The 93,353-nt window shown below is 35.5% G+C and carries 75 protein-coding genes; 50 read left to right on the top strand and 25 right to left on the bottom strand.

The window, feature by feature from the left end:
- Positions 1-132: 132 nt before the first annotated feature.
- Positions 133-4,035 (bottom strand): phosphoribosylformylglycinamidine synthase, encoded by a 3,903-nt coding sequence (purL, locus tag GA0061080_RS01415; RefSeq protein ID WP_091119804.1) that lies wholly within the window; start codon positions 4,033-4,035, stop codon positions 133-135.
- Positions 4,036-4,482: 447 nt separating this feature from the next.
- Here purL and GA0061080_RS01410 point away from each other — a divergent pair, with 447 nt between their 5' ends.
- Positions 4,483-7,545: a DUF2339 domain-containing protein gene (locus GA0061080_RS01410; RefSeq protein WP_091119800.1), complete on the top strand. Its 3,063-nt coding sequence runs from the start codon at positions 4,483-4,485 to the stop codon at positions 7,543-7,545.
- 85 nt (positions 7,546-7,630) lie between these two features.
- Positions 7,631-9,022 (top strand): DUF3999 family protein, encoded by a 1,392-nt coding sequence (locus tag GA0061080_RS01405; RefSeq protein WP_091119797.1) that lies wholly within the window; start codon positions 7,631-7,633, stop codon positions 9,020-9,022.
- A gap of 175 nt (positions 9,023-9,197) precedes the next feature.
- On the opposite strand, the gene narL is transcribed toward GA0061080_RS01405, so the two are convergent.
- Together narL and narX are read right to left on the bottom strand one after the other, a co-directional pair.
- Complete coding sequence (gene narL / locus GA0061080_RS01400) at positions 9,198-9,851, bottom strand: two-component system response regulator NarL (RefSeq protein ID WP_091119794.1); 654 nt, start codon at positions 9,849-9,851, stop codon at positions 9,198-9,200.
- Positions 9,835-11,664: a nitrate/nitrite two-component system sensor histidine kinase NarX gene (narX, locus tag GA0061080_RS01395; protein ID WP_091119790.1), complete on the bottom strand. Its 1,830-nt coding sequence runs from the start codon at positions 11,662-11,664 to the stop codon at positions 9,835-9,837. Before narX ends, narL begins: the two co-directional genes overlap by 17 nt.
- A 231-nt stretch (positions 11,665-11,895) precedes the next feature.
- Between narX and rplU the strand changes: the two genes are divergently transcribed.
- From rplU to cgtA, 4 genes are all read left to right on the top strand, one after another.
- Positions 11,896-12,204 carry a 50S ribosomal protein L21 gene (gene rplU / locus GA0061080_RS01390; RefSeq protein WP_025314436.1) on the top strand — a complete coding sequence of 103 codons (309 nt, stop codon included), beginning with the start codon at positions 11,896-11,898 and terminating at the stop codon, positions 12,202-12,204.
- Positions 12,205-12,219: 15 nt separating this feature from the next.
- On the top strand, positions 12,220-12,480 hold the full coding sequence (gene rpmA, locus GA0061080_RS01385) for a 50S ribosomal protein L27 (RefSeq protein WP_034915250.1): 261 nt from the start codon (positions 12,220-12,222) through the stop codon (positions 12,478-12,480).
- An 88-nt stretch (positions 12,481-12,568) separates the two neighbouring features.
- Complete coding sequence (locus GA0061080_RS01380; RefSeq protein ID WP_091119786.1) at positions 12,569-13,534, top strand: DMT family transporter; 966 nt, start codon at positions 12,569-12,571, stop codon at positions 13,532-13,534.
- On the top strand, positions 13,534-14,700 hold the full coding sequence (cgtA, locus tag GA0061080_RS01375) for an Obg family GTPase CgtA (protein ID WP_091119783.1): 1,167 nt from the start codon (positions 13,534-13,536) through the stop codon (positions 14,698-14,700). The genes GA0061080_RS01380 and cgtA overlap by 1 nt, the downstream gene beginning before the upstream one ends.
- 558 nt (positions 14,701-15,258) lie before the next feature.
- Here the strand turns inward: cgtA and smrB are convergent.
- Positions 15,259-15,801, bottom strand: coding sequence for an endonuclease SmrB (gene smrB / locus GA0061080_RS01370; RefSeq protein ID WP_091119779.1), 543 nt, complete (start codon positions 15,799-15,801; stop codon positions 15,259-15,261).
- A gap of 6 nt (positions 15,802-15,807) precedes the next feature.
- Positions 15,808-16,446: an endonuclease III gene (gene nth, locus GA0061080_RS01365; RefSeq protein ID WP_091119774.1), complete on the bottom strand. Its 639-nt coding sequence runs from the start codon at positions 16,444-16,446 to the stop codon at positions 15,808-15,810.
- A gap of 263 nt (positions 16,447-16,709) precedes the next feature.
- Between nth and putP the strand changes: the two genes are divergently transcribed.
- The 11 genes from putP (at position 16,710) to adk (ending at position 27,825) form a co-directional block, all read left to right on the top strand.
- Positions 16,710-18,197 carry a sodium/proline symporter PutP gene (gene putP / locus GA0061080_RS01360; RefSeq protein WP_091119770.1) on the top strand — a complete coding sequence of 496 codons (1,488 nt, stop codon included), beginning with the start codon at positions 16,710-16,712 and terminating at the stop codon, positions 18,195-18,197.
- Positions 18,198-18,253: 56 nt separating this feature from the next.
- Entirely contained in the window at positions 18,254-19,525 is a 1,272-nt protein-coding gene (gene tyrS, locus GA0061080_RS01355; RefSeq protein ID WP_209435686.1) for a tyrosine--tRNA ligase, read from the top strand.
- 4 nt (positions 19,526-19,529) lie between these two features.
- Positions 19,530-20,396 carry a pyridoxal kinase PdxY gene (pdxY, locus tag GA0061080_RS01350; protein WP_091119764.1) on the top strand — a complete coding sequence of 289 codons (867 nt, stop codon included), beginning with the start codon at positions 19,530-19,532 and terminating at the stop codon, positions 20,394-20,396.
- A 72-nt stretch (positions 20,397-20,468) separates the two neighbouring features.
- Positions 20,469-20,912 (top strand): helix-turn-helix domain-containing protein, encoded by a 444-nt coding sequence (locus GA0061080_RS01345; RefSeq protein WP_091119759.1) that lies wholly within the window; start codon positions 20,469-20,471, stop codon positions 20,910-20,912.
- An 85-nt stretch (positions 20,913-20,997) separates the two neighbouring features.
- Positions 20,998-22,107, top strand: a complete 1,110-nt coding sequence (ispG, locus tag GA0061080_RS01340; RefSeq protein WP_091119756.1) for a flavodoxin-dependent (E)-4-hydroxy-3-methylbut-2-enyl-diphosphate synthase — start codon at positions 20,998-21,000, stop codon at positions 22,105-22,107.
- A gap of 24 nt (positions 22,108-22,131) precedes the next feature.
- Complete coding sequence (gene hisS, locus GA0061080_RS01335) at positions 22,132-23,409, top strand: histidine--tRNA ligase (RefSeq protein WP_091119752.1); 1,278 nt, start codon at positions 22,132-22,134, stop codon at positions 23,407-23,409.
- A gap of 16 nt (positions 23,410-23,425) precedes the next feature.
- Positions 23,426-24,184, top strand: coding sequence for a YfgM family protein (locus GA0061080_RS01330; RefSeq protein ID WP_065636433.1), 759 nt, complete (start codon positions 23,426-23,428; stop codon positions 24,182-24,184).
- A gap of 29 nt (positions 24,185-24,213) precedes the next feature.
- Positions 24,214-25,386 (top strand): outer membrane protein assembly factor BamB, encoded by a 1,173-nt coding sequence (gene bamB / locus GA0061080_RS01325; protein ID WP_091119749.1) that lies wholly within the window; start codon positions 24,214-24,216, stop codon positions 25,384-25,386.
- A gap of 28 nt (positions 25,387-25,414) precedes the next feature.
- Complete coding sequence (gene der / locus GA0061080_RS01320) at positions 25,415-26,884, top strand: ribosome biogenesis GTPase Der (RefSeq protein ID WP_091119746.1); 1,470 nt, start codon at positions 25,415-25,417, stop codon at positions 26,882-26,884.
- Positions 26,885-26,887: 3 nt separating this feature from the next.
- Complete coding sequence (locus tag GA0061080_RS01315; RefSeq protein ID WP_065636436.1) at positions 26,888-27,142, top strand: YfgJ family double zinc ribbon protein; 255 nt, start codon at positions 26,888-26,890, stop codon at positions 27,140-27,142.
- A gap of 38 nt (positions 27,143-27,180) precedes the next feature.
- The gene (gene adk, locus GA0061080_RS01310) at positions 27,181-27,825 is read left to right on the top strand and encodes an adenylate kinase (protein WP_091119742.1); all 645 of its coding nucleotides are present in this window, start codon (positions 27,181-27,183) and stop codon (positions 27,823-27,825) included.
- Between the two features lie 322 nt (positions 27,826-28,147).
- Here the strand turns inward: adk and ybeD are convergent, their stop codons facing one another.
- Positions 28,148-28,414 (bottom strand): DUF493 family protein YbeD, encoded by a 267-nt coding sequence (ybeD, locus tag GA0061080_RS01305; RefSeq protein ID WP_065636438.1) that lies wholly within the window; start codon positions 28,412-28,414, stop codon positions 28,148-28,150.
- A 191-nt stretch (positions 28,415-28,605) separates the two neighbouring features.
- On the opposite strand from ybeD, the gene gss reads away from it, so the two are divergent.
- The 13 genes from gss to GA0061080_RS01240 all read left to right on the top strand — a co-directional run bounded on the left by gss (position 28,606) and on the right by GA0061080_RS01240 (position 48,746).
- Positions 28,606-30,516, top strand: a complete 1,911-nt coding sequence (gss, locus tag GA0061080_RS01300; RefSeq protein ID WP_091119739.1) for a bifunctional glutathionylspermidine amidase/synthase — start codon at positions 28,606-28,608, stop codon at positions 30,514-30,516.
- Positions 30,517-30,762: 246 nt separating this feature from the next.
- Positions 30,763-32,214, top strand: coding sequence for an SrfA family protein (locus GA0061080_RS01295; protein WP_091119735.1), 1,452 nt, complete (start codon positions 30,763-30,765; stop codon positions 32,212-32,214).
- A gap of 9 nt (positions 32,215-32,223) precedes the next feature.
- Entirely contained in the window at positions 32,224-35,250 is a 3,027-nt protein-coding gene (locus GA0061080_RS01290) for a virulence factor SrfB (protein ID WP_091119731.1), read from the top strand.
- Positions 35,247-37,919, top strand: coding sequence for a putative virulence factor (locus GA0061080_RS01285; RefSeq protein WP_091119727.1), 2,673 nt, complete (start codon positions 35,247-35,249; stop codon positions 37,917-37,919). The genes GA0061080_RS01290 and GA0061080_RS01285 overlap by 4 nt, the downstream gene beginning before the upstream one ends.
- A 114-nt stretch (positions 37,920-38,033) precedes the next feature.
- Entirely contained in the window at positions 38,034-39,053 is a 1,020-nt protein-coding gene (locus GA0061080_RS01280; RefSeq protein ID WP_091119725.1) for a flagellar basal body-associated FliL family protein, read from the top strand.
- A 12-nt stretch (positions 39,054-39,065) separates the two neighbouring features.
- Positions 39,066-41,030, top strand: coding sequence for a vWA domain-containing protein (locus GA0061080_RS01275; RefSeq protein ID WP_091119722.1), 1,965 nt, complete (start codon positions 39,066-39,068; stop codon positions 41,028-41,030).
- Between the two features lie 19 nt (positions 41,031-41,049).
- Complete coding sequence (locus GA0061080_RS01270) at positions 41,050-41,766, top strand: ABC transporter ATP-binding protein (protein WP_091119717.1); 717 nt, start codon at positions 41,050-41,052, stop codon at positions 41,764-41,766.
- A gap of 3 nt (positions 41,767-41,769) precedes the next feature.
- Positions 41,770-42,990 carry an ABC transporter permease gene (locus GA0061080_RS01265; RefSeq protein WP_091119714.1) on the top strand — a complete coding sequence of 407 codons (1,221 nt, stop codon included), beginning with the start codon at positions 41,770-41,772 and terminating at the stop codon, positions 42,988-42,990.
- Positions 42,980-44,563, top strand: a complete 1,584-nt coding sequence (locus tag GA0061080_RS01260; protein WP_209435685.1) for an SUMF1/EgtB/PvdO family nonheme iron enzyme — start codon at positions 42,980-42,982, stop codon at positions 44,561-44,563. Before GA0061080_RS01265 ends, GA0061080_RS01260 begins: the two co-directional genes overlap by 11 nt.
- Positions 44,560-45,252: a hypothetical protein gene (locus GA0061080_RS01255; RefSeq protein ID WP_141683069.1), complete on the top strand. Its 693-nt coding sequence runs from the start codon at positions 44,560-44,562 to the stop codon at positions 45,250-45,252. Before GA0061080_RS01260 ends, GA0061080_RS01255 begins: the two co-directional genes overlap by 4 nt.
- 2 nt (positions 45,253-45,254) lie before the next feature.
- Positions 45,255-45,737, top strand: coding sequence for a hypothetical protein (locus GA0061080_RS01250; RefSeq protein ID WP_091119707.1), 483 nt, complete (start codon positions 45,255-45,257; stop codon positions 45,735-45,737).
- A gap of 81 nt (positions 45,738-45,818) precedes the next feature.
- Entirely contained in the window at positions 45,819-47,183 is a 1,365-nt protein-coding gene (locus tag GA0061080_RS01245) for a VWA domain-containing protein (protein WP_091119703.1), read from the top strand.
- 117 nt (positions 47,184-47,300) lie between these two features.
- Positions 47,301-48,746 (top strand): VWA domain-containing protein, encoded by a 1,446-nt coding sequence (locus GA0061080_RS01240; protein WP_091119700.1) that lies wholly within the window; start codon positions 47,301-47,303, stop codon positions 48,744-48,746.
- A gap of 269 nt (positions 48,747-49,015) precedes the next feature.
- Here GA0061080_RS01240 and gyrB read toward each other — a convergent pair whose 3' ends face one another.
- The 7 genes from gyrB to GA0061080_RS01205 all read right to left on the bottom strand — a co-directional run bounded on the left by gyrB (position 49,016) and on the right by GA0061080_RS01205 (position 58,285).
- Positions 49,016-51,427: a DNA topoisomerase (ATP-hydrolyzing) subunit B gene (gene gyrB, locus GA0061080_RS01235; RefSeq protein WP_091119696.1), complete on the bottom strand. Its 2,412-nt coding sequence runs from the start codon at positions 51,425-51,427 to the stop codon at positions 49,016-49,018.
- A gap of 42 nt (positions 51,428-51,469) precedes the next feature.
- Positions 51,470-52,543, bottom strand: a complete 1,074-nt coding sequence (recF, locus tag GA0061080_RS01230) for a DNA replication/repair protein RecF (protein WP_091119693.1) — start codon at positions 52,541-52,543, stop codon at positions 51,470-51,472.
- A 48-nt stretch (positions 52,544-52,591) separates the two neighbouring features.
- A complete protein-coding gene (dnaN, locus tag GA0061080_RS01225; RefSeq protein ID WP_091119689.1) occupies positions 52,592-53,695 on the bottom strand; it encodes a DNA polymerase III subunit beta in 1,104 nt (367 codons plus the stop codon).
- 15 nt (positions 53,696-53,710) lie between these two features.
- On the bottom strand, positions 53,711-55,069 hold the full coding sequence (gene dnaA, locus GA0061080_RS01220) for a chromosomal replication initiator protein DnaA (protein WP_091119685.1): 1,359 nt from the start codon (positions 55,067-55,069) through the stop codon (positions 53,711-53,713).
- A gap of 162 nt (positions 55,070-55,231) precedes the next feature.
- Positions 55,232-56,317 (bottom strand): porin OmpA, encoded by a 1,086-nt coding sequence (gene ompA, locus GA0061080_RS01215; protein WP_091119682.1) that lies wholly within the window; start codon positions 56,315-56,317, stop codon positions 55,232-55,234.
- Positions 56,318-56,510: 193 nt separating this feature from the next.
- On the bottom strand, positions 56,511-57,419 hold the full coding sequence (locus tag GA0061080_RS01210) for a recombination-associated protein RdgC (protein ID WP_091119678.1): 909 nt from the start codon (positions 57,417-57,419) through the stop codon (positions 56,511-56,513).
- A gap of 116 nt (positions 57,420-57,535) precedes the next feature.
- Complete coding sequence (locus GA0061080_RS01205) at positions 57,536-58,285, bottom strand: MipA/OmpV family protein (protein ID WP_091119674.1); 750 nt, start codon at positions 58,283-58,285, stop codon at positions 57,536-57,538.
- Positions 58,286-58,453: 168 nt separating this feature from the next.
- Here GA0061080_RS01205 and GA0061080_RS01200 point away from each other — a divergent pair, with 168 nt between their 5' ends.
- The 3 genes from GA0061080_RS01200 (at position 58,454) to GA0061080_RS01190 (ending at position 61,854) form a co-directional block, all read left to right on the top strand.
- Positions 58,454-59,863 (top strand): aspartate aminotransferase family protein, encoded by a 1,410-nt coding sequence (locus tag GA0061080_RS01200; protein WP_245174424.1) that lies wholly within the window; start codon positions 58,454-58,456, stop codon positions 59,861-59,863.
- A gap of 72 nt (positions 59,864-59,935) precedes the next feature.
- Entirely contained in the window at positions 59,936-60,985 is a 1,050-nt protein-coding gene (locus GA0061080_RS01195; protein ID WP_091119853.1) for a GNAT family N-acetyltransferase, read from the top strand.
- Positions 60,982-61,854 carry an arginase family protein gene (locus GA0061080_RS01190; protein WP_091119671.1) on the top strand — a complete coding sequence of 291 codons (873 nt, stop codon included), beginning with the start codon at positions 60,982-60,984 and terminating at the stop codon, positions 61,852-61,854. Before GA0061080_RS01195 ends, GA0061080_RS01190 begins: the two co-directional genes overlap by 4 nt.
- Before the next feature lie 74 nt (positions 61,855-61,928).
- Here the strand turns inward: GA0061080_RS01190 and GA0061080_RS01185 are convergent, their stop codons facing one another.
- From GA0061080_RS01185 to GA0061080_RS01170, 4 genes are read right to left on the bottom strand one after another with little or no spacing between them, the layout of a single operon-like run.
- Positions 61,929-62,330 (bottom strand): DMT family transporter, encoded by a 402-nt coding sequence (locus GA0061080_RS01185; protein ID WP_091119667.1) that lies wholly within the window; start codon positions 62,328-62,330, stop codon positions 61,929-61,931.
- Position 62,331: 1 nt separating this feature from the next.
- Positions 62,332-62,688, bottom strand: coding sequence for an EamA family transporter (locus GA0061080_RS01180; RefSeq protein WP_065635406.1), 357 nt, complete (start codon positions 62,686-62,688; stop codon positions 62,332-62,334).
- Positions 62,688-63,521: an alpha/beta hydrolase gene (locus GA0061080_RS01175; RefSeq protein ID WP_091119663.1), complete on the bottom strand. Its 834-nt coding sequence runs from the start codon at positions 63,519-63,521 to the stop codon at positions 62,688-62,690. Before GA0061080_RS01175 ends, GA0061080_RS01180 begins: the two co-directional genes overlap by 1 nt.
- A gap of 9 nt (positions 63,522-63,530) precedes the next feature.
- On the bottom strand, positions 63,531-64,262 hold the full coding sequence (locus GA0061080_RS01170; protein WP_065635404.1) for an MtnX-like HAD-IB family phosphatase: 732 nt from the start codon (positions 64,260-64,262) through the stop codon (positions 63,531-63,533).
- Positions 64,263-64,421: 159 nt separating this feature from the next.
- On the opposite strand from GA0061080_RS01170, the gene GA0061080_RS01165 reads away from it, so the two are divergent.
- The 8 genes from GA0061080_RS01165 (at position 64,422) to lysS (ending at position 74,491) form a co-directional block, all read left to right on the top strand.
- Positions 64,422-65,150 carry a winged helix-turn-helix domain-containing protein gene (locus GA0061080_RS01165; protein WP_065635403.1) on the top strand — a complete coding sequence of 243 codons (729 nt, stop codon included), beginning with the start codon at positions 64,422-64,424 and terminating at the stop codon, positions 65,148-65,150.
- Complete coding sequence (locus GA0061080_RS01160) at positions 65,147-66,490, top strand: ATP-binding protein (protein WP_065635402.1); 1,344 nt, start codon at positions 65,147-65,149, stop codon at positions 66,488-66,490. Before GA0061080_RS01165 ends, GA0061080_RS01160 begins: the two co-directional genes overlap by 4 nt.
- An 896-nt stretch (positions 66,491-67,386) precedes the next feature.
- A complete protein-coding gene (gene glnS, locus GA0061080_RS01155; RefSeq protein ID WP_091119659.1) occupies positions 67,387-69,063 on the top strand; it encodes a glutamine--tRNA ligase in 1,677 nt (558 codons plus the stop codon).
- A 269-nt stretch (positions 69,064-69,332) separates the two neighbouring features.
- On the top strand, positions 69,333-70,061 hold the full coding sequence (locus tag GA0061080_RS01150; protein ID WP_091119655.1) for a type 1 glutamine amidotransferase: 729 nt from the start codon (positions 69,333-69,335) through the stop codon (positions 70,059-70,061).
- Positions 70,062-70,086: 25 nt separating this feature from the next.
- Positions 70,087-70,923: a VanW family protein gene (locus tag GA0061080_RS01145; protein WP_209435684.1), complete on the top strand. Its 837-nt coding sequence runs from the start codon at positions 70,087-70,089 to the stop codon at positions 70,921-70,923.
- A gap of 104 nt (positions 70,924-71,027) precedes the next feature.
- Positions 71,028-71,654: a Fe-Mn family superoxide dismutase gene (locus GA0061080_RS01140; protein WP_091119647.1), complete on the top strand. Its 627-nt coding sequence runs from the start codon at positions 71,028-71,030 to the stop codon at positions 71,652-71,654.
- 190 nt (positions 71,655-71,844) lie between these two features.
- A protein-coding gene (gene prfB, locus GA0061080_RS01135; protein ID WP_141683068.1) for a peptide chain release factor 2 occupies positions 71,845-72,943 on the top strand; the annotation gives its coding sequence in 2 pieces (ribosomal slippage) (positions 71,845-71,919 and positions 71,921-72,943; 1,098 coding nt in all).
- A gap of 30 nt (positions 72,944-72,973) precedes the next feature.
- The gene (gene lysS / locus GA0061080_RS01130) at positions 72,974-74,491 is read left to right on the top strand and encodes a lysine--tRNA ligase (protein WP_091119642.1); all 1,518 of its coding nucleotides are present in this window, start codon (positions 72,974-72,976) and stop codon (positions 74,489-74,491) included.
- A 202-nt stretch (positions 74,492-74,693) separates the two neighbouring features.
- Here lysS and GA0061080_RS01125 read toward each other — a convergent pair whose 3' ends face one another.
- Together GA0061080_RS01125 and upp are read right to left on the bottom strand one after the other, a co-directional pair.
- Entirely contained in the window at positions 74,694-75,929 is a 1,236-nt protein-coding gene (locus GA0061080_RS01125; protein WP_091119850.1) for a uracil-xanthine permease family protein, read from the bottom strand.
- Positions 75,930-76,055: 126 nt separating this feature from the next.
- Complete coding sequence (gene upp / locus GA0061080_RS01120; RefSeq protein WP_091119638.1) at positions 76,056-76,682, bottom strand: uracil phosphoribosyltransferase; 627 nt, start codon at positions 76,680-76,682, stop codon at positions 76,056-76,058.
- A gap of 218 nt (positions 76,683-76,900) precedes the next feature.
- Here upp and GA0061080_RS01115 point away from each other — a divergent pair, with 218 nt between their 5' ends.
- A complete protein-coding gene (locus GA0061080_RS01115) occupies positions 76,901-77,236 on the top strand; it encodes a DUF805 domain-containing protein (protein ID WP_091119634.1) in 336 nt (111 codons plus the stop codon).
- Between the two features lie 369 nt (positions 77,237-77,605).
- Positions 77,606-77,980, top strand: coding sequence for a DUF805 domain-containing protein (locus tag GA0061080_RS01110; protein WP_091119630.1), 375 nt, complete (start codon positions 77,606-77,608; stop codon positions 77,978-77,980).
- Between the two features lie 65 nt (positions 77,981-78,045).
- Here GA0061080_RS01110 and gntR read toward each other — a convergent pair whose 3' ends face one another.
- Positions 78,046-79,050: a gluconate operon transcriptional repressor GntR gene (gene gntR, locus GA0061080_RS01105; protein WP_091119626.1), complete on the bottom strand. Its 1,005-nt coding sequence runs from the start codon at positions 79,048-79,050 to the stop codon at positions 78,046-78,048.
- Positions 79,047-79,736, bottom strand: a complete 690-nt coding sequence (gene ung / locus GA0061080_RS01100) for a uracil-DNA glycosylase (RefSeq protein ID WP_091119623.1) — start codon at positions 79,734-79,736, stop codon at positions 79,047-79,049. Before ung ends, gntR begins: the two co-directional genes overlap by 4 nt.
- Positions 79,737-79,941: 205 nt before the next feature.
- On the opposite strand from ung, the gene grcA reads away from it, so the two are divergent.
- The 5 genes from grcA to ispC all read left to right on the top strand — a co-directional run bounded on the left by grcA (position 79,942) and on the right by ispC (position 85,542).
- Complete coding sequence (grcA, locus tag GA0061080_RS01095) at positions 79,942-80,325, top strand: autonomous glycyl radical cofactor GrcA (protein WP_034910787.1); 384 nt, start codon at positions 79,942-79,944, stop codon at positions 80,323-80,325.
- A gap of 996 nt (positions 80,326-81,321) precedes the next feature.
- Complete coding sequence (locus GA0061080_RS01085; protein WP_091119615.1) at positions 81,322-82,242, top strand: hypothetical protein; 921 nt, start codon at positions 81,322-81,324, stop codon at positions 82,240-82,242.
- A gap of 625 nt (positions 82,243-82,867) precedes the next feature.
- Positions 82,868-83,539 carry a deoxyribose-phosphate aldolase gene (gene deoC, locus GA0061080_RS01080; protein ID WP_091119611.1) on the top strand — a complete coding sequence of 224 codons (672 nt, stop codon included), beginning with the start codon at positions 82,868-82,870 and terminating at the stop codon, positions 83,537-83,539.
- A gap of 61 nt (positions 83,540-83,600) precedes the next feature.
- Positions 83,601-84,362 (top strand): DNA-binding transcriptional repressor DeoR, encoded by a 762-nt coding sequence (gene deoR / locus GA0061080_RS01075; protein WP_091119607.1) that lies wholly within the window; start codon positions 83,601-83,603, stop codon positions 84,360-84,362.
- Position 84,363: 1 nt separating this feature from the next.
- Entirely contained in the window at positions 84,364-85,542 is a 1,179-nt protein-coding gene (ispC, locus tag GA0061080_RS01070; RefSeq protein ID WP_091119603.1) for a 1-deoxy-D-xylulose-5-phosphate reductoisomerase, read from the top strand.
- Positions 85,543-85,556: 14 nt separating this feature from the next.
- Here the strand turns inward: ispC and GA0061080_RS01065 are convergent, their stop codons facing one another.
- Together GA0061080_RS01065 and GA0061080_RS01060 are read right to left on the bottom strand one after the other, a co-directional pair.
- On the bottom strand, positions 85,557-86,111 hold the full coding sequence (locus GA0061080_RS01065) for a sugar O-acetyltransferase (protein WP_091119599.1): 555 nt from the start codon (positions 86,109-86,111) through the stop codon (positions 85,557-85,559).
- A 4-nt stretch (positions 86,112-86,115) separates the two neighbouring features.
- Entirely contained in the window at positions 86,116-87,075 is a 960-nt protein-coding gene (locus GA0061080_RS01060) for a PfkB family carbohydrate kinase (RefSeq protein ID WP_091119595.1), read from the bottom strand.
- A gap of 272 nt (positions 87,076-87,347) precedes the next feature.
- Here GA0061080_RS01060 and GA0061080_RS01055 point away from each other — a divergent pair, with 272 nt between their 5' ends.
- Entirely contained in the window at positions 87,348-88,817 is a 1,470-nt protein-coding gene (locus GA0061080_RS01055; RefSeq protein WP_091119592.1) for a glycoside hydrolase family 32 protein, read from the top strand.
- A gap of 209 nt (positions 88,818-89,026) precedes the next feature.
- Here the strand turns inward: GA0061080_RS01055 and GA0061080_RS01050 are convergent, their stop codons facing one another.
- Both GA0061080_RS01050 and GA0061080_RS01045 read right to left on the bottom strand, forming a co-directional pair.
- A complete protein-coding gene (locus GA0061080_RS01050; protein WP_091119588.1) occupies positions 89,027-90,508 on the bottom strand; it encodes a SulP family inorganic anion transporter in 1,482 nt (493 codons plus the stop codon).
- Positions 90,509-90,762: 254 nt separating this feature from the next.
- Positions 90,763-91,767: a LacI family DNA-binding transcriptional regulator gene (locus GA0061080_RS01045; RefSeq protein ID WP_091119585.1), complete on the bottom strand. Its 1,005-nt coding sequence runs from the start codon at positions 91,765-91,767 to the stop codon at positions 90,763-90,765.
- A 198-nt stretch (positions 91,768-91,965) separates the two neighbouring features.
- On the opposite strand from GA0061080_RS01045, the gene GA0061080_RS01040 reads away from it, so the two are divergent.
- Entirely contained in the window at positions 91,966-93,210 is a 1,245-nt protein-coding gene (locus GA0061080_RS01040; protein ID WP_209435682.1) for an oligosaccharide MFS transporter, read from the top strand.
- Positions 93,211-93,353: the final 143 nt, after the last annotated feature.

Genomic DNA, 93,353 nt, shown 5'->3' with positions numbered 1-93,353 from the left:
TGGAATGATGCAAAGGGGTTGGTTAAGGAAAAGCAATTGGAGAATTTATTTTGCTCATCGGACACGCATTTTGTTAAAATGAAAGCCGATGAGTAATATGTATCTGTCAGATTAAGTTTGAGCTACTACAATTTAACCTAATTGCTTACGAGCATTACGGAATATTCTCATCCAAGGGCTATCTTCCCCCCAGTTATCAGGATGCCATGAATTAGTTACCGTTCTAAATACCCGTTCTGGATGTGGCATCATAATAGTTGCTCGCCCATCTTGAGATGTCACTGCAGTAATACCGTTTGGCGAACCATTTGGATTAGCAGGGTATTGCTGTGTTACTTTGCCAAAATGGTCAATATAACGTACGGCAATTAATCCTGATGCTTCTAAACGGTTTAGATGAGTATCATCCCCCACTTCAACACGCCCTTCCCCGTGTGAAACAGCAATTGGCATATGCGAACCAACCATATCAGTAAATAGCAACGACGGGCTTGATTGAATTTGCACTAAACTAAAGCGAGCTTCAAAACGTTCTGATAAATTACGAACAAAATGAGGCCACAAGTCGGCTCCCGGAATTAGATCCTTAAGATTCGACATCATCTGACAACCGTTACAAACCCCTAACGATAAAGTATCTTTGCGATGAAAGAATCGTTCAAATTCATCACGAACTTGTTCATTAAATAAAATCGATTTTGCCCAACCTTCACCCGCACCTAACACATCACCATAAGAAAAACCACCACAAGCAACTAGTGTACTAAATTGACTAAGTGTAATTCGACCAGAAAGTAAATCTGTCATATGCACATCAATAGCTTGAAAACCTGCTCTATCAAATGCTGCTGCCATTTCAACGTGTGAATTAACGCCTTGCTCACGTAAAACAGCGACTTTTGGTCTTGTTCCTTTAGCAATATAAGGCGCAGCAATATCGGCTTGCAGATCAAAAGTTAAGTGTACATTTAATCCTGGATCATCTTCATTTTGTTTAGCTTGATGTTCTTGATCAGCACATTCAGGATTATCTCGTAAACGTTGCATTTGCCATGTCGTTTGCGCCCACCATGTTCTCAAAGTTAAGCGTGATTCACTGTATACTGTAGCTGAGTTATCACGTACAATAATTTGTTGACCAGTTTTAGCTCTACCAAGCACATGAACCGCATGGGATAAGCCAAACTGCTTAAAGCACTCCATCACATCATCTAAACGATTATTCGCTACCTGAATAACTGCGCCGAGCTCCTCATTAAATAACGAAGCAATCACATCATGACCTAATTGAGAAATATCAATATCAATTCCACAATGCCCTGCAAAAGCCATTTCGGCCAATGTCACAAACAGTCCACCATCAGAACGATCATGATAAGCAAGCAACGCATTTTGGCTTACTAAAGCCTGAATCGCATTATAAAAAGTAAGCAGTTCTTTAGGATCATGAACATCCGCTGTTTTTTGGCCTAAATGACGATACACTTGGGCTAGTGCGGTGGCACCTAGTGCTTGATGGCCTTTCGATAAATCAATCAACAGTAATGTATTATCCTGATCAGTACGCAATTGTGGTGTCACTGTTTTACGCACATCTTCAACACGGGCAAATGCCGAAATCACCAATGATAATGGTGAAGTCATGGTTTTTTGCTCACCATCTTGTTGCCAAGTGGTTTTCATGGACATCGAATCTTTACCAACAGGAATAGCAAGCCCTAACGCTGGACATAACTCTTCACCAATAGCTTTAACGGCCTCATAAAGCCCAGCATCTTCGCCCGGATGCCCTGCTGCTGCCATCCAGTTAGCCGAAAGCTTAATTCGTTTGATATCACCAATATTGGTTGCAGCAATATTCGTAATTGCCTCACCAACTGCAAGCCTTGCTGATGCGGCAAAATTAAGTAACGCAACGGGCGCACGCTCGCCGATTGACATGGCTTCGCCATAATAGCTATCTAAACTTGCTGTAGTCACCGCACAATCAGCCACTGGCACTTGCCATGGGCCAACCATTTGATCGCGCGATACCATCCCCGTTACAGAGCGATCGCCAATGGTAATTAAAAAGGTCTTTTCGGCAACGGTTGGCAAATGTAGAACACGTTTAACCGCATCATATAAATTAATTTCAGAAGTTGAAAAATTATCACCATGTGCTTGGTGAGTTTTAACATCACGTTGCATTTTAGGCGTTTTACCAAGTAGCACATCTAATGGCAAATCGATGGGATTATTATTAAAATGCTCATCATGTAAGGTAACAGCTTTATTGGCGGTCGCCTCACCAATCACCGCATAAGGTGCACGCTCACGCTGACAAAGTTCAGCAAATAATGCCAATTTATCGGGATGAATCGCAAGCACATAACGCTCTTGCGATTCATTACACCAAACTTCTAGTGGTGACATACCTGGTTCATCGCTAAGTATTTTACGAAGCTCAAACTGACCGCCACACCCACCATCGCTAACAAGTTCAGGCATCGCATTAGACAAACCACCAGCACCAACATCATGAATAAATAAGATAGGATTATCTTCACCAAGTTGCCAACAGCGATCAATAACTTCCTGACAACGGCGCTCCATTTCAGGGTTATCACGCTGAACAGAAGCAAAATCCAAATCGGCATCAGACTGTCCCGATGCCATAGACGAAGCCGCCCCGCCACCTAAGCCAATATTCATAGCTGGGCCACCTAAAACAATCAGCTTAGAGCCAGCTGGAAACTCACCTTTTTGGATATGTTCACGGCGAATATTACCCATACCACCAGCTAACATAATCGGTTTATGATAACCTCGAAGCTCCTCGCCATTATGGCTATTAACCTTTTCTTCATAAGTACGGAAATACCCTAACAAAGCCGGACGACCAAATTCATTATTAAACGCCGCACCACCTAAAGGGCCATCCATCATAATATCAAAGGCACTCACAATGCGATCAGGCTTACCAAAATTTTGCTCCCAAGGTTGTTCAAAATGAGGGATTCGCAAATTAGAAACCGAAAACCCGACTAAACCAGCTTTTGGTTTAGCACCGCGCCCTGTTGCGCCCTCATCACGAATTTCACCACCGCTCCCCGTTGCCGCACCTGGCCAAGGCGATATTGCTGTTGGGTGATTATGCGTCTCAACTTTCATTAAAATATCGGCATATTCTTGATGATAGCAGTATGTTTTATTCTCATTATCCGCAAAAAAGCGCCCAACGATTGAACCGTCCATCACTGCAGCGTTATCTTTATAAGCGGACGAAACATAATCAGGAGTGTGTTCAAAACTATTTTTTATCATCTTAAACAGTGATTTAGCCTGCTTTACCCCATCAATAACCCAATCGGCATTAAAAATCTTGTGACGACAATGCTCAGAATTGGCTTGTGCAAACATATAAAGTTCAATATCAGTAGGATTACGATTTAGTTTTTTAAAGTTCTCAACTAAATAATCAATCTCATCAGATGCTAATGCCAAACCTAATTTAAGATTAGCCTCGTCTAATGCCACGCGCCCTTGACCTAATAAATCAATGGTTGTCACTGGCGCAGGTGATTCAACATGAAATAACTGCTCGGCTTGATCAACATGGCTAAAGACCGCTTCCATCATGCGATCATGAATTAATGCTACAAAATCGTTTTTTTGGCAATCGGTTAATTCTGAACTCACTTGCACATAATAAGCAATTCCCCGCTCAATACGGCGAATCTGTGATAAACCACAATTATGCGCAATATCAGTTGCTTTTGACGACCAAGGCGAAATCGTTCCCGCTCTTGGCGTCACTAAAAAGAGTTGTTTGCTAGCTGTTTGATCGACATTGATTTGTGCAGTTTTTGGACCGTATTGTAATAATTTATCTAACGTTAACTGTTGTTCAGCCGTCAATTCGCCTGCCAAATCAACAAAATGTAGATATTGGGCTTCAATATTAATAACAGGGATGGATTTTTCACAGCAAGTAGATAAGATTTTACTAATACGAAATGGAGATAACGCAGAGCAGCCAGCTAAAATTTTCATAAAAATTACTCTTTTTAAGCCAAAAATAAGGAAAAATAGACCAATATTATAAAAGAAAGCGCACGGTGTGGCTATATGAAATACAGTTAATCGAGTGATGGCGAAAAAGTTTATTTTTATCTTTTAAATCTTAGAATATTTATTAATTATGTTAAATTTCAATTAAGAGTACGTATCGCTTTTTTCGACTTTCTTAATTTTAAAAAGGTATAGAATCCTGAATATTTTTTACAAAAAATATAACCTAAAAACTGAACAGCTTTATAAATACCCTATTGCTATAGTAAGTACATCGCTCACATAGAAAATCACATTTGTGGAGGCTTTTAAAGTGGTTACCTTTGGTGGGTATTTAAAAAATATTGATTTATTAGTTAATTACTGATTTACTGCATAGAAACAAAAAATAATTAATGATATCTTATGAAAATATAAGGGTAAATTAGCATGGAGTTTCTTTTTTATTTACTCATTATTGGTATGCTAATAGCAGTGTTTATTAATTTTTCTAGCTTAGGAAATCAAATTTCTGCTTTGAGGCATCAATTAACAGAGTTACAAAAAAGTGTTTTATCGCTTTCAGAGCATCTTCATCAGCAAAAAAGTAGTTCGTCCCATTCTGATACGGTTCAAGAAACTACTGACCAAACTTTGGATGAGTTAACCATACAGAGCAAACAACATGATAGTGACACTGAAAATACCAATCAGCAATTTGACTATCAAACCAATGGCATCATTCAAGCATCCGACGATGCCGACCTAGTTGATCTATCAGTAACCGAAATTGAAACGCCACCTCAAATTCCTTGTGCCACTAATAATTACAATTTAAACGCCGATTGCTTGCAACTCAATGATCAAAATGAGCCTGTCTTATTCACTCAATCCGAACAATTTGCCCACAACCCACTTGACGATAAAAACACTAATTTCGATGTTTTAACGCAAGCTAACACCCCATATGAAGAAGTAGCAACAGAACAAGAAGCACAAACTTGTGTCAGTGAATCAGTATCCGATGAGGTTACCGAGCCTGAAATAACAAACGCAGAAACCTTAACATCACCAACATTAGACCCATTTGATTCTGCATATAAAAAACCGACTACTACGAGCACAAACCCTAATTTATTGTTACTTGCTTTTAATTGGTTTATTAAAGGCAATGTTCTTGCCAAAATTGCCATTGCAATACTGTTTTTAGGGTTAACATATCTGTTTAAATATAGTGTTGAACATAATGTTCTTTCACCAGAGTTGAGAGTATTAGGTGCATTAGTCTTGGGCATTGCTTTATTGGCTATAGGTTGGAAATTAAAAGATAAGCGCAAAATTTATGCCTTAATTTTGCAAGGTGGTGGATTTGCAACTTTGTACCTAACCATTTTTGCCGCTTATAGGCTGTATGAGCTAGTACCTATGTTACTGGCTTTTGCTATTTTATTCGTGATTTGTTCAACAAGTGTTGTATTTGCCGTTGTGCAAAGGGCAATGAGTTTGGCAATTATTGCTTGTGTTGGGGGCTATTTAACACCGATTTTATTATCTAATGATTCGGGCAATCATGTTGCATTATTTAGCTATTATTTAATGATTTCTAGTGCTATTTTGGTGATTAGTATTTCACAATCTTGGCGAGTACTTAATTTATTAGGATTTCTATTTACCTTTGTTGTATCACTACTATGGGGAATGAGTAATTTTCTACCTGAGTTTTATATTGAATGTCAGATATTTATCGTCGCTAATATGCTAATTTATGGTATTTTGGCGGTGTTATTATCGATTCGCAGTAATAATAAAGAACCTTATCAAAATGTGCTCGATCTCATTTTGCTATTTGGAACGCCATTATCAGGATTTGGCCTGCAATATGCGATCACTCATCAATGGGAATTTGGTCCTGCGTTTTCTTCATTAGGTTTTGGTTTATTTTATCTGGTTGGTTCCTATATTATTTTACGCTTGTGGCCAACAACAGCTAAAAAAATTGCGCTTTTGGGACTGGCCATTGGTATGGCATTTAGTACCTTATCCATTCCGCTTGCCTTTAGTGCTAATTTGACTGCGACACTTTGGTTATTTGAGGGAACGGCATTAAGTTGGATTATGCTTTCTCAAAAATATTATCGCATGGCGTTACTAGGTAGTGCTATTACCCTACTGGGAATCATTTCTACCTGTATATCTTTAGAATATAATCACTTAACCACAGCGTCATTCATATGGCTTTTAGGTATCACCAGTATTATTTTATTTATCAATGCATGTTTATGGCACTGTTATGACCGTAATGACGATATTGATAAGCTGATTAAAATATTATTTATGGTCATCGCTTCGATTGTTTGGATACTGTGGATTTCATTATGCATTCCACTTATGCTGGATGAAAGCACGCCAAATGTGGCACCAATTTTATTGGGCTTTACGGTATCGACTTGGTTATGGTATGGCGTTGGTCAAAAAATCAAGTGGAATATAATCTGTTATGCAGTATTAGCACTATGGTTAGTGATACCTTTGTCATTATTCAGAGCGTATATTGGATATTATTATTTATCAAGCTTCGGCGTTTGGAACTTAGCTTGGGTGCTTGCATTTATTAGCTGTTATTATTATTTGTATGTTGCCAATTATCTTATTGAAAACAAAACAGCAGAAACAACGTTCAACACTTTTCCTATTGTATTGCATATTAGTTTATTCTGGATGATTCTTTGCTGGTTAATTCGTGAAACCGTTCATTGGTTTAATTCATTACCGTGGGGATATGAAGTAGTAAAATGGAGTATTGCAGCAACTATAGCAAGCAGTATTGTTTTACTGTTCTACTTCTTGATTAAGCGTCAAATAATGGCCTCGTTACCATTAATCAAATCCTATTGGATAATAGGTCTAATGCCTATTGTGCTTTATATTAGCTATTATTTAATTGTTGGGTTAGGTATGAGTGGACAAATTATTTACTGGCAATATATTCCGATTCTCAATCCGCTAGAAGAAAGTGCCATTTTTGCCTTAATCATGTTAACGGTCTGGTTAAAGTTTGCCATCAGTTATTCACACATTGGCAACAAAATTATCAATACTTCTTATTTTAATATCCCCTTACCAAATATGGTTTTAGTGCCATTAATCACGCTAACCTTTTTATGGGCAAATAGTGTAGTATTACGCTACTTAAGCCAGGTGTTTGATATATCTTGGATGGCTTATTCTTTGTGGCACAATAATATTGTTCAAATGACTGCTTCGTTGCTTTGGATGTTAACATCGGTAATATTAATCACTATCGGGCATCGTTATTCACTTCGGAAAATATGGTACAGCGGTGAAATTATTCAAGTGATCGTTATTATAAAATTAATCTTTGTCGATATTCGTGAACTTGATGGATTACTGCGAGCATTTGCCTTTATTGGTGTTGCATTATTAATGTTATTAATCGCCTATTTAGCGCCATTACCACCAAAACAAGATAATAATAAGCAAATTTTGGAGTAATTTAGAGAAGATGATTAATTTCAGTTTTCAGTATAAAAATAGAAATAAAGCCTAAGTGCTATTAAATTTTATGGATAAATGAATTATGAAAAAATTAATATTAAGTGCTTTAATGCTAATCAGTGGATTTTGTCAAGCAACAGACAAAACCAACCAATATGCCTATGGTGCAATGATTGAAACTAGCAATGATTCAAGTATGTATAGCCGCATAGATCTAACGAGCGATGTGTATACACAAGCGCTTTCAATTCGTTTAGATGATATTCGTGTATTTAATCATAAAGGACAACCTGTGCCTTATGCATTAGTTAATGTTTATCAACGAGATGATGTCAATCAAATATTTCAGGTCACTATTTACGATTTAGATAAAAACCAAGAACACCGTCAAGAAAAACAAAGTAAACAAGGTACTGAACAATATAATATTAATATCAATAATAAAGATGTTCAAATTTCCCTAGATAATACCAACAGTCAAGAACAATACTATGCAACTTATTTATTACAAGTTCCTAACGGAATAAAACTAGAGCAAGCAATTAGTCGCTTATCAATCGATTTTGATACCGCTGAAAGTCAAAATTGGCAAGCTACTGCTAAACTACTTTATAGCCAAGATTTAAGCAATTGGCAAACCGCACTAAATAACGTGCCAGTGATGTCTTTGGTTGATAACAATAATGAGCAATCGCTTAAAGTCAATGTAATTGATATCCCATCAAATACCAATTACAAAGCTAAATATTGGATTTTACAATTAAAATCAGAACAACAAACGATCCCAACTATTAAAAAAGTTAAGTTTATTTCTAGAAAGGCCCCCCCAAAAATTGCACTTTACCCGATCAATTTTGAACTTGCGTCTTCTGATGAGCAAGAGGCATTTTATCAGTTACCAACACCACAGCCAGTTAAAGAATTATCCATCTCACTGCAAAACTCAAGAACGGTGTTGCCAATTAGCGTTTATTATAAAAGCAATGATAAAGATCAAATCTGGCATAAGCTTGACGATTACATTATTCGACGCGTTACAAATACCGATCAAAGCCCAAACATTAAAATAAACGATCCAGATTTACAAATAAAACAGCTCAAGATAAAAGCTAACAACGCTAGCTTTGACCAAGCACCACAAGTAGTTGCTTACCGTAGCCGTATGAGCTTGATTTTTAATAGTGGCAATAATGGACCATTTATTTTGGCTTGGGGTTCGGCTAAAGCTAAATCAGCAGCATTAAGTGAAAAAGTACTTCTGTCTGATTCGCTATCAGCACAAGATTTGCCTGCAGCCTATCTTGGTGAAAATATCAAATTAGCTGGTAAAAAGGCATTGGCTCAAACCATTAAAGATAGCAATACGACAAACTCATATTTGCCAAAATGGTTAATTTGGATTTGTTTAGTTATTGGGGCTATTGTGTTAATTATTATTGCGTTAAAACTACTTAACGAAGTTAAAAATTCATAAAAAAGAAAGCGAAAAAATAAAATTTACTAAAGAAAGTATTTTGTAATAGAAATTATCTTCCATTTTGAGGAAAACGCCTTATAAGTTTTTAGCAGATCATTTTAATCATGATATGTAAACAATTCGGCGTTTTCCTATTGGTAATACATGAAGGTTTATTTTTTGGTGAGTAAGTTTATTCCTTACTTTGTAAATACCATACTGTCATTTCCATTCGTGATTTAAAATTAAGTTTTTTAAAAATACTTTTAATGTGTACTTTTACGGTACTTTCAACGATGCCAAGCTCTTTGGCAATCAATTTGTTTGATAAGCCTTGAACTAATAAGTTGAAAATTTCATTTTCTCTTGGTGTCAATAAGCTCACATCATGGATTTTTGGGGTGGTTGGCTCTTCTCCATAACGTAAATAATTGAGGATAATATGTGAAATCGCATTATCCATAATAACTTTTCCAATCGAAATTTCTTTTAATGAAATGAGAAACTCTTCTGGTTCCATGTCTTTTAGCAAATAGCCATCCGCACCGGTTTTTAGTGCTGTGATGATATCTTCTTTCGCATCTGATACGGTGAACATAATGATGCGGCTAGATATGTTCTTTTCTCGCAAATAACGTAATATTTCTAATCCACTAACATCTTGCATATTGATATCAAGTAAAATGATATCAGGATCAAGCTCTAGTGCTAATTTAACGCCCTCTATTCCCGAGCCAGTTTCTCCTACGATTTGAAAATGGTTTACTGTATTTATTAGTTGTTTCACGCCATTTCTTAACATAGGGTGATCATCAATAAGAAGTATTGAACTAGATATTTGCTCCATTTTTTATTGTCTCTATTATCTGAAATGGAATGGTTTTATTAGCCTTAAATGTTACCACAATTTGTGTTCCTTTGTGAGGAAGGCTATTTATTGTTAAATTACCGTTTAATATTTCAACTCTGTCTCGCATAATAATCAACCCATAGTGGTTATCTTGTTTAATATCATTTTGTAAACCAATGCCATTATCTTCTATGTGAATAGTAATAATGTTATCTTCATCCATTTTTAAACTGACAATAGCCTGTGTAGCTTTAGCATGTTTATATATATTATTAAGCGCTTCGCGAATAATTTGTAGTAAATGAAAGGTATATTTACTATTGATAATATTTAGAGGCAATTGGTATTCAAACTGAATATTGAATGGTAATTTTTCATTAAATTCTTCAATTAATTCCATTAAATTGGTATAAAACCCTGTTTGGCTTAAACGTAAACGAAATGAAGTGATCAGCTCTCTTAGTTGAGAGTAGGTAATATTGACCTCTTTGCGCATCATTGCGAGTAACTCAATACTGTTTTGTGATGTTAAGTCAGATTGTATTTGTAAACAGCTAAGGTGTATTTTTAAGCAAGATAATGATTGAGCTATGGAATCATGTAGTTCTCTAGCCATTGCTGAGCGTTCGTTCATTAATAAATATTGTTTTTGTTGTTCTATTTGTTTATCTAGTTTTATTGCGGTAGTGATTTGCTCAATAAGCCCCATAATTAAGTTTTCTTGTTCATCAGTCAGTATTATTTCAGTTGGCTGATAAGCAAATAATATCCCGTATTTTTGTTCGTTTTCTTGAAGATACCAATAACGCTGAACCCCATTTGGGGAATTAGTTTTTGATGGGATCAAACAAGCATTACATTTGATGTTTTGGCAATAAGGTAATTTTTGTTCATTATTGTAACTGATTTGTTGATAATGTTTAGGATCCTCTGATTCATAAAAGCGTATTTGAAATTGTGTTAATGGGACTAATTCTTCTAGTTCTCGCAGGATTTTTAAACAACGTTCACATAATGGCGCTGAAGTATATAGTTTCTTGGTTGCTTGATATTGGAACGAAATCATTTTATTGGTTTGTTGTAATTTATCTGTTTTTTCTGCAACTTGTTTTTCTAACAATAAATATTGTGATTCGATTTGAGCTGACATTTTATTGAAAGCATGTCCTAATAGATCAAACTCATTTTTTTTCGATTTAATATTAACACGTTGACTAAAATCGTGATTAGAAATTGCCTCAGCCATTTCAATAAGTTTTTTCCACGGGGCAAGGAGATAGTAACGTAAGTAATAAATTTGGATAATTAAAAAGCATATGATGATAACAATAAAGAATTGCTGTAGCTGAGAAATATAATAAATTTTATTTTCGGTTTTTTGATCAATCTTTTGTACCAGATGATTGATACGAACTACATAGTTTTCTATTTCTGCTTTTATATCATCAATTTTTTTTGCATGTTGGATTTTAGGTACAAGTTGAATTTGCCAGTCAGCTTCTAACTGATTAAATTCATTTATTAACCCGTAGCGTTTCAAAAGCATTAAATGTTGCTGTGATGAAGAAATATCGATAAAAATATTTAAACGGTCATACTCTTTTTTGTTGAGGGGAATCAAGCTAAGTAGTTGGTAGTTTTTCATTCTCAATAAACCTAGCTGATTAACCATATACGCTCCACCTTTTGTATCATTGGCGATCTGGATTGAAAACGATAATGCGACTAAAGCAATAGCGCCTAAACAGAACAGTAATAGTGTTAAACGATTTATAATTGATTCGGTGGGGCGAATTTTTATTTTCGACATATAAACACTCAACGTTATTTTATAATTTTATTCTGGCTAAATAATAATTTATGATTATTGTAGCTTGAAAAGAGTATCTCGCTGATCTTTTTTATAACTTTTTGCGATCTTTTGTTAAAGAGCGCTTGCAACAAGAATAAAATTTGCGTAAAATTCACGCCCTATAAGATTAATCACGCAGACATATATGTTTAATCAAGTAATCGTCTGCTTTTTATTGCGGAGTTAAGTATGTACGCAGTTTTCCAAAGTGGTGGTAAACAACACCGAGTTAGCGAAGGACAAGTCGTTCGCTTGGAAAAAATTGAAGTCGAAACAGGCGCAGAAGTTGTTTTCGATAAAGTTTTAATGGTAGCAAATGGTGAAGACATCAAAGTTGGTGCTCCGTTTGTTGAAGGTGCAACAATTAAAGCAGAAATTGTTGAACATGGTCGTGGCGATAAAGTGAAAATTGTTAAATTCCGTCGTCGTAAACACTATCGTAAACAACAAGGTCACCGTCAGTGGTTCACTGATGTGAAGATCACTGCAATCGCTTAATAGGAGTATCGAACAATGGCACATAAGAAGGCTGGTGGTTCATCACGTAATGGTCGTGATTCCCAAAGTAAACGTTTAGGTGTTAAACGTTATGGTAGTCAAGAAGTTCTTGCTGGTAACATTTTAGTTCGTCAACGTGGAACTCAATTCCACCCAGGCACTAATGTAGGTTGTGGTCGTGATCATACGCTATTTGCCTTAATTGATGGACAAGTAAAGTTTGAAGTTAAAGGACCTAAGAATCGTCGTTATGTTAGTGTAGTTGCTAACAGCTAATTTATAAACGGTTCAAAAGTTATAGAAGCCTCACAATTATTGTGGGGCTTTTTTCATTTCTTGAAGTTAATATAAAATTGATGGTGATATGATAAAGCAGCAAAATGTTAAATTAGGTTTTGCGTTAGCCATGTTAACCGCAGTGATGTGGGGAATAGTGCCAATTGCAATGAAATATGCGCTAATGGTTGTTGATCCATTGACATTAGCTTGGTCTAGACTAGCTATTTCAGCGCTTGGTATTACCATTTGGTTGGCTTATAAAAAGCAATTTCCTAATTTAATGATGTTTAGAAAACGTCGTCGTTTTATTTTATTGATGATTGCAGGTTTTGGGCTGTTGGGTAATTTTGCATTGTTTGCTAGTGCAGTTCAGTACCTTTCTGCTACAACCGCTCAGGTTGTCGGGCAAACAGGCATTGTGATTTTTATGATTTCAAGTGCTTTTATTTTTAGAGAGCGACTCAGACCGACTCAGATTATTGGTATTTTAGTATTATTAGTTGGGCTTGGGTTATTTTTTAATAAAAATATTGTAGATCTGTTTTCTAATATGTCTTCGTATGGCATTGGTGTGTGGCTTGGTTTACTGGCTTCGGTATCATGGGCTTGCTATGCGCTTGCTCAAAAAGTACTGTTACAGAAATTACGTGCAGAACAGTTACTTTGGTTGATTTACCTTATTTGTACTGTTTTTTTGTTGCCTTTTACATCGCTAAGTAAAATTACAAATGCTGATGCAACTCAACTGTTTGCTATCATATTTTGTGGTTTAAATACTATTATTGCTTATGGTGCGTTAGTGATGGCTATGGAACGATGGCAAGCAGCACAAGTGAGTGCAATAACAACTCTAACGCCATTATTTTCGCTGATCTTTTCAGATTTGTTTTCTTTAATTTGGCCTGAAAAGTTTGTTATGCAATATTTAAATATTTTAGGTTATATTGGCGCAGTGTCAGTAGTTGCTGGTGCAATGTTTGCGACCATTGGGCATTATATTTGGCATCCAAGAAAAGGCTGGCTAATTAACCGCAATAAAGGGGAAAAATAATGAAATTTGTTGATGAAGCATCAATTCGCGTTGAAGCTGGAGATGGTGGAAATGGTTGTATCGGTTTTCGCCGAGAAAAGTATATACCTAAAGGTGGTCCAGATGGTGGCGATGGTGGTGATGGTGGTGATGTCTTTTTTATTGCTGATGAGAATTTAAACACACTAGTTGATTTTCAGTTTGAAAAAAATTACCGTGCTGAGCGTGGCCAAAATGGACAGGGTTCGGATTGTACGGGTAAGCGTGGTCGAGATATTACTGTTAAAGTACCGGTGGGAACAAGAATTACCGACAAATATACTGGTGAAATTATTGGTGATTTAACCCATCACCAACAAAAAGTATTGGTTGCCAAGGGCGGTTTTCATGGGCTTGGAAATGCGCGTTTTAAATCATCGGTAAATCGTGCACCAAGACAAAAAACAGATGGTACACCGGGGGAAAAACGTGATGTTTTGTTAGAATTATTATTGCTTGCCGATGTGGGTATGTTAGGGTTACCAAATGCTGGTAAATCAACTTTTATTCGTTCTGTATCAGCGGCGAAGCCTAAAGTGGCGGACTATCCTTTTACGACCTTAGTACCAAGTTTAGGTGTTGTTAGGATGGATAACGAACAAAGTTTTGTCGTTGCTGATATTCCTGGTTTAATCGAAGGAGCATCAGATGGTGCAGGGCTTGGTATTCGTTTTCTGAAACATCTTGAACGTTGTCGTGTGTTAGTTCATTTGATTGATATTGCCCCAATTGATGGATCAGACCCAATTGAAAATGCTAAAGTGATTATTCAAGAACTTCATCAATATAGCGAAAAACTAGCAAATAAACCACGTTGGTTGGTATTTAATAAAATGGATGTTTTAGGTGAAGAAGAAAGTGCTAAACGCGCGGCAGAAATCGCTAAAGCACTTAATTGGGCTGACAAATATTATGTCATTTCAGCATTTAATTATGAAGGTATAAAGACCTTATGTTGGGACTTAATGGAATATATCAATGCGCATCCACGTGAAGCAGAACAAGAAGAGTCATCGCCTGAAAAAGTGGAATTTATGTGGGATGATTACCATCAACAAGCAATGGATGAGGCTTTTGATGATGACGATGATTTTGATGACTGGGACGAAAGCGATGAAGAGGGGGTTGAATTTATTTATCAAAAATGATGAGTATTATAATCTGTTTTATTTCGCCTAACTTAGCCATTGTATAGAATTTTTTATAAAAGCAGAATAGGAATATTCTGCTTCAGATTGATGACAAATAACTCGCTTTTTGGCGAGTTCTTTGATCTAATAGAGAGGAGTCCATTATAAGAGGAATTCTATTTTTTATATTTTTAAATATGAATTCTCTTATTATGAAATTAGTGAATAAAGGGTTTATTTTTATCTAGCTTAGAAAAATAAAAAAATGCTTGATTTAGTTAATGATAATAATTATCATTATTATTGTACTTTGTTAGAGCTTTAAAGGCTTCTGAAAAAGTATGACATTGCTCACATTGCTTCCAATGTTTACCAGCTTGACGGTATCGCTAAGCTGGTTTTTTTTGTTTTGTGTTATTAACAATTATTTTTAAACATTAACTTCAATTTAAAGTTATTTTAATTATTGTTTTTATCTACATGCTAGTGTCGTTACAAAAGTTTAGATAAAATTGGCGGAAGAAGAGTAAAAATTATTTTTATGATTACCTAGATGGTTGGTTAAGTTTTCAAAAACTAGCTATTTATTAATTTGTTCTCAATATCAAATAAAATAAGTAATGCTGCACTGCCGCCAAATTCTTTAGGGGCTTGATGAAAACAGATAATATTCGGATGTTGAGCTAGCCACATGGGTGTCTGTTTTTTTAAAATATTTTTTCCATGTCCATACATGATGCAGGCACAATGTGCGTTTTCTCGTAAACAAGCAGCAATAAGTGCAGCGATCTCTTTTTTGGCTTCTTTTTGAGTCAGTCCATGTAAATCTAAAAAAAACTCAGGTTCATAAAACCCACGATATAATTTTTTAACTTCGTATGGATCGGCATTTTCTCGACTATAGCGAATAGGATCTTCTTGCAATAATGGTTGGTAGTCATCTGAAAAATAAAATTCAGCATGGTTCTTTTCATGTTTTAGTTTTTCTGTAGCAATTGCTTTTTGAGACCGTTTTAATGGTTTGTGAATAACGGTATCTTGCTTAAGTTTTTTTGTATTACCAATGCTACTTTTGAATAAATTTATATCATCTTGGTCTAAATTAAATTTGTTTTGCATTGATTTTCACTCTGGGTAAACTTTTTGTTTAAATTCGCATAAGTCTTCGATAACACAGGCACCACACCGAGGTTTTCTAGCAATACAGGTATAACGACCATGCAAAATGAACCAATGGTGACAATTTATTTTGTATTCTTCAGGAACGACTTTAAGCAATTTTTGTTCAACGGCTTCAACGGTTTTTCCTGGCGCAAAACCTGTACGGTTACTTACTCTAAATATGTGAGTATCAACGGCAATAGTTGGCCAACCAAAAGCGGTATTTAATACAACATTGGCCGTTTTACGTCCAACACCAGGTAATTCAATCAGTGCATTAAAATCTTCAGGTACTTCACCTTGATACTTATCAACTAAAATTTGGCACGTTTTTATTATATTTTCAGCTTTACTATTATAAAGCCCAATTGTTCGAATATAGCTTTTTAAATTATCAACACCAAGAGCTAGAATTTGCTCAGCAGTATTTGCAATAGCAAATAATGGTTTGGTGGCTTTATTTACGCTAACATCAGTTGCTTGCGCTGAAAGAACCACTGCGATCAGTAGCTCAAAAGGTGTTTGATAAACTAGCTCAGTTGTTGGATCTTTAATATGATCCTTTAATTTCTGTAGAATTTGTATTCTGGTCGATTGTTTCACAAAGTTATTATATTAAAAATAGCATACTGTATATTATATACTTTTATTTACTATTTATCTGTAGATTATATTTAGTTTTTATATACACTAAATAATAAAATGAATTATTACCATAATAAATTATTAATGACATTTATTTTAAACCTTGTACGGTTTTAAAAATTTGAGTATTTACATTCCTAATCATCGGCTTTTTAGCATGATGATTTTATGATAAGCTAGCTAACTATTTTTTATTTCATTAAACAAGGTTTTTTTTAAATATGTCCTTACCAATGATTGTCACCTTTGCTATATACATTTTAGGCATGATTGCCATAGGTTTTTTTGCGTTTCGATCAACGCAAAATTTTGGTGATTATATTTTAGGTGGGCGTCGTATCGGTAGTGTTGTGACTGCACTTTCAGCAGGTGCTTCAGATATGAGTGGTTGGTTGTTAATGGGGCTACCAGGTGCTGTTTTTTTATTTGGTATTTCACAAAGTTGGATTGCTATTGGTTTAATAATCGGTGCTTACCTTAATTGGCTCCTTATTGCAGGACGGTTACGTGTTTTTACTGAAATTAATCATAACTCTTTAACATTACCCGACTATTTTGCTCGCCGATTCGACGATAAAAGCTCTTTATTGCGTATTATTTCAGCGGTGATTATTCTTATCTTTTTTACTATTTATTGTGCATCAGGTGTTGTTGCTGGTGCTAAATTATTTGAAAGCACATTTGGTATGAGTTATGGTTGGGCAATGTTAGCAGGTGCTGGAGCAACAATTATTTATACTTTTATTGGTGGATTTTTGGCGGTAAGTTGGACTGATACTATTCAAGCTAGCTTAATGATGTTTGCCCTCATTTTAACGCCAATTATGGTTATGGTGAATGCTGGCGGGTTTTCTGATGCAATGATTTATATTGAATCGCTTAATTCTGATTACACCAATTTATTTTCCCATATGGATTTTATTGCGATTATTTCACTATTAGGTTGGGGACTTGGTTATTTTGGTCAGCCACATATTTTAGCTCGGTTTATGGCTGCCGATTCGCATGATGTAATGAAAAATGCCCGTAGAATTAGTATGACATGGATGATTTTATGTTTAGCTGGCGCAATTACGGTTGGTTTTTTTGGTATTGCCTTTTTTGCTCATCATCCTGATTTAGCTTATTTGATTAATGACGGTAAACATGAACGTATTTTTATTGAATTGTCAAAATTACTTTTTAACCCTTGGATAGCAGGTGTTTTGTTGGCTGCTATTTTAGCGGCAGTTATGAGTACATTGAGCTGTCAGTTGCTTGTTTGTTCAAGTGCACTAACCGAAGATTTTTATCGCGCATTTTTTAGACCAAATGCAAAACAAAAAGAATTGGTTTGGGTCGGTCGTATTATGGTGTTATTGGTTGCAGTTATTGCTATTTTATTGGCGATAAATCCCAATAATAGTGTACTTGATTTGGTAAGCCATGCTTGGGCCGGTTTTGGTGCTGCGTTTGGTCCAATTATTGTTTTTTCTGTATTTTGGTCTCGAATGACACGTAATGGCGCATTAGCTGGTATGATTGTAGGAGCTGCAACTGTATTGCTTTGGATTAATTTTAATTGGTTTAATCTCTATTCCCTTATTCCAGGCTTTTTATTTGCTTCTATTGCCATTGTGATTTTTAGTCTTTTTGATAAAAAGCCTAACGAAATAGTGGAAGATCATTTTAAACAAGCATATAAACGTTATCATAACAAAACAGAATAAGTCTTATTTTAAAGTAAAGTAGAATATAAACGTAAAAAATTTAATAGGTAAATATCATGACAAAAAATGTGATCAAACAACTGCAAGAGCGTGGGCTGATTGCTCAGCTTACTGATGAAAAAGCTCTAATAGAACTAATAGAACAAAATCCTATTGCGCTTTATTGTGGTTTTGATCCTACAGCCGATAGTTTGCATCTTGGTCATTTAGTGCCATTACTCTGTTTAAAGCGTTTCCAACTAGCTGGACATAAACCGATTGCTTTAGTTGGTGGTGCAACAGGTTTAATTGGTGATCCGAGTTTTAAAGCGGTTGAACGCAAACTTAATACTGAAGAGACAGTAGTTGAATGGAGTGAAAAAATTAAGCAACAAGTTTCTCCATTTTTAGATTTTAATTGTGGTGAAAATGCAGCGATTGTTGCCAATAACTACGATTGGTTTAGCGGTATGAATGTGCTAACTTTTTTGCGTGATGTTGGTAAATATTTTTCAGTTAATTCAATGATCAATAAAGAGTCAGTTAAACAACGTATTGATCGTGATGAGGTAGGTATTTCATTTACTGAATTTTCTTATAGCTTATTACAATCTTATGATTTTGCTTGTTTGAATAAATCACATGATGTTGTTTTACAAATTGGTGGTTCTGATCAATGGGGTAATATTACAGCTGGTATTGATTTAACTCGTCGCTTACATCAAAAACAAGTTTATGGTTTGACTGTGCCGTTAATCACTAAATCAGATGGCACTAAATTTGGCAAAACTGAAAGTGGTGCAGTATGGTTAGATCCGAAAAAGACAAGTCCTTATAAATTCTATCAGTTTTGGATCAACACTGCTGATGCCGATGTTTATCGGTTCTTAAAATTCTTCACATTTATGCCTCTAAGTGAAATTGATTCATTGGAAGAAGAAGATAAAAATAGTGGTGTTGCACCGCGCGCTCAATATGTACTAGCGGAACAAGTTACTCGCCTAGTTCATGGTGAAGAAGGGCTTGTTGCGGCAAAACGCATTACTGAAAGCTTGTTTTCAGGTAAATTAACTGATCTATCCGAAGCAGATTTTGAGCAGTTAGCTCAAGATGGTATGCCAACGCTTGCCGTTGACAGTGATGTTGATTTACAACAAGCTATCGTAAATGCACAGTTTGCTCCGTCAAGAGGTCAGGCTAGAACGATGATCGAATCTAATGCTATTTCAATTAATGGTGAACGTAATACAACAACGGATTACCGTTTTTTAGATAGTGATAAGCTTTTTAATCGTTATACTTTACTTCGTCGTGGTAAAAAATATTATTGCTTGCTAATTTGGAGTTAATCTCATGAAAAATATTTTATCGATTCAGTCACATGTTGTATTTGGTCATGCAGGAAATAGTGCGGCAGAATTTCCTATGCGTCGATTAGGTGTTAATGTTTGGCCTTTAAACACCGTACAATTTTCTAATCATACTCAATATCGTCAATGGACTGGAGCGGTAATGTCAGCATCTCATTTAACAGAGATCGCGGATGGAATTAATCAAATTGATGAACTCAAACGTTGTGATGCGGTATTAAGTGGCTATATGGGATCACCAGAGCAAGGTAATGCTATTATCGAGATTGTTAAAAAGGTAAAAGCTGTTAATCCAAATGCGATTTATTTTTGCGATCCTGTAATGGGACATCCTGAAAAAGGTTGTTTTGTTGCTCCCGGAGTATCAGAGTTTTTATGCAATACCGCTTTGCCAATGGCCGATATGATGGCACCGAATATTTTAGAGCTTGAAGAACTAAATGGTAAACAACGTATTAATAATGTTGATGAAGCAATTTTAGCTTGTCGAGAGTTATGTCAAAAAGGGCCTAAAGCGGTTTTAGTTAAACATTTAAGTAGAGCTGGATATAAAATTGATCGCTTTGAAATGTTGCTTGTAACTAGTAATGAAGCATGGCACATTGACCGTCCACTAGTTGATTTTGGTGTAAGACAACCTGTAGGTGTTGGTGATATGACAAGCGGGCTTTTTTTAGCTAATATTTTGCTTGGAAATTCATTGGTTGAAGCTTTAGAACATACTACTTCAGCCGTGTATGCGGTTATGCTTGAAACCTTAAAACAAGGTGAATATGAATTACAATTAGTTGCTGCTCAAAATGAAATTGAGAAACCAACACAGTGGTTTAATGCGAAAAAAATTGATTAATTGTAATTGATTAATTGTAAAATATATGTAAAAATCTAATTAAATTACGATTAGCGCTGAATTTATGAGGGGATGATGGACAATATTTCATTAGGGGGGATGCTCGTTGATTTACGAGAACAAATGGGATTAACTCAAGATGATATTGCCAATAAAATTCATGTGAGAAAGACAGTAATTAGTGATATTGAAAATGACCAATTACCTCATGTTCCCCTTGTTTTTATAAAAGGTTATATTCGTTCTTATGCCGAAATTGTTGGTTTATCTGTGGATCACTATCAACCATATCTTAATGAATTAGCTAAACAATCTAAGTCTCACCAGAATATAACTCAAATTCAAACGTTTAATACAAAAAGGCGACGAAAAACTCCTTTTATCCTTTTGGGGATATTTATAATTCTTTGTGTGATTGGTATAATTTTATATTATGTTAATAAAGAGGATAAAAATAATTTTATTGAAGTAAGTCATTATATTTCTCCAGCCCCTATTACTCGTGTTAATAGTTAGCAAATTTTCTTACTCTCATACAGACATTTGTCTTAAATCTTGTTAAGATCGCTGGCTAGTTATTTTGTAAAATGGTTAAGTATGTATGAGTCATAAAGATTCACCAATTGTTAGACGAGAATCAACCCGAATTTATGTCGGCAATGTTCCTATTGGTAACGGAGCTCCGATTGCAGTTCAATCAATGACAAATACTCGAACCACAGATATAGAAAAAACAGTAGCCCAAATTCAAGCTCTTGAACGTGTTGGTGTAGATATTGTGCGTATTTCCATACCTACAATGGATGCAGCTGAAGCTTTTAAATTTATTAAACAGCAGGCAAAAGTTCCACTCATTGCTGATATTCATTTTGATTATCGTATTGCATTAAAAGTTGCCGAATATGGCGTTGATTGCTTAAGAATTAATCCTGGCAATATAGGTAATGAGTCAAGAATTCGCTCTGTTGTTGATTGTGCTAAAGATAAAAATATCCCGATACGAATCGGTGTTAATTCTGGTTCTCTTGAAAAAGATATTCAAGAAAAATATGGTGAACCTACTCCAAAAGCGATAGTTGAATCAGCGATGCGTCATGTCGATATACTTGACCGACTTAATTTTGGACAGTTTAAAGTTAGTGTAAAAGCATCTGATGTGTTTACTGCAGTTGATGCTTATCGATTGCTAGCTAAGCAAATAAAGCAACCATTACATCTAGGTATAACTGAAGCTGGTGGTGTTCGAAGTGGTGCTATTAAATCGGCCATTGGATTGGGATTATTGCTATCAGAAGGCATTGGCGATACACTTCGAGTTTCTTTAGCAGCTGATCCTACAGAAGAAGTAAAAGTTGGATTTGATATTTTAAAATCGCTGCGTATACGGTCTCGTGGCATTAATTTTATTGCGTGCCCAACCTGTTCTCGCCAAGAGTTTGATGTGATTAATACAGTCAATACATTAGAACAGCGATTAGAAGATATTATTACACCAATGGATGTATCTATTATTGGTTGTGTGGTTAACGGTCCTGGCGAGGCTTTAGCTTCAACGATGGGGGTTGCTGGCGGTCATAATAAAAGTGGCTTTTATGAAGATGGTGTGCGTATTGGCCGTATTGATAATGAACAAATGATTGATGAATTAGAAGCTAAAATTCGTGCTAAAGCATTAATATTGAAAAACAGAATTGCAGCAACTGAATTATAATTTTATTAGATAGCGAATAAATAAATGACAGAGAAAAAGATCCAATCTATACGAGGAATGAACGATTTACTCCCAACAGATAGTGCAAGTTGGCAACAGATTGAAAAAATCGTTAAAGGTGTACTAAATAGTTATGGCTACAACGAAATTAGAACACCTATTGTTGAAGATACTGCGCTATTTAAGCGAGCGGTCGGGGAAGTCACCGATATTGTTGAAAAAGAGATGTATACTTTCAATGATCGAAATAATGAAAGCATCACTTTACGCCCAGAAATTACTGCAGGTTGTGTTCGTGCAGGAATTGAGCACGGTCTTTTTTATAATCAAGAACAACGCCTTTGGTATTTAGGGCCAGCTTTTCGTTATGAAAAACCACAAAAAGGGCGTTATCGTCAATTTCATCAATTTGGTGTTGAAGTCTTTGGACTTGAAGGGCCAAATATTGATGCCGAGCTTATTTTATTAACGGCTCGTTTTTGGAAAGCACTTGGTATTGAACAGCATACTTCTCTTGAACTTAATTCAATTGGTTCGCTTGAGGCTAGAGCCAATTATCGAAATGCGTTGGTTGTTTTTCTTGAACAACATAAAGACAAATTGGATGAAGACTGCTTACGTAGAATGTACACTAACCCGTTACGCATACTTGATTCAAAAAATCCAGTTGTTCAAGAGCTACTTAATCGAGCTCCAAAATTGTTTGATTATTTAGATGAAGAATCGAAACAACATTTTGAAGGATTATGTCGTCTACTGGATAATGCAGGGATAAAATATAATATTAACCAACGATTAGTTCGAGGTTTAGATTATTACAACCGTACCGTATTTGAATGGGTAACTAGTAGCTTAGGTGCACAAGGTACTGTCTGCGGAGGGGGGCGTTATGATGGGTTAGTGAGTCAACTTGGTGGACAACCGACGCCGGCGGTTGGTTTTGCAATGGGGGTTGAGCGTTTAGTATTATTGGTTCAAGCCGTTAACCCATCACTAAATTGTAATAATTCAATTGATGTGTATATGATCTCATCAGGTGATGAAAAGACCATTTCAGTTGCACAAAATATTGCTGAATTATTACGAGATAGTCTACCTAATTGGCGAATTATGACAAATTATGGTAGTAGTAATTTTAAAAAACAATTTACCAAAGCTGATAAATTAGGTGCTAAAATAGCAATTATTATTGGCGAAAATGAACTCGCTAATCAGTCTGTAATGGTTAAAAATTTACAAACAGGTGAACAAGTTGAAGTAGCACAAAAAGAAGTTGTTCAAACTTGTTTAGCGATTAAGTAAAGAATAGGAGAAAAACGTGAGTCATCAGTTATCGAGTGAAGAACAACTTGAAGAGATAAAAGGATTTTTTACTAAAAGATGGAAAATTATAGTTGCCGTTCTGGTGATCGGGTTGTTGGCTTTTTATGGTTGGCATTATTGGCAGTCATATAAAGCTGAAAAGGCAATTGAATATTCAGATAAGTACGAGCAACTAATTGCTGAGTTAGATGGTACTAAAACAGATTCTGTTAATGAATTAGTCTCTTTTGCTAAAGACAACGACACGATCTACAGTGTTTTTGCTTATTTGCGTGCAGCTAAATTTTATGTTGAAGTTTTAAAAGACTACCATGGTGCCCAAGCCTTATTGGCTGATGCATCAAAGAAAACTAACTCAGAACCAATTAAAACGATTATTAACATTCGTATCGCACGATTACAATATCAACAAGGTCAATATCAAGAAAGCTTAGCTTCGTTAAGTCATGTCACTAACGAAAGTTGGGGAGCGGTAATTAACGATCTTAGAGGCGATGTCTTGGTTAAAATGATGCGTTATGCTGATGCTGTCGATGCCTATAACGTTGCGCTAACCTCTTCACTAACGCCAGATTTAAAAGAAACCATTAAAATGAAGCTGAATCAAGCTGAATATTTAAAAACAAAGCAACAAGCTGAACAAGAAGCCCAAGCCGCCAAAGAAAAGGCGGAACAAGATGCTCAGGTGGCTAAAGAAAAAGTCGAACAAGAGGCTAAAGCAAAGCAAGCTGTAACAGAAGAAAGTAAAAATTAATTTATCCTGCTGCTATAAGGGGCTATACAATGAAGTTATCTAAATGTTTTTTTACTGGTGTTTTTATGTTTTTACTTGCTGGATGCTCTTTATTCGGTAAAGAAGAAGATATTGTTCAAGTTTCACCATCACCGAAGGTAAACAATCAGTTTCCTGTTCAGCAAATCTGGAAAAATAGCACTGCAGGCAATACTCATATTTATTCATTATTAGGTCCGATTAATTATGATAATGTTATTTATGTAGCTAGTCGTAGTGGGCAAGTTAAAGCTATTGACTTATCAAACGGCAAAACATTGTGGGACGTAAATCTATCAAAAAGTACGCTTTTTAGTAGTAAAACAGCACTATTTTCAGGTGGCGTAAGTGCTGACGATAAATATGTTTATGTTGGCAGTGAACGAGCTATTGTGTATGCATTAGATCGTCAAGACGGAAAAGTAGTATGGGAAAAACCAGTAAAAGGCGAAGTGCTTGCTCGCCCTGTATCTTCTGAAGATAAATTAATCATTCACACAGCAAGTGGCATTCTTCAAGGTCTAAATCGTGATACAGGTGATAATTTGTGGGATGTATCCTTAGAAGTTCCGGCATTATCGTTACGAGGTAATTCGACGCCAACAATTGCGCATGGAGCTGCGATTTTTGGTGATGACAATGGGCGAGTAAATGCTTACTACATCAATGATGGTCAATTAATTTGGCAGCAACGAATTTCGCAGCCATCGGGCTCTACTGAAATAGCAAAATTAAATGATGTTGATTCAACTCCTGTCGTTGAAGGGAATTTAGTTTATTCAGTTGGTTATAATGGTAGTATTGTTGCACTTGATTTAAGTGATGGTCAACCAGTTTGGCGTAAAGATCTTGGCTCTATTCATAGCTTTGCTGTTGATACCAATCGATTATTTGTTATTGATCAAAACGACAACGTTCAAGCTATTGCAAAAAATGGTGGGGCAGTGCTTTGGACTCAATCAGATCTTAGTCATCGTCAGTTAACCGATCCGATTCTTTACCAAGGTTATGTTGTGTTTGGTGATTTTGAAGGTTACCTATATTGGCTAAATGCCGAAAATGGCGAGCTTGTCGCAAAAACACAAGTAAGCAGTAGCGGATTAATATCTAAACCATTGGTAGTAGACAATAAAGTCGTTGTTCAAGCCAAAAATGGTGATATTTACGCCTTTACAAAGAATTAATACATAAAAAGTTATTTAGAGAAAAAACATGGTACCTGTTGTAGCACTTGTTGGTCGTCCAAATGTTGGAAAGTCGACTTTATTTAATCGGTTAACAAGAACCCGAGATGCATTAGTGGCGGACTTTCCTGGATTAACGCGTGATCGTAAGTATGGACGAGCAGAAATTAAGGGCCATGAGTATATCTTGATTGATACGGGCGGTATTGATGGCACTGAAGATGGGGTTGAAAGCTTTATGGCTGAACAATCCTTACAAGCCATAGAAGAAGCTGATATTGTTCTTTTTTTGGTTGATGCTAGAGCTGGAGCAATGCCAGCCGATCATGCTATTGCTAAGCACTTGCGTTCTCGCCAAAAAGCCACTTTTTTAGTTGCCAATAAAATTGACGGAATTGACGCTGATAGTGCAATCTCTGATTTTTATGGTTTAGGATTAGGCGAAATCTACCCAATAGCAGCCAGTCATGGTCGTGGGGTCAGCTCATTAATTGAAACTGTATTAGATCCTATTTTTCAGTTTGATGATGAACAAAATAGCGATTTTGATGGCGATGAACAACCTAACAACTTAGATCCGTTTTGTGATGATTCTGAATTTGATAATACAGAATCATTAATCAACCAGCCTATTAAAGTAGCGATAGTAGGTCGTCCAAATGTCGGTAAGTCTACACTAACTAATCGTATTTTAGGGGAAGAGCGAGTCGTTGTTTATGACATGCCTGGCACAACGCGCGACAGCATTTACATACCAATGACGCGGGATGAACGTGAGTATATCTTGATTGACACGGCTGGTGTGCGTAAACGCGGAAAGGTCACCGAAACGGTTGAAAAATTTTCTGTCATCAAAACCTTACAAGCGATTGAAGATGCCAATGTTGTTATTTTAGTCATTGATGCCAGAGAAGGCATTTCTGATCAAGATTTATCATTATTGGGCTTTATTATCAATAGTGGGCGCTCACTTGTTATTGCAGTTAATAAATGGGATGGTTTGTCTCAAGATATCAAAGAACAAGTTAAAACGACACTTGATGATCGGCTTGATTTTATTGATTTTGCACGTGTGCACTTTATCTCTGCACTTCACGGTAGTGGCGCTGGTAACTTATTTGACTCAATTCAAGAAGCCTATGATTGCGCAACTCGACGAGTTAATACGGCATTATTAACCAAAATTATGCAAATGGCGCAAGACGATCACCAACCACCATTGGTAAAAGGGCGCCGAGTTAAATTAAAATATGCTCATGCAGGTGGCTATAACCCACCTATCGTTGTAATTCATGGCAACCAAGTTGAAGATTTGCCAGATTCTTATAAGCGTTACTTGATGAACTATTTTAGACGTTCGTTAAAAATTATGGGTTCACCTATTCGAATTCAGTTTAAAGAAGGCAACAATCCATTTGAGGGTAGAAAAAACAGCTTAACCGCATCACAACAGCGCAAACGCCGCCGATTGATGAAACATGTGAGAGGGCGAAAATAGTTTATGTCAAAACAACAAATAACAGTTGAAAGCGGACAAGAAGGCATTTGTCCAAAATGCCATCATAAAATGACAATCATCTCACCACAACATTATCAATGCCCTCAGTGTCAGCAGCATTATCTTGAGCAGTACATCTGCCCTATTTGTCACCAATCTGCTCAAATAATTAAAGGCTGTGGGGCAATTAACTATATTTGTCATACTGATGGTTTAATTTCCAGCAGTAAGGTGATATTTCATTATTTACCAGAATAGAAGACTTTATTTATATTAAAGCCATAAGAGGTTATTTTATGCGAATTATTTTATTAGGAGCACCAGGAGCAGGCAAGGGGACGCAAGCACAATTTATTATGCAAAAATATGGGATCCCCCAAATTTCAACTGGTGATATGCTACGCGCAGCAGTAAAAGCAGGCACACCACTGGGTTTACAAGCTAAAGAACTCATGGATGCCGGTAAACTTGTTACCGACGAATTAGTAATTGCGTTAGTTAAAGAGCGCATTGCACAAAGTGATTGCGTCAATGGCTTTTTGTTAGATGGATTTCCTCGCACCGTGCCACAGGCTGATGCCATGAAAGCTGCGGGTATTAATGTTGACTATGTACTTGAATTTGATGTACCTGATGCAGTGATAATTGATCGTATGAGTGGACGTCGAATTCATGCTCCTTCAGGTCGTGTTTATCACATTCGCCATAATCCTCCAAAGGTTGAAAATGTTGATGATGTGACTGGTGAACCACTTACTATTCGCAAAGATGATAACGAAGAAATCGTTCGTAAACGTCTTGTTGAATATCACGATCTAACTAAACCGCTTATTAGTTATTATCAGCATGAAGCCAAAGAAGGACGTACACAATATTTCCGAGTTGATGGCACACAAGCTGTTGCTGATGTAACCAAAGAGTTAGCTAACATTTTAGGATAATTTGTTTATTAATTAAAAGAGCAAGGCTGTGAACTATCTTGCTCTTTCCCTTTCAAACTGGTTTGCATTGTTGCTTATATAGCAAATGCTTATATAACAAAAAGTGAAACCATAACGCAAATACCGTCAAAAAACGTTCAGGAAAGCTATTGATTTTATTCAATTTTTTTGATTTGTTTTTCTCTATAAAAGTGAAAAATTTTATTCAAAAGTTAGTCTGAAAAGCAATTGATTTTATTGAGGTTTTTATTTTGGTTGTGTTGAATAAAATAGCGCTTTATCAATAACAATAAAACGCCATTTTGAGTAGAAAAGCAAAACGCTACAAAACCATTCTTACAATATCGATTTCGCCCAATTCTTTATAAAGATTCTCGATCTGATCAATATGCGTTGCATTGATGGTAATTGAAACTGAATGGTAATTACCTTTACTGCTCGGTTTAATTGATGGCGTATAATCACCTGGAGCATGCCGCTGAATAACAGATACCACTTTGTCGACAAGCTCTGGTTTAGCTTCTCCCATAACTTTATAAGTAAAAGAACATGGAAACTCTAATAATTCATTTAATTTTGTTGATTGCATAATTTTATTTTCTCAGTTACTGATTGGATATATTGGCATCAAGGATCATTAGTATATATAGGCGGTTTAGTATTCTTCAAGTAACGAACAATAAACATCGCTTTTTAAAGTATATATTTTGAGCTATGATAAGAAAATTCTAACATAGTGAAATAAACGTATCTTGCTATTTACTATAAGGCTAAAACATTATGTCATCTAATTCCAATCATAAAGAACCTTTCGGCACATTATTAGGTTATGCACCAGGCGGTGTTGCTATTTATTCATCTGATTATGAAACATTAGATAAAAATCAATATCCAAATGATGCGTCATTCCGTAGCTATTGTGGATATGAATATATGGGCTACAAATGGCAATGCGTTGAATTTGCAAGACGATTTTTATTTTTAAATTATGGCATTGTTTTTACTGATGTGGGAATGGCACATGAAATTTTTTCACTTCGTTTTTTAAGACAAGTTGTTAATGAGGCAATTTTACCTTTACAAGCATACGCTAATGGCAGTGAAAAAATGCCAGAGGCGGGCTCGTTATTGATATGGGATGATGGTGGCGTGTTTGATCGTACAGGTCATGTTGCGGTTATAACCGAAGTATTTGAAGACAAAGTACGAGTAGCAGAGCAAAACGTTATCCATATGCGACTACCTATTGGTCAACAATGGACGCGAGAACTAAAGATGACCGTAACAAATGAAGGTTATCAATTACATGATACGTTTGATGATACTAAAATCTTAGGGTGGATGATCCAAACTGATGATACAGCACATAGCTTACCACAACCAGCAGTGCCTAGCCCATTACTGACTATTCATAGCGCTCACCTTAAAAATGAAGGGCAATTTGATAAAAAATGGCTGAATGAATTAGAACCCTTAGATAATGCCTATGTGTTAGCTGCAGGTCATGCTATTAGTCATGATGATCATTATCGTTATTTCATAATTTCGGAAAGTGCTGAACAAGAATTAATTCGAGCCACCAATGAATTGCATTTAATGTATTTACATGCGACCGACAAAGTTTTAAAAGATAATGATTTATTGAGGAATTTCAATATTCCCGAAATACTTTGGCCAAGATTGAGGCTTTCATGGCAGCAACGCCGTTACCAAATGATAACTGGACGATTAGATTTTTGTATGGATGAACGAGGCTTAAAAGTGTATGAATATAATGCCGATTCTGCCTCGTGCCATACTGAAGCGGGAGATATTTTACAAAAATGGGCTATTCAAGCTGGATTAAATCGAGGAACTAACCCTAGCAGTGGTTTACTCAACGCCTTAGCTAACTGTTGGCGACATAGCGATGCCCAACCTTTTGTCCATATCATGCAAGATAATGATAGTGAAGAAAATTACCATGCATTATTTATGCAAACAGCGCTTACTCAGGCCGGATTTGATAGCAAAATCTTGCGAGGACTCAATGGGTTAAGATGGGATAAACGTGGTCAACTTGTGGATGATGAAGACCGTCAAGTGACCTGCGTTTGGAAAACATGGGCTTGGGAAACGGTATTAGAGCAACTTCGTGAGGAAAGTGAAGCGCAAATTGCAGGCATACCAATTCGCACTTGGCATCCAGAAAATACAGTCAGGTTAATTGATGTATTATTGCGACCAGAAATCTCAGTTTTTGAGCCATTATGGACGGTAATTCCAAGTAATAAAGCTATTTTACCTGTATTATGGTCACTGTTTCCAAATCACCGTTATTTATTAGAATCCACATTTGAACTCAATGAAAGCTTAATTAAAAAAGGTTATGCTGTTAAACCAATAGCAGGACGCCGTGGAAGTGATATTCAATTAGTCAGTAATCAAGAACAGATCCTTGATAAAACAGTTGGACGTTTTGCTAAACAAGAAAACATTTACCAAGAGCTATGGTGTTTACCAAAAGTCGAAGATCGTTACCTACAGCTATGTACTTTTACTGTTGGTGGACATTATGGTGGAACTTGCTTACGCTCCGATCCTTCTTTAGTTATAAAAGGTGAAAGTGATATGCAACCGTTGCGTGTATTAACAGATGATGAGTTTTTGAAACAATCTTGTGAAAAAGCTTCAGGAAAAGTACTTGTTTAAGTATAAAAAAGGACTTGTTAGTTATTGCTAATTGATTATAAAATAAATATAAATCAATTGATTATTAGTATTTATTTATAATTTATACAAGTTGGTCTATTTATGACACAACCTAACAAAAATATGCTTAACACTCATAATGTCTATAATGATATCAATTACAATAATGGTGTTTTCTGTTAAACTTGTTTTTGTTGTAAAAAAATGTTAAGAAATAAAAATAATGTAAAAAATAGAAAGGAATATATGGCAAATACATTACTTAGAAGTGGCGATATCAAAGATTTCAAAATGTTGGGATATGATGGTAAAGCAGCTTATTTGGTAGCGACTCAAATTCGTGAAATGTTTAGAGTTAAACTGGGTAAGCAGTATGCCGATTATTTAGCCATTCCTCAGCGTAATGATCAAGGTAATATTATTGATTGGTATATTCCTTTTGATTCAAATCAGCCTGATGGTCAATATGATATTATTCCTTGGACATCCGCTAGCGAATCAGAGCAGGAATCAGCGCTGATTTTGCTTAAAGAATTTGAACATAAAGTCATGAATTTGGGTAAGCAATTAGCTAGCAACCCAAATTTAGATGGTGATCAACTGCTTTTTAGTCGACTTATTTATGATCCCCAAAATAGCGTCGATAATGCTGAATCTAATTTGATGGCAATCCGTTTTCCAAGTAATCAGTTTGTTTACATTGTTAATGGTCAACCTGTCATTACTTTTTGGGGATTTGTACATCCTCAAACGCCTCAAGTTAATTCACCATTCTATTGTTTAGAACCAGTAAGAAAAGTCACACCAGCAGCGACTGTTACTCCACCACCGATGCCAAAACTAATCAATACCAAACCATGGTGGAAACGTTGGTGGGTATGGTTATTAGGCTTGTTACCTTTGTTATTGCTTCTTTTAGCCTTCTTTTTATTACGAGGCTGTTGGTTAAATCCTAAAATATCGGTTAATCCGTCATTATCGTTACCTGAAAATGGTAATGTCAGCTTACCTGTTGTTAATGATGATAAAAAGGTTGAAAAAGAACCAGAACGAGAGTTAAAAACTGAAAATGTTGTGGTAGATAATCGGTTAGGTGTTGCTGGTAACGGCATAGTAAATGGTGCGATTTCTGGCGATGCTAACACTATCCCTAATAATACTAATGTTGCTAGTGATTCAGCTGACCATTCTATGCTGCTTGGCAATAACGAGGGCAATAATACACCAAGCCCTGATGCTCAAGATGATAAAAATGAGCAAAATAGCACTGATCCAACATCTACACCATCAGGTAAAGATAACGCTACTCCTGCTGTTGATCAAACAAATAATTTAGCGCTACCTGCTGATGCAATTAAACAAGGATCAACAAAATTCTTAAATGGTCAATGGTCTGTAAATGGTGGTATTCAAGATAAAGCCACTGGTAAACCATTACAATTAAGTTATAACTTTAATGATGGAAATGGCGAAGTTACTGTAACACGTAGTGACGGTGTGAAATGTACGGGTAATGTGGGTACTAACATTAAAAATGCTAATTTAGATATAGCGGGTAACACTGAGGCTATTTGTAGTGACAATACCAAATATCAATTACCAAAGATTCAATGTACGCCAGGCAACAATAATAAAGCTAATTGTCAGGGAATTTATAATAATGGGACTTCATTCCCAATAACAATGAAAAAACAATAAAGGTTGTATATGCTTCCAGAATTACGCAATTATGGTCAAGAAGTGACACTTATTATGAACAGTGGTATTCAGTTTCTTGACTTTGCACTTAAAATCGATTGGAAAGATAATAAATGGCGCAGTAAAGTTAATGGATGCTTTATTGATCCCTCTGAGAGTGGTACGTTAATTAGGTTGATTGAAGATGTGGAAAATGGTCAATTTTTTACACCAGATAATCCCACATTTGCTGTTAATCCAACACAGGAAATTAGTGTTGAACAGTCCTTAAAACTATACGACGGTATTTGGTTACCAGTTCCTATGTTACGTTCAATACCTTCAAATCGTTTTGATAAAGGACCACATAACTGGAGCCGAGTTCGAATCGTTAGTGTTCCTGAAGGTGAAGATCCTGATGGTAATACACATCGAATCACTTTTGCTTTCGATACAAAAGTATTTGCCAACTTACAAGATGTTGCTTATCTTGCACCAACCGAAAACGATGTGATGACTGGTGCAGTATTTAGTTTAGCACATCGCTCAGATCACGTTTCATGGTATTTAGAACTCAAATGGATAACTAGTTGGTTAATTGATCTCTTTCAAGAACTTGCACCACAACCTGAGCGTTTAAATATACATAAAGATGATATTAATCAAGAGATTAAATGTAAGTCTTATTATGGACACTATCTAAATATCATCCATTTACTTGCTGATTCTTTGCAATTACCAACAATTAAAATTGTGTCAAACAATAAGGATGATGTTGTTAAATCAATTCCTGTTGATATGATTTTAGATGTGGGTAATTCACGTACTTGTGGTATTTTAATTGAAGATCATGCCCAAGATAAAGATAGTTTAAATCATCGTTATGAGCTTGAAATTCGAGACTTAACTCAGCCAGAGCATATTTACGATGAACCGTTTGAAAGTCGAGTAGAATTTGCCCAAACTTTTTTTGGTAAAGAACATTTTTCATTACAAAGTGGTCGAAGAGATACTTTTCGGTGGCCTAGTATTGTCCGTGTTGGTCAAGAAGCAAGTCGTCTTGCAAGTCGGCGAGAGGGTAATGAAGGTGCAACGGGTCTTTCAAGCCCTAAACGTTATTTATGGGATCAAGATAAATATGAACAAGGTTGGCGTTTTAATTCTCATTATGTAAAAAGTGATCATGAACCGTTTGCAACAGCAGAACCTTTTTCAAGCTTAATTAATGAATACGGTGAAGCATTACATATTTTAAGTGATGATATTGAAGAAGAGTATGACCGTAAAATGCCGGTTTTCCACCCCAAATACTCGCGTAGTTCTTTGATGACTTTTATGCTATGTGAAGTATTAATGCATGCATTAATGCAAATAAATAGTGTTGCTCAGCGTAATAAACTTGAGCATGCTAAAACGCCACGTAATTTAAGATCTATTATTTTAACTATTCCGCCGGCCATGCCAAAACCCGAACAAGCAATATTTAAAAGTTGCGTATATCAAGCAATAGGTTTAGTTTGGAAAAGCCTAGGTTGGGATGGCTTAGATGATAATATTGATTTTAACAACCCAGAACAGCTAAAAAGTGTATGGCCAAATATTCCTGAAGTCCATATTCAATGGGACGAAGCAACTTGTGGTCAGGTGGTTTACTTATTTAATGAAACACAAAATAATTATAATGGCCGTTGTGAAGAATTTATTGCTTCAATGGTGCGTCCAAGCAAAGCAGATAAACAAAAACTAACTATTGCAACTGTTGATATTGGTGGTGGAACAACGGATTTAGTGATTAACGATTATCAATTAGACTACGGCGAAAATGGGCAAACTAATAGTAGTAATGTCTATATTAAACCAACACAGCGTTTTCGTGATGGATTTAAAGTCGCTGGGGATGATATCTTACTTGATATCATCCAAGATACGGTGTTAACCGCTTTAACAAATGGTTTAAAACAAGCAGGTATTGTCGATCCTAACCCAATTTTGTCTACCATTATTGGCTCTCAGCAACTGTCAATTCAAGATTCGGTATTGCGGCAACAACTTACTTTACAGCTATTTACTCCAGTTGGATTACAAATATTAAAAGCTTATGAACTTTATGACCCATTACATTCAGAGCAACATGATTATCGTTCTACCTTTGGTGAATTATTACAACATAGCTCTATGACTGATAATGTGCTTGATTTTATAAATGAACCTATTAGGCGTGCCTTAAATAATCCTGAGTTTTCGGTACTTGATTTAAGTATCGATATTAACCTTAAACGTATACATTATTTGTTTATTCGTGGTGATTATTACAACATCTGTAAAACGTTTGAAGCGTTATCCGAAATTATTAGTTGTTATCAGTGTGATGTTCTTTTATTAACCGGTCGCCCTTCTCGATTACCGGGTATTCAAAGTTATTTCCGATCACGCTTATCCATGCCTGCTGGGCGAATTTTACCCTTACATGGCTATCATACTGGTGGTTGGTATCCTTTCCATAAACAAGAACGCATTGATGACCCTAAAACAACGGCAGCTGTGGGTGCTATGCTTTGTTTTTTAAGCAAAAATTTACGATTACCTAATTTCTATTTTAGATCTTCTAATATGGATTTATATTCAACAGTTAGATACATTGGACTTTTAGATAATCTTAATATGATTAAAAAAGAAAATGTTTATTATCAAGATATTGACTTAGATAATCCTGATTATAATTTTCCTGAACTCTCGTTTGAAATTAGAGGTACCACAAGACTTGGTTTTAGGCAACTTGAAGTTGAAAGGTGGCCTGCATCGCCTATTTATATTTTAACAATTGAAAATAGTGAAGTGGCCAAACGATTAAGTGCTCAAGGAGTTGTGTTAAAAGTCACTCTGGGTATAAAAAACAAACAAAAAACGGTCGAAAATTTTTATATTAAGGATGTAAAAGCCTCTGATGGAAGAGCCTGTAATAAAAATCAGGATATTAAACTAAGTTTAAACACAATGGTTAACTCTGGTTTAATAAGTACGCAATATTGGCTTGATAGTGGAATGATAAAACGATGAAAAACTTAAAAGAACAACTTCCTAAATCTTGGGAACAGGTCTATCAAGCATCAGCAAAGGCCATTGAGTGGGTAGATCAAACACGCTATTCATCTAAACGTTTAGATAGTGAAGCGGATAATTTAATTTTAGATTTACGTCGTTTACGTAATAGTGCAAAACGATTGGGGGATGTATCAACTAAATCTGTTGCAGTTGGTTTTTTTGGATTATCACAAGCAGGTAAATCTTATCTTATTTCAGCGCTAGCTGCGGGTGAAAATGGTAAGCTTGAAACGGTTGTTGATAACGAAGTTTTAGACTTTATTGATCATGTGAACCCGGTAGGTAGTGGTAAAGAAGCGACAGGTCTTGTTACTCGTTTTAGCCGTATTGCTAAAGGTGGTATAGCTAACTATCCGTTAGAATTAAAATTATTTAAAGAGATAGAAATTGTAAAAATCTTAATAAATGCTTATTTTAAAGATTTTGATCAACAAAAAGTATCCAATAAAATTGAGTTTTCACAGCTAAATCAGTTAATTCAACGTTTAGAAAATAAAAAACAAATAAGCTATGTCGGCGGTATTATTGAAGATGATGTTGTTGATCTTTATGATTATTTATCTGAAAACTTCGGTAACTCGCTTGAAGGTTTGAAAGGAGGATACTGGGAAAAAGCAACGCACCTTCTTCCTTATTTGTCTGTATCTGATCGTGGTGAACTGATTTCTGTTTTATGGGGAGGTATTTCTGAACTTACTACAATCTATACCCAACTAGCGACGACCTTATCAAGTTTTAGTCATGCTGAAACGGTATATGCACCGCTTTCTGTCTTAATCAAAGATAATAACGGTACTAAGTCACAGATTGACAGTATTATGAATGTTGATATTCTTGAGCGATTAAATACCGACAAAGATTCATCTGTCACTATAACGCCATTAAATGGTGCACCAACAACTATATCTTTAGCACAATTAGCTTTTTTAACTACAGAATTAATTTTTCCATTAGTCAATAAAACCAGAGTACCGACATTTGAAAATGTAGATTTACTTGATTTCCCCGGATATCGGGGTCGTTTAAACTTGATATCGATTTCTGATGTTAAGGAAGGTAATCCAATTGCTCAGCTTTTATTGCGTGGTAAAGTTGCTTATCTTTTTGAAAAATATACTGACAGCCAAGAAATGAATGTGCTAGTTGTTTGTACACCATCAGATAAACAATCTGATGTTAATGATGTAGGTCCAGTGCTTGAGCGCTGGATTGATAAAACCCAAGGTGAAACAGCTGAGAAAAGAGCCACTAAAAAAGCGGGTTTATTATGGGCAATAACCATGTTTGATAAACGTATTGGTACATCATTAACACTATCTGAAGATAATCTAAAAAATAGCTGGGGCAAAGGAGGTTTGCTACAACAAACTATCTTAGAACGTTTTGGTAGTTATGATTGGTTAAGTAATTGGTCAAACAACCACAAATTTAATAATATTTTTCTAGTTCGAAAACCTGGATTTGATGTGCCATTTTTAAATGTCGAACCAAGCACTAGCCAAGAGATTAATTATAGAGAAAATTATCAAGATAAAATGAATGTATTAAGAAGTACATTTGTGCAAAATAGTGATATTAAAGAATATGTGTTCCAGCCAGAAGAAGCATGGGATGCCATGTTAAAACTTAATGATGGTGGTATAGGGCGAATTAGCCAATACTTGGAGCAAGTTGCCATCACGGAAGTAAAACAACAATGTATTGTTGAACAGCTTAATGAAAAAATTGATTACATTATTAATATGCGTTTTGATACTTGGTATCAAGCGGATAGTGATGAAGAGCTAGTTAAGAAAAAGCAAGTAATTGCTGATGCAATTAAAGAATTGCAAAGTAAAGCACTATTATTGGGTGAACTACTTAAAGTGTTTGAATTGCCAGATCAAACAATTAGAGCACTCTATCATTCCAACACAATAGAAAATGAAACACAGCAAGATAGCAATGATAATTTGTTAGATAATTTATCGAATGATTTTGGTTTAAATGCTGATTTCGATTTATTTTCTGATGAGAATTCATCATTGACCACTAAACAAGTTACCACATTACCAACCGAATCAAAGTTTGCCAAAACTGTTTTTTCAGCATGGTTAGAGCATTTAAGGAATATTGTATTAGATAAGCATATTTTGCAGTTTTTTGGTATCAATCAAAAATCACTCTCTTTTATTGTAGAAGAACTTATTACTGCAGCTAATCGAATGAAACTTGAAGCAAGTTTAACCGAGCATATTTTGAATAACGAAAATACAGGTAGTAAGCGTGATGATCTAGAGTCTAGACAAATTAGTACTATTCACACTTTACTAGCCGACTTTATTGCATGGCTTGGTTTTATTCAAGGACAGGGAAGTGATATACCAATGAGTAAAGTTAATCAAGGGAAACCGATATTTTCTTCACCGCTAAGTGAATTAAATGTTCAATCATCACATTCATTACCGAAACTGGACGAAAAAACTAAAAACTATTCTCAATATGCGATATTTGATTGGTTTGTTGCATTTGCAATGCTTGCCCAAGAAAATGTTGGGCATCATGCAGGACGAGAAATTAGCCAAGAGCAAAATAGCCGATTGGGTGAAATTCTTAATTTTTTCAAGCAATCGCAGATTAATTAAAATTAAATAAAAAACAGAGTAATAGGGAAGTTTTATTTGGCTGAAAAATGCTTCTCTATTCAATAGAACGGATGAACAATACTCACGTATTTGAGTATAAAAATAGAGGATATGATGGCATTAAGAATTGAATTAGATAGTTATAAACCCGGTATTGCGAAGTTTTTAGCTCAAAAATGGAGTGGTAGTTCTCAAATTGATATACTTGTACAACGCAATCAGGATGGCTATTACTTATCTGGTTTGAATCAATGGAACCCCGAAAAAAATTGGCATACTCTTGAAAATATGTCAGTTGAAAATGAAAAATTAACGGGATACGTTGGTGAATGGTTGGTTGACTCTTTGGTGACACAAGAAAGTCAGCTCCGATTTCTTATACAAATTCGTGATAAGCAAAATCAAAGTTATGTTGATGGTGGTGTTGTTAGTATTGCAGAAACTGTTTTTGCCTCTGCAGCATTAAACGCACAAACAACTTTATCTAATGAAGAACAAGTTATAGAACATCCTGAGCCAGTTAATGATCCTATTGTTGAAGATGAACCGCCATTAATTGAAGAATCTAATATTACCTCTCAAAAGGAAACATTAGTCGAACCTATTGAAACCACCGACCCTGAACCTAAATCTGAATCCGAAATAACACCAGTGGAACCAGTTAAATCGAAAAGCCATCTAGGATTAATTGTTTCTATTGTTGTTGGATGTATGATGCTAATCGGGCTAGGTTTTACGGCGTGGTATTTTTTATTTTTCAAAAATCAATTGCAACCTAACCCAACAGTGGAAATTAGTGGACAATGTAGTTTAAACAACACTTCAACTGATGATTTAACATTTATTCAACAATGTTTACAAACCAAACCTGAAACGGAAGCAATTATTCAGATAATTACTGAAGCTAAAAAAGCAGAAAAATGTAATATAGCTCAACGTTTATACGCAAACCAAGCACAAACAAATGCTAACATTGCTATGTTATATGCAAAAGAATATGACGAAAAATTTTATGAAGCAAATAATTGTTTTAAAGCTGATAAAGAAACGGCTATTTATTGGTATGAAACATCTTTGACTAACGATCCAAAGAATACCTTCGTTAAAGATCGTTTAACCCAATTACAAAAATAGTGAGGAGCAAGAATGAATAAACTAGCTATCTCAAAACTGATTTCCACAATAGGTTTAACATGTTTACCATTAATTGGTTTTGCCGCAGAGCCACTTAAGCAGGTAGGTAAAAAAACGCTATATCAGCGTGTACTAAGTACGCCAACATGCGAATTAAAAAGTAATATTGCTGATCCTACTGGTAAATCTTTACCTGCATTTTCACGTTATTATGTTTATGAGCGCAAAAATCAGAATAATCAGCAATGGCTTAATGTAGGACCAGATTCTTATGGAAAAACTATTGGTTGGATTAATGATTCATGTACTATTGCTTGGAATATGCAAATGACATTAGTTTTTACTAATCCAGTTGATCGTGATCCTTTGCTATTTTTCAAAGATAAGGCTGCATTGACTGCGATTGTTGATGCCGATAAACCTGAAACTTTATTAAAACCTATTCGTGAAGCTCTAAAAGCGAACAAACCAGCTTCAGAGGTGCTTGCTCAAGAACCTAAAGAATTTGTAGATTTTAAAAGCAATTTCTATTTATTACCTATTTTACAAGGTGAAGAAGTAATGAATGGACAAGGGTTTTATGAGAGAGTGCTAGAGGTCGCATCAGTAAGTAAACAAGAGTCATTGATAAAAAATAACCCAAAGCCAACCACTGCTCAAACCACTGATGATAGTGCAAACCAAGTAGTACCATTTAAAGCGGCTATTGTGTTTGTTATTGATTCTACTATTTCTATGGATCCTTATATTTCAAGAACTAAAGAGGCGGTAGAGCGAGTTTATCAGCATATTGAAAAAGAAAACTTACAGGAGCAAGTAAAATTTGGATTGATATCATTTCGATCAAGTTTAAAAGCATCGGATAAGCTCGAATTTGTCACCAAAGTTTTTGCTGACCCAAATAAAGTTAAAGATAAAGAAGACTTTAAAAAGTTAAGTGCTTCACTTAAACAAGCTTCTGTTTCTACCTCGTATTTTGCTGAAGATTCTTATGCGGGGGTTGCTCAGGCATTAAATGATATCAATTGGAATAGTTTTGGCGCACGTTATATGATTTTAATAACAGATGCTAGTGCGATTCCAGGTGATGATAAGCTTTCTAGTACTGGTATGGATGCAGCGCAGCTAAGACTTGAAGCTCAGCATAAAGGTGTTGCCATTTACGCACTCCATTTAAAAACGCCAAGTGGAGCAAAAGATCATCAAGTAGCGGCAGCACAATATTCAGACTTAACTTATAATGATTTCATTCATAAATCACTTTATTACCCAGTCAATGCAGGAGATGTGAATGAATTTGGTAAAAAAGTAGATTCATTAGCGCAAGCACTATCTGAACAAGTCAAACTTGCTTATCAAGGCGAAGCGTCTGTTGGTAATGCGCTTAATGCAAAAGATAGTGACACAGACATGTTGAAAGATGCATTATTACTTGGTAAAGCAATGCAGCTTGCCTATTTGGGGGATGTTAACGGTACTAAAGCACCGTCAGTTTTTAAAGCTTGGATTGCTGATAAAGATTTTGTTAAACCGACCATACCAACGGCTGAACCGCGCATTTTATTAACTAAGTCTCAATTAAGTGATCTAAGCGATATTGTTAGTAAGATCGCTAATGCAGCTAATGATGGATTGATTTCTGCCGATGATATGTTTTCGCAACTTCGCTCTGTTGCTGCCGCAATGGGACAAGATCCAAGTAAATTAAAATCAGATTCTGTCACAAAAATTGCAGATTTGGGTTTACTTGGTGAATATTTAGATAATATCCCTTATAAGAGCGATGTAACGGGGCTTGATCAAGATACATGGAAAAGTATGAGTGGGCTTGAACAAGAAAAATTTATTCGTAATTTAAATAGTAAAATTCGCTATTATCAAAAATGTAATGCAGATGTAGATCGTTGGATTTCATTAGCTGAAGGTAGCGATCCGCGTGAGAATGTGTATCCTATCCCATTAGAAATGTTGCCATAAAGTTGTTTTGTTAGAAAATATGTTAACCATCAATCAAATTGCAATTTCACGCTCAACAGGCAAATCCTTTTTTAGTGTTTGCCTGCCAAATCTAACTGTAAAAGCGGGTGAAGTCGTTGTTATTCAAGGCGATAGTGGTGCAGGTAAAAGTACCTTACTTGAAATGGTAGGAATGATTTTAAAACCAGATAAAATTGATAGCTATAACATGGCTATAGATCATTGTGATATCGATATTGCAACGCTAATTAAGCAAAATAAGATCGATCAATTAGCTAATATTCGAGCTAAATATTTAGGTTTTATGCTACAAACAGGTGGATTATTGCCATTTTTAACGGTTCGTGACAACATTTTATTATCATTAAAGTTATTACAAAAAAAAGTGGATAACAATCGGTTTGATTATTTAGTGCAAAAACTCAATATAGCGCATTTAATCAATAAATACCCCAAACAACTATCAATTGGTGAAAGGCAACGAGCCTCTTTTATTCGCTCAATTATTCATAAACCTGCATTATTACTTGCCGATGAGCCAACTTCGGCATTAGATCCTTATAATGCGAATTTATTGTTTGATCTAATAATTGAACAAGCCCAGCAAGATAATATAGCAGCGATGATAGTCACTCATGATTGGCAACGTATAGCTGATAAAGGCTTATTTACCTTATCAGCTAAGTTAACTTCATCACAATCATCAGAATTTTTACCACAACAAGATAAGGCTTAAAAGATGACTAAAGCATTATCAAAATGGTTACTTATTACTCGTTTATCTTTAGCAGACTTATGGTATGATAAAAAAGTATCATTTTGTATTATCGCCTCAGTGATCTCAGTGATTACACCACTATTATTACTATTTAGTTTAAAATATGGCATAGTTTCGCAACTTCGTGAGCAATTAGTAAACGATCCACAAAATTTAGAAATCAAAATTGTTGGTAATTTACAACTTAATGACGAAATGTTTAATTGGATAAAAAAGCAACCTGAAACCGCTTTTGTGATCCCACTTACACGCTCGTTAAACACGCAAGCTGATTTAATCAAAGACGCTAGCCATTTTGTCAATAATGCCGAAATCATTCCCACCGATAAAGGCGATCCAATAACATATGGATTAGTATTATTGAGTAAAAATCAGATCCTATTAAGTGCATTATCGGCCGAAAAAATGCAGGCTAGCGTAGGTAGCCATATAAAAATGGCAATTACTAGGCAGCTTGATGGAAAACTTGAAAAAGGAATAACAGTATTAGAAGTTGTGGGCATTATCCCCGAAAATCGTTATAACCGAGCTGCGGCTTTTGTCTCTTTAGATTTACTTATTGCGATGGAAGATTTTTATGATGGTTATCAAAGTGACATATTCAAAACATCCACAGGACAATTAAACCGACTTAACCACACATCGTTTGCTCGCGCACGTATTTATGCTAACGAACTAGATAATGTTGCGCCATTGGCCTTTAAATTACGAGAAAAGCATATTGAAACTCGAACGCAATCTAATGCAATCGAAAACGTAAAAGCGATCGATCGTGTACTTAATTTTATTTTTAGTGTTATTGCGATCACGGCAGGGATTGGTTGTATTTTATCATTTTCTGGCTCATTTTTATCCAACATAGAACGTAAGCGCAAGGATATCGCTTTCATGCGACTAATTGGTTTTCAATCTAAAGAAATTATGTTTTATTTAATCAATCAAGTGATTACATTAAGTTGCTTGGCATTTTTTATCTCTTTTGTGCTATTTTTATTAGGAAATTATGCGTTTAATACGATTTTAGGTGAAAATTTAGTTTCACAACCTGTTGTAAGTCGATTACAATTTTATCATTTTATTATTGCATTTATGCTGATCCTATTTATTTCAGCTCTAGTTGTAGCCATAGGAGGTCGACGTGCTATTAAGATCCAACCAGCAGAAAGCCTGCGTGAAGCATAATTATACTCAATTAGCATGTTTTGGATTGGTAGCAATCTGTTTTATTCCGTCATTAAGTTTTGCAGAACCTTGGGACAGCAAATTTTACAACCCAAAGCCCGCAAAAGATGACGTAATTTTACCTATGCCATGTGACGGTAGTTTAGTGATGAAAAAGGTTTTTACCCCAACTAATAAACCGTTAGATGATATTAAAATTATTTTAGGTAGTAACCAAAAAGAACTCGGTTTTGCTGAATATGCAACACCCAATTATATTGCTGGTAGTTTTTCTGACTCAGGTAAAGAGCGCTATTATTTGATAGGTAAATATGAGATTACCACATTGCAATATCAATCCGTCATGAATGATACTTGCCCAACTCCTAAAGTGAATCTTTCCTTTCCCATTACTGATATTAGCTGGTTTGATGCTATTGCCTTCACGGATAAATATAATCGTTGGTTAATTGAAAACCAGTCAAAAATAAAATCAATTAATTTGCCTAATGGTTATGTTCGTCTACCCAATAATACCGAATGGGAGTATGCCGCACGTGGTGGGTCAAAAGTGACAGAATCAGAGTTTCGAGAATCACGATTCCCTATGAAGAGTAATCTCGAAAGCTATGCGTGGTTTTCTGGTGCAAAATCTGCTAATGGTAAATTACAACTGATTGGTAGGTTAGAACCTAACCCGCTAGATCTTTATGATATTTTAGGTAATGCAAGTGAAATGATGTTTGATTCTTTTCGAATGAATAAACTGGATCGCTACCATGGTCAACAAGGTGGAGTAATTGTTCGTGGTGGGAGCTATTTAACACCAGAATCATCAACTACCAGTGCTTTTCGTACCGAAAAACCTTTTTATGATGATAAAGGTGCGTATAAAAGTAAAGATGTTGGATTTCGTTTAGTTTATACAACCGAGGTGATGAATTCGAATAACAAGATCAAAGAGTTAGATAAAGAATGGAGTCAATTAGGTAACGAAACAGACAGCGCAAAAAATGGTAATGTCGTTAATGAGCTTGAAAAAATCACCAAACAAGTTGAAGATGAAAGAACAAAAAAAGAATTAAATAAACTAAATACGCTTTTAAGAAGCGCTAACCAAGCTCGAGATGAACAACGAGATCGTTCCATTCAATCAGCATTACAGCTAGGTGCATTTTTGTGCGCTAATGTTTCCGATTTAAATAGTAAATTTGAGTATAATAACAATTTATATAAAACAATGACCAATGAAGTTTGTGATCCAAAAGAAACAGACACATTGGAAGATGGCAATATGTGCTCAAAAGCGAAGTTAGATAATTTAAAACAGGTTGTTGATGAGTCTAAAAGTGCGCGGGATTTTATATTGAAATACTATTCTGACACAATCGTTAATACTGCTTCAAATTATGAAAAGAATACGATTAATGATCAAGCAAAATCGACTCAATTTATTCTAGAGAATAGTGGAAAAGCTAATATGAGTGATTACTTAAAACTCTACTTCAAACATATTAATCAATATATTGAATCGGGAAAAATTGAGAGAGCGGCTTGGTTACAAACATGTAATGAGATAAAAGGAAACAAATGATGAATAAAATTATTGTAACACTCACTTTATGTGTATCGCTTATTCTAACAGGATGCCAAGGTTCTGGTGGAGTAAGCTCTAGAAACGTCGATCCTGCATTAACTAAAAGCAATACAGCCAAATTTTTCAGCAAATCAGCATGGCAATCTTGTGCTATTGGTGCGGGTTTAGGTGGTATTGGCTGTGTATTAGCTGGTGGAAAAACTAAGGTATGCCTTGCATCTGCGGCAGTTGGTTGTGGTGTGATGATGGGCGCAAACTATTATCTTGATTCTAAACGTGCTGAGTACGCTGATGCCGAAACACGTCTTGATGTTTATATCCAAGACATTCAAAAAAATACCTACGAAGTGCAAGCTGTGACCGAAACAGCTAAAGCTGTATTAGATAAGAATTTAGCAACACTTAAGATACTAAATAATCAAATCAAAAAAGACACATTGAATAAAAAACAAGCTCAAACCGATTTAGCACAAATTGATGCCAATATTGCCTATTTGACAGATAAGTTACAGAGTATGAAGAAAGTTGAAAATGATTGGATTTTAATATCATCCCAAGAACAACAATCTGGTGTAAAAGTATCAAAACTTGATAAACAAATAAATCAATTACATAAACAAATTTCAGTACTTGAAAATCAAATTACTCTTGTTACAAAACAACGTTCAGCAGTTAAGGTTAGCTAATTATGAAAAAAAGATATCTTTTATTACTCAGCCCGCTTGTTTTTTTAGCGGGTTGTTCAACAACACTTGAACAGTGCGATCCCAAAAATACAGATATTGGTATTATGGATAAAATTAGCTGTAATTATTCAGGAAATTACCAATCTCGGGTTGATCGTAAACAACAAATTCTTGAAAATGAAAAAAGAGCCAATCAGCAGTTTAAAGAAATTTATGCCGCTATTGAAAAACAAAAAAATGATAGTGCATTAAGTATTAAACAAAAACAGGCACAACAACAAAAACTGAAAACTGATTTAACTAAACTCACTAACGAAATTAAACAAAAAGCCCAAGGTCGTAATGACTTACAAGCCCAAGTAGCGGATATTGAGCAACAACTTAAAAAAGTGAATAGTTCAAGTAGTTCAGAGCTTGAAAAACAAGTTGAGTTAGACAAGCTAAACAAAAAACTACAACAATTACAAAAAGCACTCAATATATAACTATATTGCTTGTTCAATAACAGCTGAAATAAAAACAGAAAAAGTTAAATAAGCACCTAAGTAAAGAGAAGAGCATTAGCAATGCAACGAATAATAAGAATTGTGTTTGATCATAATAATATTGAAAAGAAGTCTTTATTAGAACAATATTATTCTTTATTAGCATTGCTAAAACCTCATTTAACTGAACGTACGTTTTCAATTTTAGCTATACCAAAATTAATTGATAATAATCAATATATTGCTTGGCATACTCCGTTAGAGGGGCAACCAATCTTATTGAGCAATATCAGTAATCCATTGCAGCAAACTGAAATAAGAAACACCCTACAAAACCGCATTAACGATATCGAAGATGCGGTTAAATTAATTTCAGTTACCGATGATGAACGGGCACTTATTTTATCATGGTTACCTAGGTTCAAAAATGCGGATAACCCTATTTATGTCATTAATGATGATCCTGTTATTGTTAATACTTTTGAAGGGCCCATATTGTCTATTACCACACCAGTTCCTATTGTTACACCAACACCATTTTTGCGTTGGTGGCACTTTTTACTGTTAGCTTTATTCCTAATAGGACTATTGGGTTTACTTTGGTATCTATTTTGCTCATTTGCAAAACCCAAAACAGTTGTTTCTGCTGTAAAACCACTCATCACACAGCCAATTGAACCGCTGACAGAAATCAATCCTACGGTAAAATTAGAACCTGAACCGATAACATTGGAAAACACCACTAAACAGTGTATTACGCACGAAGAGATTGCCAATATAACCGATCATTCCAAAATGGTTATGGTATTTGACAATTCTGCATCCATGACGATCACTTTAATAGAATCCCAAGCGGAGATAAAAAAATTCTTAAATGCTGACTTTTATTCAATGACACAAAAACAAGCCGATGCTTATGAAAAGCGCATGACACGTTTACCTAACCGCTTATCAAGCAGCAAAAAGGTCGCGTTATGGGCCATTGATAAAATACAACCAGAAGTTAACATCGCTTTAGTAACACTTTCGTCTTGCCCTGCGGCACATAAGACATCGTTTTATAGTTATGAAAATAGAGATAAATTAAAAAACAAAATTAACAGATTAAAGCCATTAGAGTACAATAGTGCAACGCCTTTATATAATGGTATAAAACAAGCCAGCAAAATGCTTGACGGCGTCAATCGTGATGATTACATTTTAGTCATTAGCGACGGCGAAGATAACTGCACCAAAGCCAACATTTGTATCTTAGCAAATAAAATTTCCACCCAACAACCACGCCTAAAAATAAATATTGTTGATATTGCAGGACAGCACAAAATTGACTGTATTGCTGAAAAAACAGGTGGTAAAGTTTATATAGCTCAAAGCCCAACTGCAATTGTTGAACAGATGAATAATGCCCTTTCAACGATGAAGATCAGCAAACCGATATGTGAATAATGGCTTTTAAATAATACGCCACAAGCAAATATTATATTTATTGCTATTTATATACAAAATGGTAATAAAAGATATTTTTAATCGTCAAAATAATGCAATATAAGGAATAAAAAGACCATGCAACGAATAACAAGGATAGCCTTTGATTCCAATAACCCCGATACAATACTCCTATTAGAACAATATCATTCTTTACTATTATTATTAAAACCTTATTTAACTGAACGTACTTTTTCAATTTTAGCCACACCAAAGTTAATTGATAATCAGCAATATGTAGGTTGGTATACTGATCTTGAAGGGCAACCGCTTTTACTTGATAACATTATTAACCAATTGCAAAAAGGCGAGATTACCAAAAAATTACAAACGCGCCTTAATGACATTGAAACTGCAGTAAACCTTATGTCATTAAGTAATGAAGAGCAAAATTTAGTTTCAATATGGCTTCCTAAAATTAAAAGCTCAAGTAACTTAATTTATGTCATCAATGATGAACCTGTCATTGTTAATACTTTTCAAGAAGGTGTGCAACCTGCACCTGCGCCAATTTTTGCGCCAATACCATTTTGGCATTGGTGGCATTTTTTACTTTTAGCCTTATTTTTAGTTGGACTACTTGGTTTACTTTGGTACTTATTTTGTCCGCTTGCAAAACCTAAAATTGTGCCTGCTGAGCCAGTATCGAAGCCAGTTATTTCGGCACCTGTTGAAGAAAAACAGCCAGAACCTGTGCCAGAGCCAGCAACAATACTACAACAGTCCGAGCCACCGTTGGTGTCTGAGCCTATTGCAAAATCTGAACCAGCGTTAACACCAGCAGCAGTGCCTAAGGTAAAAAATCCGCCTAACTGCATAACCAAAGAAGAGATTAAAAAAAATTCTAATCCTTCAAAAATGGTTATGATTTTTGACAACTCATTATCAATGACCGTCACCTTAAATGAACCACCACAAGAGGTTGAAAAATACTTCCAATATATGTCCTATGATTATGGTCGTAACATGTCAGAACAAGACAGAATCAATTATGAAAAACGCATGACACGTTTACCAACTCGTTTATCGAGTAGTAAGAATGTAGCAACCTCAAGTATTGATAAAATACAACAAAATATCGATATTTCGCTTGTCACCTTAACAAGTTGCCCAGCGGCCGATGTTTCGCCATTTTATAATTACACAAATCGAGGAACGCTAAAACGAAAAATAAAACGACTAACACCAACAGCGGCAGGTGGTGGTGGAACGCCTTTGTACAGTGGGCTACAAAAAGCTAGCCAAATGCTTGATGGTGTAAAACGTGATGATTATATTCTGATAATCAGTGATGGCGAAGACAACTGTTCAAGAAATAACATCTGTACACTAGTTAATTATATTGCATCACAAAAGCCACGGTTAAAAATTAATATTGTCGATATTGCTGGCGAACACAAAATTGATTGCATTGCTAATGCCACAGGTGGCAAGGTTTACATAGCCCAAAGCTCTAAAGATATGATAAAACAGATGAATAAAGCGGTATCAAGCTTAAAAATCAACAGACCAACCTGCCAATAAAAAAACAAACTGCGCCAAATTATTTGTTCGGCGCACTAAGCTAGTTTTTTTGGTTGGCACATTTGAACACTTTGGAATTTAAAACAATAAAAACACATTTTATAGACTTAAAATAAAAAAGATATTATCTTTCATCAAAAATCAATCAGTAAATGCATTGATTTTATTAAATTTTTCGTTTTCAAAAAAAAACAACTTTCTCACAATCATTATTCTCAATAAAAAACCAGACATTGTTTCTGGTTTTTTTGCTTTTTGTTATTGTATATTTAGAAATCTAAATTCACTGCTTTAAGGGCATTTTCTTCAATAAATAGTCGGCGTGGCTCAACTTCATCACCCATTAATGTGGTAAATAATTGATCCGCTTCAATTGCATCTTTTATGGTGACTTGCAACATACGACGACTGGTTGGATCCATTGTGGTTTCCCATAACTGTTCTGGGTTCATTTCACCTAGTCCTTTATAACGCTGAATAGTTAATCCACGACGTGATTCTTTAATTAACCAATCAACAGCTTCATCAAAAGATTCTACGGGTTGTTTGCGTTCTCCACGTTGAATAAAGGCGCTGTATTCAAGTAGATCTTTTAATTGTGCACCAAGGTGACAGATATTACGGTATTCATTACTATGGATGAATACTTGATCTAATGGATAATTAGTATCTACACCATGAGTTTTTACTTTAATGATTGGCACATATAGCTGTGCTTTTTCATTATATTCAGCTGAATAAAGGTAGCTGCTACCATGTTGTTCTTTATTTGATAGTTTTTCAACAAGGGTTTTTGCCCAATTTTCGGCTTGTTGTTGGTTTTGTAAAATACTTTCGTTTAATACATCATGATAAACCAATTCCGATAGCAACGCTTTTGGATAGCGACGTTCCATTTTTGTAATAAGTTTTTCGACTTTTTGATATTCAGCAATTAGTCTTTCTAATGCTTCGCCTGCAAGTGCAGGTGCATGGTCATTGACATGTAACGATGCATCTTCAAGCGCTAAGGCAATTTGAAATTGCGTCATTGCCTCATCATCTTTGATATATTGTTCTTGCTTGCCTTTTTTGACTTTGTATAAAGGTGGCTGTGCAATATAGACATAACCTCGCTCAATGATTTCTGGCATTTGTCGGTAGAAGAATGTTAATAATAACGTTCGAATATGCGAGCCATCAACGTCGGCATCGGTCATGATAATAATGCTGTGGTAACGCATTTTGTCTGGGTTATATTCATCACGACCAATACCACAACCTAATGCTGTAATTAGCGTTCCGACTTCTTGAGATGAGAGCATTTTGTCAAAGCGGGCTTTTTCGACATTTAAAATTTTACCTTTAAGCGGTAAGATTGCTTGATTTTTGCGATTGCGCCCCTGTTTTGCAGAGCCACCCGCAGAGTCCCCTTCCACTAAGTATAATTCAGATAAAGCTGGGTCTTTTTCTTGGCAATCAGCAAGTTTACCAGGTAATCCGCCTAAGTCTAAAGCGCCTTTTCGACGTGTCATTTCGCGCGCTTTACGGGCGGCTTCTCGTGCTCTTGCGGCATCGATGATTTTTCCGACAACAATTTTGGCATCACTTGGGTTTTCAAGTAGATATTCTGTTAACTTTTCGCCCATTACGGATTCAACTGCGGATTTTACTTCTGATGATACCAATTTGTCTTTGGTTTGTGATGAAAATTTAGGGTCAGGTACTTTAACTGATACTACCGCAATTAAACCCTCACGAGCATCATCTCCTGTGGCGCTGATTTTGGCTTTTTTGCTGTATCCTTCTGCTTCCATATAGTTATTTAATGTGCGCGTCATTGCACCTCGGAAACCCGCCAAGTGAGTACCACCATCTCGTTGTGGAATGTTGTTAGTAAAGCAATAGATGTTTTCTTGGTAACCATCGTTCCATTGTAGTGCTACTTCAACACCAATACCGTCTTTTTCTGTGCTGAAATAAAATATTTTAGGATGAATAGGGTTTTTATTTTTGTTTAAGTATTCAACAAACGCTTGAATGCCACCTTCGTAATGATAATGTTCATTTTTGCCTGTGCGCTCATCAAGTAATTTTATTGATACGCCTGAGTTTAAGAATGATAATTCTCGTAGTCGTTTTGCTAATATTTCGTAGACAAACTCAATATTGGTAAATGTTTCTGGGCTTGGCCAGAAGCGTACATAGGTGCCTGATTCTGTGGTTTGACCAATGACATTAAGTGGTGCTTGTGGTACCCCTAAATTGTAAATTTGTTGGTGAATTTTTCCATCACGATAAATGATAAGTTCTAATTTATCGGATAAGGCATTAACAACTGAAACCCCAACGCCATGTAACCCGCCAGAAACTTTGTATGAGTTGTCATCAAATTTACCGCCGGCATGTAATACGGTCATGATAACTTCTGCTGCTGAAATACCTTCTTCTTCATGAATACCTGTTGGAATACCGCGACCATCGTCACGTACAGAAACAGAGTTATCAGGGTGGATTGTTACTTCAATATGGTGACAATATCCAGCTAATGCTTCATCTATGGCATTATCAACAACTTCAAAAACCATATGGTGAAGTCCTGTACCATCATCAGTATCACCAATATACATACCTGGACGTTTACGGACAGCATCAAGTCCTTTGAGTACTTTAATGCTAGAAGAATCATAAGAATTAGACATGGATTTCTCGACTTTTTTGATTGTTTATATCGTTCTGTATATTTACGAAATTATACCAGATTTTATGTGAAAAATCTTATCATTTTCATCGATCATATGGGTAATTTGATCTTGGTTAACTGCGGTAATAAACACTTGTGAATTTGCTAATTTTAATCGCTTTGCTAGCAAATCACGTTTATTGTGGTCTAGTTCTGAAGCAAAATCATCAATCAAGTAAATACAAGATTGTGAATTTTGTTTTGAATAATATTCACCTTGAGACAACCGTAAAGCACACATCATTAGTTTTAGCTGACCCCTGGATAAGAGATCTTCAACAGGGATATTATCAATACGTAATTTTATATCTGCTTTATGTGGTCCAAGGGTGGTGTAATTAAGGAGCTTATCGCGATCGTACTGTTTTTGTAACTGTTCGGAGTAATTAATTCCATGATCCCAACCTTGATAATATTGGCAATTAAGTTGATATTCGGGTAAAAAATCACGGCAAGTCTGAATAATTTGAGGAAAAATATGTTGTAAATAATCGGCTCGAATTTGGCTAATTTTTTCGGCAAGTGGGGCAATCTCTTTGTCCCAAGGTAATAATTGTTTATAGCTATGGGCTTGTTTTAAAAGTGCATTACGTTGTTTAAATAGGCGTTTTAAATTGTTCCATAACTGAACAAATTCAGGGTGATGATGAAAACATCCCCAATCGGTAAATGCACGGCGATATTTGGGGCCACCACTCAATAAATCAAATCCCTCAGGTGTCACTAATTGTATTGGTAATAACTTGGCTAAATCAGCTAATCGAAAGCCTTCGTCTCCATCTATTTTTATTTTATTTTCATTATTTCGTGATTTTGAAAGACCTATTGAATGGACTTGCTGATTGGTATTTTTTATCTCACTGAATAATACAAGCTCAGGTTGTTCATGCTGAATAATTCGATTTGATTGGGCGTGCCTAAATGCTCGCCCATGACCAAGCATATAAATAGCTTCAAGTAGACTGGTTTTGCCACTGCCATTATCACCAACAATAAAGTTGAAATGCGGCGATAAAGCAAGTTTCGCATAATCAATATTGCGGAAGTGGTGAACGTTGATGGTTGATAGAGTCATATACTGTCAATTATTCCGACCGAAGCCGGAAAATTAAATAAGATTTGATTATAAGCGCATTGGCATAACAACATAAGTTGCTGTCTGATTATTGATATCTTCTATTTGTACACTTGATGTTGCATCGGTTAATAATAGTTGTACTCTATCACATTTCAATGTATTTAATATATCAAGTAAATAGGTTACATTGAAGCCAATTTCAAGCTCTGCTGATTCATATTTTACGTCAATAACTTCTTCTGCTTCTTCTTGTTCAGGGTTGTTTGCTGTAATCTTTATTTGATTGTTATGGGCATGAAGTCGAATTCCACGGAATTTTTCATTAGATAAGATAGCAACCCGTGACAGGGCATTTCTTAGCTCTTCGCAGGCGACTTCAAGTGGTTTATCTGGATTACGCGGTAATACCCTTTTATAGTCAGGAAATCTGCCATCAATAAGTTTTGATGTAAATGTGAAATCACCAAGATTAACTCGTAAGTTATTATGACCAATTTGCATTGTGATAAGTTCGTCGTTATCACTAACCAATTTTGCCAGTTCAAGCACCCCTTTTCTTGGTAAAATGACTGCGTGGTGATTTTTTATATTTTGCTCAATGGGCTGTGCGCATAACGCTAGTCGGTGTCCATCGGTTGCGACAGTTTTTAATAGGTTATCTTCAATTTCAAATAGCATGCCATTTAAGTAATATCTGACATCTTGATTTGCCATTGAAAATTGTACCGCATCAATAAGTCGTTTTATTGTTCTTTGTGGTACTGAAAGATCAACATCACTTTGCCAATTTTCTAAATTAGGAAAATCGTTAGCAGGTAGCGTTGCTAAAGAAAATTTACTACGACCCGATTGAATCATTAATCGATTATCGTCAACACTTATCGATATCTTTGCATCATTAGGTAGGTTTCGACAGATATCAAGAAATTTTCTTGCCGGTACGGTAGTTGCGCCAGGTTCACTTGGCTCAATTAATGGTAAATGAGATATCATCTCTATTTCAAGATCCGTTCCTGTCATTGATAATGTGTTGTCATTAACTTGTAATAATAAATTCCCCAAAATAGGTAACGTCGGGCGATTACTCAATGGGGCGCTGACAAGTTGCAATGGTTTTATCAGTTTTTCACGATCTATAATAAATTTCATGGTATTGATTCTTTTTTAAGTTGATAATGTTCTAATTAAATTGGAGTAATCTTCTTTAATTGCATTGCTTTCTTCTTTTAATTCGGCAATCTTTCTGCATGCATGTAATACGGTGGTGTGGTCTCGTCCACCAAAGCCGTCACCGATCTCAGGCAGACTTTTGTTCGTAAGCTCTTTGGCAAGCGCCATCGCGACTTGTCGTGGTCTTGCAACTGAACGAGAACGGCGTTTAGAAAGTAAATCAGATACTTTAATTTTATAATATTCCGCAACTGTCTTTTGTATATTTTCAATAGTGACAAGTTTTTCTTGTAAAGCGAGTAAATCTTTTAAAGCATCTTTAACAAAATCTATGGTAATAGCTTTACCAGTAAAATTGGCATTAGCAATAACCCGATTAAGTGCGCCTTCCAACTCACGAACATTCGAACGTAGTCGTTTAGCAATAAAAAAAGCGACCTCTTCAGGTAATTTGATATGATTTTCTTCGGCTTTTTTCATTAAAATCGCAACCCGTGTTTCAAGTTCAGGAGGTTCGATTGCGATGGTTAACCCCCAACCAAAACGTGATTTTAGACGATCTTCAACACCATCAATCTCTTTAGGGTAACGATCTGATGTTAAAATAATTTGTTGATTACCTTCTAATAACGAGTTAAAAGTGTGAAAAAATTCTTCTTGGGATCGCTCTTTATTGGCAAAAAATTGAATATCATCAATCAGTAAGGCATCGACTGAACGATAGTAATTTTTAAACTCTTCTATCGCATTGTTTTGCAGTGCTTTTACCATATCTTGGACAAAACGCTCCGAGTGCATGTAAACCACTTTGGCATTGGTTTTTGATGCCATTATTTGGTTACCTACTGCATGTAATAAATGCGTTTTACCTAAACCCGTCGAACCATATAAAAATAAAGGGTTATAAGCTTTGCCTGGGTTTTCAGCTACTTGTTTGGCTGCAGCAGCAGCAAGTTGATTTGATTTACCTTCAACAAAACTATTAAAAGTGTGTTTATGATTAATACCCGAACGATAAGTATGATTGTGATTTGTTTCTTTTGTTGTTTGCCAAGCAGGTAAAACTTCTTCTTTACGTTGATTATTTTGCGTTTTTTTATCTTTGGATACGGTTGAACCAACTTCAAGAAATAGTTTTAAAGAATCGTCATTGAAAAGCTTATTTAGCAATTGGGATATCGTAGTTAAATATTTATTTTTTACCCAATCTAGCACAAATCTATTTGGTGCATAAATATAGAGTTTATTATCAACCATTTCCGCTTGCAACGGGCGAATCCATAAATTAAATTCTGTCGTAGGGATTTCTTCTTGTAACTGAGAAAGGCAATCTTGCCAAATTGCGGTAGGCACGGCAACTCCTTCAACTTTTCTTACTAACAATACTGAGAAGCATTATAATATCTTTTGTGGATAATTTGTAGATCTAAGTCAATATATAATTTAGTTGTTAACAAAAAAGAGATAAAAAACCCGGCTTTTAACCGGGTCTTAATGAATAACTAAAAACAAAGATTATTTTGTTGAATTAGTTACTTGAACTTCTTGAATGTTACGTGCTTTAACTTCAATTTCAACACGACGATCTGGTGCTAAACATGCTTTTAAGTTAGCGCCACGAAGTGCATTACATTTAGTACCAGTAACAGGTTGAGATTTACCCACACCACGAGCACTAATTAGATTAGCAGGAACACCTTTTTCAACTAAGTATTTCATTACTGAGTGAGCCCGTTGTTCTGATAATTTTTGGTTATAGCTCTCTGAACCAATACGGTCAGTATGGCCAATTACCACTACTGCGCTTTCAGTTGGGTTGATTTTAATAAGATTTGTTAATAAGTTATCTAATGCTTGACGACCTTCAGCTTTTAAGTCAGCTTTTGCATAAGCAAATAGCACGTCTTCATTTAATACATAACGTTTTACTTCAGTTTTTAATTCAACTGGAGCTGGTGTATCTAATGTTGCTAAACGGTAAGTAACACCTAAGCTTACAGTACCCGCATCTGGAGATGCGTCAGTTTTAGTGTGAATATGTTGCACGTATTGGTATTCTAAACGAGTTGATAAATCGTCAGTTAAACGATAATCAACACCTAAAGCATAAACAGGAGAAACGTCTGTTTTTGAACCATGATCAAGTTTTTCGTATTTTTTTACTAAACCGCCATTTTTCCATTTAGCGATAGTGACCATACCACCTGCACGGCCATAGATATCTAGACCGTCAATGATAGGGTAGCTCAATTTACCAGTTAAAGATACGCCTTGAGCAGATACTTTGCTATGACCTAGATCATAGTTTTTACCTGCATAATGGAAAGATCTTTTATATTTAGCAGATCCTAACCAATCGTAGCCTAATTCAAATGCTAAATAAGGGTTTGCTTGGAAACCAAGGAAAGCACCTCCAGCGACATTGCTGCGATCTGAAGTGCTGACTCCGACGTTATCCCATACGCGAACTCTATTTGCATCTAAACGATAAAGTTCTGACCAACCTAATTTAGCACCTGCATAAAAAGAGTTATTTTCATATGCCGCATTAGCTGTTAAACTTGCAACTGCAATCGCTAGAGCTAGAGTAGTTTTTTTCATTTTATTGCCTCAACTTAAATGTTGTTATAGACGATGTTTAATTTCTTTATTGTTTAAAATTTACTTTAAATAAAAAGAACAATTACTTATTTTTATATAATTATGTTACCCATAATCTGTTGCGTAGTATAGCATAGATAATAGGCAAATCTATAGTTATTGCTATCTAATAAAAAATATTTAAATAATTTTATCAAATCATTTTGTTAATGGTTATATAAAAGTCATTAATGGTATTGGCTAATGAATTAGCCATAATAAAGAAGTCAGCTTCAAGTCTTTTATCAAACTCATCTGAACCGATATCTTCATTTTCATCTAAAATAACCGAATCAAATTTAATTCGTTTAAAAGTTAAATCACTATTAACAATAAAGCTGACGCCTCTTTCATCGATAATTTTAATTTTAGTGATCCATTTGCCAGAATCGAAATGAACACGCATTTCATCACTGGTGATTTCTTGATTTTTGCAGCTGATAATTCCATTTCCTTCAAGAGGATCTTTTAGTTCGGCTTGATCGCCTAATATAAAGGGTGGAAAATTCAGATTTTCTTTAACCCAAGTCGTCATGATTTGTTCAAGTGGTTTATCAATAGATAACGGCGTTAATGCAAGCGAGCCAAGCTCTTTACGCAAAATAGCTAAGATATCTTCTGATTGTTTAAAGCTACTGCAATCAACAACAATGCGTTTATTATTGGTGTCGAGCCATAACCAATAGTGATTATATTTACTAAAAGCCCTAGGCATTAGATCAATCATAACTTCATCTTTTAAAGTGGCTTTTTCATTTTTAGTTAGTTTTCTGCTTAGTGCTTGTTCTTGTTTATCGATTTTTTCTAGTAAAGCTTGTTTTATTACGGGGGCGGGTAATATTTTTGTTTCTTTTTTTATCCGTAATAATAAATGCCCTTGCATATCAACTATAAAATCCTCTTGATTATTATCATGATAAGGCGAAACCCAGCCCATTTTTGTGGTGTCTAAATTACCACATGGAGTAAAAGGGTGAGACTTTAGTGCTTTTTCTATTGCATCTTTATTAAGTAACGTGTCGTTATTAAGTTGGTAAATTATGGCATTTTTAAACCAAAGCATACTTTTCTATTTCCTGAATTTTTTGTAATAAAGATTTTATTTCATTTAAACAGCAATTACTGATTATTGTAAGTGTTGCTATTATGATTTTGATATTGAGTATCAATCAATATTAATTAAAAGTTATAAGATAACCCCATATAAACCGAAGTGATAGCACTATTGTCAACCATAGGACTACTTGCCGCATCACCAGTTAATTTGTCGATATGAATACCGCCAAAAGTCGCTATATTTTTGGTTAATGAATATTGCGCAGCTATTTCGGCATAAGGTGTTAATGAACTGCCTGCATTAAAGTATTGTAATTTTGAACGAGACGATTCTTTATACGAAACGCCATAATAATAATCATTATGTTTACTATTAGCCCAATTTATACCAATAGACGGTGCTATAATTAAATTACCCTGCATATAAGGGACAGTATAATCGGCATTAGCTAAAACACTATCACTTTCGTTTAATACATCAGCGCCGATACTACTAGAAACCACTCCCCAATTGGTCACAATAGAATATTCTATTTCTGCCAGTAATGTTGAGTGACGGCTATTAAGTTGCCTTAATTGGTGATTATCTGAATTGTGTGGTTTAAATTCATTAGATAAGTAGCGAGCACCAATTGAGACGCTTTGATTATCAGTATTATAAGCATAAACGCCAGCAGATAAATCATCAATAAAAAATAGCCCATTGTTATAATCGATATGAGGAATAGGGTAATAATTATCATTATAATTTTTATAAGGTGAATTTGCCCAACCCATGCCTAAACCAAGGGAAGTTGGCTCAGCTAATGCAAACTGTGCAGTTCCTAAAGTGGTTATAGATAAAATAGAAAGTCCACAAAGTATTTTTTTCATTTTTTTATGCTTATATAAAAAGTGAATGTTTATTACAAATTAATAAGATTTAATTGTTTAGCTAATCGTCACACAATCTATACATTAACTGTACATTGTAACAAGCAAATTTCTTGAATAATAATGCCACATTTTATTGTATTTGAATATTGATTAGTGAGATAAATTATGAGTAAACCAACTTTAGAAATGACTAACAGTCGTCCTAATGATGCTACATTGTTAGCTGATGAAGCGAAATATTGCTCTTTTGGTGATACCGTACATTATGTTGAGCCACCAAAAATCTTTGACGGTTGTGAAGGTAGCTACATGTATGACAAAGAAGGTAAAGCTTTCCTTGATCTACAAATGTGGTACTCAGCATGTAACTTTGGTTATGCCAATGAACGCTTAAACAATGTTCTTAAAAAGCAAATTGATACCTTACCACAATGCGCTAGCCAATATTTACATCCTACAAAAATTGAATTAGCCAAAACCATTGCCCAAGGTATGGAAAAGCGATTTGGTTATGAAGGGCGGGTACATTTCAATGTAGGGGGTTCACAGTGTATTGAAGACTCGTTAAAAGTAGTGCGTAATGCAACAGGTGGTAAATCACTAATGTTTGCTTTCCAAGGTGGATACCACGGCCGTACACTTGGCGCCTCATCAATCACATCAAGTTATCGTTACCGTCGTCGTTATGGTCATTTTGGTGATCGAGCGATGTTTGTTCCGTTCCCATATCCTTTCCGTCGTCCTAAAGGTATGACTGCTGAAGAATATGGCGAACATTTAGTCGCTGAGTTTGCACGCCTGTTTGAAACTGAATACCATGGTGTTTGGGATCCAAAAGTTGGGCAAGCAGAATACGCTGCATTCTATGCTGAGCCTTTACAAGCAACAGGTGGTTATATAGTTCCTCCTCGTAATTATTTTAAAGGCCTTAAAAAGGTTTTAGATCAGTATGGTATTTTATTGGTGGTTGATGAAATCCAAATGGGCTTTTATCGTACTGGTAAGCTTTGGTCAATTGAACACTTTGATGTTAAGCCTGATGTGGTGGTTTTTGCTAAAGCGTTAACTAATGGTCTTAACCCGCTTGGTGGTTTATGGGCGCGTGAAGAATTAATTAACCCTGAGGTATTCCCAGTTGGTTCAACACATTCAACATTTGCATCAAACCCATTAGGTACGGCAGTTGGTCTTGAAGTATTAAAAATGACTTCTGAAACTGATTACGAAAAAATGGTAATGGATAGTGGTGCTTATTTCCTTGAAGGCTTAAAAACACTTGAGAAAAAACACAAAGAGATCGGTGAAGTTGATGGTTTAGGTTTAGCGCTTCGTGCAGAAATTTGTACAGAAGATGGTTTTACAGCCAATAAAGCACTTGTTGACAAAATGGTTGATATTGGTATGTCAGGTGATCTTGATTGGAAAGGTACCAAAATGGGTTTGGTGCTTGATATTGGTGGTTACTATAAAAATGTGATTACTTTTGCGCCATCATTACATATTTCTCGTCAAGAGATTGATCAAGGTATTGAGCTTCTTGATCAATTAATTACACGAGCTAAAAAAGAACTTTAATCATTCATTTTAAGTCCCCGCCACATCTATTGGCGGGCTTGCGTGTTACAGCCAATTATATATTTGAACATTATGAAATACATCAATCAGTTAGAACCTAATGAATTAATAGGCAATTTTCTAGAGCACCCTCCACAAGGTTTTTCAGCATGGCTTAGCGTAGATGGTGTGCCTGTTTTTTCAGCAAAGTTTGATCTTTTGACCACTGCCGATGATGATTTCAGACATAAAATTCAAAAACTTCCTTTTTATAATAAATGGCGGCGTTATTTACAGCCCCATACTTGTTTTGTTGGTGCTACTGTTTCGGAATATGCATTATTAACTGATAACGTTGATGCGAATCAATTGGCTGCTCACCTTAAAGCAGCTTATGCTAAGCAGTATTCTTTTTTTATTGTTAAAGATATTCCTGTTGCATCCCCTTTACTAAACGAAAAAGACAACCATTATTCAATGCATTTTATTTCGTCATTAAAAGAAAATGGTTTTATCGAAGTTGAAGGGCAAGCATTGGCTTGGGTACCGATTGATTTTAGTGATATGGATGAAGTTTTTTCTCGTTTTTCGTATAGTCGACGTAAAAATTTTAGACGAAAACTAAAATCACGCAACAAGCTAGCCATTCATATTTTGCATAGTGGTGATGATTGTTTTTACCAACAAGCGGTTATAGATGAGTATTACCAACTTTATCTTAATGTCTATCAGCAAAGCGAAATACATTTTGATTTATTGACTAAATCTTTTTTTACTCAGCTATTACAAAACAAAACCCAAAATGCGCATATTGTAACTTATTATCATGATGATAAATTGGTTGGATATAATATTTGTTTTGTGGTTAATAATATGCTAGTTGATAAATATATTGGTATGGTTTATCCACAGGCTAGAGCGCTTAATCTCTATTTTGTAAGTTGGTTTGTTAATCTTGAATATGCTTTACAGCAAGGTTTTAGTCACTATATTGCAGGTTGGACTGATCCCGAAGTAAAAGCTTCGTTAGGTGCAAAATTTACCTTTACAAAACATTTAGTTTATATTCGCAATCCATTATTAAGAGCTGTATTACGAAGATTGATTAGTCATTTTGAAAGTGACAAGGAGAAAGTAGCATGACATGCCCTATTATTCTCAACTTTGATCAAAGTGTTGGTAAAATCGATTATGCTAACACAATTGATGTTACCCAGTGGCAAGATACAATTCGTTTTGGCTGTACTAAAAAGACGTTTAACCAATTTAACAATGTGTTACAGCAATTTTTACCAGAAAGTTATGGTACGGTACTAATGGGGAGTGGTGATTTTCATCATATTTCATTATTGCTTATTGAACGTTTAGCAAAGCAATATTCTGCTGATAACCCGATTCAAGTTGTGATTTTTGATAATCATCCTGACAATATGCGTTATTTGTTCGGTATCCATTGTGGATCATGGGTAAGTTATGTGGCAAGTTTGCCTTTTGTGAGCCATGTACATGTGCTTGGTATTACCTCTCATGATATTGGGCTTGCTCATTTTTGGGAAAATCGATGGGCGCCACTGTTTCATAAAAAGTTGACCTATTGGAGCTTAGATGTCAATGTCACATGGGCCAAAAAAATAGGTTTAGGGCATGCTTTTCGACATTTTGCAACACCAGATGATCTTATTGCTAACTTTCTATCAGAACAATATCATAGCGCACAGCCTGTTTATGTCTCGATTGATAAAGATGTATTGAGTGAAGAGGTTATTCACACCAACTGGGATCAAGGTAGATTACAAACTTACCACCTACTTGATACTATTTCTTCAATTAAATCTAGAATTGTCGGTAGCGATATTACGGGGGAACTATCAATATGGCAGCCAGCAAATTGGTTTAAGCGTTTGCTTAGTTCGCTTGATAAACAACCTACCATATCACCAAATAACCTTGTTAATTGGCAACAAGAGCAACATCAGCTTAATTTGACGTTATTAAAGGCATTAGCAGTATAAATTTTTGTAAAAAATTTTCAGGAAAGTACGCGTTTAAGTATAAAAATCACCTACTTTCCTTGCTATATTGGAATTTAACGTTGAAGATTGTTTGACTCTTGTTTAGATAATTTACTTTCTGCTAACGCTAAAAAAAGAATGCCAGAAATAATTAGTATTGTGCCAATTAACTTGAATAATGTAATTGGTTCGTGAAATAGCCAGATTGAAACAACCATAACAGTTACAACCTCAAAGTGAGATGCTGCAAAAGCAGGGCCTACAGGGGCTTTTTTTAGTAACGTCATCCAAGTAAAAAAAGTTAAAATATACCCAGCTATTGAGATATAAATCCATGGATTAGTAAATACACGAACTAACCAATCAACGCTCATAGCTAATGGTTCTGCATGTATTGCAGTTAATTTAAAACTACACTGTGCAATAGTGTCAAAAAACAACAATACGGTAAATCCAATGATATAAAATCTGGCCATATTAAGACATTCCTACAAAAATAACGCCTGCTGTGATTAATAGCATGCCAATTAAGCGATAAATGGTTAGCAATTCCTTAAAAATTACTCGACCTACTAGCATGATAGTAATGATATTAAATGAAGCAAGTAATACGCCTTGCGAAAGCGGTACTAATGTTAAAAAAGCCAACCATAATAAAAATTCAGCTACATAAGCGATAATGCCAACCCAAATCCACTTATTTTTAGCTAAATCTAACCAATAGTACCAACCATCGCGGTTATTGGGAGCAATGGCGGCAAATTTAAAAGCAACTTGTCCTAATGTATCAAAACAGATATTACTAACCCAAAGAATGATAACTAATGGCGACATTATGCTTTGATTCCTTCTGCAATATTATCAAAAAACGACGCGCACTCTTTGATTACTTCACGGCGTTGGCTATCAATGGTAATTAAATGATAACTATCATTTAATACCACTAATTTTGTTGGACCTGATACCGATTTTTCAACTAATTTGGCATTGGTTTCTATATTAGCAATATCATCATTACCTGAATGCATAATTAAACAGGGTGATGTCACTTTAGGTAATTGCTGACGCATCTCTTTTGCCAGTAATTGCATTTCGGCAAGTGCAGGAAACGGGTTACCAGCAAGCCCTGCTGATGCCGCATCGCCACTTAACATACTTTCAGAAACCACAGCCCGAATACGCTCGTCTTTAAGCCCGTAAGGTGGTTTTTCAATAAACACTTTCTTTTGGAAAATACCCAATTTCTTAAAATAAACCAGTAAGAAAAACAGTTTTTTTGCCCAAAATGGCATACTCCAACCATCATAACAAAATGTCGGTGCTAACACGCCAACGCCTTTAATTTGTTCAGGTCTGTCTGCGGCCAATTTTAGTGCCAATAATGCCCCCATTGATAAACCTGCTACAAACATATTCTCTACATGCTGTGCTAAATAATCAGCCCCATCTTGCACGCTTTTATACCAATCTTGCCATGTTGTTTTACACAGATCTTCTTCAGTACCACAATGCCCAGCTAATTGAATGGCATAAACGGTAAACCCTGCTTTATTTAAACCATTAGCTAAAATTCGCATTTCATTCGGAGTGCCAGTTAAACCATGAATCAATAACACGCCGTTTTTATTACCAGGTAGAAAGTAAGATAAATCTTCAATTTTACTCATTAAAATTCCTTATTCTTTTACCATCATGACAGGAATAACCCTTTGTTGTGCCTGTTTTAATGCGTTAGTTACATCAGCAAAGCTGGTGATTTTACGGTGTACTATTTTATTTTTTTCACAATAATTAACGAGCTTATCTTTGGCAAAAACAAAATCAACATTATGTGATACGCAATAGTCTGACGTACCATCGCCAACATAAAGAATCTGCGTAAAGTGCTGTTGTTTTTTAACATGGTTACATTTGCAGTTACCACTTTGCTTAATACAGCTTTTATTTGCGTAAGGGAATTCAAGACGCCAACTACGCGCATTATTATGCATCAGTTTATTGGCAAAAATAGGTAAATTCTCAATACCATGACGCTTTAAAATAAACTCAATGGCATAATCTAACCCATCACTCACCACGTGAACGGGAATACTATTTTGTTCGGCGTAATGAATAAAAGCTTTAAAAGCAGGATCAATCTCAATTTGTGATAAAACGCAATTAAGCTCCTCTAAGCTGGCGTCCATTAAAGCAATTTGTTTGCTCATACACTCTTGAGAGCCAATTTTGCCATTAACCCATAATTCTTCAAGCTCATCACAACCATCTTGACCAAAGTGGCTAAGTAACGTATCAGTCACATCTTTTACACTAATTGTGCCATCAAAATCACACAAAACAATTGGTGAGTGATGCTGGGTATAAGATGGGTGAAAGACCGTGTTTGTTATCGACGAAAAAGTGTTCATTTTTAATATAAAAATAGTCTAATTATAGATATTGGCGCAAATTCTCTCATAGAGTGGCAATAAACTTTGTAGGCTCTTTGTATATATTTTGTAACGGAGAATAAATTGTCTGTATAATGAAGTATCTTCAGTACAAGCAGTGGTAACTAAAAACAGATAATGAGTGAACGTATATTAATCATCGAGGATGATCAACGGTTAGCCAACTTAATTCAAGTTTATCTTATTCGACAAGGCTATCTTGTTGAGTGGCATAATAGCGGTGCTGGCGCTGAAGAAAAGATCCAACAACTAAACCCTGATTTAGTCATATTAGATGTCATGCTACCTGAAAAATCGGGTTTTGATATCTGCCGAGATATTCGCTCATGGTTTACTAACTATATCCTAATTATGACTGCTAGCGAAGATAATATTGATGAAATTGTAGGGCTTGAACTAGGCGCTGATGACTACTTGGCAAAGCCTGTTGAACCAAGACTACTGCTTGCCCGAATTCGAGCACTATTACGTCGAAAACAAATAGAAACCGACAAAGACAACACAAAAGAACATATTATACCTCAGAATAATAAAACATTAATCTTCGACCAATTAGCTATCGATGGCGAAAATCGCAAAGTCCTATTGCAAGAACATGAGATTGATTTAACCACCGCCGAGTTTGATCTGCTTTGGCTATTAGCTATTAATGCAGGAAGTATTTTGTCTCGAGATGATATATTTTCACAAGTTCGCGGTATTGATTTTGATGGCAGTGATCGTTCCATTGATGCGCGAGTCTCAAGACTTCGCCGAAAATTACTTGATGATCCCGATAATCCGTCACGAATCAAAACCGTTCGAGGCAAGGGCTATTTATTTATGCGAGAAGGGGAAAACCATTGAGACAATTACTTGCTAAGCCGCTATTTTTTAATCGCCGAATTGTCTTTTACCTCGTTATTTTACTATCATTGCAATGCATTATTGCCTATGGTGCATTACTAGTATTTGATTCGTTACCTTCATCATTAACTGATATGCCCGATGATCATATTGTCTTTCGAGAATCACAACGAGGCACGGTTAACTTGATTCGTATGCGCATTGATGAAAACAAAGATCGTCCTATTCAAGAAGTTGTTGACGAATTACAGCCTTATTTTGGTTATCCTATTATTGTGCTACCTGCCAATACACCACTATCTAAAACCGTGCACCAAGAGTTAGAAAAGTTAGGATTTTCATATGATAGTGATGAAGAGGTCATCTATATTGCTCTAAAAGACGGCCATTTGTTGCAACTAGGTCCAATGGTAATGCGAGATATTTTAAAATCCAATACGATGTCATTATCTGTGTTTTTAATTATCTGGGCTTTGTTCAGCGCGATTATCTTTTTTATTTTAATTTATATGGCTTTTAGTGCTGTTTGGAAAGATTTACTCAATATCAGACAAACAGCTGAACAGCTAGGACAAGGTAATTTAAAAGCACGGACAGTAAACGTAAAAGGCTGGTTATTTAAGCCGCTTGCCAACGTACTAAATAACATGGGCATGCACATTGAACACTTAGTCAGCACCAATCAAACCATCTCCCACGCAATGGCACACGAACTGCGTACACCACTGGCTAGAATGCGATTTGAACTTAGCATGCTTGAAGAATCTAACGACGAACAAGAACGCTTATTGTTACAAAAAGGCATGGGTGATGATATTAACGAACTTGAAACATTAATCAACGCCAGTTTAAATTACTTTAAAATGCAACAAAGTAATATTGAACTCAACTTAACGCGTATATCGCTAAAACAGTGGGGAGAAAGAATCTGTCAATCGTTAATATTATTTAAACCCAAAGACTTTGAACTTACTTGCAATAGCCAAAATGTCCAAGCAACCATTGACACCAATTTAGCTGAAACGATCGTCAAAAATCTTTTGCTCAATGCCTTTAAATATGCCACCCATAAAGCCGTATTAAACATTAGCAAACAAGAAAATCGAGTCATTATTGAAATTGATGATGATGGTGCAGGCATCCCCTTTGAAGCACGAGAAAAGATCTTCATGCCTTTTGCTAGACTTGATACCAGCCGTACTCGCTCAACAGGCGGATACGGCCTAGGTTTAGCTTATGTAAAATTAATGGCTGAATTTCATGACGGCAAAGCGTTTGTTGTCACAAGCCCATTAGGTGGTGCAAGATTTGTGGTTTCATTAAAATCAGGTGATGAATAGCGGCTATATTTATAGGTCAATGTGGTCAAAAACACCGAATTGTTTACACTTCATGATTAAAATAATCCGCTAAAAATCATAAGATGTTTTTCCTGAAATCGCTTTATGCGGTCATAACGGTATGATAAAAATTAATAAAGCATTTAAATTTTGTTTTCACTCTTTTGAGTCGTCAAATATTCGCTGATTATGCTGCATCTCAATTCAAAATTCGTATCACGCTTTCGGCTTTTCCATTAGTTTATGGGCAGGTGATTTTTGCTTGATATACCGGTTATCACACAGTTTATCTAAATAAATCAATACAGTATTATTTTTGTTAAAAAGTTTCAGGAGTGTACTACGTTTATGTATAAAAACATTAAAAATCAAATATATAATCTCAAGCAAATATTCTCTAGTTTGCTGCTTCGTTTCATTTTTAAGTAAAGGTAAACCTTTGGTATCAACCTGTCGTATTTCGTTCAGAAAGGTTTTGTTATCGCCTTTAGCTTGCCGTCTTAATTTATTTTCAATCGGGCTTTTTTTAGTACGTTATAAATGGTAGGACAACTGACTATAAAGCGTTTAGCCAAAAATTGGTGACCGTTATTTTTCTTTTTGATATCAGCGCTCTATCGCTTGTCTGTGATAAGGCGTTAGTTTTGTTTTTGTATATTCATTACAGTAGTTTCTCAAATTACTGTAAACAACGCGAAGAATTTCTACAGCTAATGCATTGGTTATTTTATTAAAAAATAGCATTGCTTAATCAAAAGCCAATTTTGTCGATACAAATAGCCTGTTTTCCGTTTCAGAAATAACAAAAATTTGTTATATTCATCCACTAACACAAAAATAATGGCAAGCAAATATTCTTAATTTGTTATTAATAAATATATCATCAGAGGTTTTTTATGAGCGGTTCACTACCGACTGAGACTGAAACTCGTCCAACAAACTTTATCCGTCAAATTATTGATGCGGATCTTGCTGCTGGCAAATATAAAACAACGCATACTCGTTTTCCGCCAGAACCAAACGGCTATTTACATATTGGTCATGCTAAATCAATCTGTTTAAACTTTGGCATTGCACAAGACTATCAGGGTAAATGTAATTTACGTTTTGATGATACCAACCCAGCTAAAGAAGATGTTGAATATGTTGAATCGATCAAACAAGATGTTCGTTGGTTAGGATTTGAATGGGATGGCGACATTTGCTATTCGTCTGATTATTTTGACCGATTATATGAATATGCCATTGAGCTTATCAAAAAAGGACTTGCCTATGTTGACGAGCTATCAGCTGATGAAATTCGCGAATATCGGGGCACATTAACTCAACCAGGTAAAAACAGCCCTTATCGTGATCGTCCTATTGACGAAAACTTAGCACTGTTTGAGCAAATGAAAGCGGGTAAATTTGCTGAAGGAAAAGCCTGCCTAAGAGCTAAAATTGACATGGCATCGCCATTTATCGTTATGCGTGATCCTGTGATATACCGTATTAAGTTTGCTGAGCACCATCAAACAGGTAACAAATGGTGCATTTACCCAATGTATGACTTTACGCATTGCATTTCTGATGCGATCGAAAACATCACACATTCACTCTGTACGCTTGAATTCCAAGACAACCGTCGTTTATATGATTGGGTATTAGATAATATCACTATCGAAGCACGCCCACATCAATATGAATTTTCAAGATTAAATTTAGAGTATGCCATTACCTCTAAACGTAAATTAAATCTATTAGTATCAGAAAAAATTGTCGATGGTTGGGACGATCCACGCATGCCAACTATATCGGGGTTGCGTCGCCGTGGCTACACACCAGCGTCGATCCGTGAATTTTGTCGCCGAATTGGTGTTACCAAGCAAGAAAATACCGTTGAAATGAGCACGCTTGAGTTTTGCATTCGTGAAGACTTGAACGAAAACGCACCTCGCGCAATGGCGGTGCTCGATCCTGTCAAGGTTGTGATTGAAAACTTTTCAGACAATATTGATGAAATACTTAGCATGCCAAATCACCCAAATCGTCCAGAATTAGGCACGCGTGAAGCGACCTTCACCCGTGAAATCTATATCGACCGAGCCGATTTTAGGGAAGAAGCCAACAAAAACTACAAGCGCCTAGTACTTGGTAAAGAAGTGCGTTTGCGTAATGCCTATGTAATTCGTGCTGATCGTGTTGAAAAAGACGCCGAAGGCAATATCCAAACAATCTATTGTAGCTACGATCCGGCTACATTAAATAAAAACCCAGAAGACGGACGTAAAGTGAAAGGCGTGATTCATTGGGTTTCGGCTAAGTTTGCAAAATCTGCTGAAATTCGCTTATATGATCGCCTATTTAACACACCAAATCCAGGTGCTGCCGAGGACTTCTTAGCAACCATCAATCCAACATCTTTAATCATTAAACAAGGTTTTGTTGAAGCAAGCTTACAAAATGCCGAGGTTGGAATGGCTTATCAATTTGAACGTGAAGGCTACTTCTGTTTAGATAGCAAATATGCAACCGACGATAAGCTAGTGTTTAACCGAACCGTAGGGTTAAGAGATAGCTGGAACGAAGCCTAATTTAACTCAACCATTCACCGACTTATTAGGTCGGTGAATGGTTCTACTTGCCACCATATTCACATTACTGCAACCTACATTACTTCAATTGTAGGAATTGCTCGTATCTAATTTTTCTATCCAATAAATCAATAGAAAAACAGAAAGTATAATATGCACTTTCATAGTAATGTGGCATAATCAGCAAAATTTAAAAGTATAATTATATCATCCTAAAATAATATAGTAAGAAAAAAGTAGTACATTTTTTATCAAAGGAAATTTTACTCATGCATATCCATTTTATTATTCACGAGGCTTTTGAAACACCGGGTGCTTATGAGCAATGGGCAATAGATCAACATCACACAATAACTTATTCTCGTGTTTACCTTAATGAACCACTTCCTAGTAGCATTGATAATATCGACTTTCTTATTATTATGGGGGGGCCACAGTCACCATCGACAACCAAACAAGAGTGTGCTTATTTTAATTCACAGGCCGAACAAGCTGTTATTTTATCGGCAATAAATGCGGGTAAAATGGTTATTGGTGTGTGTTTAGGAGCACAATTAATTGGTGAGGCATTAGGTGCAAGTCATACTCAAAGTCCCGAAAAAGAAATTGGCAAATTCCCGATTACATTAACGCAAATCGGCAAAGATAATCTTTTATTTACCGATTTTGGACATACTTTAGACGTTGGTCATTGGCACAATGATATGCCAGGTTTAACCAAAGATGCTCAAATTATTGCGTATAGTGAAGGATGTCCTCGTCAAATTATTGCATACAGTAAATTTGTTTATGGTTTCCAATGCCATATGGAGTTAACACCTGAAGTCGTTGAATTATTAATTGCCCATTCACAAAAAGAACTTAGCCAAGCTGAAAAATACCGCTTTGTCGATACACCTGATAAGCTTCGCTCTCATGATTACACTGAAATGAATCAAACACTTTTTGCTTTTCTCGACAAGTTAAGCCAACGCTATCTGTCACCTTTAGAAAAATAACTGATTATATCTTGTCGATAAGGGAATGGAAAATATGCAGGATATTATTATCGATAAACCGATAAAACGTAGTAAATTAAGGCTAAAATTAGGCAAAGAATATTTTATCTTAAAACGAAAATTTGATTGGTGGCGACATCGTAACGCATATTGCACTGTCGACATAAATAATAATACATGTTGTTATTCACACAAAAAACATCAGTCTGTTTTATTAAGACAACTAAAAGATGTTGATATGTATTTACAATATAACAAAATCACTAATCTTAGATTAGCAATTGAAAAACTTAATGGCTCAATCATTAAGCCTAATCAACGTTTTTCGATCTGGCAAAAAGTAGGACGCCCATCCAAACGGCGAGGATTTCTTGAAGGACTATCGCTGCATAATGGACAAATAGGTAAAGATATTGGCGGCGGTTTGTGCCAATTAGGTAACTTAATTTATTGGATTGTATTACATTCTGATTTAACTATAGTAGAGCGTTGGCGACATAGCTTTGATGTTTTTCCTGATGTTAACCGTACCATTCCATTCGCTTGTGGCGCAACTTTATCGTATAACTATGTGGATTTACAATTACTAAACAAAACCAATACCACTTATCGCCTTAATCTTTGGCTTGATGATGAATATTTACATGGCGAATTACTTGCTGATACGCCTTTATCTTATACTTATGAAGTCTTTGAAACCGATCACCGCATTGAACAACAATGGTGGGGAGGCTATACCCGACATAATAAAATATGGCAACGTAAAACACATTTAATTGATAATCACGTTGAAGAAAAGTTAATTAGTGAAAATCACGCTATTATGATGTATATCCCTTATCTAAAAAATAATGACGATTAATAAAATAGATAGTCATTAACTATCTATCTAATAGATTGTTAGTAATATTAATAGCCCGTATACTACTAAGATAAAGTAGTTAATAATATGAAAGGAACAATACCATGACTTATACTTTACCGCCCCTACCTTATGCTTATGATGCATTAGAACCTTATATCGATTCAGAAACTATGCATCTTCATCATGATAAGCATCATCAAACTTATGTGAATAATGCTAATGCGGCGATTGAGTCATTGTCTGCTGAACTAAAACAGTTATGCCCAAGCGAATTATTAAAAAATTTAGATAAAGTCCCCGCTGACAAATTAACCGCTATCAAAAATAATGTGGGTGGACATGTTAATCACACCTTTTTCTGGGAACTTTTAAAAGTCGGTACTGAATTTAAAGGCGAGCTTAAAACTGCAATCGAAAAGGATTTTGGTTCAGTTGACGCCTTTAAAGAAAAATTTGCAGCAGCGGCAGCAACTCGCTTTGGTTCAGGTTGGGCTTGGTTAGTATTACAAAATGGTAAACTTGAAGTTGTTTCTACAGCCAATCAAGATTCACCGATAATGGGCGAAAAATTTGCTGGTGTGTCTGGTACGCCAATTTTAACGCTTGATGTTTGGGAACATGCTTATTATTTGAAATATCAAAATCGCCGTGTTGATTATATTGGTGCATTTTGGAATGTAGTTAACTGGGATAAAGTTGCTGAGCTATACGCTGAAGCAAAAAAATAACTTGATCGTACTCATATTCTTTTCACTTTAAAAAATGGCGCCTTGTGCGCCATCTTTTCTTTTCGAACAATACTTTATTTACTGAGTCAAAGTCAAAAATAGTAATTGGCAATTGCTAAATTATGCCTAAATCCGCTACAATGAACGCTTGTTTAAAACAATCATAAAACTGAGCAAACCAATTTAAATCATGTTTGAAATTAATCCTGTTAAATCAAAGATAGCAGAACTTACCGAACGCACAGCCGTGATTCGGGGGTATCTTTGACTATGATCTAAAAAAAGAACGGCTCGAAGAAGTCAATGCCGAGCTAGAGCAATCGGAAGTATGGGCAGATCCAGAAAAAGCACAAGCGTTAGGTAAAGAACGCGTTGCACTTGATGAAATCATCAATACCATTCACTCATTAACTCAAGGTCTTGACGATGTTGAAGGCTTGCTTGAACTTGCCATTGAAGCTGAAGATCAAGATACTTTCGATGAAACTAATTTTGAACTTGAACAGCTAGAAAAAAAACTGGCAGGGCTTGAGTTTCGACGAATGTTTTCTGGTAAATATGATAGTGCAGATTGTTATTTAGATATCCAATCAGGCTCAGGGGGAACTGAAGCACAAGACTGGGCAGAAATGTTACTCAGAATGTATTTGCGTTGGGCTGAATCAAAAGGCTTTACAACCGAAGTAATGGAAGTTTCAGATGGCGATGTTGCTGGCATCAAATCAGCAACGATTAAAGTATCGGGTGATTATGCTTATGGTTGGTTACGCACAGAAACTGGCGTACACCGCCTAGTTCGCAAAAGCCCATTTGACTCAGGCAATCGACGCCATACCTCGTTTGCTTCAGTATTTGTTTATCCTGAAATTGATGATGATATTGATATCGACATTAACCCAGCTGATCTTCGTATTGATGTTTACCGAGCATCGGGCGCTGGTGGTCAGCACATTAATAAAACCGAGTCGGCGGTACGAATCACTCATATTCCAACAGGCATTGTTACTCAATGTCAAAATAACCGTTCACAACACAGCAATAAAGATCAAGCAATGAAACAGTTAAAAGCGAAACTGTATGAGCTTGAGATGCAAAAAAAGAATGCTGAAAAACAACAAATGGAAGAAACTAAATCTGACATTGGTTGGGGGAGCCAAATTCGCTCTTACGTGCTTGATGATTCGCGTATCAAGGATTTGCGTACTGGCGTTGAAACTCGTAATACACAGGCCGTATTAGATGGCGATTTAGATCAATTTATTGAAGAAAGCTTAAAAGCAGGTTTATAAACTGCTTGGTTATAAATAAAAGGTAAAATTATGTCAACAGAGCAGCAAGATCAACAAAACCAAATTGAAGAGTTAAATAACGAACTAAAAGTACGTCGCGAAAAGCTGGCTAATCTTCGCAATCAAGGTATTGCTTTCCCTAATGATTTTCGCCGTGATGCGACTTCTAGTGATCTCCATAAACAATATGGCGATAAAACCAATGAAGAGCTTATTGAACAGAAAATTACCGTAACTGTGGCTGGCCGTATGATGATGCGTCGTATTATGGGTAAAGCCTCTTTTGTTTCTCTACAAGATGTTGCTGGACAAATCCAACTTTATGTTACTCGTGATGATCTCCCTGAAGGTTTTTATAACGAGCAATTTAAAAAATGGGATTTGGGAGATATTGTCGGCGCTAAAGGTTACCTATTTAAGACTAAAACTGGTGAGCTTTCTATCCACTGTGAAGAAATTCGTTTATTAACTAAAGCTCTTCGCCCATTACCTGATAAGTTTCATGGACTTGCCGACCAAGAAATGCGTTACCGTCAACGTTACTTGGATCTTATCACAAATCAAGAATCAAGAGAGACTTTTAAAGCGCGTTCCAAAGTTGTCAGTGAAATCCGCAACTTTATGATTGAAAACCACTTTATGGAAGTCGAAACGCCAATGATGCAGGTCATTCCGGGTGGTGCATCAGCTAAACCATTTATTACGCATCACAATGCGCTTGATTTAGATATGTATATGCGTATTGCGCCAGAACTTTATCTAAAACGATTAGTTGTAGGCGGCTTTGAGCGTGTATTTGAAATTAATCGCAACTTCCGAAACGAAGGTGTATCACCAAGGCATAACCCAGAATTTACCATGATGGAAATGTACATGGCTTATGCTGATTACAAAGATCTGATCGTATTAACAGAAACATTATTCCGTCGTTTAGCTATTGCGGTAACAGGTGATACTGTTGTGCAATATGGTGAACATACGTTCGATTTTGGTAAACCATTTATAAAAATGACCATGCGTGAAGCCATTTGCCATTACCGCCCCGAAACCAATAATGCTGATTTAGATGACTTTGATAAAGCTTGTGCCATAGCACAATCAGTTGGTATAAAAATTGAAAAAAGTTGGGGACTTGGTCGAGTTGTAACTGAAATTTTTGAAGAAGTAGCTGAATCAAACTTAATTCAACCAACTTTTATTACCGAATACCCAGCAGAAGTATCACCGCTTGCTCGCCGTAACGACGAAAACCCATTTGTAACAGACCGATTCGAGTTTTTTATTGGTGGTCGTGAAATTGGCAATGGATTCTCAGAACTTAACGATGCTGAAGATCAAGCTCAACGCTTTGCTGATCAAGTATCACAAAAAGATGCGGGTGATGATGAAGCGATGTTTTATGATGAAGATTATATTACAGCGCTAGAGCACGGTTTACCACCTACAGCAGGACTTGGGATAGGTATTGACCGTACCGTGATGCTATTTACTAATAGTCATACGATTCGTGATGTTATTTTATTCCCTACCATGCGTCCAATCAAATAAAAACGGTTTATCATTAAAAACACACTTATTTTTGGATAAGTGTGTTTTTATACTGAAACACATACTTTCCTGAAAGTTTTTAACAAACAGCTAGCTGTTTTTTAGATTATTTTTTTGTAAAAAATATTCAGGATTCTATACCGTTTCGCAATTTATTATAAATATTGTTGGCTATAAAAATACCCAACAATATATAAGGAATTTAATGAGTATCTGTCGACTTTTCTTGACGAGGTAAGATCAGGTTTAACACAATGGCTAAAATTCCGCACAAGCTTATACCTTGTAATGCATATGAACCAAAGTCAAAAACCATACCACCAATACCAAACACCAAAACTAATGAAACAATACACATATTACGCGATACAGACAGATCGACCTTATGTTTGATTAAAATATTAATACCCACTGATGCAATAGAACCAAATAGCAGCACCATAATTCCACCCATAACAACCGTTGGAATTGAGCTTAAAAATGCTCCGATCTTACCGACAAAAGACATTAAAATAGCCCAAACAGCTGCCCATGTCATTACTCGCGTTTTAAAATTTCGGGTTAAGGTTACAGCGCCAATCACTTCAGCATAAGTAATACAAGGCGGTCCACCAAAAAGACCGGCAGCCGAAGTTGCAAGCCCATCACCTAATAATGTGCGTTGCAAACCAGGATCGCGTGTATAGTCTTTACCTGTTACCGAACCAATTGCCATAATATCACCAACATGTTCAATGGTTGGTGCGATAACAATTGGAATCATATATAAAATGGCTTGCCAATGAAACTCAGGGAACGTGAAATCTGGCACTTTAAACCATGGCGCATTAATAACAGGTTGAAAATCGACAATGCCAAATAAACAAGACAATATATATCCCACCAAAATACCTGAAATAATAGGTAATAATTTTAGAAATCCTTTTGCCCAAATTGCCACAATTAAAGTCGTTAATAGTGAAACCATTGATATTATAATCAATTTATAATGTTCGACTGGCACATTAATGTCTTTACCCATTGCCATTCCTACCGCAACAGGTGCAAGTGATAAACCAATAACCATAATAATTGGACCAGTTACAACTGGCGGTAATATACGGTCAATAACATGGCTACCATTAATTTTTACTAAAAAAGCAAAAAACATAAAAACAAAACCTGCAGCCACTAAACCGCCTAAAGTAGCAGGAATGCCCCATTGTGCAACACCAAATGAGATAGGGGCAATAAAAGCAAACGATGACGCTAAAAATACAGGAACTTTACCTTTGGTTGTCAATTGAAATAACAACGTACCAACACCAGCAGTAAAAAGAGCTACATTTGGGTCTAATTTTGTAAGCATTGGAACTAATACCAAAGCCCCAAAGGCGACAAATAACATCTGTGCACCAGTAAAAATATCTTGCCATGAATGTTTATGCTGTGATGTTATATTTTTTGTTTTATCTGTTGTGATATTGCTCACATCTCGCCTCTCTTATTTAACTAAGTTTGTTGTATAACTTGCTTGATTTACAAGCATAAAAAAACCGGATAAACCGGTCTAAAATTTGAGATTTTATTTTGTGCCGAAGATTTTGTCTCCAGCATCACCAAGTCCTGGTAATATGTAGCCTTTCTCGTTCAACCTCTCATCAATCGATGCAGTATAAAGTTCAACATCTGGGTGAGCTTGTTCAAGTACTTTAATGCCTTCTGGTGCAGCAACTAAAACCAATACTTTAATATTTTTACAACCTGCTTTTTTAAGTAAATCGATTGTCGCCACCATTGAACCACCCGTTGCTAACATTGGATCAACAACTAAAGCCATTCGCTCTTCAATATCCGAGGTTAATTTCTGGAAATAAGGAACAGGTTCTAACGTTTCTTCGTTACGGTAAAAACCGACAACACTAATACGCGCACTTGGAATATGCTTAAGCACACCATCCATCATACCTAAACCCGCACGCAAAATAGGCACAACCGTAATTTTTTTACCTTTAATTTGCTCAACTTCAACAGGCCCACACCAACCATTTATGGTGACTTTTTCAGTAGGGAGATCAGCTGTTGCTTCATAAGTTAATAAACTACCAACTTCACTGGCAAGATCGCGGAAGTCTTTGGTGCTAATATCGTGTTCACGCATTAAACCAATTTTATGACGGACGAGGGGGTGTTTAACTTCAACTATTTTCATGGAGGGAACCTCAGTGTTATTTTCTATAATCTGTTAGTTGGTATAAATAACCACTGAGCGGTAATTCTAACACAGATACCTACTTTATGAAAACCTGAAATCAACAGGTTTATCGACAGTGTAAATATTAGTAAAAATATCAACAATAAAAATCAGTTTAATTTTCGTTTTATTTTCATTAGAATCGTTATCAGTTATTAAATAAAAAGGGATAGGGAATGAATTGGTTTATTGATTGTATTACAATAAATTATGCAAATTTTAATGGGCGAGCTTGCCGTAAAGAATATTGGATGTTCTCTTCGATCTATATTGTTCTAATTATTTTGATGATAATTATTGATAATATGATGAAAAATAACCTCGTTTTAACTTTGAGCTTGGTGTTGACTTTATTTGTTCCTAATTTCGCAGTTACAGTACGCCGTTTGCATGATGTTGATAAACCGGGTCGGTACTTTTGGACTGCAACACCTTATACGCTATTAAAACTTATGTGTACCGATTCAACTCCTGGTCCTAACCAATATGGCGAAAACCCTAAAGGGATGTAGTTTGTTAATTAGCCTAGTCACCAAACTACCGTTATTTTTTGGTAGACCTACTGTTGCTTTATCGTTAGCAAACAACCAACTTCACTATATCAAGATCGCAAAACGCTTTTGGTACTAATATCCTGTTCACACATTAAGCCAATTTTATGGCATTAGTTGGTATAAATAACCACTGAGCGGTAATTTTAAAAATAGATATCCACTTTATAAAAACTGGAAATCAACAAGTCAATGGCAATTAAATTTTGATAAAAAATAAAAAATATTTAATTCAATGATAAAAATCAGTTTTATTTTCGATTTTTTTTCATTAAAATAACAAAACCTAAATTATTTTTTAAAACTTATCAAAAAAGGATATATATAAGGATGAATTGGTTTATTAGTTGTATTACACAAAATTATGCAAATTTTAATGGGCGAGCTCGCCGTCAAGAATATTGGATGTTTACTCTTTTCGGTTTTCTTTTAAATCTTGCTTTGAGTATTGTTGGAGTGATCCTTATTTCAATTAGTACCTCTTTAGTGTCAGTAACAAATATTATTAGTTTTGTTGTTTGGGCAGCATTATTTCTTCCAAGTTTGGCTGTTGCAGTACGACGTTTACATGATACAGATAGATCTGGTTGGTGGGTATTAATTGCTTTGGTTCCATTGATTGGCGCAATTGTGTTATTGGTTTTCGCATGCATGGACTCAACACCAGGCAGCAACCAATACGGTGAAAACCCTAAAGGATTATAATTTACTAATAACCTTATCACCAAAGGTGGTAAGGTTAAATCATTAACAATATTATCCCCTATCTTCTAAATACTTTCTCCATCTAGATACTCAACCGGCAAATCAATCACTTTTTGCTCAACCTTCTCGCCGTTGATTCGTTTTAATAGCAGTTCAGCCGCAATTTTCCCCATCTCAATTCTTGGTGTATGTATAGAAGCCAATTTTGGATTCATATATTGACCAATTTTATGCCCATGAAACCCGACAATAGCTATCTTTTTAGGGACATCAATATGCAACCGTTGACATTCAAGTAATACCCCTAAAGCCAAATCATCATTGGTACTAAAAATACCATCAACACAAGGAAACTCTTTTAAAATTTGATGCAAAAATCTTGCCCCTAATTCATAAGATGATGCTTCTTTAGTCGCTAGCGTCCGAGGTGTCAATCCAGCTTCTTCCATAGCCTTTTCATAACCTTGTTGACGAATAATACTTCGCTGATCTTGCCTTGCACTAAAATAGACAATATTTCGGCGACCTTTATCTATCATTTTATCAATCATATTTCTGGTTGCAGTAAAATTATCAAATCCGACAGCCATATCAAGACAAGGCGAAACACTATCCATAATTTCAACCACTGGTACACCAGCCATTTCGATCATCTTTAATGTTGCAGGGGTATGTGTTCTTTCGGTTAAAATCAATCCATCAATATTATATGAAAGCAACGAACGCAAACGAGACTCTTCTTTTTCTGCGCTGTATCCAGTATGGGTAATCATGGTTTGATATCCGCTAGCATCAGTCACCATTTCAATACCTTTTAAAATATCGGCAAAAACTTGATTAGTTAAAGAAGGGAACACAATACCAATGGCATTGCTTTTAGCATTAGACAGCATATCGGGAGCTTTATTAGGAATATATCCTAGCTTATCTATTGCGGCTGAAATTTGTAATTGAAGTGGTTTAGATACAAGATTGGGATCACGTAAAAAACGACTCACTGTCATTTTACTAATCCCGATTAAATTTGCAATTTCCTGCAAACTTGTTCGACGTCTTTTATTATTACTCATGTTTGTTTTTCCGCTAGTCTTGGTTGCCAATCTATTGCTTTTTTACCTTGTTGCATAATAAGGTCATTCGCTTTGGAAAAGTGCTTACAGCCAAAAAAACCACGATGAGCAGATAACGGTGATGGATGCACCGATGTTAATACATGATGTTTTTGGCGATTAATAAACTGCCCTTTTTTTTGTGCAGGAGATCCCCACAATAAAAAAACCACACCTTCAAGATACTCATCGATTACTGCTATCACATTATCAGTAAAAGTTTCCCAACCTATTTTTGCATGAGAATGCGCTTGCCCAGCTTCAACAGTCAACACATTATTTAATAGTAATACACCTTGAGCAGCCCAAGAAGCTAAATAGCCATGAGAAGGAATTGTAAAACCATCAATATCGGTTGCCAGTTCTTTATAAATATTAACTAACGATGGTGGTGTCTTAACTCCGGGTAAAACAGAAAAAGAAAGACCGTGAGCTTGATTAGGACCATGATAAGGATCTTGCCCTAAAATCACCACTTTAATTTGATCAAATGGCGTAAAACGAAACGCATTAAACACATCATGCTGAGGAGGATAAATAACTTTGCCATTGGCTCGCTCTGAAGCCACAAATTGCATTATTTGTTGAAAATAAGGCTTTTCTTTTTCACCACCAATAACATCATGCCAAGTTAAATTTGTCGTCATATTTTATACCACTCATTAATAATGCCTGTGTTGCTTAGCAAAAGCTAATTTAGCTTAAGACATAATAACCCAACAAAAGCAAAAATTAAAACTAAAGGTATTACTTATCGAAGCAATAGTTTTTTTTGACTTTTATCAAATTTTTAAAGTGCTATATTAACCCTAATTATTTTAGGGCAATAAGGCCCCGTTAGGAGGATTTAAAATGATTACAGGTATCCAAATTACTAAAGCAGACAACTCAGCACTTCTAAATTCTTTCTGGTTATTAGACGACTCTACAAAAGAAGCTCGTTGTGTAGCTGCTAAATCAGTTTATAAAGAAGATCAAATTATTCCAACTGCAGAACTTGGTCAATTCGAATATCGCGAAGTTCCATTAGATGTTGCTCCAACTGTAAAAGTTGAAGGTGGTCAACATTTAAATGTGAACGTTCTTCGTCGTGAAACTTTAGAAGACGCTGTAAAACACCCAGAAAAATACCCACAATTAACAATTCGTGTTTCTGGTTATGCAGTACGTTTTAACTCATTAACAGCAGAACAACAACGTGACGTTATTGCTCGTACGTTTACAACTAAAATTTAACAGTCTATTCAAAAACTTAGAAATACTCGCCCTTTACTAAACTTTAATTTAGACAAAAAACTCGCCAAAAAGCGAGTTTTCAGATTGCTGACAAACCTCGATATAATTCGGGGTTTATTTTTTTATTTAAACCATAAACAGGATTTTTAATTTGGATTTTATTAAATAAATTAAAAAACAGCCTAAAAAACGTAACAAAACTAGCTTTATCGCTATTTTCTTGATATTTTGAGCCGTTACGGCCAATAAACAGTGCATTTGAACCTGCGCTCTTCCCCCTAAATCGTGCATGGCGATGTTCGTGGTATTGTTTGGGATTCTCATCATGAGTGGGCGACGATAACCCAACACTGGATTAAAGCCAAACCGCCCTAACTGGCGTTTTAATCGAGTCATATAAGGCTAGGAATCATAGACATTTCCGGCTATAACATAGGCATCGGTAATTAAATTATGTTTGCCATCAACCGTTCGGTGATCTAAGTAGAAGAACCCTTTAGGCTTGCCTTCCCGATGCATAAAGCTACTGTCCGTATATAAAACCCGACCATTTATCAACCATTGGCAATGGCTTGCTCAACAATTTAAAAAAACACAGGTGCATTTATGGCGGATTATTTTAATCATAACAAAGAATAATTGCTGTTTTTTACAACTCAATTAGCAAAACCCTTAATAAAACGAAAAAAATCTTAAAAAAGTTTTCAAAAATGCTAGTCAAATAGTTTTCAAACGATTACAATTAAAAACAAAATAGATTATTTAATAACCAGAAAATTATAAAATATCAAATAAAAAAGATATTACTTGACAAGGAAGATGTGATGCAGTACCATGTAAAGCACCAAGCACCAACACTGGCAAACCTATGCCTTAAGCTTATCAAATAACGCCATTAGGCACGTTTTTAGATTTTTCTCGCTTATATCCTCGATATTATCGCTTAAATTATCACTAAAATCATTTTCAAAAATTGTGTTACTGGCACTGCCGTTATTGTCATATTCGTGGCAATTGCAGGCAGCAAATAATAACACTAATCAAACGGATAAGCGTAGTGATGCAATAATACTACCACCGTCAGAAGTTATTAATTATGCAAGGCCAACTCTAAGGTTTGGTTATGCAGGCCCTGCTGACATATGGAATTCGAATAAAGGCTTTTTAGTTCAATCAATCAATTCTGAATCATACTACCTCAATTTCCCGACCACAGGCGCGCATAATTTATCTTTTGATTTACTTATAAGTGGGGTAGATATAAATAAATTGACATGGCAACCAGTCACGCATGAGGGAATTACTGCAACAGTGACAAATGTTGTAAATACTACTTTGTGGACTCCTGATTATGAGGAGAGAGGAGCAGTGGTAGCTCGCGTAACACTAACCGGTCCAGAGGCAAGAAATGAATGGAACAATCCTCATCCTAGCCCAATTGCTAAGCCAAAGTTACCGCAGACGTTTGAGTTAGTGGGTAGAGATAATGATGGCAATGAAGTAGTCTATGGATTTGTGCTACAAAAGTGGTTCGTCAATCGTGGTCATCAATTTGAACCTTATAGTGACCAGTTAGCATGGTGTAATAGTTTGGGTTATCGCATGCCGAAGGTAAAAGATTTAACCAATGCGAAGTGTGGTAAACATTATTATTTCCCCTGTAGGAATGGCATAGATGGCGCCAAGCCGTCGTCAGGAGATAGTTCATTACAACGTCGAATTGGCGCTGGATTTTTTACGGAGTGGGGCTACATGCAAGACTACTATGGTGCGAACTTTTCCTTCCTCTACTATTGGACAAGTGACGGGATAGAGGCAGATAGAATTCGGTACAATGTTTACGCGGGCGGTGGCAACGTTGCCATTCCCAGCGAAAGCCCCAGCACCCACTTTTATGCTGTTTGCACCACTCCTTAGTTTTTAGTTATTAATCTTTAAAGTTATATAAGACAGCCAAGCAATAAAAAACAGCCGCCCCACATCAAGTGGGGCTGTTTATTGGTGCATTTTGAAGGTTATTTTGTAAAAAATATTCAGGAGTCTATACCGTTTGGGCATTTAAAAACCCAAAAGTGTGATAGGCACTTTAATTGAAATAGCGCGTCATTAATCGATATTAAAGTATTTAACTATTTAAAATTATATAAATAATTTTAAAAACACAGGTGCATTTATGATGGATTATTTTAATCATAACAAAGAATAATTCGCTGTTTTCCTACAACTTAAAAGTAGGCTGTTTATTGGTTTATTTTGCTAGTTATTTTGTAAAAAATATTCAGGAGTGTATACCGTTTGGGGATTTAAAAAACCAAAAGCATATAATAGTCTTCACTTAATCTGACATTTGAGCTATTTTATAACACAAAAAGGAGAGTCAGAAATGAATCAAACCGTTTAATACTATTTTTATTTGTACTATTTTCTACAATCCCCCATAATGTTACTATAATAACATTATCACCCTATATCTGTTATTAAAATAACATTTACAACTAATAAATTCATTATATTAGACATCAAAACTAAAAAACTTAAGGACATTACTATGAATTATGCAAAGTATATCGATCATACTTTACTGGCAATGAACGCAACAAAAGACCAAATCACTAAACTTTGTGAAGAAGCTAAACAATACCATTTTTATTCAGTTTGTGTAAATTCAGGCTATGTTCCTTTAGTGGCTAGTTTACTGAAAGGTAGCGATGTAAAAGTGTGTTCTGTAGTTGGCTTTCCGTTAGGTGCAATGCTAACTAGCGCTAAAGCCTTTGAAACCGAAATGGCGGTTAAAGCAGGTGCGCAAGAAATCGATATGGTTATTAATGTGGGTTGGTTAAAAAGCAATGATTGGGATGCGGTTAAACAAGATATTGAGGCGGTATTTAATGCTTGTGGCGCTGTGCCATTAAAAGTGATTTTAGAAACTTGTTTATTAACTAAAGACGAAATTGTTAAAGTCTGTGAAATCTGTAAGCAAATCGGCGTTGCTTTTGTTAAAACCTCAACAGGGTTTAGTGTATCTGGTGCAACGGTTGAGGATGTTAAGTTGATGCGTGATACCGTTGGTAATGCGATGGGTGTTAAGGCATCGGGCGGTATTCGTGATCGTCAAACGGCTGAAAAAATGGTTCAAGCGGGGGCTTCGCGTTTAGGGGCTAGTGCTGGTATTGCGATTGTTTCTGGCGATGCAACTTCGACCAGTGATTATTAATCAATGATATCAATTAATAAGCTACTTATGTAGCTTGTTATTATTGATTTATGGGATCAGCATGGAAACACAATCACAAAAAAGAGTGAATGATCTTATTCAACTTTTAAAAAAAACAGATAAGATTCATTTAAAACAAGCCGCTAAGTTGTTGGCTGTTTCAGAAATGACTATTCGCCGAGATTTGAGCAATGTTGGCTGTTCCCTAAGTGTTTTGGGTGGCTATGTTGTTAGTGATGCTCGTCATCAAATTACCCCGTATTTTTTGTCAGACCAACAAGATAAACAGGTTTATGAAAAACAATATATTGCCAATATAGCTAGTAAATACATTGTAGAAAACGATACCGTTTTTTTTGATTGTGGTACCACTATTCCTTTTATTATTGATGCCATTGATGATGAAATAACTTTTACTGCGATCTGTTATTCATTAAACGCATTTTTAGCATTACAAAATAAACCCAATTGTAAGACAATTTTATGTGGTGGTCATTATCAGGCGAATAATGCGATTTTTAGTGCTATTGGTCAGCATAGTGAATTAAATTCGATTTGCCCAAATAAAGCATTTATTTCGGCCGCAGGGATTGATATTAAGCAAGGCGTAACTTGTTATCATTTTGATGAGCTTAATATGAAGCGTGCAGCAATACAACGTTCAGGTCAAACTATTTTAATTGCTGATCATACTAAATTTAATCAAGTTAAACCGGCTTTTATTGGTGAGTTAACTCTGTTTAATCAAATTATTACAGATAAAGCGCCGAGTAATGAGTTTATTACTTTTTTTAATAACCATAAGATAACGTTAATTTATTAATATGAAAAACATCACAATTTTAGGTTCGACTGGCTCAATTGGTTGCAGTACGCTAGCGGTTATTGCTCAAAATCCACATCTATTTAAAGCTTATGCTTTAGTAGGAGGTAATAATGTTGCCAAAATGACTGAGCAATGTTTGACTTTTAAACCTAAATACGTTGCCATGGCAACAGCGCAAGCCGCGACAGAGTTAAAAGCAAATCTTGCTAATTTAAAATTGGATATTGAAGTGTTAAGTGGTGAACAAGCCATTTGCGACTTAGCGCAGTTGCCTGAGGTCGATCAGGTTATGGCTGCAATCGTTGGAGCCGCAGGGCTAAAACCAACCCTTGCTGCAATTAAAAAGGGTAAGCGTATTTTGCTGGCCAATAAAGAATCGCTAGTAACCTGTGGGCATTTATTTATGCAAGCGGTTAAAGAGTATGATGCTGAGTTGTTACCAGTGGATAGTGAACATAACGCTATTTTTCAAAGTTTGCCAACGGCGGTACAGCATAATTTAGGTTTTGCTAATCTTGCTGAACATGGTATTACTAAAATCGTGTTAACAGGATCTGGCGGACCATTTCGCGATTGGGATTTAGCTAAACTTGCGCATGTCACCCCCGAGCAAGCGGTTGCTCATCCTAATTGGTCGATGGGTAAAAAAATATCTGTCGATTCGGCAACGATGATGAATAAAGGCCTTGAATATATTGAAGCTCGTTGGTTATTTAATGCTAGTGCCGATGAAATGGAAATTATTATTCATCCGCAATCAATCATCCATTCCATGGTGCGTTATCAAGATGGTAGTGTGGTGGCTGAACTTGGTGTGCCTGATATGTGCACACCAATTGCTTATGCCATGTCTTACCCCGATCGTGTGCCTTCAAGCGTACCACCTTTAGATTTTACGCAAATTTCGTCGTTAACATTTAAACAACCAAACTTTGACCGTTATCCATGTTTAAAATTGGCAATCGATGCCTTTAATCAAGGGCAATCTGCCACAACGGCACTTAATGCTGCTAATGAAATTGCGGTAGAAAATTTTTTGCAACATAAAATTAGTTTTATGGATATTGCCAAACAGGTCGCAACAGTGTTAGATAAACTTAATTTGCCGGAACCTTCGACCATTGATGATGTTTTTACTATTGATAAGTGGGCTAGAAAACAATTTAGCAAATTATAATGCATAAAATAATTTTATAGTAGTGTTTTATAGACACGGCAAGGTGTACCCATTGCCACCACATTACTTGGTATATCTTGATCAACAATACTGCCAGCAGCAATAACCGCATTATCGCCAATAGTGACATTTGGCAGTATAACTACATTACCGCCAATCCAAACGTTATTACCTATGGTAATTGGTTTTGCAAATTCAAGACCACTAGATCGTGTTTGGCTATCAGTTGGATGTCCTGATGTATAAAATCCGCAATTTGGTGCTACAAGTACGTTATCACCAAATGTTATTTTGGCCGCATCTAACATGATACAGTTAAAATTAGCGAAAAAATTTTCGCCAATTTCTATATTGTAGCCATAATCACATTGAAATCCTGGCATAATCGTAAATAGTTTGCCTGTTTTACCTAATAGCTTTTGAAACAGTTGTAGCCTTTGGTTAACCGCTAATGGTGATAATTGATTTAATTGAAAGCAGATATCTTGCGCATAAAGCCGCTCATTAACAAGTAAGTCGATACAAGAATCATATAATAAACCAGCTAACATTTTTTCTTTTTCTGTCATTTTACTATGCCATTTGTTTTGCTGTTAATGTTGGATTATCGCTAATAAATGATTGTAAAAATGTACTATCAGGTAGTGCAGTTAATGCGCCTTTTTTGGTTGTAGCTAAGGCACCGCAAGCACTAGCTATAGTCATCATGCTTTCTAACATTAGTTTATCTTCAGGCATTCCAGATGACGCAATACTGCTAAGTAATCCAGCCACAAAAGCATCACCTGCACCGGTTGTATCAACACTATTTACATGGTAGGAATCAAACGAAAATGTTTTACCTTGCCATAATACAATGCTGCCATCTTTACCTTTGGTAATTAATTTTAATGGTGCTTCATAATGTTGTTGTAGTTTGTTTAATGCTTCACTCCAATCATTGCTTTGAGTTAACCAAAATAGTTCTTCGTCTGATAGCTTGAGGATATCAGCATCATGACAAAATTGGGTAATAATGGTGCGCATTTCGTCTTTATTGGCCCACATCTGTTCGCGCAAGTTAACATCAAAGCTGATTAACCCATTTTTAGTTGTAAGTTGTTCAATAGCCATTTTAAGTGTTTGGCGGCAGGTGTGTCCGACTAGTGCCAAAGAGCAAAAATGTAAAATATCTTGGCTAAAATCAGGAATCGCTTGCTGAGACAAAAATTGATCGGCTGAAGGTGAAACCAAAAAAGTAAAACTTCGTTCCCCATTTTGACCTAAATCAACAACAACGGTACTTGTTTTGTAGTGTTCATCTTTTTCAAGGCATTGACAATCAACATGATATTCACAAAAAGTCTTTTCCATAAAATGGCCAAAAGGATCATTCCCAACTCGACCAATAAACGCTGAAGGTAGTCCTAATTTTGCAACTCCGATTGCAACATTCGCAGGTGCACCACCAGCACATGCTTTATAATTCATATCACCAAATGGCAATAAATCAATAACGGCATCCCCAAGGGACCAAACTTTAGTATTATTCATGTTACGACTCAATTTGTAGTTAGTTATGTTTAAATTTGATGAATATATCACTATTTTTCTATAAATGAGTTAGGTTTTTATTATTTGATATATTGTTATCAAAGACTAATAATAGACTAAATCATTTATTAAAAAAATCATGGTTAACATTAAAAATGTGTGACATTTATCACATATTTTGCTTGTTATTTTAGTGTGAGTTAACGTTAACAAATAAATTCAGGTACTATGTAATTATACCAATCTAATATTGAGTGAATAAAGGGGATTTTATGTCTAGTGCTATCGATAAAGCTAATCGAGCTATTGAAAATTTAGAAAAACAAATGAACAAACAATACTACCCACATTTTCATTTAGCACCACAAGCTGGTTGGTTGAATGATCCTAATGGGTTAATCTATTTTAAAGGGCAATATCATGCTTTTTATCAACATCATCCCTATAATGAAAATTGGGGACCTATGCATTGGGGGCATATGATAAGTGATGATTTGGTAACATGGCGTAGATTACCAATAGCTATTGCACCTGATCAAGATTTTGATAAAAGTGGGTGCTTTTCGGGTTCCGCTGTTGATAACCATGGCGAACTGTGTCTGCTTTACACAGGTCACATTTGGTTAAACGGTGAAGGTAACGATGAGCAAATTAGCCAAACCCAATGCCTTGCAACAAGTAATGATGGCATTCATTTTGAAAAACAAGGCACAGTACTTGTTCCTAAAGATGGAATTATGCATTTTCGGGATCCTAAAGTTTGGCAGCAAGACGGTAAATGGTGGATGGTCGTTGGTCAACGAACACCTAATGATGTGGGTGAGGTCTTACTTTATCGCTCTGATGATTTAAGAAATTGGATATTTGATCAGGTTGTTGTCAGTGATATTGATCCTAATGTCTATATGCTTGAATGCCCAGACTTTTTTCCACTTGGTGATAAATGGGTTTTGATGTTTTCACCACAAGGTATGAAAGCAAAGGGCTATCAATATCGCAATTTATTTCAGTCGGGTTATATTGTGGGTAACTGGCAACCTGGTGAGCGATTTTCAATCATTAAACCGTTCCAAGAAATGGATTTTGGACATGATTTTTATGCACCACAATCATTCCTTGCTGCTGATGGGCGTCGTATTATTTTTGCTTGGATGGATATGTGGCAGTCAGCCATGCCGAGCAAAAAAGATAAATGGGCAGGTGCGTTTACGCTTCCACGTGAACTCATTTTAGATCAAGATAATAAAGTCAGAAATCGCCCTGTAAAAGAACTTGAAGCATTGCGCGAAAAGCCAAAATCATTTGATGAAATAATGCTTAATAGTGAACTTAAAAATACCAATATTGAGTTAATTTGTTGTGAACTTTGTGTTGAATTTGATTTAAAAGAAAGTGATGCTGAGCGTTTTGGCTTGCAACTAGCTGCAACCGAAGATGGTAAACAAGCTACATTACTGTTTGTTGATCTGCAATCGAATCGCCTTGTGCTTGATCGGAGCTTATCCGGTCTTGAATTAACAGGTTACCGCAGCGTACCGTTACCAGAAACGGATAAATTAACCTTGCATGTTTTTATTGATGCTTCATCTGTAGAAGTATTTGTTAATGGTGATTTATATAGCCTTTCAAGCCGTATCTATCCAAAATTACCAGCAGAGCGAGTAGTTAATTTATTTGCTGAAAATGGGCAAGCTAAAGTTACTAAATTAGACAGTTGGCAATTGAAATCCATTTATGCTTAATATTTATTCACTGCCAATAGGCAGTGAAGTTTTTCTTGTACAAAAATTGGATTTTTATTGAAACTTTTCAGGAATGCTACAAATTGTTTCTTTGGTAATGCAATTTTTTATACTATCAAGCTTAATAAAAACATTGTATTTATTATTAACATATGTCAAATGATCCTAAATAATAAATGCAGAACTTTGTTTTTCATTGCCATATTTACTTAGTGGCTATTTAGCTTTTGTTTTACATCAGGTTTATTATAAACCCCAAAATGGTCTACAATTGTGCTACTAGCCGTATTTAGACCTAAAACTTCTACTTGTACACCTTCTTTACGGAATTTAATCACAACTTTATCTAAAGCCGCTACAGCGGTTATATCCCAAAAATGTGCTTGAGTAAGATCAATGGTTACCGTTTGTACAACCTCTTTAAAATCAAATGAACTAACAAATTTTGAGGATGATGCAAAAAATACTTGCCCATAAACTATATAGATACGTTGTGTTTTATTGGGTTGTTCAGTCTTAATTTGCAGATAATGAGCAACTTTATTGGCATAAAACAGTGATGCCAGTAATACCCCAACAAATACACCGTAAGCAAGGTTATGGGTAAATACGACAACAATTACAGTTGCGAGCATCACAATATTGGTTGAAAGTGGGTACGATTTAAGGTTCTTAATTGAGTCCCAGCTAAAGGTACCAATGGAAACCATAATCATCACAGCTACTAATGCAGCCATAGGAATTTGGCTTACCCAGTCTTGTAAAAAAACAACTAATAATAATAGTACAATTCCGGCAATAAATGAGGATAGACGCGTTCGTCCTCCTGATTTCATATTAATAATTGATTGTCCAATCATTGCACAACCAGCCATACCACCAAAGAAGCCCGTAACGATATTGGCGATACCTTGTCCCTTGCATTCTCGGTTTTTATCACTCGGCGTATCGGTTATATCATCTACAATGGTTGCGGTCATCATTGACTCTAATAAGCCAACAATGGCTAATGAAATGGAATAAGGAAGAATAATCAATAGAGTATCAAAATTAAAAGGAACATTTGGGAGTAAAAACGTAGGCAAACTTGTAGGAAGTGTTCCCATATCGCCGACCGTTCTTATATCCATTCCCAGATACATATAAATACCAGTAAGAGTAAGAATGCAGAGTAGCGGTGAAGGAAGTATTTTTCCTACTTTAGGAACATAAGGAAAAAGGTAAATAATACCAAGTCCTGCAATAGTCATTACATAAACGTGCCATGTTACATTAGTCAATTCTGGAAGTTGCGCTAAAAAGATCAAGATAGCTAAGGCATTAACGAATCCCGTTACCACAGAGCGAGAAACAAAGCGCATTAAGTTTCCTAATTTAAGAAATCCGGCAATAATTTGAAAAATACCGCATAAGATTGTTGCGATCAGTAAATATTCAACTCCATGATTTTTAACCAACCCTGCAATAACTAACGCCATTGCACCAGTAGCAGCAGAAATCATACCTGGACGGCCACCAGTAAAAGCAGTAACAACCGCTATACAAAAGGCTGCATATAGCCCCATTTTGGGATCAACGCCAGCAATAATTGAAAAAGCAATTGCTTCGGGAATAAGAGCTAGCGCCACAACGACACCGGACAGAACATCATTTCTGATATTTGAAAACCATTCTTTATATAAAGATTGCATTGAATTAAATCACCATCTGAAAAAGTAAAAGAAAATTACAGCGTGAAGCAATGCATTTATAAGGCTAGCAAAATTTGATAGGAACAAACATGAAGTCTGTGCATCACGCGAGTAATTATAATTATGATTGATAAAAAGAACTCGCAATAAACTACACAGGTATACTCCAGAATAAATTTATATTTTTATACTAATAAAGTTTAAGCAATTGTACAAGATTAATTTTTTATTATAGCCAAAGACAATAATAATTTTTATAAAGATTCCCTTTCTAAATAAGGCGATGCCACATGTACTATCTCTTTTTGGGGTTGATTAGTGATAATATGTAATGCTGCTTGTTTACCGATCTCATAATGAGGTAACTGAACTGTTGTCAGTGGTGGGTAAAATAGTTCACCTGTGCCCACCATATTATCGTAACCTAATACCGCAATATCATTTGGAATTTTTAATCCTTTGCTAAGTAAAAATTGATAAGCAACAAAAGCAATGCGGTCATTGCCACAAATTAGCACATCAAAATCCGGTTTTTTATTACAATGTTGTTTCAATATATCAACTGTCATCATATATTCTTGTTTAATATTACTTGGCAAATGAGATATATGGTAACTTGTTAGATCTTTTATGTCTTTGCCAGCATCTTGCCATGCTTGTTCAACTGCTTTACGTCGAGTATTACCTGCCAATGTTTTATCTGATAGGTAGATACATAAAGGTTTTTTATAACCTTTTTTAATTACTTGCTGCATAGCTTGATATTGACCTAAATAGTCGTTTGGAATGTAGCAAGCTAGTTGTTTTGAATCACTTATACAGTTGGCTAATACAACATTTTTATCTAATAACTTTTCAGGAAGTTCAACTTTTCTTAATCCCATTGTGGTATAGATAATACCATTAGGGCGATATGATAGCAGTGTATTTATTGCATGATCGGGATCTTTATCATCAAATAAATTAACTATAAAGGTATTCCAGCCATGATCTTGTGCGGTCTTTTCTATGGCTTGTAGTAATTCAACCGAAAAAGGCGTCATTGCTGTTTCTAAGGCTAGCACCCCAATAGCACGTGGTCCTGAATTATCACCTCTAATTTTACGTGCTGACAAGTCGGGAACATAATTAAGCTGATCAATAGCTTGTTTGACTCGATTATAAGTTTCTTTATTTAATTTTTCAGGGTTATTTATTGCGCGTGAAACCGTCATCAATGAAACAGATGCTAGCTTTGCAACATCCTTAAGTGAAGCCATAGTTAAATCCTTTTGTTTAACAAGATAAAAAATGATTATCAGCCATTACTATGCATGATGATATCACAAATAGAAATGATAAAAAGTGTGAGGTAAGTAACATTTATGATAATTGGTTCTATCTATTTCGTATCAAATATGGCAATAATGTTAACGTTAAACATCATCGATTTTCAACAATATAATAGAGTAATAAACATGAATATGATAAAAAATAGAAACTATTGGTTCTCGTCTGGTTACCTTATTACTTTTTATGCTGCGTGGTCACTGTGGTGGTCTTTTTATGCAATTTGGCTAAAAAGTAAAATTGGTTTATCGGGTGAGCAGTTAGGTATTGTTTATGCGGCCAATTCTGCTGCAGCCATGTTTTTTATGATTTTCTATGGCATTATCCAAGATAAATTACAAATAGGTAAGGCAGTTGTTACTTTTCAAAGTATTGTTATGATACTTATTGGTCCATTTTTAATTTATGTATATGAGCCTTTATTACAAAATAATTTTATTTGGGGAGTTTGTATTGGTGCACCTGTTTTAAGTGCCAGCTTTATTTCGGGTAGTGCTTTGATTGACTCTTTTATTGAACGTATTAGTCGATTATTTGGCTTTAAATTTGGTTCTGCTCGTTTTTGGGGATCATTTGGTTATGCTGCTGCAACGTTTGTTGCAGGTATTTTATTTAGCATTGATCCTCATATTAACTTTTGGATGGCGTCGGTTGTTGCGGTTATCTTTTTTACTATTAATATTGTATTTAAACCAAAACACTATCAAACATTACCGATTGGAAATAACAATACTGCTTTAACAGAAAAAACAACGACTATACCAACAATGGCTGAAATTTTCTCGCTGTTTGGATTACAAAAATTTTGGTTATTTGTATTGTTTGTTATTGGTACTTATAGTTTTTATACCATCTATGATCAGCAGTTATTCCCTAATTTTTATACGAGTTTTTTTAAAAAAACAGAAGATGGGGATAAAATTTACGGTTATTTAAATTCCTTCCAAGTCTTTTTAGAAGCAGCGTGTATGGTTATTGCGCCTTATTTTATTAACAAAATGGGAGCTAAAAAATCGTTATTAGTTGCTGCATTAGTCATGATTTGCCGAATTGCATTATCTGCAACGTTAGATAATATTTATCTGATATCATTCGTTAAGTTATTTCATGCAATTGAAATTCCATTATTTATTTTGGCGATGTTTAAATATATTGTAGGTAATTTTGATGCAAGGTTATCTGCTACACTTTATTTAGTTGGTTTTAATATTTCATCAAATCTTGGCGTTATTGTGTTGTCATGGTTTGTGGGTAAATTATTTGATAATACAGGATATGCGACAACATTTTATGTGCTTGCTGGGGTTGTTTTGATTACTTCGATAATAGCTATATTTACTTTAAGTGACGAGAAAAAAGCAAAACAACAATAATTTTAAATTAGCTCTAATAATTATAAAAATGGAAACATCTTGTTTCCATTTCAGATTGATGACAAAGAACTCGCTTTTTGGCGAGTTCTTTGATCTAATAGAGAGGAGTCCATTATAAGAGGAATTCTTCTATGCTAAAAAAA

Source organism: Gilliamella intestini (genome assembly GCF_900094935.1).
GTDB lineage: Bacteria > Pseudomonadota > Gammaproteobacteria > Enterobacterales > Orbaceae > Gilliamella > Gilliamella intestini.
Note: the sequence above shows the minus strand (reverse complement) of the source record. Positions and strands in the feature narration are given on the sequence as shown.

Bases quoted from the DNA above. Each gene is read 5' to 3' on its own strand.
- GA0061080_RS01045 (WP_091119585.1), bottom strand. From the start codon at position 91,767: ATGGCTTCACTTAAGGATGTTGCAAAGCTAGCATCTGTTTCATTGATG.
- deoR (WP_091119607.1), top strand. From the start codon at position 83,601: ATGGAAACACAATCACAAAAAAGAGTGAATGATCTTATTCAACTTTTA.
- GA0061080_RS01290 (WP_091119731.1), top strand. From the start codon at position 32,224: ATGCTTCCAGAATTACGCAATTATGGTCAAGAAGTGACACTTATTATG.
- GA0061080_RS01210 (WP_091119678.1), bottom strand. From the start codon at position 57,419: ATGCTTTGGTTTAAAAATGCCATAATTTACCAACTTAATAACGACACG.
- pdxY (WP_091119764.1), top strand. From the start codon at position 19,530: ATGAAAAATATTTTATCGATTCAGTCACATGTTGTATTTGGTCATGCA.
- upp (WP_091119638.1), bottom strand. From the start codon at position 76,682: ATGAAAATAGTTGAAGTTAAACACCCCCTCGTCCGTCATAAAATTGGT.
- GA0061080_RS01060 (WP_091119595.1), bottom strand. From the start codon at position 87,075: ATGAATAATACTAAAGTTTGGTCCCTTGGGGATGCCGTTATTGATTTA.
- hisS (WP_091119752.1), top strand. From the start codon at position 22,132: ATGACAGAGAAAAAGATCCAATCTATACGAGGAATGAACGATTTACTC.
- GA0061080_RS01055 (WP_091119592.1), top strand. From the start codon at position 87,348: ATGTCTAGTGCTATCGATAAAGCTAATCGAGCTATTGAAAATTTAGAA.
- GA0061080_RS01145 (WP_209435684.1), top strand. From the start codon at position 70,087: ATGGAAAATATGCAGGATATTATTATCGATAAACCGATAAAACGTAGT.
- GA0061080_RS01410 (WP_091119800.1), top strand. From the start codon at position 4,483: ATGGAGTTTCTTTTTTATTTACTCATTATTGGTATGCTAATAGCAGTG.
- GA0061080_RS01295 (WP_091119735.1), top strand. From the start codon at position 30,763: ATGGCAAATACATTACTTAGAAGTGGCGATATCAAAGATTTCAAAATG.
- GA0061080_RS01110 (WP_091119630.1), top strand. From the start codon at position 77,606: ATGAATTGGTTTATTAGTTGTATTACACAAAATTATGCAAATTTTAAT.
- GA0061080_RS01115 (WP_091119634.1), top strand. From the start codon at position 76,901: ATGAATTGGTTTATTGATTGTATTACAATAAATTATGCAAATTTTAAT.
- GA0061080_RS01190 (WP_091119671.1), top strand. From the start codon at position 60,982: ATGACATGCCCTATTATTCTCAACTTTGATCAAAGTGTTGGTAAAATC.
- purL (WP_091119804.1), bottom strand. From the start codon at position 4,035: ATGAAAATTTTAGCTGGCTGCTCTGCGTTATCTCCATTTCGTATTAGT.
- gntR (WP_091119626.1), bottom strand. From the start codon at position 79,050: ATGAGTAATAATAAAAGACGTCGAACAAGTTTGCAGGAAATTGCAAAT.
- GA0061080_RS01345 (WP_091119759.1), top strand. From the start codon at position 20,469: ATGATGGACAATATTTCATTAGGGGGGATGCTCGTTGATTTACGAGAA.
- grcA (WP_034910787.1), top strand. From the start codon at position 79,942: ATGATTACAGGTATCCAAATTACTAAAGCAGACAACTCAGCACTTCTA.
- GA0061080_RS01275 (WP_091119722.1), top strand. From the start codon at position 39,066: ATGAATAAACTAGCTATCTCAAAACTGATTTCCACAATAGGTTTAACA.
- GA0061080_RS01255 (WP_141683069.1), top strand. From the start codon at position 44,560: ATGATGAATAAAATTATTGTAACACTCACTTTATGTGTATCGCTTATT.
- rpmA (WP_034915250.1), top strand. From the start codon at position 12,220: ATGGCACATAAGAAGGCTGGTGGTTCATCACGTAATGGTCGTGATTCC.
- GA0061080_RS01200 (WP_245174424.1), top strand. From the start codon at position 58,454: ATGAGTAAACCAACTTTAGAAATGACTAACAGTCGTCCTAATGATGCT.
- ispC (WP_091119603.1), top strand. From the start codon at position 84,364: ATGAAAAACATCACAATTTTAGGTTCGACTGGCTCAATTGGTTGCAGT.
- gyrB (WP_091119696.1), bottom strand. From the start codon at position 51,427: ATGTCTAATTCTTATGATTCTTCTAGCATTAAAGTACTCAAAGGACTT.
- GA0061080_RS01150 (WP_091119655.1), top strand. From the start codon at position 69,333: ATGCATATCCATTTTATTATTCACGAGGCTTTTGAAACACCGGGTGCT.
- ompA (WP_091119682.1), bottom strand. From the start codon at position 56,317: ATGAAAAAAACTACTCTAGCTCTAGCGATTGCAGTTGCAAGTTTAACA.
- lysS (WP_091119642.1), top strand. From the start codon at position 72,974: ATGTCAACAGAGCAGCAAGATCAACAAAACCAAATTGAAGAGTTAAAT.
- cgtA (WP_091119783.1), top strand. From the start codon at position 13,534: ATGAAATTTGTTGATGAAGCATCAATTCGCGTTGAAGCTGGAGATGGT.
- GA0061080_RS01250 (WP_091119707.1), top strand. From the start codon at position 45,255: ATGAAAAAAAGATATCTTTTATTACTCAGCCCGCTTGTTTTTTTAGCG.
- der (WP_091119746.1), top strand. From the start codon at position 25,415: ATGGTACCTGTTGTAGCACTTGTTGGTCGTCCAAATGTTGGAAAGTCG.
- recF (WP_091119693.1), bottom strand. From the start codon at position 52,543: ATGACTCTATCAACCATCAACGTTCACCACTTCCGCAATATTGATTAT.
- GA0061080_RS01280 (WP_091119725.1), top strand. From the start codon at position 38,034: ATGGCATTAAGAATTGAATTAGATAGTTATAAACCCGGTATTGCGAAG.
- bamB (WP_091119749.1), top strand. From the start codon at position 24,214: ATGAAGTTATCTAAATGTTTTTTTACTGGTGTTTTTATGTTTTTACTT.
- GA0061080_RS01315 (WP_065636436.1), top strand. From the start codon at position 26,888: ATGTCAAAACAACAAATAACAGTTGAAAGCGGACAAGAAGGCATTTGT.
- ung (WP_091119623.1), bottom strand. From the start codon at position 79,736: ATGACGACAAATTTAACTTGGCATGATGTTATTGGTGGTGAAAAAGAA.
- GA0061080_RS01270 (WP_091119717.1), top strand. From the start codon at position 41,050: ATGTTAACCATCAATCAAATTGCAATTTCACGCTCAACAGGCAAATCC.
- GA0061080_RS01195 (WP_091119853.1), top strand. From the start codon at position 59,936: ATGAAATACATCAATCAGTTAGAACCTAATGAATTAATAGGCAATTTT.
- GA0061080_RS01265 (WP_091119714.1), top strand. From the start codon at position 41,770: ATGACTAAAGCATTATCAAAATGGTTACTTATTACTCGTTTATCTTTA.
- GA0061080_RS01050 (WP_091119588.1), bottom strand. From the start codon at position 90,508: ATGCAATCTTTATATAAAGAATGGTTTTCAAATATCAGAAATGATGTT.
- GA0061080_RS01240 (WP_091119700.1), top strand. From the start codon at position 47,301: ATGCAACGAATAACAAGGATAGCCTTTGATTCCAATAACCCCGATACA.
- GA0061080_RS01185 (WP_091119667.1), bottom strand. From the start codon at position 62,330: ATGGCCAGATTTTATATCATTGGATTTACCGTATTGTTGTTTTTTGAC.
- rplU (WP_025314436.1), top strand. From the start codon at position 11,896: ATGTACGCAGTTTTCCAAAGTGGTGGTAAACAACACCGAGTTAGCGAA.
- narL (WP_091119794.1), bottom strand. From the start codon at position 9,851: ATGGAGCAAATATCTAGTTCAATACTTCTTATTGATGATCACCCTATG.
- GA0061080_RS01175 (WP_091119663.1), bottom strand. From the start codon at position 63,521: ATGAGTAAAATTGAAGATTTATCTTACTTTCTACCTGGTAATAAAAAC.
- GA0061080_RS01165 (WP_065635403.1), top strand. From the start codon at position 64,422: ATGAGTGAACGTATATTAATCATCGAGGATGATCAACGGTTAGCCAAC.
- putP (WP_091119770.1), top strand. From the start codon at position 16,710: ATGTCCTTACCAATGATTGTCACCTTTGCTATATACATTTTAGGCATG.
- tyrS (WP_209435686.1), top strand. From the start codon at position 18,254: ATGACAAAAAATGTGATCAAACAACTGCAAGAGCGTGGGCTGATTGCT.
- ispG (WP_091119756.1), top strand. From the start codon at position 20,998: ATGAGTCATAAAGATTCACCAATTGTTAGACGAGAATCAACCCGAATT.
- smrB (WP_091119779.1), bottom strand. From the start codon at position 15,801: ATGCAAAACAAATTTAATTTAGACCAAGATGATATAAATTTATTCAAA.
- GA0061080_RS01380 (WP_091119786.1), top strand. From the start codon at position 12,569: ATGATAAAGCAGCAAAATGTTAAATTAGGTTTTGCGTTAGCCATGTTA.
- ybeD (WP_065636438.1), bottom strand. From the start codon at position 28,414: ATGCAATCAACAAAATTAAATGAATTATTAGAGTTTCCATGTTCTTTT.
- gss (WP_091119739.1), top strand. From the start codon at position 28,606: ATGTCATCTAATTCCAATCATAAAGAACCTTTCGGCACATTATTAGGT.
- GA0061080_RS01180 (WP_065635406.1), bottom strand. From the start codon at position 62,688: ATGTCGCCATTAGTTATCATTCTTTGGGTTAGTAATATCTGTTTTGAT.
- GA0061080_RS01065 (WP_091119599.1), bottom strand. From the start codon at position 86,111: ATGACAGAAAAAGAAAAAATGTTAGCTGGTTTATTATATGATTCTTGT.
- adk (WP_091119742.1), top strand. From the start codon at position 27,181: ATGCGAATTATTTTATTAGGAGCACCAGGAGCAGGCAAGGGGACGCAA.
- dnaN (WP_091119689.1), bottom strand. From the start codon at position 53,695: ATGAAATTTATTATAGATCGTGAAAAACTGATAAAACCATTGCAACTT.
- GA0061080_RS01140 (WP_091119647.1), top strand. From the start codon at position 71,028: ATGACTTATACTTTACCGCCCCTACCTTATGCTTATGATGCATTAGAA.
- glnS (WP_091119659.1), top strand. From the start codon at position 67,387: ATGAGCGGTTCACTACCGACTGAGACTGAAACTCGTCCAACAAACTTT.
- GA0061080_RS01205 (WP_091119674.1), bottom strand. From the start codon at position 58,285: ATGAAAAAAATACTTTGTGGACTTTCTATTTTATCTATAACCACTTTA.
- GA0061080_RS01040 (WP_209435682.1), top strand. From the start codon at position 91,966: ATGAATATGATAAAAAATAGAAACTATTGGTTCTCGTCTGGTTACCTT.
- narX (WP_091119790.1), bottom strand. From the start codon at position 11,664: ATGTCGAAAATAAAAATTCGCCCCACCGAATCAATTATAAATCGTTTA.
- GA0061080_RS01170 (WP_065635404.1), bottom strand. From the start codon at position 64,262: ATGAACACTTTTTCGTCGATAACAAACACGGTCTTTCACCCATCTTAT.
- GA0061080_RS01405 (WP_091119797.1), top strand. From the start codon at position 7,631: ATGAAAAAATTAATATTAAGTGCTTTAATGCTAATCAGTGGATTTTGT.
- GA0061080_RS01285 (WP_091119727.1), top strand. From the start codon at position 35,247: ATGAAAAACTTAAAAGAACAACTTCCTAAATCTTGGGAACAGGTCTAT.
- GA0061080_RS01245 (WP_091119703.1), top strand. From the start codon at position 45,819: ATGCAACGAATAATAAGAATTGTGTTTGATCATAATAATATTGAAAAG.